At 43.1% G+C, this 101,117-nt stretch carries 83 protein-coding genes, 2 tRNA genes and 1 other annotated feature; of the genes, 74 read left to right on the plus strand and 11 right to left on the minus strand.

The window, feature by feature from the left end; all coding sequences use genetic code 11:
- Positions 1 to 21: 21 nt before the first annotated feature.
- From Hs20B_RS07115 to Hs20B_RS07240, 26 genes are all read left to right on the plus strand, one after another.
- Positions 22 to 95, plus strand: a tRNA-Arg gene (locus Hs20B_RS07115).
- Positions 96 to 216: 121 nt separating this feature from the next.
- Positions 217 to 290 (plus strand) — tRNA-Pro (locus tag Hs20B_RS07120).
- A gap of 70 nt (positions 291 to 360) precedes the next feature.
- Positions 361 to 915, plus strand: a complete 555-nt coding sequence (gene rsmD, locus Hs20B_RS07125) for a 16S rRNA (guanine(966)-N(2))-methyltransferase RsmD (RefSeq protein WP_172357029.1) — start codon at positions 361 to 363, stop codon at positions 913 to 915.
- Positions 912 to 1,394, plus strand: coding sequence for a pantetheine-phosphate adenylyltransferase (gene coaD, locus Hs20B_RS07130; RefSeq protein WP_172357031.1), 483 nt, complete (start codon positions 912 to 914; stop codon positions 1,392 to 1,394). Before rsmD ends, coaD begins: the two co-directional genes overlap by 4 nt.
- Positions 1,381 to 2,427: a SepM family pheromone-processing serine protease gene (locus Hs20B_RS07135; RefSeq protein ID WP_172357033.1), complete on the plus strand. Its 1,047-nt coding sequence runs from the start codon at positions 1,381 to 1,383 to the stop codon at positions 2,425 to 2,427. Before coaD ends, Hs20B_RS07135 begins: the two co-directional genes overlap by 14 nt.
- 269 nt (positions 2,428 to 2,696) lie before the next feature.
- Complete coding sequence (gene adhE, locus Hs20B_RS07140) at positions 2,697 to 5,297, plus strand: bifunctional acetaldehyde-CoA/alcohol dehydrogenase (protein WP_172357035.1); 2,601 nt, start codon at positions 2,697 to 2,699, stop codon at positions 5,295 to 5,297.
- A 286-nt stretch (positions 5,298 to 5,583) separates the two neighbouring features.
- A complete protein-coding gene (locus Hs20B_RS07145; protein ID WP_172357037.1) occupies positions 5,584 to 6,075 on the plus strand; it encodes a DUF2798 domain-containing protein in 492 nt (163 codons plus the stop codon).
- Between the two features lie 45 nt (positions 6,076 to 6,120).
- Positions 6,121 to 6,318, plus strand: coding sequence for a DUF4649 family protein (locus Hs20B_RS07150; protein ID WP_172357039.1), 198 nt, complete (start codon positions 6,121 to 6,123; stop codon positions 6,316 to 6,318).
- A gap of 190 nt (positions 6,319 to 6,508) precedes the next feature.
- Entirely contained in the window at positions 6,509 to 7,291 is a 783-nt protein-coding gene (gene rpsB, locus Hs20B_RS07155; protein WP_172357041.1) for a 30S ribosomal protein S2, read from the plus strand.
- A 103-nt stretch (positions 7,292 to 7,394) separates the two neighbouring features.
- On the plus strand, positions 7,395 to 8,432 hold the full coding sequence (gene tsf, locus Hs20B_RS07160) for a translation elongation factor Ts (protein WP_172357043.1): 1,038 nt from the start codon (positions 7,395 to 7,397) through the stop codon (positions 8,430 to 8,432).
- 145 nt (positions 8,433 to 8,577) lie between these two features.
- Complete coding sequence (gene ezrA, locus Hs20B_RS07165) at positions 8,578 to 10,308, plus strand: septation ring formation regulator EzrA (protein WP_172357045.1); 1,731 nt, start codon at positions 8,578 to 8,580, stop codon at positions 10,306 to 10,308.
- Positions 10,309 to 10,392: 84 nt separating this feature from the next.
- The gene (locus Hs20B_RS07170; RefSeq protein WP_172357047.1) at positions 10,393 to 10,983 is read left to right on the plus strand and encodes a VIT1/CCC1 transporter family protein; all 591 of its coding nucleotides are present in this window, start codon (positions 10,393 to 10,395) and stop codon (positions 10,981 to 10,983) included.
- Between the two features lie 75 nt (positions 10,984 to 11,058).
- Entirely contained in the window at positions 11,059 to 11,931 is an 873-nt protein-coding gene (rfbA, locus tag Hs20B_RS07175; RefSeq protein ID WP_172357049.1) for a glucose-1-phosphate thymidylyltransferase RfbA, read from the plus strand.
- 2 nt (positions 11,932 to 11,933) lie between these two features.
- Positions 11,934 to 12,527, plus strand: a complete 594-nt coding sequence (locus Hs20B_RS07180; protein WP_172357051.1) for a dTDP-4-dehydrorhamnose 3,5-epimerase family protein — start codon at positions 11,934 to 11,936, stop codon at positions 12,525 to 12,527.
- 1 nt (position 12,528) lies between these two features.
- Positions 12,529 to 13,479 (plus strand): SDR family oxidoreductase, encoded by a 951-nt coding sequence (locus tag Hs20B_RS07185; protein ID WP_172357053.1) that lies wholly within the window; start codon positions 12,529 to 12,531, stop codon positions 13,477 to 13,479.
- A 13-nt stretch (positions 13,480 to 13,492) separates the two neighbouring features.
- A complete protein-coding gene (rfbB, locus tag Hs20B_RS07190; RefSeq protein WP_172357055.1) occupies positions 13,493 to 14,539 on the plus strand; it encodes a dTDP-glucose 4,6-dehydratase in 1,047 nt (348 codons plus the stop codon).
- Positions 14,540 to 14,674: 135 nt separating this feature from the next.
- Positions 14,675 to 15,814, plus strand: coding sequence for a beta 1-4 rhamnosyltransferase Cps2T (gene cps2T, locus Hs20B_RS07195; protein ID WP_172357057.1), 1,140 nt, complete (start codon positions 14,675 to 14,677; stop codon positions 15,812 to 15,814).
- Positions 15,804 to 16,742 carry a glycosyltransferase family 2 protein gene (locus Hs20B_RS07200; protein WP_172357059.1) on the plus strand — a complete coding sequence of 313 codons (939 nt, stop codon included), beginning with the start codon at positions 15,804 to 15,806 and terminating at the stop codon, positions 16,740 to 16,742. Before cps2T ends, Hs20B_RS07200 begins: the two co-directional genes overlap by 11 nt.
- The gene (locus Hs20B_RS07205; protein ID WP_172357061.1) at positions 16,742 to 17,530 is read left to right on the plus strand and encodes an ABC transporter permease; all 789 of its coding nucleotides are present in this window, start codon (positions 16,742 to 16,744) and stop codon (positions 17,528 to 17,530) included. Before Hs20B_RS07200 ends, Hs20B_RS07205 begins: the two co-directional genes overlap by 1 nt.
- Entirely contained in the window at positions 17,530 to 18,771 is a 1,242-nt protein-coding gene (locus Hs20B_RS07210) for an ABC transporter ATP-binding protein (RefSeq protein WP_172357063.1), read from the plus strand. Before Hs20B_RS07205 ends, Hs20B_RS07210 begins: the two co-directional genes overlap by 1 nt.
- A 33-nt stretch (positions 18,772 to 18,804) precedes the next feature.
- The gene (locus Hs20B_RS07215; RefSeq protein WP_172357065.1) at positions 18,805 to 20,253 is read left to right on the plus strand and encodes a glycosyltransferase; all 1,449 of its coding nucleotides are present in this window, start codon (positions 18,805 to 18,807) and stop codon (positions 20,251 to 20,253) included.
- Between the two features lie 15 nt (positions 20,254 to 20,268).
- The gene (locus Hs20B_RS07220) at positions 20,269 to 22,065 is read left to right on the plus strand and encodes a rhamnan synthesis F family protein (protein ID WP_172357067.1); all 1,797 of its coding nucleotides are present in this window, start codon (positions 20,269 to 20,271) and stop codon (positions 22,063 to 22,065) included.
- Positions 22,066 to 22,226: 161 nt separating this feature from the next.
- Positions 22,227 to 23,036: a hypothetical protein gene (locus Hs20B_RS09865; RefSeq protein ID WP_308780364.1), complete on the plus strand. Its 810-nt coding sequence runs from the start codon at positions 22,227 to 22,229 to the stop codon at positions 23,034 to 23,036.
- A 178-nt stretch (positions 23,037 to 23,214) separates the two neighbouring features.
- Positions 23,215 to 24,546 carry a peptidoglycan amidohydrolase family protein gene (locus tag Hs20B_RS07230; protein ID WP_172357069.1) on the plus strand — a complete coding sequence of 444 codons (1,332 nt, stop codon included), beginning with the start codon at positions 23,215 to 23,217 and terminating at the stop codon, positions 24,544 to 24,546.
- A gap of 32 nt (positions 24,547 to 24,578) precedes the next feature.
- The gene (locus Hs20B_RS07235; RefSeq protein ID WP_172357071.1) at positions 24,579 to 25,880 is read left to right on the plus strand and encodes a glycerophosphodiester phosphodiesterase family protein; all 1,302 of its coding nucleotides are present in this window, start codon (positions 24,579 to 24,581) and stop codon (positions 25,878 to 25,880) included.
- A gap of 90 nt (positions 25,881 to 25,970) precedes the next feature.
- Positions 25,971 to 27,611: an LTA synthase family protein gene (locus Hs20B_RS07240; RefSeq protein ID WP_172357073.1), complete on the plus strand. Its 1,641-nt coding sequence runs from the start codon at positions 25,971 to 25,973 to the stop codon at positions 27,609 to 27,611.
- A gap of 242 nt (positions 27,612 to 27,853) precedes the next feature.
- Here Hs20B_RS07240 and pepA read toward each other — a convergent pair whose 3' ends face one another.
- Complete coding sequence (gene pepA / locus Hs20B_RS07245; RefSeq protein ID WP_172357075.1) at positions 27,854 to 28,933, minus strand: glutamyl aminopeptidase; 1,080 nt, start codon at positions 28,931 to 28,933, stop codon at positions 27,854 to 27,856.
- Between the two features lie 62 nt (positions 28,934 to 28,995).
- On the opposite strand from pepA, the gene Hs20B_RS07250 reads away from it, so the two are divergent.
- From Hs20B_RS07250 to pepT, 13 genes are all read left to right on the plus strand, one after another.
- Complete coding sequence (locus Hs20B_RS07250) at positions 28,996 to 29,277, plus strand: hypothetical protein (RefSeq protein WP_172357077.1); 282 nt, start codon at positions 28,996 to 28,998, stop codon at positions 29,275 to 29,277.
- Between the two features lie 2 nt (positions 29,278 to 29,279).
- A complete protein-coding gene (locus Hs20B_RS07255; protein WP_172357079.1) occupies positions 29,280 to 29,600 on the plus strand; it encodes a thioredoxin family protein in 321 nt (106 codons plus the stop codon).
- Positions 29,597 to 30,235: a YtpR family tRNA-binding protein gene (gene ytpR / locus Hs20B_RS07260; RefSeq protein ID WP_172357081.1), complete on the plus strand. Its 639-nt coding sequence runs from the start codon at positions 29,597 to 29,599 to the stop codon at positions 30,233 to 30,235. The genes Hs20B_RS07255 and ytpR overlap by 4 nt, the downstream gene beginning before the upstream one ends.
- A 52-nt stretch (positions 30,236 to 30,287) precedes the next feature.
- Complete coding sequence (locus Hs20B_RS07265) at positions 30,288 to 30,683, plus strand: single-stranded DNA-binding protein (RefSeq protein WP_172357083.1); 396 nt, start codon at positions 30,288 to 30,290, stop codon at positions 30,681 to 30,683.
- Between the two features lie 125 nt (positions 30,684 to 30,808).
- Entirely contained in the window at positions 30,809 to 31,093 is a 285-nt protein-coding gene (gene groES / locus Hs20B_RS07270) for a co-chaperone GroES (RefSeq protein WP_172357085.1), read from the plus strand.
- Between the two features lie 67 nt (positions 31,094 to 31,160).
- Positions 31,161 to 32,789: a chaperonin GroEL gene (groL, locus tag Hs20B_RS07275; protein ID WP_172357087.1), complete on the plus strand. Its 1,629-nt coding sequence runs from the start codon at positions 31,161 to 31,163 to the stop codon at positions 32,787 to 32,789.
- A gap of 63 nt (positions 32,790 to 32,852) precedes the next feature.
- On the plus strand, positions 32,853 to 33,449 hold the full coding sequence (locus Hs20B_RS07280; protein WP_172357089.1) for a DNA-3-methyladenine glycosylase I: 597 nt from the start codon (positions 32,853 to 32,855) through the stop codon (positions 33,447 to 33,449).
- Positions 33,450 to 33,639: 190 nt separating this feature from the next.
- Complete coding sequence (locus tag Hs20B_RS07285; protein ID WP_172357091.1) at positions 33,640 to 34,932, plus strand: adenylosuccinate synthase; 1,293 nt, start codon at positions 33,640 to 33,642, stop codon at positions 34,930 to 34,932.
- Positions 34,933 to 35,058: 126 nt separating this feature from the next.
- Positions 35,059 to 37,599, plus strand: a complete 2,541-nt coding sequence (locus Hs20B_RS07290; RefSeq protein WP_172357093.1) for a M1 family metallopeptidase — start codon at positions 35,059 to 35,061, stop codon at positions 37,597 to 37,599.
- 37 nt (positions 37,600 to 37,636) lie between these two features.
- Positions 37,637 to 37,711 (plus strand) — a sequence feature (ribosomal protein L21 leader region).
- 19 nt (positions 37,712 to 37,730) lie between these two features.
- Complete coding sequence (gene rplU, locus Hs20B_RS07295; RefSeq protein WP_172357095.1) at positions 37,731 to 38,042, plus strand: 50S ribosomal protein L21; 312 nt, start codon at positions 37,731 to 37,733, stop codon at positions 38,040 to 38,042.
- A gap of 6 nt (positions 38,043 to 38,048) precedes the next feature.
- Positions 38,049 to 38,381 carry a ribosomal-processing cysteine protease Prp gene (locus Hs20B_RS07300; RefSeq protein ID WP_172357097.1) on the plus strand — a complete coding sequence of 111 codons (333 nt, stop codon included), beginning with the start codon at positions 38,049 to 38,051 and terminating at the stop codon, positions 38,379 to 38,381.
- A 22-nt stretch (positions 38,382 to 38,403) separates the two neighbouring features.
- Entirely contained in the window at positions 38,404 to 38,703 is a 300-nt protein-coding gene (gene rpmA, locus Hs20B_RS07305) for a 50S ribosomal protein L27 (RefSeq protein WP_172357099.1), read from the plus strand.
- A 102-nt stretch (positions 38,704 to 38,805) separates the two neighbouring features.
- Positions 38,806 to 40,041 (plus strand): peptidase T, encoded by a 1,236-nt coding sequence (gene pepT, locus Hs20B_RS07310; RefSeq protein WP_172357101.1) that lies wholly within the window; start codon positions 38,806 to 38,808, stop codon positions 40,039 to 40,041.
- A gap of 44 nt (positions 40,042 to 40,085) precedes the next feature.
- Here pepT and Hs20B_RS07315 read toward each other — a convergent pair whose 3' ends face one another.
- A complete protein-coding gene (locus Hs20B_RS07315) occupies positions 40,086 to 40,520 on the minus strand; it encodes a universal stress protein (RefSeq protein ID WP_172357103.1) in 435 nt (144 codons plus the stop codon).
- A 179-nt stretch (positions 40,521 to 40,699) separates the two neighbouring features.
- On the opposite strand from Hs20B_RS07315, the gene Hs20B_RS07320 reads away from it, so the two are divergent.
- The 5 genes from Hs20B_RS07320 (at position 40,700) to Hs20B_RS07340 (ending at position 47,140) form a co-directional block, all read left to right on the plus strand.
- Positions 40,700 to 40,987 carry a hypothetical protein gene (locus tag Hs20B_RS07320; RefSeq protein ID WP_172357105.1) on the plus strand — a complete coding sequence of 96 codons (288 nt, stop codon included), beginning with the start codon at positions 40,700 to 40,702 and terminating at the stop codon, positions 40,985 to 40,987.
- Between the two features lie 53 nt (positions 40,988 to 41,040).
- Positions 41,041 to 43,086, plus strand: a complete 2,046-nt coding sequence (locus Hs20B_RS07325) for a cation:proton antiporter (RefSeq protein ID WP_172357107.1) — start codon at positions 41,041 to 41,043, stop codon at positions 43,084 to 43,086.
- 63 nt (positions 43,087 to 43,149) lie between these two features.
- Positions 43,150 to 44,292, plus strand: coding sequence for a cysteine desulfurase family protein (locus Hs20B_RS07330; RefSeq protein ID WP_172357109.1), 1,143 nt, complete (start codon positions 43,150 to 43,152; stop codon positions 44,290 to 44,292).
- Positions 44,293 to 44,314: 22 nt separating this feature from the next.
- Positions 44,315 to 45,538 (plus strand): tRNA uracil 4-sulfurtransferase ThiI, encoded by a 1,224-nt coding sequence (thiI, locus tag Hs20B_RS07335; RefSeq protein WP_172357111.1) that lies wholly within the window; start codon positions 44,315 to 44,317, stop codon positions 45,536 to 45,538.
- 192 nt (positions 45,539 to 45,730) lie between these two features.
- The gene (locus Hs20B_RS07340; RefSeq protein WP_172357113.1) at positions 45,731 to 47,140 is read left to right on the plus strand and encodes an MFS transporter; all 1,410 of its coding nucleotides are present in this window, start codon (positions 45,731 to 45,733) and stop codon (positions 47,138 to 47,140) included.
- A gap of 56 nt (positions 47,141 to 47,196) precedes the next feature.
- Here Hs20B_RS07340 and tyrS read toward each other — a convergent pair whose 3' ends face one another.
- Positions 47,197 to 48,450 (minus strand): tyrosine--tRNA ligase, encoded by a 1,254-nt coding sequence (gene tyrS, locus Hs20B_RS07345; RefSeq protein WP_172357115.1) that lies wholly within the window; start codon positions 48,448 to 48,450, stop codon positions 47,197 to 47,199.
- Positions 48,451 to 48,516: 66 nt separating this feature from the next.
- Here tyrS and Hs20B_RS07350 point away from each other — a divergent pair, with 66 nt between their 5' ends.
- Entirely contained in the window at positions 48,517 to 50,895 is a 2,379-nt protein-coding gene (locus Hs20B_RS07350) for a transglycosylase domain-containing protein (protein ID WP_172357117.1), read from the plus strand.
- A gap of 18 nt (positions 50,896 to 50,913) precedes the next feature.
- Here the strand turns inward: Hs20B_RS07350 and recF are convergent, their stop codons facing one another.
- Both recF and yaaA read right to left on the minus strand, forming a co-directional pair.
- Positions 50,914 to 52,005 carry a DNA replication/repair protein RecF gene (gene recF / locus Hs20B_RS07355; RefSeq protein WP_172357119.1) on the minus strand — a complete coding sequence of 364 codons (1,092 nt, stop codon included), beginning with the start codon at positions 52,003 to 52,005 and terminating at the stop codon, positions 50,914 to 50,916.
- A gap of 10 nt (positions 52,006 to 52,015) precedes the next feature.
- Positions 52,016 to 52,423: a S4 domain-containing protein YaaA gene (yaaA, locus tag Hs20B_RS07360; protein WP_172357121.1), complete on the minus strand. Its 408-nt coding sequence runs from the start codon at positions 52,421 to 52,423 to the stop codon at positions 52,016 to 52,018.
- Positions 52,424 to 52,536: 113 nt separating this feature from the next.
- On the opposite strand from yaaA, the gene yfmF reads away from it, so the two are divergent.
- From yfmF to Hs20B_RS07410, 10 genes are all read left to right on the plus strand, one after another.
- A complete protein-coding gene (gene yfmF / locus Hs20B_RS07365) occupies positions 52,537 to 53,802 on the plus strand; it encodes an EF-P 5-aminopentanol modification-associated protein YfmF (protein ID WP_172357123.1) in 1,266 nt (421 codons plus the stop codon).
- On the plus strand, positions 53,792 to 55,075 hold the full coding sequence (gene yfmH, locus Hs20B_RS07370) for an EF-P 5-aminopentanol modification-associated protein YfmH (RefSeq protein ID WP_172357125.1): 1,284 nt from the start codon (positions 53,792 to 53,794) through the stop codon (positions 55,073 to 55,075). The genes yfmF and yfmH overlap by 11 nt, the downstream gene beginning before the upstream one ends.
- 33 nt (positions 55,076 to 55,108) lie before the next feature.
- Positions 55,109 to 55,945, plus strand: coding sequence for a helix-turn-helix domain-containing protein (locus Hs20B_RS07375; RefSeq protein WP_172357127.1), 837 nt, complete (start codon positions 55,109 to 55,111; stop codon positions 55,943 to 55,945).
- Positions 55,946 to 55,987: 42 nt separating this feature from the next.
- Positions 55,988 to 56,533 (plus strand): CDP-diacylglycerol--glycerol-3-phosphate 3-phosphatidyltransferase, encoded by a 546-nt coding sequence (pgsA, locus tag Hs20B_RS07380; RefSeq protein WP_172357129.1) that lies wholly within the window; start codon positions 55,988 to 55,990, stop codon positions 56,531 to 56,533.
- A gap of 268 nt (positions 56,534 to 56,801) precedes the next feature.
- On the plus strand, positions 56,802 to 58,085 hold the full coding sequence (gene hisS / locus Hs20B_RS07385) for a histidine--tRNA ligase (RefSeq protein WP_172357131.1): 1,284 nt from the start codon (positions 56,802 to 56,804) through the stop codon (positions 58,083 to 58,085).
- The gene (locus Hs20B_RS07390; RefSeq protein WP_172357133.1) at positions 58,086 to 58,322 is read left to right on the plus strand and encodes a hypothetical protein; all 237 of its coding nucleotides are present in this window, start codon (positions 58,086 to 58,088) and stop codon (positions 58,320 to 58,322) included.
- The gene (locus Hs20B_RS07395) at positions 58,319 to 58,573 is read left to right on the plus strand and encodes a hypothetical protein (RefSeq protein WP_172357135.1); all 255 of its coding nucleotides are present in this window, start codon (positions 58,319 to 58,321) and stop codon (positions 58,571 to 58,573) included. The genes Hs20B_RS07390 and Hs20B_RS07395 overlap by 4 nt, the downstream gene beginning before the upstream one ends.
- Positions 58,574 to 58,621: 48 nt before the next feature.
- Positions 58,622 to 60,364: an aspartate--tRNA ligase gene (gene aspS, locus Hs20B_RS07400; protein ID WP_172357137.1), complete on the plus strand. Its 1,743-nt coding sequence runs from the start codon at positions 58,622 to 58,624 to the stop codon at positions 60,362 to 60,364.
- A gap of 9 nt (positions 60,365 to 60,373) precedes the next feature.
- Positions 60,374 to 61,252: a YitT family protein gene (locus tag Hs20B_RS07405; RefSeq protein ID WP_172357139.1), complete on the plus strand. Its 879-nt coding sequence runs from the start codon at positions 60,374 to 60,376 to the stop codon at positions 61,250 to 61,252.
- A gap of 65 nt (positions 61,253 to 61,317) precedes the next feature.
- Positions 61,318 to 62,178 carry a YitT family protein gene (locus tag Hs20B_RS07410; RefSeq protein WP_172357141.1) on the plus strand — a complete coding sequence of 287 codons (861 nt, stop codon included), beginning with the start codon at positions 61,318 to 61,320 and terminating at the stop codon, positions 62,176 to 62,178.
- Between the two features lie 105 nt (positions 62,179 to 62,283).
- Here the strand turns inward: Hs20B_RS07410 and Hs20B_RS07415 are convergent, their stop codons facing one another.
- Entirely contained in the window at positions 62,284 to 63,321 is a 1,038-nt protein-coding gene (locus Hs20B_RS07415) for a hypothetical protein (RefSeq protein ID WP_172357143.1), read from the minus strand.
- A gap of 171 nt (positions 63,322 to 63,492) precedes the next feature.
- On the opposite strand from Hs20B_RS07415, the gene Hs20B_RS09820 reads away from it, so the two are divergent.
- A complete protein-coding gene (locus Hs20B_RS09820; protein WP_172357145.1) occupies positions 63,493 to 65,766 on the plus strand; it encodes a collagen binding domain-containing protein in 2,274 nt (757 codons plus the stop codon).
- Between the two features lie 74 nt (positions 65,767 to 65,840).
- Here the strand turns inward: Hs20B_RS09820 and dusB are convergent, their stop codons facing one another.
- Both dusB and hslO read right to left on the minus strand, forming a co-directional pair.
- Entirely contained in the window at positions 65,841 to 66,830 is a 990-nt protein-coding gene (dusB, locus tag Hs20B_RS07425; protein WP_172357147.1) for a tRNA dihydrouridine synthase DusB, read from the minus strand.
- Positions 66,823 to 67,692: an Hsp33 family molecular chaperone HslO gene (hslO, locus tag Hs20B_RS07430; RefSeq protein WP_172357149.1), complete on the minus strand. Its 870-nt coding sequence runs from the start codon at positions 67,690 to 67,692 to the stop codon at positions 66,823 to 66,825. The genes dusB and hslO overlap by 8 nt, the downstream gene beginning before the upstream one ends.
- 141 nt (positions 67,693 to 67,833) lie before the next feature.
- Between hslO and Hs20B_RS07435 the strand changes: the two genes are divergently transcribed.
- Entirely contained in the window at positions 67,834 to 69,333 is a 1,500-nt protein-coding gene (locus Hs20B_RS07435; protein ID WP_172357151.1) for a 6-phospho-beta-glucosidase, read from the plus strand.
- Between the two features lie 60 nt (positions 69,334 to 69,393).
- On the opposite strand, the gene Hs20B_RS07440 is transcribed toward Hs20B_RS07435, so the two are convergent.
- Positions 69,394 to 70,827 (minus strand): UDP-N-acetylmuramoyl-L-alanyl-D-glutamate--L-lysine ligase, encoded by a 1,434-nt coding sequence (locus Hs20B_RS07440; RefSeq protein WP_172357153.1) that lies wholly within the window; start codon positions 70,825 to 70,827, stop codon positions 69,394 to 69,396.
- Between the two features lie 105 nt (positions 70,828 to 70,932).
- On the opposite strand from Hs20B_RS07440, the gene mutM reads away from it, so the two are divergent.
- The 6 genes from mutM to rsmA all read left to right on the plus strand — a co-directional run bounded on the left by mutM (position 70,933) and on the right by rsmA (position 76,233).
- On the plus strand, positions 70,933 to 71,766 hold the full coding sequence (mutM, locus tag Hs20B_RS07445) for a DNA-formamidopyrimidine glycosylase (RefSeq protein WP_172357155.1): 834 nt from the start codon (positions 70,933 to 70,935) through the stop codon (positions 71,764 to 71,766).
- 131 nt (positions 71,767 to 71,897) lie between these two features.
- The gene (recA, locus tag Hs20B_RS07450) at positions 71,898 to 73,091 is read left to right on the plus strand and encodes a recombinase RecA (protein WP_172357157.1); all 1,194 of its coding nucleotides are present in this window, start codon (positions 71,898 to 71,900) and stop codon (positions 73,089 to 73,091) included.
- A gap of 226 nt (positions 73,092 to 73,317) precedes the next feature.
- Complete coding sequence (gene spx / locus Hs20B_RS07455) at positions 73,318 to 73,716, plus strand: transcriptional regulator Spx (protein ID WP_172357159.1); 399 nt, start codon at positions 73,318 to 73,320, stop codon at positions 73,714 to 73,716.
- A gap of 66 nt (positions 73,717 to 73,782) precedes the next feature.
- Positions 73,783 to 74,562, plus strand: a complete 780-nt coding sequence (locus Hs20B_RS07460; protein ID WP_172357161.1) for a TatD family hydrolase — start codon at positions 73,783 to 73,785, stop codon at positions 74,560 to 74,562.
- Between the two features lie 16 nt (positions 74,563 to 74,578).
- Entirely contained in the window at positions 74,579 to 75,166 is a 588-nt protein-coding gene (gene rnmV, locus Hs20B_RS07465; protein ID WP_172357163.1) for a ribonuclease M5, read from the plus strand.
- Between the two features lie 197 nt (positions 75,167 to 75,363).
- Positions 75,364 to 76,233 carry a 16S rRNA (adenine(1518)-N(6)/adenine(1519)-N(6))-dimethyltransferase RsmA gene (gene rsmA, locus Hs20B_RS07470; protein WP_172357165.1) on the plus strand — a complete coding sequence of 290 codons (870 nt, stop codon included), beginning with the start codon at positions 75,364 to 75,366 and terminating at the stop codon, positions 76,231 to 76,233.
- A gap of 154 nt (positions 76,234 to 76,387) precedes the next feature.
- Here rsmA and apf read toward each other — a convergent pair whose 3' ends face one another.
- Positions 76,388 to 76,969, minus strand: a complete 582-nt coding sequence (gene apf, locus Hs20B_RS07475; protein ID WP_172357191.1) for an aggregation-promoting factor — start codon at positions 76,967 to 76,969, stop codon at positions 76,388 to 76,390.
- A 268-nt stretch (positions 76,970 to 77,237) separates the two neighbouring features.
- On the opposite strand from apf, the gene Hs20B_RS07480 reads away from it, so the two are divergent.
- From Hs20B_RS07480 to rpoC, 10 genes are all read left to right on the plus strand, one after another.
- Positions 77,238 to 78,794, plus strand: a complete 1,557-nt coding sequence (locus tag Hs20B_RS07480) for a peptide chain release factor 3 (protein ID WP_172357167.1) — start codon at positions 77,238 to 77,240, stop codon at positions 78,792 to 78,794.
- Positions 78,795 to 79,077: 283 nt separating this feature from the next.
- The gene (gene cshA / locus Hs20B_RS07485; protein WP_172357169.1) at positions 79,078 to 80,634 is read left to right on the plus strand and encodes a degradosome RNA helicase CshA; all 1,557 of its coding nucleotides are present in this window, start codon (positions 79,078 to 79,080) and stop codon (positions 80,632 to 80,634) included.
- Between the two features lie 118 nt (positions 80,635 to 80,752).
- Positions 80,753 to 81,652 carry a GTPase Era gene (gene era, locus Hs20B_RS07490; protein WP_172357171.1) on the plus strand — a complete coding sequence of 300 codons (900 nt, stop codon included), beginning with the start codon at positions 80,753 to 80,755 and terminating at the stop codon, positions 81,650 to 81,652.
- Positions 81,652 to 83,280 (plus strand): putative polysaccharide biosynthesis protein, encoded by a 1,629-nt coding sequence (locus Hs20B_RS07495; RefSeq protein WP_172357173.1) that lies wholly within the window; start codon positions 81,652 to 81,654, stop codon positions 83,278 to 83,280. Before era ends, Hs20B_RS07495 begins: the two co-directional genes overlap by 1 nt.
- 16 nt (positions 83,281 to 83,296) lie before the next feature.
- On the plus strand, positions 83,297 to 83,449 hold the full coding sequence (locus tag Hs20B_RS07500; RefSeq protein WP_172357175.1) for a hypothetical protein: 153 nt from the start codon (positions 83,297 to 83,299) through the stop codon (positions 83,447 to 83,449).
- Entirely contained in the window at positions 83,446 to 84,045 is a 600-nt protein-coding gene (gene nrdG / locus Hs20B_RS07505; RefSeq protein WP_172357177.1) for an anaerobic ribonucleoside-triphosphate reductase activating protein, read from the plus strand. The genes Hs20B_RS07500 and nrdG overlap by 4 nt, the downstream gene beginning before the upstream one ends.
- A 73-nt stretch (positions 84,046 to 84,118) precedes the next feature.
- Positions 84,119 to 85,159 carry an oxidoreductase gene (locus Hs20B_RS07510; protein ID WP_172357179.1) on the plus strand — a complete coding sequence of 347 codons (1,041 nt, stop codon included), beginning with the start codon at positions 84,119 to 84,121 and terminating at the stop codon, positions 85,157 to 85,159.
- A gap of 27 nt (positions 85,160 to 85,186) precedes the next feature.
- The gene (gene pepO / locus Hs20B_RS07515; RefSeq protein ID WP_172357181.1) at positions 85,187 to 87,073 is read left to right on the plus strand and encodes an endopeptidase PepO; all 1,887 of its coding nucleotides are present in this window, start codon (positions 85,187 to 85,189) and stop codon (positions 87,071 to 87,073) included.
- 404 nt (positions 87,074 to 87,477) lie between these two features.
- On the plus strand, positions 87,478 to 91,071 hold the full coding sequence (gene rpoB, locus Hs20B_RS07520; protein ID WP_172357183.1) for a DNA-directed RNA polymerase subunit beta: 3,594 nt from the start codon (positions 87,478 to 87,480) through the stop codon (positions 91,069 to 91,071).
- Positions 91,072 to 91,142: 71 nt separating this feature from the next.
- Positions 91,143 to 94,838, plus strand: a complete 3,696-nt coding sequence (gene rpoC / locus Hs20B_RS07525; protein ID WP_172357185.1) for a DNA-directed RNA polymerase subunit beta' — start codon at positions 91,143 to 91,145, stop codon at positions 94,836 to 94,838.
- A 99-nt stretch (positions 94,839 to 94,937) separates the two neighbouring features.
- Here the strand turns inward: rpoC and Hs20B_RS07530 are convergent, their stop codons facing one another.
- Complete coding sequence (locus Hs20B_RS07530; protein ID WP_172357187.1) at positions 94,938 to 95,936, minus strand: hypothetical protein; 999 nt, start codon at positions 95,934 to 95,936, stop codon at positions 94,938 to 94,940.
- A 259-nt stretch (positions 95,937 to 96,195) separates the two neighbouring features.
- Between Hs20B_RS07530 and Hs20B_RS07535 the strand changes: the two genes are divergently transcribed.
- A partial coding sequence (locus Hs20B_RS07535) for a KxYKxGKxW signal peptide domain-containing protein (RefSeq protein ID WP_172357189.1) occupies positions 96,196 to 101,117 on the plus strand: 4,922 nt, incomplete at its 3' end.

Consider the following 101,117-nt stretch of genomic DNA (forward strand, 5'->3'; position numbering starts at 1 on the left):
GGTATGATGAGTTAAAGAGTCGCACCCATGGCTCAACTGGATAGAGTACCTGACTACGAATCAGGCGGTTGCAGGTTCGAATCCTGCTGGGTGCATCAAAATTTTCTGGGTATTACGAACTTAGTTTTGTAAGTGAAGGAAATTTTGGTGTAAGGTAGTTTGGAAGTGCTTAGCAATTCTTAAATTATCTCATATGTCATGAAGATATCAGCACCACGGGAAGTAGCTCAGCTTGGTAGAGTACTTGGTTTGGGACCAAGGTGTCGCAGGTTCGAATCCTGTCTTCCCGATAAGTAGACAACCTGTTAGGTTGTCTTTTTTGTTATAATGAAATGAATAAGAAAAATTTTGGAGGTAGCTATGCGTGTTGTAGCAGGTATTTTTGGTGGGAGACCGCTTAAGACATTGGATGGCAAGACAACACGTCCGACAAGTGATAAGGTAAAAGGCGCCATCTTTTCAATGCTTGGGCAATTTTTTGAAGGTGGTCGAGTGCTAGATCTATACGCTGGGTCTGGCAGCTTGTCAATTGAGGCTGTTTCTCGCGGGGCAGATGCTGCTGTTTTGGTGGAACGTGATCGCAAGGCGCAACAAATCATCATAGAAAATATCGAGATGACGAAAGAAACTGAGCGGTTTAGTCTGATGAAGATGTCGTCAGAACGGGCGCTTTCCTTGGTTGATATGGCTTTCGACTTGGTGTTTCTTGATCCACCTTATGCTGAGGAACAGGTTGTCAAGGACATCACTTTTTTAGAAGAAAAATCACTTATAACAAGTTCTGCTACCATTGTCTGTGAAACCGATAAAAACGTCATGTTACCGGAAACTATCGGGAGTTTTTCTTGTGCTAAAGAGAAGGTGTACGGGATTAGTAGAATTACGATTTATGAGAGAAATGAGGTTAGTAGATGACGATTGGACTATTTACAGGGTCGTTTGATCCGATGACAAATGGGCATTTGGACGTGATTGCACGCGGTGCTAAGCTATTTGATAAGCTGTATGTGGGTGTTTTTCAAAACGATAGTAAGCAGCCTTTGTTTTCGACAGCTGAGCGCAAGATCTTATTTGAGCGACTTATGACGGATTTTGATAATGTCGAGGTGATTGTTCATGCGTCTGATTTGACAGTCAATGTTGCACAGCAACTGGGGGTGACGGCATTGCTCAGAAGTGTGCGAAACGCAGCTGATCTGACCTATGAGTCAGAGATGCTTTATTACAATGCTCAGATGACGGGGGTTGAGACGGTTCTACTTATGGCCCGACCTGAATTACAGCATGTCAACAGTACGCGAATTAAGGAATTGGCACATTATGGTGCTGATATTTCTAGGTGGGTACCTGATATGGTCAGAGTAGAGTTGGAGAAGAAGTTTGAAAAAAAATAAACGTTTTATCAATAAATGGTGGTTAATTTCTGGACTTGTCGTCGTTGTTTTGCTAGTTGCTGTGCTACTACCATTGCCCTACTATGTGGAGGCGCCTGGGACGACTGAAAATGTTGGTGCTATGGTCAAAGTTGATCATAGTAAGCTCAAGGAAAAAGGGTCGCTCAATCTGACGACGGTTTCCATGATGCGCGCAACGGGTGCGACGCTCGCCTACGCGGCTCTGACGAACTTCACAGATGTTTATAGTAAGGCGGATATGATGGGGGATCAGTCTGACAGCGACTACACACGGATGAATGAGTTTTACATGGAGAGTGCACAAAATACGGCTGTTTATGAGGCCTTTAAGTTGGCTAAAAAGCCATTTGAGCTTGATTACCAGGGTGTTTATGTGCTTGATGTGAGCGAAAAATCGACTTTCAAAAATATCCTTGAGATCGCTGATACCGTGACGGGTGTGAATAATAAGTCGTTCAAATCATCTAACGAGCTGATGGCCTACATCAAATCGCAGAAAATCGGCGATAAAATCTCGGTGCAGTACACGGATGATAGTAGTCAGAAGCGCTCAGCTACTGGCAAAACGATTAAGTTGGCTGACGGGCATGCGGGGATTGGCATTACTTTAGTTGATCACACTTCTGTCAAGAGTACACCTGCGGTTAAGGTTGATGCGGGAGCGATTGGTGGGCCGTCTGCTGGGATGATGTTTACGCTCGAGATTTATTCGCAGCTTGTTGGCAAGGATCTGACAAATGGTCAAAAGATTGCGGGGACTGGTACGATTGAGGCGGATGGCACTGTCGGACGAATCGGAGGGATTGATAAAAAAGTTGCCACGGCAAGTAAAAATGGTGCAGTTATCTTTTTTGCACCTGATGACAAGATCACGAAAGCAATGAAAAAAGCTGATCCTTCTATCAAGACGAATTATGCTGAAGCAAAGGCTGCGGCTGAAAAACTGGGTACAAAGATGAAGATTGTACCGGTTAAAACAGTTGATGATGCGATTAAGTATCTTGAAAAATAATAGCATTTCGTCAGAAGAGTTTGTGAAATCTCTTCTGACGAAATTTTTTTTACTATTATTTGTGAAAACGTGTGCACTGATATGGCGACTTGTGAGCGATTTAGAAAATAAATTCACAAACTTTTGAATTTCACAAGCAAAAATCCCATAAAATAGGCTTTACAAACGCTTACATTATGATATAATAAAGATATAAAGATAAGTTATTTAATTCACTAACTTATCGTGTTCTAATTTGCAACCTATTTATTTATCATAAGGAGAAAAAGATGGCTACGAAAACGGTAGAAAAAACAGAAACATTTGACGTTGCAGGCATGATTGATGATCTTGCAGCAAAAGGGGCTCAAGCGCTAAAAGAGCTTGAAAAATTGAACCAAGCACAAGTTGACCATATCGTGCACGAGATGTCAATGGCGGCGCTTGATAGACACATGCCACTGGCTAAGATGGCAGTCGAAGAAACTGGCCGCGGAATCTATGAGGATAAGGCAATCAAAAATATGTACGCTTCTGAGTACATCTGGAACGCCATCAAAGATAACAAAACTGTCGGCGTAATCAACGAAGACAAAGAAGCAGGCATCATCGAAATTGCTGAACCTGTCGGTGTTATCTGTGGTGTGACACCAACGACGAATCCGACGTCAACAACAATTTTCAAATCAATGATCGCAATCAAAACGCGTAATCCCATCATCTTTGCTTTTCACCCATCAGCTCAAAAATCATCTGCAGCAGCGGCACAAACCGTGCTAGATGCGGCAGTTGCAGCTGGTGCACCTAAAAACTGTATCCAGTGGGTAACAGTGCCGTCAATCGAAGCGACAAATTTGCTCATGAACCACCCGACAATCGCAACCGTGCTTGCGACAGGAGGTGCAGGCATGGTAAAAGCAGCTTACTCTACTGGGAAACCTGCCCTCGGCGTTGGTCCAGGTAACACGCCGTCGTATATCACAAAAGACGCGAAAATTAAACGTGCGGTGAACGATTTATTCTTGTCAAAAACGTTTGATAATGGGATGATTTGTGCGTCAGAACAAGCTATCATCGTTGATAACGAAGTCTATAACGACGTCAAAGCTGAATTTTTGGCACACAACGCTTATATCGTGTCATCAGAAGCAGAACTCAAAAAACTAGAAGCAGCTGTGATGTTGCCTGACGGTCATGCAGTTAATCCCAAAATTGTAGGCTATTCTGCAAAATTCATCGCTGAGCTTGCAGGCATCAAAGTGCCAGAAGAAACAAAACTTCTGATTGCTGAGATTGGCGGCGTTGGCGCTGACTTCCCACTGTCACGTGAAAAACTATCGCCCGTACTTGCTATGGTGAAAGCAAACTCGACAGAAGAAGGACTTGATCTTTGTGAAGCCATGCTTGATCTTGGCGGTTTGGGTCACACGGCAGTTATCCATACAGAAGATGAGGACTTGGCTCTGCAGTTTGGCATTCGCATGAAAGCTTGTCGTATCTTGGTTAACACACCATCTGCTGAAGGTGGCATCGGTAATATCTATAACGAAATGTTGCCATCATTGACACTTGGCTGTGGTTCATATGGCCATAACTCAGTGTCACACAATGTCTCAGCTGTAGATTTGATCAATGTCAAAACACTTGCAAAACGGAGAAATAATATGCAATGGTTCAAATTGCCACCGAAAGTCTATTTTGAAAAAAATTCAATCACTTACTTGCAACAAATCAAAGCAGAACGCGTGATGCTCGTATGTGATCCAGGAATGGTACAATTTGGCTATGCGGACCTCGTTCGGAAACAACTTGAAAAAAATCCTAACGATCCAAAAGTAGAAGTTTTCTCAGATGTTGAGCCAAACCCATCAACTAACACGGTTTACAAAGGTCTTGAAATTTTCGACCGGTTCCAACCGGATGTGGTTATCGCACTTGGTGGCGGTTCAGCAATGGATGCAGCTAAAGGCATGTGGATGTTCTTCGAGCATCCTGAGACTTCATTCTTTGGTGCTAAACAAAAATTCCTTGACATTCGTAAACGTGCCTATAAGATTGACTATGCTGAAAAAGCAACGTTCATCTGTATCCCGACAACATCTGGTACAGGTAGTGAAGTGACACCGTTTGCGGTTATCACGGATTCTGACGACCATACGAAATACCCACTTGCAGACTACGCTTTGACGCCTGATGTTGCTATCATCGATCCGCAGCTTGTCATGTCAGTGCCAGCAAGTGTGACAGCTGATACTGGTATGGATGTTCTGACGCACGCCATCGAGTCATATGTTTCAGTTATGGCGTCAGACTACACACGTGGGTTGTCATTGCAGGCTATCAAAATCGTCTTTGACTACTTGGAACAATCTGTGAAAACGGGTGATGAATTAGCACGCGAAAAAATGCATAATGCATCAACCATGGCTGGTATGGCCTTTGCCAATGCTTTTCTAGGTATTTCCCATTCAATCGCTCACAAAGTTGGTGGTGCGTGGAACATTCCTCACGGCCGTACAAATGCGATTCTCTTGCCACATGTCATCCGTTATAACGCAAAAGATCCGCAAAAACATGCCATGTTCCCGAAATACGACTTCTTCCGTGCGGACACTGACTATGCAGACATTGCACGTTTCCTTGGTCTGAAAGGAGACACAACGGCTGAACTCGTTGAAGCGCTTGCAAGTGCCGTCTACAATCTTGGAATTGCTACAGGTATCGAGATGAACTGGAAATCACAAGGCTTGACGAAAAAACAAATGGAGGCAGAAATTGACCACTTGGCTGAAAAAGCTTACGAAGACCAATGTACAACTGCTAATCCAAAAGAACCTCTGATTTCTGAATTGAAGGGGATTATAGAAACATGTTACGACTATAAAGCGTAATTAAATAGATAAATGTAAAAATACCACGATAGCGTGGTATTTTTGTTGTTTGTTAATTCGTGTGGACGTGCTAAAACAGACAGTATTTTGTAACTTTTCAGAAGTTACAACGCCCAAGATGTGTGAGATTTCATAAAAAGGTGCTTACGAAAACGATTTTTTTGTGTTATACTAGAGTTAATTTACTGCGTATAATGGTTCAGCGTAAAGGATGTTGCTAGCGATTCACTAGCTGCCTTTGCGCTATTTTTTTTGCGGTAAAAATAGAAAAAGAGGTCTATCACTCATGGCATTTTACATGAAACTCCCACGCAACGGCAAGGAATTTATTTTATTTTTAGTCATTGTCTCACTCATCTCGGTCAATATCATTGCACCCATCATCGCGGGATTTGAAGCTGGATTTAGCCTAGCTACATGGCAACATACACTGAATTCTGTACCATTTTTGTTAATTGCAATCGTTATTTTTGTCTTGCTCACGCATAAACCAGCAGAAAATCTAGCCAGCAAAATCACGTCAGAAACCGATAGTTTTAACGCCAAAATCACCATGACAATCCTGATCAATGTCGCCATGATGTCAGTTCTGATGACAATCGTAGGCGCAATGATTGCAACAAAGACATTGAGTCTCGCACCAGTTCAACAATTTTTTTACAAATGGCCAAGAAATTTCACCATTGCGCTGATCGTAGAGATGCTTATCGCACAGCCCATCGCGCGTGCTGTTTTGTTTAGCCTACACACAGCACAAGATGTGAAAGCAAGAAATTAACTCTTTTTAGCCAAAAAGTGTATAATAAAGTTTGGAGGTAATCTCATGAAAATCACATATCACAACGGTGCAAATGCCGCAGAAACAAAGACGTTTAAAGATGTTGCAGAATTCATCATGCTACAATTGCGTGAAATTCCTGCGATTCAAGACCATTATGAAGTTGATGAAGTCAGCATTGACGGTAAAAAGGTTGAGTTCAAAGGGACAATCGGCGACTTGTTTGATTTTTACAATCACTGATTTAACTGAAAAAATAGCGGTAAATGCTTGTCAAACGCAACAAAATTGTGTATAATGAAATGGTTGCGGTTAGCAACGACAACTCACATTTTGACAAGATTGTGCCGTAGTGCTTGCAGATGATGCAAGTAGCGGTGCGAGTTGACGGTCAAAAGAGGCAAAACTATCTTAAATAAAGGAGAATTTACTCATGGCAGTAATTTCAATGAAACAATTGCTCGAAGCAGGTGTTCACTTCGGTCACCAAACACGTCGCTGGAACCCAAAAATGAAACCGTTCATCTTTACAGAACGTAACGGTATCCACGTTATCGACTTGCAAAAAACAGTTAAACTGGCTGATGATGCTTACAACTATGTACGCGATGCAGCTGCAAATGGCGCTGTTGTCCTTTTTGTAGGGACGAAAAAACAAGCTGCTGAAGCTGTTAAAGAAGAAGCGCTCCGTGCTGGTCAATACTACATCAATCACCGTTGGTTGGGTGGTACCTTGACAAACTGGGGTACAATTCAAAAACGTATTGCGCGTTTGAAAGAAATCAACAAAATGGAAGAAGACGGTACTTTTGACGTTCTTCCTAAAAAAGAAGTTGTTTTACTTAACAAGCAACGTGATCGTCTTGAAAAATTCTTGGGCGGTATTGCTGATATGCCACGTATTCCAGATGTTATCTACATCGTGGATCCACATAAAGAACAAATCGCTGTTCAAGAAGCAACTAAATTGAATATTCCAATCGTTGCTATGGTTGATACAAATGCGGATCCTGATCCAATTGACGTTATCATCCCAGCCAATGACGATGCAATCCGTGCGGTTAAACTCATCACAGGTAAAATGGCTGATGCCATCATCGAAGGCCGTCAAGGCGAAGATTCAGTTGAAGCAAGCGATGCAAATGTTGCAGAACCAGCCTCAGCAGAATCAATCGAAGAATTGGTAGAAGTTGTGGAAGGTACTAAAGAAGTCTAAACTACTTTAGTGTTGACCAGTACGAATTTAGACTATAACAAACAATCGAAAGAGGGCGAGGCCTACGCCTCAGTCCTCTTTTTTATAAAAGGAGAAACTCAAAATGGCAGTTACAGCAGCTCAAGTAAAAGAATTGCGTGAAAAAACTGGTGCAGGGATCATGGATGCCAAAAAAGCACTTGTTGAAGTTGATGGAGACATGGAAAAAGCAATTGACTTGCTCCGTGAAAAAGGTATCGCAAAAGCAGCTAAGAAAGCTGACCGTGTTGCGGCAGAAGGTCTGACAGGTGTCTACGTTGATGGCAATGTTGCTGCAATCGTTGAAATCAACTCAGAAACTGACTTTGTTGCTAAAAACGACCAATTCGTTACTTTGGTTAATGAAACAGCAGAATTGATTGCTAAAAACAAACCAGCTAACAACGAAGAAGCGCTTGCAATCAAAACAGTAGCAGGCAAAACTTTGGAAGAAGCTTATGTCGAAGCAACATCAACAATCGGCGAAAAAATCGCTTTCCGTCGTTTTGTATTGGTTGAAAAAACAGATGCACAAAACTTTGGCGCCTACCAACATAATGGCGGACGCATCGGAGTTGTAACAGTTATCGAAGGTGGCGATGAAGCTCTTCCTAAAGCAGTTGCCATGCACGTTGCAGCGATGAGCCCTAGCGTTTTATCCGCTGAAGAACTTGATCATGACTTTGTTGTAAGCGAAACAACAGCATTGATCTCACGTATCGAAATCGAAAACGAAGACCGCAAACGTACTGGTAAAGCATTCTTGCACGTACCAGAATTTGGTTCAGCTTCACAATTGACGGATGACGTTTTGGCGAAAGTTGAAGCTGAGTTCAAAGAAGAACTTAAAGCTGAAGGTAAACCTGAAAAAATCTGGGATAAAATCTTGCCAGGTAAAATGGCAAAATTCATCGTTGATAACACACAAATCGACCAAGAAAATGCCCTTTTGTCACAACTTTACGTGATGGACGATAGCAAAACAGTCGAAAAATTCCTCGAATCTAAATCAGCTAAAGCGATTACATTTGCTCGTTTTGAAGTTGGCGAAGGAATCGAAAAAGCAGCTAATAACTTTGAAGCTGAAGTTCAAGCGACAATGGCTGCCGCACTTGAAAAATAATTAGCAGGAAAAATGCGATAAAATACACTGAAATACAACTTTCGGTGTATTTTTTTGTCTAAATATGGTATAATGAAACACGGAATTTATAAATTCGTAGACTAGATTTTAATGAAAAACAGACCCGTGATGGAGAGAAAAAAGAATGCCTAAAAGTATCATAATCGCCATAGTAGTGCTAGTTGCAGTCGTTGTCATTTTTTATGTTGTGACAATGTTGCTGCGCAAAAGAACTGAAGACAGAATTATTGCACTTGAAGAGCGAAAAGAAGACTTATTTGATTTACCTGTGCAAGATGAGATTGACAATGTCAAAAAATTGCACCTGGTTGGTCAAAGTCAAACACTTTTTCGTGAATGGAATCAAAAATGGATTGACTTATCGTCAAATTCATTTGCTGACTTGGAAAATCATATTTTCGAAGCTGAACAGCTTAATGATTCCTTTAGATTCGTTCGGGCACGTGCGTCTGTAGATGCGTCAGAAGGTCAAATTGAGCTGATGGAAGATGATGTTCAAGCCATTCGTGACGGAATCGCTGATCTGACGAAGCAAGAAACAATCAATTCGTCGAAAATTCAAGATTCTCTTGACTTGTATGATGCACTTCGCGCGGAAATTACGGATAATGCTGACAAATACGGCGCAGCGATTGGAGAGCTTGAAACACAGTTGGATAACATCGAAACTGAGTTCAATCAATTTGTGCAGCTTAACTCGACGGGGGATCCGATTGAGGCATCAGAAGTGCTTGAAACAGCCGAAGAGCATACAATTGCGCTTGGTGCGATTGCTGAACGTATCCCGAGTGTTGTGGTTGAGTTGACTGAAACGTATCCTAAACAGATTGATGAGATTGAGCAAGGCTATCAAGAGTTCTTGGCGCAAGACTTCAAACTACCTGAGTCTGCTCAGGTTGAAGAACGCTTGCAAGAGGTTCGTGATAACCTGAAACAATCATCAGTCTTTATCGAAAACTTCGAGCTTGACCGCGCTGATGCGCAGCTTGAACAGATCCAGCTCAATCTTGATAGTTTGTACGAGATTTTTGAAAATGAATACAAAGCACGTCGTGACGTCGCAAAAAATTCAGGTATTATCAAAGATTACATCGAACACACACGTGGGAATAATAAAAATCTCCTGTTGGAAATCGATCATGTCTCTCAGGCTTATGTGCTGACAGGAAATGAAATGGGCACAGTTCGTAATTATCAAGAACAGCTTGAGCAGCTTGATGCAGGTTCTAAAGAATTACTGGAAGTAATCCAAGAAAATGCGCAGCCATATAGTTTGTTAGGAAAAGAAGTTGACACGATCATCAGTACTTTGGATGATATTGAAAAAAATCAACTGAAAATTTCAATGGATTTGCAAGATTTACGCAAACAAGAAAAAGTGGCACAGGATGCTGCAGATACCTTTGATCGAGAGATTCGGATTATCAAACGCTTTGTGGATAAACGCAATCTCCCAGGCTTACCACAAGCCTATCTGGACAAGTTTTTTGCAACGTCAGAACGCGTTCAATCCCTGTACAAAGAGCTCAATAAAGTGAAAATCAACATTGACGGCGTCAATCACTTGGTCGATGTGACCACAGAAGATATGGCAAATCTCAAAGATGCAACGGATGATCTTGTCGACAAGGCAAGAGTGGCAGAAGATTTGATGCAATACGCCAACCGATACAAAACAACAAATGAAGCGATTGCTAAAAGTATTGCGCGCGCTTATCAGTTATTTGAGCGTGACCGCAATTATGCAGGTTCATATGACGAAATTTCACAAGCACTTGAAGCAGTTGAGCCTGGTGCGACAGAGCGCATTGCAAACGTCTATCATACAACTAAAATGATCCCAGATTACCGTTGAGTTGGTAGCAGATAAGGCTTAAAAAGGAAAGCTCGCTAGCAATAACGAGCTTTCTTTTTTCGCAAAACTAGACTAGGAGATCATGTGGCAAAAGACTTCAAAGAACAGAGTTTAACAGAAAAAGTCAATATTTTACGAGCTGGCGTTTTGGGTGCCAATGACGGTATTATCTCTGTTGCAGGTGTCGTCATCGGCGTTGCGACAGCGACAGATAAGATTTGGGTGATCTTACTGTCAGGAGTATCTGCTGTGCTAGCAGGGGCGTTTTCGATGGCGGGTGGGGAGTACGTGTCGGTCAGCACACAGCGAGACGCAGAGATTGCGGTCGTTGAACGTGAAAAGCGTGACACGACCTTAACCGGTACAGACTTTACAGACTATATTCGCAACAAGTATAATGTTGAAATTGGTAACTATACAAATCCGTGGCATGCGGCATTTTCAAGCTTTTTCTCGTTTACAATCGGCGCCTTATTTCCGATGTTGTCTGTCCTGCTTTTTCCAAGCAATATTCGGGTTATCGCAACGGTTTTAGTCGTGGTGTTAGCATTACTCATCACAGGATTTACAAGTGCACAGTTAGGCGATTCGCCAAAGCGTCCAGCAGTGATCAGAAATATTACTGTCGGGTGCTTGACCATGCTTGTGACTTTTGTGATTGGTAAAGCATTTTAACTGAACCACATTAAAAAAATATATGATATAATTGAGTTAAATGATGTTAATTTAGAATAAGAAAAGAGGCTTTTCATGACAAAAGGTATCATTTTAGCAGGCGGTTCAGGGACGCGCCTTTATCCTTTAACACGTGCGGCATCTAAGCAATTGATGCCGATTTACGATAAACCGATGATTTATTATCCGCTATCAACTTTGATGCTTGCAGGGATTAAAGATATTTTGATTATTTCGACACCGACAGATTTGCCGCGGTTTGAAGAACTTTTGGGCGATGGCAGTGAGTTTGGTATCTCACTTAGCTATGCTGAGCAGCCGAGTCCTGATGGCTTGGCGCAGGCATTTATCATTGGCGCTGACTTTATCGGTAATGACAATGTTGCCTTGATTTTGGGCGACAACATCTACTATGGACCTGGTATGTCTAGTATGCTCGGCCGTGCTGCTGCTAAAAAAAATGGCGCGACTGTTTTTGGCTACCAAGTCAAGGATCCAGAACGTTTTGGTGTCGTTGAATTTGACCGCGACATGCGGGCGATTTCTGTTGAAGAAAAACCAGCGCATCCAAAATCCAACTATGCGATTACTGGGCTATATTTCTATGACAATGACGTTGTTGAGATTGCCAAAAACATTAAACCATCACCACGAGGTGAGCTTGAAATCACTGACGTCAACGCTGCATACTTGAGACGTGGCGACTTAGAGGTTGAACTCATGGGGCGTGGATTTGCCTGGCTTGATACAGGGACTCATGAATCGCTTTTAGAAGCGGCGCAATACATAGAGACTGTTCAACGCATGCAAAACGTGCAAGTAGCAAATCTCGAAGAAATTGCTTATCGTATGGGCTATATCACACGTGAGCAAGTCATCGAACTTGCACAACCCCTTAAGAAAAATGAATACGGGCAATACTTACTGAGACTTGTGGAGGCTGACTAATCATGACAGACAATTTTTTTGAAAAGAAATTAGCGGTGCGAGAAATTGCTGATATTCCTGGTATGCTTGAGTTTGACATTCCAGTTCATGGCGACAATCGTGGTTGGTTTAAGGAAAATTTTCAAAAGGAAAAAATGGTACCGCTGGGCTTTCCAGAAAGTTTTTTTGCTGAAGATAAACTTCAAAACAATGTCTCATTTTCACGTCAGAACGTCTTGCGTGGCTTGCATGCTGAACCATGGGACAAATACATCTCCGTTGCTGACAACGGCAGTGTACTAGGTGCTTGGGTCGATTTGCGTGAAGGCGATAGCTTTGGTAATGTCTACCAAACAGTGATTGATGCAAGTAAAGGTATTTTCGTGCCGCGCGGTGTCGCAAATGGCTTTCAAGTACTGTCTGATTTTGTTTCCTACAGCTACCTTGTCAATGACTACTGGGCGCTTGAACTCAAACCTAAGTATGCCTTTGTCAACTATGCAGATCCTGCACTTGGTATCAAATGGGAAGACGTCGCAAATGCGGAAGTGAGTGACGCGGACAAACATCACCCGCTACTTGTAGATGTGACAGCACTCAGAAAGGAAGACTTGTAAGATGACAAATTATCTTGAAAAGCCGCTGATTATCGGTGGTGGTCAGCTGGGGCAAGGGTTCAAAGAAAAATATCCGCAAGCTGATTTGCTCGACTTTCCAGACATTGATCTGTCATCAAAAGCAAGTTTGGAAAAAATCGCTTTTAGCGATTACACAGTCATCTTAAACTCGGCAGCATGGACGCAAGTTGATGCTGCTGAAAATCCAGACTTGTACGAAAAAGTCAAAGCAATCAACGCAACTGGCGTAGCCTACTTGGCTGAGTTTGCAAAAATAAACCATATCCCGCTCGTGCACATCTCGTCAGACTATGTTTTTGATGGCGCTCAAAAAAATCACAAAGAAACTGAAAGTTTCTCAGCATTATCCGTTTATGGTGAAACAAAAGCCTTAGGCGACGCTGCGATTTTAGAAAATGCGCCAGATAAATGGTTCATCCTGCGCTCAAGCTGGGTCATCGGAAAAGGTGTTTCAGGCGCACAGGGTAAGGGTACGAACTTTGTCAAAATCATGGCAAACTTGGCTTTAAAAGGCGTCAAGCCAAGTGTGGCAAGCGATCAATATGGTCGTCAGACCTACGTGGATGAGATGGTCAGAGCGGTTGACTTCCTTCTGACGAGAGATGCTGAAAATGGCGTCTACAACCTGACTAACTCAGGGCAAGTCAAGAGTTTGTTTGAAATCACGCAGTACATCTTTGACAAACTCGGCAGAGATAAAGCGGACGTGACACCTGTCACAACTGATGACTACTATAAAAATCAAGGATTTGTAGCGACTGGAACAAATTACAGCCGCAAAAATGATAATGGGGAAACGGACTATATCGCCCGTCGCCCAGTCAATTCGGATTTGGATTTGTCGAAAATTCAAGCACTCGGATTTGAATCAACAGATTATCTAGTCAAAATCGACGACTACCTTGAAGAATTGAAAAAAGAATTAGCATAAGTAAGGAAATAGTATGACTGAACTAAAAAAAATTATTGTCACAGGTGGTGCTGGCTTCATAGGCTCTAACTTCGTGCATTATGTCTATAACAATCACCCAGAGATTGAAAAAATCATTGTTTTGGATAAGCTGACTTATGCTGGTAATAAAGCTAATATTTCAGATATTTTGGGCGACCGTGTTGAACTTGTCGTCGGTGATATTGCTGATGCTGAGCTTGTTGATCAGCTTGCGTCACAGGTTGATGCCATTGTTCACTATGCTGCTGAGTCTCACAATGACAACTCACTCAAATCACAAGATGAGTTCATTCACACGAACTTTATCGGGACATACACATTGATTCAGGCAGCACGCAAGTATGATTTGCGTTTTCACCATGTCTCAACAGATGAAGTTTATGGTGATTTACCTTATCGTGAAGATTTACCAGGACACGGCGAAGGCGCGGGTGAGAAGTTTACAGACCACACGCCTTACAATCCAAGCTCGCCATATAGCTCAACAAAAGCAGCAAGTGACTTGATTGTACGTGCTTGGGTGCGTTCGTTTGGCCTACGTGCGACAATTTCAAACTGTTCAAATAACTACGGTCCTTACCAACACATTGAAAAATTCATCCCACGTCAGATTACCAACATCCTTGCTGGCATTCGTCCTAAACTCTATGGTGATGGCAAAAATGTCCGTGACTGGATTCACACAGAAGATCATTCGTCAGGTGTCTGGACTATTCTGACCAAAGGTAAGCTCGGTGAAACCTATCTGATCGGTGCTGATGGCGAAAAAAATAACAAAGAAGTGCTGGAAGAAATATTGGCAGAAATGGGTCAAGAAAAAGATGCCTATGATCGCGTGACGGACCGTGCGGGCCACGATTTACGCTATGCGATTGACAATACAAAGCTTCGCACAGAACTTGGTTGGTCACCGAAACACACGGATTTTGAGTCGGGTCTTAAAGAAACAATCAAATGGTATACAGATAACGAATCCTGGTGGCAGGCTGAAAAAGCAGCAGTTGAAGCAAACTATGCCAAAACACAAAACGTTTTATAAGCTTTATAAACCTAAAAAGTTTGCTTGTTAAGCAGGCTTTTTGTTTGATTTGGTAGATTATATCTAAGCAGAAAATGACAAGTAAAAGCAAATATGCTATAATAGTAAAGTATATCGTGAGAAAATAGGTGAAAAATGCAACACGTATTTATTATCGGCTCGCGCGGCCTACCTGCTAAATACGGCGGGTTTGAGACATTTGTCGAAGCGCTCGTTAGCCACCAACAAACAGATCAAATTAAATACCATGTTGCCAATCTCTCAGAAACGGTGACAGGAAGTCATTTTGAGTACAAAGCGGCGGACGTTTTCAATATCAAGGCAAGGCATTTTGGTGCAGCAAACGTCATTTTTTATGACCGTGATGCCATCAATTACTGCCTTGACTATATCAAAGAAAATCAAATCAAGAAGCCTATTTTCTATATTTTAGGCAACACACTGGGTGCTTTCATCGTACGATATGCGAGAAAAATCCATAAAATTGGCGGAAAACTCTACGTTAATCCTGACGGATTAGAGTGGAAACGTAGCAAATGGATCAAACCAATCCAAAGCTACCTCAAATATTCTGAAAAGAAAATGGCGCAGACAGCAGATCTCATCATTTCAGATAATCAAGGCATTGAAGATTATCTGAAAAACGAATATAAAGCTGTGACATCAACGGTTATTGCCTATGGGACAAACCCCGTTGTTGCAGGTAGTCTTGATATGAGATGGTTTGATGATAATGGCGTTGTGCCCAACGACTATTATCTAGTTGTTGGGCGTTTCGTGCCAGAAAATAACTATGAGACCATCATCCGTGAGTTTATGAAGTCAAAGACTAAGCGGGATTTAGTGATTATCACGAACAATGCTGGCAGTAGCTACTTTAACAAACTCATGGCGCTGACGCATTTTGAACAAGATAAGCGTATCAAATTTGTTGGCACGGTCTATGACAACGATCAGCTGACCACGATTCGGGAGCATGCCTTTGCTTATATCCATGGCCACGCCGTTGGTGGCACCAATCCGGGCTTGCTTGAGGCCATGGTGGCAACACAACTTAATCTCGTTTTTGACGTGAGTTTTAACCGAAATGTTGCACAGGATTCAGCGATTTACTGGACACTTGAGAATCTCTCAGAAAAGCTCGCAGTAGCTGAGCAGTTGCCAGCTTCTGAGGTGCATGACTTATCAAAAAAAGCCAGACAGATTATCGTTGAAAAGTACACATGGGAACACGTTGTCGACCAGTATGAAAGATTATTTTTGAATGAAAGTTAATATTCTAATGTCGACTTTCAATGGTGCGCGTTTTTTAGCTGAGCAGATTGAAAGCATCCAAAAACAGACGTTTGGTGACTGGCAACTATTGATTCGAGATGACGGCTCAAGCGATGAAACACTTGATATCATCGCAAAGTTCGCTAGAGATGATAAGAGGATACGGCTAGTAAACCCTAATGCTGCGTCGCGTGAAAATCTTGGTGTGATCAAAAGTTTTTACACGCTTGTCAAGCTTGAACGAGCTGATTATTATTTTTTCAGTGATCAAGATGATGTGTGGCTCTCTGATAAGCTTGAAACCATGCTGTCAGAAGCGCAAAAACATGATCAGAAAACGCCACTCATGCTATACATGGATCTGACGGTTGTTGATCAGAACTTAAACGTCATCACGCCTTCGATGATACGCACGCAAAGTCATCATGCCAATACAACCCTTCTTGCGGAATTAACTGAAAATACAGTCACAGGTGGCGTTTCGGTGATTAACCACGCCCTTGCAAGCAAATGGCTAAGCGCTGATAATATCATCATGCACGATTGGTATCTCGCCCTACTTGCTACAGCAACAGGCAAGCTGATCTATATTGATCAACCAGGCGAGCTGTACCGTCAGCATGATCGTAATGTTTTGGGGGCTCGGACGCTTCGTAAGCGATTAAGTAAGTGGCTAAATCCGCTAAATGCAGTGAATAGTTACTGGTTGTTGATTACAAAAAGTCAAAAACAAGCAGAAAATCTGTTAAATCTGCCGTCACTTTCGGAAGAAAACCGAGAACTGACAGAGAAGTACACAGGACTGATGAACCAGACTTTTTCAAATCGGGTAAGGTATCTTAGAGATTATCAGTTCAAAAAAAATAGAAAATGCCACACATTTGTCTTTAGGACACTCGTCGTGACTAAGTTAGGATATAAAAAATAATGAGTTCAAAAAACTGGATATTATTGAAAGAGTTGGTCAAAACAGATTTCAAACTGCGTTACCAAGGTAGTTTTATCGGGCATTTGTGGTCAATCCTAAAGCCCTTAATGCTATTTACAGTTATGTATGTCGTTTTCATTCACTTTTTGAAATTTGGTGCAGGTATTCCACATTTCGCTGTTGCATTGCTTTTAGGGATGGTAATCTGGAACTTTTTTGCTGAAACAACATCAATGGGGCTAACGTCCATTGTGACGCGTGGTGATTTACTACGCAAACTCAGTTTTCCAAAAGAAATCATTGTTCTGTCTGTGGCAGTCAGTGCCTTCATCAACTTTTTGATTAACTTAGTAGTTGTACTGATGTTTTCAATCATAAATGGTGTTGATATTTCGAAATATGCAGTGATTGCACCATTGTATATCATTCCTTTGTTTGCCTTCTCGCTTGGCATAGCATTTATTTTGGCGACAATGTTTGTCTATTTTAGAGACATCGCACCAGTGTGGGAAGTTGTGATGCAGGCGGGAATGTACGGAACACCAATCATTTATCCGCTTTCAATGATTTCTAATACAAAAGTGCTCTCAGTTATGCTGCTAAATCCTCTGGCGACAATCATCCAAGATTTACGGCATATCCTGATAAGCCCAACCAATCAAACAATTACAGAATTTGTTAACCACAAATGGATTGTTGCAATTCCGTATGTTTTACCTTTTGTTATCTTATATGTTGGCTATAGCATCTTTAAAAAACATGCCGAAAAATTTGCGGAGATTATATAATGACTGAAATAAACGAAACAAAAAAAGAAATAGCCGTTAAAGTTACTCATGTTCAAAAATCATTTAAACTACCTACGGAAGCGACAACTAGCTTGCGTAATACGCTAGTCAATCGTTTTCGTGGGATCAAAGGCTTCCGCGAACAAGAAGTGCTAAAAGATATTAGTTTTGAAGTCGAAAAAGGTGATTTCTTTGGTATTGTCGGGCGTAATGGTAGCGGTAAATCAACTTTACTAAAAATCATATCTCAGATTTATGTACCAGAAAAAGGAGCAGTAGACATCAATGGGCGTCTGGTTTCTTTCATAGAGTTGGGAGTTGGTTTTAATCCGGAGTTGACGGGGCATGAAAATGTTTACCTAAATGGTGCCATGCTAGGTTTTTCAACGCAAGAAATTGATGATATGTATCAAGATATCGTTGATTTTGCTGAATTGCATGAGTTTATGAACCAAAAACTCAAAAACTATTCATCAGGTATGCAAGTTCGTCTGGCTTTTTCTGTTGCGATTCAAGCAAAATCCGATATTTTGGTGCTTGACGAGATTTTAGCAGTAGGGGATGAAGCTTTCCAACGTAAATGTAGCGAATACTTTTTACAAGCGAAAAAAGAAGGTAAGACGATCATCCTAGTCACGCACGACATGGGATCGGTCCGTAAATTCTGTAACAAAGCCATCATGATCAAAAATGGTGAAATCGTTGCAAGTGGCGATCCGTCAGAAGTGGCCGGCGTCTATACAAGCGCTAACTTTGAAAAACTTGATCCAACAGAAGAAGATAACGAAGAAACGTCAAAATATAAAAGTGGTTGTAATGAAAAAGTACCCATGTTTGAGTTAGAACTTTTGTCTAAAGAAGTTCTGACGTCATCAGATGAGTTATCTTTCAAGATTACATACGACATCAAAGAAGCTATTCCAAGTGGCGTCGGTTTCTCAATCGTTGATACCTCAAGTGGTGGAGGGCTCTCAATCATTGATGATGGCTGTGTCAGACAAGAAATCTTCACACCCTGGACAAACGAAGCAACAGTTGTAGAGAAAGTTTACACATTACCACTCAAATCCTTCAATAATCGGGATTTTAAAATCTTGGCAACTGTCTTTACCGGTAGCAACATGAAGGGCGACTATCAACCAATTGCCTTTGTTGGGATGGATAGAGGCCTAAACTTCTTTCTCCGTGAAGATGATGGGTTATTTGGCCCTCTTTTGAGAGAACAAGGACGATTTATCTAAGTTAGCGACCTAACTAGAAACGTGGCGATTGTTATGAAAAAACTATTATTTTTATCACCTGTTGGTGGCTGGACAAATGGCGCAGACATTGCGATGAATCACCAGATGCAATACCTGAAGGAACTGGGTTACGAGATTGTACTCGTAACGCTTTTTCCTAATACAGAAAAATATAGCGATTTTTTAGCACAGTACAAAATCAAGTCATACCGACTTGATTATACTTGGTGGCGAGATGACAATTTGGCAGATCATACTGATTCGGTCACCAATATGCTTGCGATAGAAAAGCTAACGCAGATAATTCGTGATGAGCAGATAGACGTTGCTATTACTAATACGGCCAATATCCCACAGCTTTCTTTTGCTGCAGCAGCTAATAATATTCCGCATTTGTGGTTGATTCATGAATTTCCAGAAGGAGAGTTCAGCTACACAAAAGAAAAATATGACTACATCAGCCGATTTTCAAATGAATTGCTAGCATCAAGTGATAAACTGCAAGAACAGATAGAAGATGCGAGTGAAGCCGTTCCTGTTTCACACTTTTATCCCTATACAGATGTGTCTGAATTGGCCTTGCTTGCAAATGAAGGTGCGCCACGACTCATCTCTGTCAATGCGATCACAGGTGACCGAAAAAATACGCTGGAGCTGATAAAAATATATCAGGAAATAAAGGTCACGAATCCGACCTTGGAGCTAGTGATTACTGGAGACATACAGGATAATGACTATTATGAGCTCTTGAAAAACTATATCCAAAAACATGCTCTGAAAGACATCTCATTTACAAATGACCGCGAAAAAAACTGGTCAAATGTTAAAGCAAATGATATCTATATTAATACGTCTAAACAGGAAACATTTGGCTTGACCATGATTGAAAGTTTGAAACTTGGTGTCGTCCAAGTTGCCTCAAGTGGTGCAGCAAAAGCTATGATTGCCTTAGGTTATCTAGATGAAGCGCATGATACGTATGAGCTAGGCGATATTTCCGATGCTGTTCGAAAAATCAAATTTAAATTGGCACACTTTGGAGAGGAACAAAAAAGCCTCAACGAAATGCAAGCTAGGCTTGCCACAGAGCAGTCGTTAGCAGTCATTACAAAACCGTTGGTTGATGCCATAGAGCGCTACTCAGAAAATCCACAACGTGAATTACGCTATTTTAAAAATATGCTCATTTCAAGTGGTCAAGAATTTGAAAACCGTCTAACGGTCATTGAGGATCAAAAAAAGGTAAATGACGAGCGATTCGCAAGGATCGATGAACAGAACATGTTACTAGAAGAGCGAATGGCAATCATAACTCAGCAAAAAATGACGCTTGATGAACGTATGACCGTCATTGATGATCTACGCCTGTCAGAACAAAAATTAACTGAGACTATCATCGAAAAAAGTGCCAAAGAAGCAGAATTGAACCAAATCAAAAATCGAAAATTGTATAAAATCGCAACTAAATTGCGACTCTTATAATCAAAGGAAAAAGAAATGAATCGCATTTTACTTTATGTACATTTTAACAAATTTAGCCAAGTAGCAGACCATGTCGTTTATCAATTAGAACAATTGCGTCCCCTATTTTCAAAAGTTGTCTTTATTTCAAATAGTCCTGTTAGCGTAGAAAACCAAAAAAGGCTAAAAGAACTAGGGCTCTTTGATGTTTTCATGCAGAGAGAAAATAAGGGCTATGACTTTGCCGCATGGCATGATGCGATGGTGTCAATTGGTTTTGAAGAATTGAAACAGTATGATGCGGTTACCATCATGAATGATACAGCTTTTGGTCCTGTCTATGATTTTGGTCCTGTTTTTGATAAGATGGCTCAAAACGCAAGCGTTGACTTTTGGGGGATTACAAATAACCGCTCACATACAGTGGCACCATGGGGAGAAGATATTGTATTACCAGATCATATCCAGAGTTATTTTGTAACCTATAAGCAAAATGTTGTCGTATCAGAAGCGTTTAAGTCGTTTTGGTCTGGCATAGAAGTATTAGAAGATGTCGTCAAAGTTATCGTCAAGTACGAAACTGCTATGACAAAGCACTTTGAAGATGCGGGCTTCAAATCAGCGGTCCTTTTTGACACTAGAAAAGAGTCGTGGGCTGGCATGACTATCCACGATTTCTCTGTGTTTGCTTTGCCGGAGTTGATCAAACGCGAAATTCCTTTTTTGAAAATCAAAGCCTTTTCATTTGGAGCTAAGGCGATTCAAACACCTGTTGTTATAGACATGTTGCGTCGCAATAGCGACTATCCGATAAAGTTGATTGTTGATCATATGACTTTTGTGGATTATCCTGACCGAGAGTATATGCTGGATGAAAAAATTCTTCAGATGAAGGAGGTAACTCGCACAGAAAAAACTGTACGAGTTGGGATTCATCTTCATGTGTTTTATGTTGATTTGTTAGCAGAATTTTTGGCTAATTTTGATCAGTATATCGGTGATTATGACGTTTTTGTAACTACAGATACTGAGGCGAAAAAAGAGGCGATTCAAAAAGTGGGTCATCCCCATGTTAAAGAAATCGTTGTCGCGGGAAATAAAGGGCGGGATGTTTTACCGTGGATGATGGTTCATGACAAACTGGCTGATTATGACGTCGCGGGACATTTCCATACAAAGAAATCAGCAGTAAACGAGTGGATTGTTGGAGAATCATGGCGACAGGACATTATTGATAGTTTAGTCAAGCCTGCAAAACAAATCCTCGCAGAATTTGACGAAACAAAATCAGTTGGACTTGTCATTGCAGATGTGCCATCATTTTTCAACCATTGGTATGGGCCAAGCTATATTAACGAGCACAAACTCTGGAAAAAAATGCTCAAGATTTGGCAAGTGGCAGGACTGGACAAGAAAAAAGCGCTTGAAGAAAAAGACACTTATACCATGAGTTATGGAACGATGCTTTGGTACCGCCCGGATGCTATTTCAGATTTACTTACCATTGATATTTCTGAAGAGACGCCCAATGAACCACTACCGTATGACAGTATTCTACATGCTTTTGAACGCATAATTGTCTATGCAGCATGGGCAAATGGCTATGATTTTAGAATTTCAAAAATTCACCAAAGTAATGGATTCGTTGCAAATAGTGCGGCAAATCGCTTGCTGCGTGATCAAGGCTACGAAATTACTAACTATGAGGGGCTTAATACAAGTATTAACTGGGAGCAACTAGGCGCGAAGCGAGCTTTGAAATATCTTGTAAAAAAATCGTTGCTTATCGCACTGAGCATACCAAAGAGAATCGTGCATTTTTTTAGGAAATAATACTTCTAAGATGTTTTCTTGACTGATTGACCGAAATATATGCAAAAACTCGAATTTTTCGAGTTTTTTATTGACAAAATCTATCTATCTATCTATCTATAATAAAGTATAGCCTATTTTACTATAAGCTAAATATTTTAGAATTCATAAGAGGGAAAATTATGAAGAAGTTATTTATTGCATTGGCGTTGCTGTTTGGTACGGCAGGCGCAACGACGGTTGCACATGCGCATACTGCTGGGTATAAAAACTATGTAACTATAGTATATCCTAAAGATAGTGGTAACTGGGTGAATATGTATCGTGTTTACAATCCTAACTCGGGTGAGCATTTTTACACAGCATCAACTGCTGAGCGTGATGGCTTAGTAAAAGCTGGATGGAAATACGAAGGACTTGGCTGGATAGCACCTGAAAAATCGCATGTGCCTGTTTACCGCATGTACAATAAAAATGCTGGCGATCACCACTACACGATGAATGCGGCTGAAAAAGATAGCCTTGTCAAAGCTGGTTGGCGCTATGAAGGTATCGGCTGGTACTCATCGGAATACTCAGCAGATGCCAAGCAATCAGCTGTCTACCGAGCTTATAATCCAAACGCCAAAGCAGGTAGTCATAACTATACGCTAAATCCAGCAGAACAAGCCTCGCTCGTCAAAGCGGGTTGGAAAAATGAAAACGTTGCCTGGTATGCAGTGTTACCAAATAGTACAACACAAAGATGGAATATCGTCGTTACGAAAATTCTGAAAGATGAAGATCCAGATGGTAAATTGGTTTCAAAAGGTGGTGCAACGCTTGCACAAGCTGAGAAATTACTTGGAATGCCTATAAAAACAGTTGGAGATCCTATAAATTCTGGAGTAACTGCTTGGCTTGATGGAGGTGCTTTTAGCGGGGTTGCATTTCAATTTACAGTTAATAAAGATAATTCGAAAATAACTCGAGCAGGTATAGGTCATTCTTGAGTTAGCTTGGTTAAACCAAAACTAGAAAGTAAACTCCACAGTGAGTTTACTTTTTTTATATTGTCAGTTAATTACGCTATCCGTGTTGATAATCCTGAGAATTATGATAAAATAAAACTAACGAAAAATTCAATATTTATGGAAAAGGCAAGTTGCCAAAGGGTGAAAAGGGAAAAAGATGAATAGAAGTAAAAAAAGAATTTTACTGGCAGTGAGTGTATTCACGCTACTGAGTGGTCTTGGTGTTGCCGCAAAGGCTGATGATACAGTGCCAGCAGCGGTTAGGACACCCGCTGCACAGCAAATCAAGGTTAACGAAACTGCCATCACATTGACTGAAAAGCAAGTTGATAGGTTGGTCGTGACACTGTTGCCACAAAATGCCAGTCAGGCTGTGACTTTTAGCTCTAGCAATCCACGAATTGTGACAGTAGATGCAAGTGGTAGCGTACATGCGATAGCTACTGGTGATGCGGTTATTACGATTGCGGTACCTAACACACCTCTCACGCTCAAAGTGCCTGTACATGTGAATGAGATCGTCATTCCGCAGAAAATGTATCGCCTCTATAACCCAAACTCTGGTGAGCATTTTTATACGGCAGATACAAACGAGCGTAACTCACTTGTATTTCAGTCAAAGTGGTATTTTGAGGGGACAGGATGGGTTGCACCAACACACTCAAAAACCCCTGTTTATCGCTTGTATAATAAAAATGCAGGGGATCACCAATATACAACTAACACGGGAGAACGTGACCATTTGCGAAGTTTAGGCTGGCGCTACGAGGGAATCGGCTGGTATAGTGATGATAACCAGTCAGTCAAGGTGCTAAGGGCCTACAATAAAAATGCTAAAGCAGGTAGCCACAACTACACAACAAATAATAGTGAGCAACAAAATCTGATTCAAAACCACTGGCGAGATGAAGGCATCGGCTGGTATGCTGTGGGGGCGGGCGAGGCGGCAAACCCAGCCATCAATCAAGCGCTTATCAATCAAACCGCTAAAAATAAAGCTGAGCACGATAAAAAAGTTGCTGAAGATGAAGCGTTAGCAAGATATCAGCGGTCATTACCCGGTAAGATGGTAGCGTGGTTTCAGTCTAAAAAAGGGAAAACAACCTACTCGATGTCAAACCGCTGGGGACCAAAGAGCTATGACTGCTCGTCTGCAATGTATACAGCGCTTTTGAACGCAGGTGGTAAACCTCTCTATACGCGTGCAAGTATTACCACGCTAAACGAAGGTCAATGGCTAGGAACAAATGGTTTTAAGTTAGTTTACAGAGGTAGTAAATACGGCTTTAAGGCCCAAAAAGGGGATGTCTTTGTGTTTGATGGTGCAGGCGAAGCAGGTCACACTGGGATCTTTATAGACGAAAAGAATATTATCCATTCAACCTGGTATTACAGAGATTTTGGTATCGTCGTGACAAACTTTGCTCAGAGGTTTAGAGTCCCGTCAGATCATCACGGTACGATTTCAATCTATCGTCATGATATCTGACTGATATAGGCGTAAATGAAGGAGAATAACGGATGCTTATGAGAAATGAAAAAAGAGTCGTAGTGGTCATTTTGACGCTTCTCATAGGTAGTATTTTCTGGGGGGGGCAAGCTTCCGCAGCTGATCAAGGTCAGGAAAATATGTACCGTCTTTATAATCCAAATTCTGGTGAGCATTTTTATACAGCAAATCCAACTGAACGAGATAACCTAGTTAATCTATCAAAGTGGTACTACGAAGGCATTGGCTGGGTTGCACCAGCTAATTCGGGCATTCCAGTTTATCGTCTTTATAACAAGAACGCTGGTGATCATCACTATACGACAAGCCGGGGTGAGAAAAATAAACTGGTTGCCTTAGGCTGGCGCTATGAAGGGATTGGCTGGTATAGCGCAGAAGGACAACAAGTTCCAGTTTATCGTGCCTATAACAAGAATGCGAAATCTGGCAGCCATAACTATACGACTAATCACGGGGAAGAACGCAATTTGGTCGGTCTTGGTTGGCGCTATGAAGGGATTGGCTGGTATGCACTCGGATTAGGAAAAAAAGATTTATTAAGCATCTATATCAATGCACAAACTAAGATTAACCGAGCTAATCATGGCAAAAAAGCCTTACCAAATACTAGAAATAATAAGAATGGAGTCGTCATCTCTCATCGTGGTAATCACAAGATTGCACCGGAAAATTCTATCCCTGCATTTGAAAACGTAACGACTCAAGGAATTGAAACAGATGTTAGATTAACAAGTGATGGCAAGTGGGTAATCATGCACGATGATGATGTTGATCGGATGACAAATGGTTCTGGTCGAGTTGATCAATTACCATTTTCATATATTCGTTCTCTTAGAATCGATGTGGGCGCAAATGTTGGAAATTATCCTAGCCAAAAACTTGTGGTGCCAACACTTGATGACTACCTAGCTATCTGTAAAGCTAAAAATATCAAAGCAATGATTGAGCTTAAAACCTATGCAGTTGTACAGCCAAAAAAATACGTAGAACTCATAAACAGTGTTGCAAAATATGGTTTATTGTCAAAAACGACCTTTATCAGTTTTCAAATAGATCAACTGAGAATGCTTAAATCACTTTACCCCAATATCTCAGTCTCTGTGTTGCAGCTAAACATCGGCCAAAATAGTGTAATTGAAGCACAAAATCTAGGACCAAATAGTGGGATAGACTTGGAAATTAGCAAGGTTAATCAAACTACGATAGATCTACTACATCGTAAAAAGATGACAATCGGATCATGGATGACGCCGACAGATCGGATAAACATGTATCGTAACATGGGTGTAGATATGATGACAATCGATGAGTAGTGAAGAGTTTCAAAAATGAATAAAGGTATAAAAAAAGCAGATTCTGCTTTTTTTAAGTCATGATAACCAATAATATGATATAATAGCTAAGTGAAAGCAAAAATGGAGTACGATAAATTGAAAAAGATAGATATTACGATGTGCTTAAAGTTTGGATTAATGGCTGGATTAGTCCTTTATTCTGTCGCTAAGACAGGAACGCCATCAAACTTATTGGCCTTGATAGAGATATTAGCAGTCTATGTGTTAGGCCAAATTTTACCTCAAAAAATAAAGATTCTGTCATATATCATCTCGTCAGTTTTATATTTCTTAATCCTGATGAACATGATGGTTTTTACATTTTCAAATAGTTTTACGACATTGCTTATGTTTGATAACATTGAAAATGTTAGTGCGCTTAGTACCTCGTTGCCACTTTATATCAGTGGCATCGTTTTAATTGCTATATTGGCATTGCTGCCGACTCGATATGGGAGTATTAAAACTGGCTATTCACGTGCGATTAGTGTGACGTTTATCGTCTTGTTTTATGCGGCTGCAACCTTGATAACTAGGCAGACTCCTCTCATGGCAGGGGTCAATCTAGTAGAAAATATCCGGCTAAAAAATCAACAGATGGCAAAGTTCAGACTTTCGCCAGCGGAAAAGAAAAAAATTTATCAAAAATTTGAAAAAACAAGCTTTTCAGATGACTATCCAGAAACACAAAAACAACCCAATGTTATCGTCATTTTTACTGAAGGGCTCTCTGCTAAAGTTTTAGATGTCAATAATAATAAGGACTATAACCTGACGCCAAATCTAGATGAACTTGCGAGTGAATCAATTGATTTTACGAATTATTTCAACCATACAGCTGCGACATATAGAGGAATACGCGGTCAGCTTTACTCAGCTTATCAATATCAAGAAGGCTATGAAGATGGGATCAGCGATATTAGCAAAATAACAGACACGAAGTTGCAGTCTTTGCCAATGATTTTGGGAGATAATGGCTATACGAGTCGGTTTATCAATGCTGAGCCTTATCAGGCTGTCTTTAGTAAATATCTAAGTACGCTTGGTTTTGATAAGGTTATCTCAAATAAGAAAAAGTTGGTTTCGAGCACGCATTACTTGCCTGACAAGGATAACTATAACTTGGTTTTCAAGACGGCAAAACAGTTATCAAAATCGAGTAAACCATTTTTCATCTCGACTTATACCTACGAAACACATGTCGGTTTAAATACAAAAGTGAAGTATGGCGATGGTAGTAACGAATATCTGAATAAGTTCCACAATATGGATGCTAGTTTTGGTGAGTTTTATAAGAAATTCAAAAACAGTGATTTAGCTAAAAATACGATTCTCGTCTTTACAACAGACCATGCGACATACCCTGACCCTGAGTATGTTAAGTTGTTTGATGATCCAAGAGACGTCTTTATTTCTCAAATACCATTACTGATAAAATATCCGAATGCGCCAGGTCAAAGACTAGATATGAAAGGTAGAAATAGCTTAGATTTGGCACCTACAGTGCTTGACATGGTTGGTATCAATAGTGGGAAAAATTATTTTCTTGGTACGACTTTGTTTGGTGAACAAAAAAGTAATCTTGAAAACTTAACGTATATAGCAGGCGTACCGTCAACAACTGATGATGGCGATGTCAAAGCAATACCAGTAAACTCAACCTTGGGTAAAGAAGCGCTAGAATATAGTAAAATCTCGTTTAATAATTAGTAAGTAGATCATGATGAAATTAGATGGCGGTAGTCAAATCATGTATCGTTGCAAACAAAAATAATAGGGTTCTGATCCGGGAATTATGGATTGGAACCCTATTTGCATATCTGTTAGTTGTTTATTAAATTCAAAATCTTCTTGGCATTTGAAACAGATACGCAATAGCAGGGGCTATCAAAAAATATTAAAAATTAACAAAAAATTGTACTTTTAGTCATTGAATCAGAAAATACGCACACTCAGTACTTCAAAATCTCATCAACAGTTCCGCGGTCCAAGGTTGTCACGATTTCTCGTAAAAAGGCTTGGGCGGTGTCAAAGTCTTCTAGGGAGAAGAGGGTTTGGTGGCTGTGGATGTATCTGGCGCAGACGCCGATTGTGGTGGATGGGATGCCTGCGTTTTTGAGGTGGGCGGCACCAGCGTCTGTACCACCTTTTGAGACGTAGTATTGATACTTGACGCCAGCAGTTTCTGCGGTATCAAGCAAGAAATCGCGCATGTTTGGTAGCATGATATGACCGGGGTCGAAAATCCGCAGAAGTGTTCCGTTGCCAATGTGACCATCAGCACTTGCGTCAAATGTATCTTGGGCGGGTGAGCAGTCGACTGCGAAAAAGAGTTCAGGATCAAACTTAGTTGTTGAGACGTGGGCACCGCGCAAGCCGACTTCTTCTTGGACATTTGCACCTGCGATAAGGGTGTTTGGCAGATGTGTGTTTGTGCTCGTTAGGTGCTCAAGTAGCTCAGTTACCATGAGGCAGCCGTAGCGGTTATCCCAAGATTTGCTGATGACGTTTTTTTGGTTGGCAGTGAGGATGGTTTGTGTTTCGGGGACGATGATGGCGCCAGGATGTACGTCATAGCGCTCGGCCTCAGCACGATCTGCAAAGCCTGCGTCAAAAATGATATCCTCGACTTTTGGCATGGCTGGGGTGCCACCTGCTGCTCGCAAAAGATGCGGCGGGATGCCGCCTGTAATCACTGGAAGTTTGCTGCCATTTCTCGTAAACAAAGTAAAGCGCTGAGCCGAGATGACAAGCGGATTCCAGCCGCCGAGCGGGACGACGCGCAGGGTGCCGTCAGGTTTGATCGTGCTGACCATGAAGCCGACTTCGTCCATGTGGGCAGCCACCATTATGCGTGGGGCATTCGTGTCGGCATTTTCTTTGATGCCAAAAATCCCGCCTAGGCCGTCAGTTTCTACGTGGTCGACGTGAGGCGTGATTTTGTTGCGCATGAAGTCGCGCATGGGTTGCTCAAATCCTGATGTGGCTTGGATTTCGGTGATTTCCTTGATTTTATCAAATGTAATGGTCATGTTTTCTCCAAAATAGTAAGTCTTTCTTTTATGATACCAAAAAATATGGTAAAATGGTCAATATGAGAAAAATTTTGAAACTTGGGATCGGGGCGTTTGCGGGCATTTCGGCTGTGACAAGCGCGGGTGCGATCTACCAAAAACGTAAGGATAAGAATCTGCGCAAGCTTTTGGCATTGGCAAAACAGCATTTTATGTTTGATGATGTGCTTGCGAGCTGGCTTCTTGAGGAGCCTAGCTTTTCACACGTTCATGAGGGCGGACTTGTTCGTGCAGACGGACAGGCTGTGGCTTTTGAGATTGATGCGGATACTTTAAAAATTGTTGAGAAAATGGAGAACTAAAAATGATTATTCCTAAAACTGTTGAAGAATTGGCGAGCTATGTAGAGACTGGTAAAAATGTCTTCTTTTTCACGGCGGGCTGGTGTGGCGATTGTTCGTTTATCAAGCCGTCTATGCCTGAGATTGAGGCGGCACATCCGGATTATAACTTTGTCGAGGTGGATCGTGATGAATTTCTAGATGTCGCTGTTGAGTGGGGCATCATGGGGATTCCTAGTTTTGTCGTGATTGAAGATGGCAAGGAAACAGGCCGTTTGGTCAATAAACTGCGCAAAACAAAAGAAGAAGTTAATAGCTTTTTGACAGGAGTAGCAGCAAAATGATTGCGATTTATAATACACATTTGAACGATGTTTTGATGCTGATTGTCGCAGATAATCAAGGACAAAAGCTCGCTGCGACACGTGTTTCTGATGTTACGAAAATCGTACGCGCTGATACTGGGGCGACTGTAGCTTGGAATTTTTTTGACGCTTCAAAAAAGCTTACTATTTCTGGCAATGGTCAAGTGGTCTTGTCAGATGCTGATGTGGCTAAGCTGAACGCTAAAATTGCGGCAGCTGGCTTTTCTGACGTCTTGGTCAATGATGTGACGCCTAAGTTTGTGGTGGGGGAAATCGTCGCTTTAGAAGCGCATCCTGACTCTGACCACTTAAATATCGCGCTGGTCAAGGTTTCTGACGATGCTTCTGATGACAATAGCGTGATTCAAATCGTTGCGGGTGCACCCAATGCGCGTCTTGGGCTGAAAACAATTGTTGTTTTACCTGGTGCTATGATGCCTAGCGGTGCGCTGATTTTCGCAGGGCAACTGCGCGGTATAGATAGTTTTGGGATGATGGCAAGTCCGCGTGAACTTGCTTTGCCAAATGCGCCACAAAGACGTGGCATCATCGAGCTTCCAGCAGATGCTGTTGTGGGTGCTGCATTTGATTCGGCGAAACATTGGCAAAAATAAAATAAGCAAAATCCTCCTTTTTTACGTATGAGTAGATAGGAGGATTTTTCTTATGATGAATAAAAGTATGTTAATCGGGCGCGTGACAGCGACGCCTGAGCTGCGCAAGACGCCAAATGATAAATCAGTGGTACGCTTGACGCTGGCTGTTAATCGGCAGTTTAAGAACGCTGATGGCAGCCGTGATGCGGACTTTATCTCGGTGGTAATCTGGGGGAAACCTGCTGAGTTGTTTGTGTCTTATGCGAAAAAAGGGAGCTTGATCTCGGTAGAAGGTGAGATTCGCAGCAGGCGATATGAAGACAAAGCTAGCGTGACGCACTATGTCACGGAGATTTTGTGCAGCCAGTTTAACCTGTTAGAAAGCAGGGCTGCTGTCGCTTTGCGGGAAAATAATTTTGATACGGTAGTTGACGTGGCGCTTGAGGCTGAGGATTTGCCATTTTGAGAAAATAGCATCTGATGAGATGAGTAAAAATCCTTGACTATTTCTGACCAAATGAGTATAATAAGAGTGTTAGCACTCGAACACATAGAGTGCCAAAAATTAAACTTAATTGGAGGCTTACCAAAATGTTGAAACCATTAGGTGATCGTATTGTTTTACGTGTTAAAAAAGAAGAAGAGAAGTCTGTCGGTGGCATCGTCCTTGCGACAAGTGCCCAAGAAAAGCCCTCAACGGCGGAAGTTGTTGCAGTTGGTGAAGGCGCACGCAGTCACCACGGTCAAGTCATCGCACCAGCTGTTGCAGTTGGTGATGTTGTCGTCTTTGAAAAATTTGCCGGCACTGAAATTAAAGACGGTTCTGACGAACTGTTGATTGTACGTGAAGGCGATATTTTAGCCATTGTAGACTAAAATAAAATAACCGTAAATACGATGTGATAAATCATTTGTAAATTTTATACTTATGGAGGCAAGAAAAGTGTCAAAAGAAATTAAATTTTCATCAGATGCGCGTGCTGCAATGGTGCGTGGAGTTGACGTATTAGCAGATACAGTCAAAGTAACTTTGGGACCAAAGGGTCGAAATGTTGTACTTGAAAAATCATTTGGCTCACCATTGATCACAAATGATGGTGTGACAATCGCAAAAGAAATCGAACTTGAAGATCATTTTGAAAATATGGGGGCAAAACTCGTTAGTGAAGTTGCCTCAAAAACAAATGATATTGCAGGGGACGGGACGACAACAGCGACAGTTCTGACGCAAGCTATTGTTCGTGAAGGACTGAAAAATGTGACAGCAGGTGCAAATCCAATCGGTATTCGCCGTGGGATTGAAACGTCAGTTGCGACGGCAGTTGATGCACTCAAAGCGATTGCTATTCCAGTTTCTGGAAAAGAAGCAATTGCGCAGGTTGCAGCCGTGTCTAGCCGTTCTGAAAAGGTCGGTGAGTACATCTCAGAAGCCATGGAAAAAGTTGGCAATGATGGCGTCATCACCATTGAAGAGTCAAAAGGTATGGAAACTGAGCTTGATGTCGTTGAAGGTATGCAGTTTGACCGTGGTTACTTGTCTCAGTACATGGTGACTGACAATGAAAAAATGGTCGCTGATCTGGATAATCCCTACATCCTCATCACAGATAAAAAGATTTCAAATATTCAAGACGTCCTGCCTTTGTTGGAGCAAATCTTGCAACAAAACCGTCCGCTTTTAATCATTGCTGATGATGTTGATGGAGAAGCATTACCAACGCTTGTGCTAAATAAAATCCGTGGTACTTTCAACGTTGTCGCAGTGAAGGCGCCAGGATTTGGCGATCGTCGTAAGGCTATGCTTGAAGATATTGCCATTTTGACAGGTGGGACAGTGATCACTGAGGATCTTGGGCTTGAGCTCAAAGATGCCACAGTTGAATCGCTTGGCCAAGCAAGTAAAGTAACTGTTGACAAGGATACGACAACCATTGTTGAAGGTGCCGGAAATAAAGACACCATCAACAATCGAACGGCTGTCATCAAGTCTCAAATCGAGCAAACGACATCTGACTTTGATCGTGAAAAACTGCAAGAACGCTTGGCGAAACTCTCTGGTGGTGTTGCGGTGATCAAGGTTGGTGCTGCGACTGAAACTGAGCTAAAAGAGATGAAACTTCGTATCGAAGATGCGCTCAACGCGACACGTGCTGCGGTTGAAGAAGGGATTGTTGCGGGTGGTGGAACTGCGCTTGTCAATGTCATCGCAAAAGTCGCTGAAGTTGAAGCTACGGGAGATGAGCTGACAGGACGTAACATCGTCTTGCGTGCGCTTGAAGAACCCGTTCGTCAAATCGCTAAAAATGCTGGTTTTGAAGGGTCTGTCGTGATTGATAAGCTCAAAAAATCTGATAATGGTACTGGCTTTAATGCAGCAACAGGTGAGTGGGTCGATATGATAGAAACAGGTATCATTGATCCCGTCAAAGTAACACGTTCAGCGCTTCAAAATGCTGCGAGTGTTGCAAGCTTGATCTTGACAACTGAAGCTGTCGTGGCTAATAAACCAGAACCTGAAGCACCTGCTATGCCTGATATGAATGGCATGGGCGGTATGCCAGGGATGATGTAAAAAATGTATATCAATCAATAAAAGGCTGGCTGAAAAGTCAGTCTTTTATGCTATACTAAATCTATGGAAAATGAGAAACGAATCAAAAAACAACGTTGTACCTGGTCGGAGTCGTCAGAAAGCATGGTGCATTATCATGATACCTACTGGGGTCTGCCCGTGCATGATGATCAGGAATTGTTTGCCAAGTTGTCGCTCGATTTGATGCAGGCGGGATTATCTTGGCAGACAGTGTTAAACAAAACAGAGGCTTTTTATGTGGCTTTTGACGACTTTGAGATTGGCAAAGTCGCGCAATACGATGATCTGAAATTTGCCGAATTGATTGAAAACGTAGGTATCATCAGAAATAAGATGAAGATTCGAGCCATCATCAACAATGCAAGCAGGGTTCAGGAAATTCAGCAAACATTTGGAAGCTTTGACGACTATATCTGGCAATTTGTAACTGGTCAGACGGTTGTGCAACAGCCACTTAAAAATGGCTTTCTGACGAGAAATACCTTGTCTGACGACCTGTCAAAAGATCTCAAAAAACGAGGCTTCAAATTTGTTGGTACTACGATTATCTTTGCCTATTTACAGGCAATCGGTGTGCTTGATGACCATGAAGAGACATGTTTTAGAAAGTCAGAGTTAGCCCAGCTTCGTGATAAATAATCTGCTTTTTTCCGAACTTTAGGACAAGATTTATCAGAAAAAATTCGAGAGTTATGGCAATACATGCGTAGATTTGCTATAATAAAAGTGTTGCAGAAATGCAAGTTAATGGTCATTGCTATCTTTGTGGAAATGACGTCAGTGCAAGAAGAAAAAAGATTAAGACAAAGTGCTTATTCAAGGAGAAAATATGTCATCAGTAGTAGTTGTTGGTACCCAGTGGGGAGATGAAGGTAAGGGGAAAATCACGGATTTTCTCAGTGAAAATGCGGAAGTTATCGCGCGTTATCAAGGTGGTGATAATGCTGGCCATACCATCGTCATCGACGGAACCAAGTATAAATTGCACTTGATTCCATCAGGGATTTTCTATCCTGAAAAAATTTCTGTTATTGGAAATGGCGTCGTGGTCAATCCTAAATCACTGGTTAAAGAGCTGGCTTATCTGCATGAAGCGGGAATTACAACTGAAAACTTGCGTATTTCTGACCGTGCGCACGTGATTTTGCCTTATCACATCAAGCTGGATCAACTCCAGGAAGATGCGAAAGGTGATAATAAAATCGGGACAACGATCAAGGGAATCGGCCCAGCCTATATGGACAAGGCTGCGCGTGTTGGAATTCGGATTGCAGACCTACTTGACAAAGACATCTTTGCTGAACGTTTGCAAACAAACCTTGCGCTTAAAAATCGTGAATTTGAAAAAATGTACGAATGCGCACGCATGGATTTCCAAGATATTTTCAACGAATACTATGAATACGGGCAACAAATCAAAAAATATGTCACAGATACGTCTGTTATCCTAAACGACGCACTGGATGCCGGAAAACGTGTCCTTTTTGAAGGGGCGCAAGGCGTGATGCTCGATATTGACCAAGGGACCTATCCATATGTGACGAGTTCAAACCCTGTCGCAGGCGGCGTAACGATTGGTTCAGGCGTTGGACCGTCGAAAATCAATAAAGTTGTCGGCGTTTGTAAAGCCTATACCTCTCGTGTTGGTGACGGACCGTTTCCGACGGAGTTAGATGATGAGATTGGTCATCAAATCCGCGAAGTTGGTCACGAATATGGCACGACTACAGGGCGTCCGCGTCGTGTGGGCTGGTTTGACTCCGTTGTCATGCGTCACTCACGTCGTGTGTCTGGTCTGACGAATCTCTCGCTGAACTCGATTGATGTTCTGACGGGGCTTGATGAGGTTAAGATTTGTGTTGCCTACGACCTTGACGGAGAACGCATTGATTACTATCCTGCAAGCCTTGAAAAGCTTAAACGCTGCAAACCTATTTATGAAACATTGCCAGGTTGGTCAGAAGACATCACAGCAGTTCGTCATTTGGATGAATTGCCTGAGACTGCTAAAAACTACGTTCGTCGGGTGTCAGAGCTTGTCGGTGTGAAAATCTCAACATTTTCAGTTGGTCCAGATCGCGACCAAACAAACGTTTTAGAAAGCGTTTGGGGCATTTTGTAAAAAATCAGCTAAAACAGTTCAAAAAGGACTGTTTTTGTGCTATATCAAGGTGTTGGTGATATTTTTTTGCTATAATATAAACAAGCAATAAATTTTTGTCCAAAATAATAAAACGGAGTGTGAAAAATGAGCGAATTCAAACATTTGTATGAAGATTTCAAACCAGAACATTACAAGATATTTGTGGATGTCAATCGTGACACGAAAACATTTAGCGGTGAAGTGAGTGTGACGGGTCAAGCTCTTGTGACTGACCTTGCTTTTCATCAGAAAGATCTCGTGATATCAAGTGTTTTAGTTGATGGCGTTTCAGTACCATTTACACAAGACGCTGAAAATGAGACAGTGAACTTTTCAATCGCAGCAGCTGGCAAGATCACATTTGACTTTAGCTATACAGCTGCTCTGACGGATAATATGACAGGGATTTATCCGTCTTACTACGAAGTTGATGGTGTCAAAAAACAATTGGTCGGTACGCAGTTTGAGACGCATTTTGCCCGTCAAGCTTTCCCGTCTATTGATGAACCTGAAGCCAAAGCCACATTTGACTTGGCAGTTAAGTTCGATGAAAAAGATGGCGAAACAATCATTGCCAATATGCCTGAAATTTCAAACGTTGACGGCGTGCATACTTTTGATACGACAGTTAAAATGTCGTCATACCTGCTTGCCTTTGTCTTTGGCGATTTGCAGTCAAAACTTGCTGAGACTAAAAATGGGACAAAAGTTGGCGTTTTCGCAACCAAAGCACACAAGCCAGCTGCGCTTGATTTTCCGCTTGATGTTGCGGTTCGTGTGATTGAGTTTTACGAAGATTATTTCAAAGTCAAGTATCCTTTGCCACATTCTTGGCACATTGGCTTGCCAGACTTTTCGGCGGGGGCGATGGAAAACTGGGGCGCCATCACTTATCGTGAGGTAGCGCTGCTTGCAGATCCAGATAACTCGACGCTTGAAAGCCGTCAGTACGTCGCCTTGGTCGTGGCGCATGAGCTTGCGCACCAATGGTTTGGTGATTTGGTGACCATGCAATGGTGGGATGATCTGTGGCTCAACGAGTCCTTTGCCAACATGATGGAGTACGTGGCGGTCGACGGCATCGAGCCTGACTGGCATATCTGGGAGCAGTTTTCTGTGGCTGAGGCGACGCTCGCGCTCAATCGGGATGCGATTGACGGCGTGCAGTCGGTTCACGTGGCGGTCAATCACCCCGACGAAATCAATACGCTCTTTGACGGCGCCATTGTCTATGCAAAAGGCGCGCGCCTTATGGTGATGCTGCGCAAATGGTTGGGAGACACGGACTTTTCAGCAGGCCTCCATGCTTACTTTGAAGCGCATCAGTACGGCAATACCGTAGGAAACGACCTCTGGGAAGCTTTGTCTGCAACGTCAGGACGTGATGTCTCAGCCTTTATGACGTCGTGGTTAGAACAGCCAGGTTATCCAGTCTTGCGCGTGTCGGTTGAAAACAACGAACTTGTCTTGCGACAAGAACAGTTCTTTACTGGTGAGGGCAAGGATCAAGGCCGTTTGTGGCAAATTCCACTCAATACTAACTGGACTGGACTGCCAGACGTTCTGTCTGAAGCGGAAATCCGCCTGCCAGACTTTGACAAATTAGCCGCTGCAAACGCAGGAAAACCTCTGCTATTTAATGCCGAAAATGCAGCGCATTACCTAGTCAAGTATTCTGATGAGCTGTCAGAATCAGTCTTGTCAGATATCCAAAAATTTGACGCAATCACAAAAGTACAACTGATTCAGTCAGCTCTCAAATTGGCAGAAGGTGGTTTGTCAGACTACGCAGAACTGGTCAAACTGTTAGCGCAGCTTGACAACGAGTCATCAAATGTGGTCAATATTGCCATGTCACAAGCATTTAATGCGCTTAAAGTTTTCATTGATGAAAACACGGCATCTGAAAAACAGTTCCAACAATTTGTCGGACAAGTTTTTGCTAAACAATATACGCGTTTGGGTTGGGAAAAAATTGCAGGCGAGTCATTTAACGATGAACAGCTGCGTGCATTGCCTATCAAATGGGAAGTCTACGCTGAAAATCCAGATGCGCTTTCAAAATCGGCAGATTTATTTGCGAAACATGCATCAGATATTCACAGCATTCCTGCTGACATTCGCCCTGTTGTCATCAAAAATCAGATCGTCACACAGGAAACAGATGCGCTTGTCAAAGCCTACTTTGCTGCCTATGCGACAACGACTGACCAGACTTTTCAACGTGAGCTGAATCTCGCTGTTTCAAGCACTAAAAAGCCTGAAACGGTTGACTACATCATCGCGCAATATCGCAATACCGATCTGGTTAAGCCACAAGACCTGCGTTTTTGGTTTGCTAGCTTGATCTCACGTGATTTTTCTCAGGCAAAAGCCTTTGACTGGATCCGCGATAACTGGGACTGGGTACAAGAAAAACTTGGCGGCGACATGGCGTCAGGTGATTTTATCAAGATTATTGGCGGGCAATTTGATACGCCTGAAAAATTAGCAGCATTCACAACATTCACAGATGTTTTCAAAGATGAGCCAGCATTTAAGCGCCTTGTTGAGATGGCGAAAACGCAAATCACAAGCAAAATCGCACTTCTAGCAACGCAAAAAGAAAAAGTGGTTCAAGCTATTGCAAAAGTAGTCGAAGTTTGATATAATAATAACGTTGTCTTTGTGAGTTTCATAGCTTTCAAGAGTACAACCGCACGAAAACTGGTTTAAGTACTTGAAAAAGTCACCATTTTAGGCGAGTCTAACACAAAATATAAGGAGGAAACACGCAAATGACTTATGCAATCGTAAAAACTGGCGGGAAACAAGTCAAAGTTGAAGTTGGTCAAGCTATCTACGTTGAAAAATTGGACGTTGAAGCAGGACAAACGGTTACTTTTGATGAAGTAGTACTTGTTGGCGGCGAAAAAACTGTTATCGGTGCACCGTTTGTATCTGGTGCAACTGTTGTCGCAGAAGTTGAGAAACAAGGTAAGCAAAAGAAAGTTGTCACTTTCAAATACAAACCTAAAAAACACTCACACCGTAAACAAGGTCACCGTCAACCGTATACAAAAGTTGTCATCAAAGAAATCAACGCTTAATCAGACATGATCAAAGCGAAATTTCTTGAAAACTCGGCGCATGAGTTGAGGTCTGTAGAGATTTCAGGGCATGCAGCGAGTGGTGAGTATGGTTATGATGTCGTCTGTGCTGCAGTTAGTGCGCTGTCTATCTCGTTTTATAACGGGGTTGAGAGCATTGCTGGCTACGAGATGACGCTTGATGTAGCTGATGGTTACATGAAAGTCATCGACTTAGATGATGTCAAGCCAGATCAAAAAGAAAAAAGTCAGATTCTCTTTTTAGGGTTTCTGAACGCCATGCAAAATGTTGCTGAGAATAATCCTCAATATGTTGAGACAGAGCTCAGTGATAGCTAAATAAATCAAGGAGGAAAAAAATATGTTGAAATTAACACTTGATAATCTTCAATTGTTCGCCCACAAAAAAGGTGGTGGTTCGACTTCCAATGGTCGTGATTCACAATCTAAACGTCTCGGTTCTAAAGCTGCTGATGGACAAACTGTGACTGGCGGATCAATCCTTTACCGTCAACGTGGTACAAAAATTCACCCAGGTGAAAATGTTGGCCGTGGTGGTGACGATACACTTTTCGCAAAAGTTGAAGGCGTAGTAAAATTCGAACGTTTCGGCCGCGACAAGAAAAAAGTATCTGTTTATCCAGTTGCTAAAAAAGCATAATTGCTAAAAAAGTCTGACTTTGGTTGGGCTTTTTTTGTTTATAACGTTTAGTACATGATATGTTAAAATAGAGTCAGCAAATAAAATATAAAAGAGGAAAAAATGACATACGATAAACTAAAATCACGTTTTATGGACTACGTTCGCATCAATACGCGTTCTGACGAGACATCAGAGACAGTGCCGACAACGCAATCACAGGTAGATTTTGCAGCAAAACTTGCAGATGAATTAAGCGCTATCGGCGTACAAAACGTCCACTATCTGGCCTCAAATGGTTATGTCGTTGGCACGATTCCAGCAACAACAACAAAAAATGTTGCAAAAATCGGGTTTATCGCTCACATGGACACGGCTGATTTTAATGCTGAGGGTGTGAATCCGCAGGTGATTTCAGATTATGACGGTAAGGCGATTGCACTTGGTGAGAGTGGTTACGTGCTTGATCCCAAAGATTTTCCAAATCTAACTAGCTATCTTGGTCAGACTTTGATCACGACCGATGGGACAACACTTTTGGGTTCTGATGATAAGTCAGGGATTGCTGAGATTATGACAGCGGCGGATTATTTGCTGTCACATCCAGAGATTGCACACGGCGAGATTCGCATCGGTTTTGGGCCTGACGAGGAGATTGGGACAGGGGCAGATCTATTTGACGTGGCTGACTTTGACGTTGACTTTGCTTATACAGTTGATGGTGGGCCGCTCGGTGAACTCGAGTACGAGACGTTTAATGCAGCGGGAGCGACGATTAACATTTCTGGGCGCAATGTTCACCCAGGAACTGCCAAAGATCAGATGATCAATGCCTTGCAGCTGGCGATTGATTTGCATGACAGCTTGCCTGAAGCTGCTCGCCCTGAAATAACAGACAAGCGTGATGGTTTTTATCACTTGACAAATCTTGCAGGCACGCCTGAAGAGGCTGTGATGAGCTATATCATTCGCGACCACGATCGTGCGACGTTTGAGGAAATGAAGCGCGAGTTGACACGGATTGTATCAGAGCTAAATGCGAGATTTCCAGAGAGCGATGTCCCCCGTATCAAGCTCACGCTCAAAGACCAGTACTATAACATGGCAGAAATCATCGAAAAAGACATGACGCCTGTGATACTAGCCGAAACAGCGATGAAAAATGTCGGTATCACACCGAAAATCGAACCTGTACGTGGTGGAACGGACGGCTCGAAAATCTCGTTTATGGGGATTCCCACGCCAAATATTTTTGCAGGGGGTGAAAACATGCATGGCAGATTTGAGTTTGTTAGTCTGGAGACCATGGCAAAAGCGGTTGATACGATTCTTGAGATTGTAACGTTGAATGCAAAATAAAAAAATCAGGGCTTGTTATTAAGTCCTGATTTTCATTTTTAGTTTTATCGCACAATCAAGGTATCGCACTTGGCATGTGTAACAATGTATTGTGCGACGGATCCGATAAATAGGCGCTCGATATAGCTTAGGCCGGTTGCACCAATCATGAGTAGATCGACTTTTTCTTCGTCAGGAATGGTGGTTGCCATCATGACTTTTGGTGCACCAAATTCGACGCGGGTACGGACATTGTCAAGTCCCGCAGCACGTGCTTCTTCTGCAAAGTCTGCGACGAGATTTTCCGCACCTTTTTTCGTATCTTCAGCGACCATTGTGTCATAAGTTGAGATGCTTTGGAAGGCACGCAAGTCGATGACGTTGACGAGTAAGAGCTCGGCGTCGTTGCGCTTTGCAACGGCAACGGCTTTATCAAAGGCATTGGCAGACTCAACAGACCCGTCAATCCCCACCATAATTTTTTTATATTCTTGAAGCATAAGCTTTTCCTCCATTTTCTATGATGAACACTTTTTCCTTATACTTTAATTATATTCTCATTTCTGTTAAAAGTAAAAGGATAACTATTTTCAAGCGGGAAATAAGTGTGAATTAAGACAAGAGAAATTTTCAGTAAAATATGCTATAATAGGCGTTATAAATCAAATGGAGATGTAAGATGAAAAAGATGTCTGATGATGCCTACGAGAAGAAAATTCAGCATATGCGTGAGTTGTATTTGGAAAATCATGACAAGAGCGAACTTTCGGCACATATGGTTGCGAAGTTGTCGTTTTTGGATCATTTTCGTAGTCGCGAAAATCAGAAAGCGCGTTTGCGCCGTCAACTGTCAGAGCTTGAAATCAAGCGTTGTAGAGCGACATTAGATCGAAAATCTTCTCAAAAATTTGAGCAAAAATTGGCCATGAAAAAAGCTTTGTTCAAGAGATTATTGGACGAAAAATAAGCTTTTACTCGTTAAGTGATTTGCTTAGCAGGTGAAAAAGGAGGGCAAAAAACTTGATACATACTGTGTTTTACGTGATTATCTTTTTCGCGTCTCTGATTATTTCAAATGTCATCAATAAAGTGTTTCCAAAAATCCCCTTGCCTCTGATTCAGGTTGTTTTCGGCCTAGTTTTAGGCGCCATGGGTGCTGGAAATGTGTTGCGGTTGAATCCGGAGCTTTTCCTTGCTTTTATCATTGGGCCTTTGCTTTTTCGTGAAGGTGAAGAGGCGGATATTAGAGGGATTATCAAGCATGGACGCACGGTGGTTTTACTGGTTTTTCCGGTTGTTTTTATCACGACGATTATTGTCGGTGTGATCGGGCATAACTTTTACAGTGCGGTGCCGATTGCGGCCTGTTTTGCACTCGGTGCCAGTCTTGGACCGACTGATGCCGTCGCCGTTAGCTCCTTGTCTGAGCGTTTTGAGTTTCCAAAGCGGATTACCGCTGTGCTAAAAGGCGAAGGCCTGCTCAATGATGCGTCAGGCATCATCGCCTTTCAGTTTGCGATTTTAGCTCTGACGACAGGAAAGTTTTCGCTTAAAGATGCGGCTGTTGGACTTGCCATTTCGGCTGTCGGTGGTGCTGCAATCGGGTTTGTCGTTGCTTTTGCTAACCGACTGGTTTTGTCACTTATGGAAGATGTCGCCGCGCAAGACGTGACAGGCTACCTTATGCTTGAGTTGATCATGCCGCTCCTTGCCTTTTTCCTAGCTGAAGAACTCCATGTTTCAGGGATTATCGCGGTTGTCGTCGCTGGGGTCATGCAGGCGAGTGGTTTTAAAAAAATCACACTCTTTGATGCCCAAGTTGAAAATCTTTCTAAAACGATTTGGGGAACAGTTTCTTTTGTCTTGAACTCGATTGTCTTTTTGTTTTTAGGGATCGAGTTGCAGCGGATTGCGACACCGATTATCCGCAATGCTTATTATGATAATTTCCGCTTGTTTCTGACGGTGATTGCGCTTGTTGCGACTTTATTTATTGTGCGTTATGTAGTTCTTAGCCTTTATTACGCCTTTATCGCTAAAAAACGTGGACAGAAATTTAGCCGCTATGTTGATGATATTTTATTACTGACTTTTTCAGGTGTCAAAGGGACAGTGTCAATTGCGACAATCTTGCTTTTGCCGCAGGCAGTTGCACAGAAATATTCGCTCTTGATTTTCCTTGCGGCGTCGGTCACAGTTGTGAGCTTTCTGACGGGAATCTTGGTGCTACCGATTATTGCACCAGCAAAAGAAGAAAAAATAGATAATGTGGCGAAAATCGCGATTCTGACGGACGTTGTTGCTGCCCTAGAAAAGGAGTCTGCGGCGGTGAAAAACCGTCTGGGCTACATTGCGACGATCGACAACTATCAGGCGCGGATACAAAAGCTGATCATCGGTCAGGAGTCTGCCACCATGACCTCGGAGTTCAATGCGCTACAGCTTTTGGTTTTGCGACTGGAAAATGAGGGGCTGGAAACCGCTTTCAGAAATAATCAGATCACCTTGAAAACTTATCGAATCTATCAGCGCTATCTAAAAGAGCTTGAACGCTCAATTGTTCACAGGTTTGTGTCAAGTTTTGCCTTTGCCTTTGCCATCTTCTTGCGCGCTGTTCGGCTAGTTTTGAGCAATATCTTACATCTCAATCTGAATTTCAATCAGAAAAATGTCAAAAAATTGGTCGGGGATTCAAAAAGCGAAATCCGAGATTTATATTTCAGCAATACTGCTATTATCATGGATGCTTTGGAAAATCTGGAAGGCATTTATAATGCTGATCTGATCAATTATCTGCAGTCAGAACGTCTGCGGACGTCAGAACAGGTGGCAAGTGGTGGCTTTATCAACCGTATTATCAGTAAAGCGCGACCAAATAACCTAGACGAGATGATGCGTGGCTACTATCTTGAGCGCAAATTTATTTTTGAATATGAGGCAGAAGGTATTTTGACTGCGCGTCAGGCAAAAACCATGCGCCGCACGGTTAATGCGTTAGAAGATTATTCGATGAATGAAAACCACTCCAACTTGCTATACGACTTTTTGGAGTATCAAGCCAAATAAACTGCGGAGACGCAGTTTTATATTGAGGGCGTGTTCTTAACGACACGTATCACAGGAGAAAAAATGATTTACTTTGATAACTCGGCGACAACCGCTATTTATCCCGAAGTTTTAAAAACTTATACCGACGTTGCGACAAAAATCATGGGCAATCCGTCTAGTTTACACAATCTAGGCACGGTCGCTGAGCGCATGCTTGAGGCGTCGCGCAAGCAAATTGCCGAGTTGCTCGGCAAATCAGCATCGGAAATTTACTTTACCTCAGGCGGCACAGAAGGGGATAACTGGGTCATAAAAGGCGTGGCTTTTGAGAAAAAGGTCTACGGCAATCATATCATCGTATCTGCTGTTGAGCATCCGGCGGTCAAAGAATCGGCAAATTGGCTTGCGACACAGGGATTTGACGTGGATTTTGCACCAGTCGATGAGAAGGGCTTTGTCAAGCTTGATGCGCTTTCAGCACTCATCAGAAAAGACACGATTTTGGTGTCTGTCATGGCCGTCAACAATGAAATCGGTGCGATTCAGCCGATTCGTCAGATTGGTGAACTCTTAGCTGACAAACCGACGATTTCTTTTCATGTGGATGCTGTTCAGGCGATTGGCAAGATACCACTGGCTGATTTTCTGCCAGAACGTGTTGATTTCGCAACATTTTCATCCCACAAATTTCACGGACCACGTGGAGTTGGTATCGTCTATGTCAAAAAAGGAAAAAAATTGCAGCCGTTATTATCAGGCGGCGGTCAGGAGCGTGATATGCGCTCGACCACGGAAAATGTGGCGGGTATTGCAGCAGCAGCCAAGGCATTGCGTATGACGTTAGAACGCTCGCAAGCTAATCTGACGAAACTTGCAGCGATGAAACAAGTGATACTTGATGCGCTTGCGGCATTTTCTGACGTCATCGTCTTTACAAAAACGGACGATTTTGCGCCTAATATCATCACCTTTGGTATCAAAGGTGTGCGTGGTGAGGTGGTTGTGCATGGTTTTGAAGAACATGAGCTTTATATTTCAACGACAAGCGCCTGCTCGTCTAAGGCTGGCCTTGCGTCAAGCACACTCGTTGCCATGAATGTTGCACCGAAATTTGCAACGTCAGCGGTCAGAATTTCACTCGATGAAAGTAATAACATGGCAGAAATCGAACAGTTTTTAACCATTTTCAAACAGTTACACGCAAAATTTCAAAAAATACAGTAATCAAGGCGCTAAAGGAGTAGTCATGCCAGAGTTAAAATACAGTGAAATCATGGTTCGTTATGGCGAATTATCAACAAAAGGTAAGAATCGGATGCGATTTATCGGTCGTCTTGCCAAAAATATCCGCGAGGTTCTGACGGAGTTTCCAACAATCTCGGTCAAGGCAGAGCGCGATCGTGCGCACATCTATCTCAATGGCGCAGAATATGAGCCACTAGCTGAAAAATTAGTCAAAGTCTTTGGCATCCAAAATTTTTCGCCAGCTATAAAAGTCGAAAAAACCATGCCAGCGCTTGAAGCGGCGGTCGAGGCGCTCATGAAAAAGGTCTATCAAGAAGGTATGACGTTCAAAGTTTCGGCACGTCGTAGCGACCACGAGTTTGAGCTAGACTCAACAGAACTCAATCGCGAGCTGGGTCATACAGTCATCACAGCACTTCCCTTTGCTAAGGTGCAAATGAAACGGCCTGATATTGATTTGCGTGTCGAGATTCGTCCTGATGCGGCTTACCTGAGCTACGAGACAATCAAAGGTGCAGGTGGCCTTCCTGTTGGGACTGCAGGGAAAGGCATGCTCATGCTGTCTGGCGGGATTGACTCGCCAGTTGCAGGCTATTTGGCGCTGAAACGCGGCGTTGAAATTGAGGCGGTACATTTTGCGTCACCACCTTATACAAGTCCTGGTGCTCTTAAAAAAGCCAAGGATTTGGCAGGGAAATTAACGGTTTTCGGTGGCGATATTCAGTTTATCGAAGTGCCTTTTACTGAGATTCAAGAAGAAATCAAAGAAAAAGTGCCAATGCCATATCTGATGACAGTGACACGTCGTTTCATGATGCGCGTGGTGGATGAGATTCGGGCACGCAGAAATGGTCAAGTCATCATCAATGGCGAAAGTTTGGGGCAAGTGGCCAGTCAGACTTTGGGGTCAATGACGGCAATCAATGCTGTAACGACAACACCTGTGATCCGCCCGGTTGTTACGATGGATAAACTTGAAATCATCGAACTTGCTGAAAAAATCGATACATTTAACATCTCGATTCAGCCTTTTGAAGACTGCTGTACGATTTTTGCGCCACCACAACCTAAGACCAATCCAAAGCTTGAAAATGCGGAGAAATTTGAAGCCCGCATGGCGATTGATGAGCTTGTTGCACGAGCAGTTGACGGGATTATGGTCAGCAAGATTTCTGGCGACGGCTATGTTGATGAATTAGAAGAAGCGATTTTAGGCTTGTTGTAAGGATAAATCAAGGGGATCATTTGAACTAAATGACCTCTTTTGTATACGTTTGAAATTCTGAGTGATTTCATCACTCATCATATAAAGGAGTTGCCATCCAACGCCTAAGCGATAAATCGCAAAGGCACGTTGTATCTAGCAACTTCCCTAAATTCTGAGTGATTTCATCACTCATCATATAAAGGAGTTGCCATGTTTAGTAAAGAGAAGTTCCCTGGCTTACTTGCCTTAGGAATTTTTACGTTTATGTCTACGCTTGACGGATCAATCGTTAATATCGCGCTGCCTAGTATGGCACGTGAAATGAAGCTTGATATGGGTCAGGTCACTTTGGCTGTCACCATTTATCTGGTGGTGATTTCAGGTTTGATTTTACTATTTGGTCGTCTGGGAGATTTGATCGGAAAAACACGAATTTTTAGTCTAGGTAGTCTGATTTTCACGCTGGGTTCCCTACTAGCTGGTATCAATCTTGGCTTACATTTCCTGCTTTTTGCACGGATTGTGCAGGCGATAGGCGCCTCCATGACCATGTCAAATAGTTTTGGTATCACAAGTCAGCTTTTTGAGCCGGCGCTGCGGGCGCGTGCTATGAGTATTATTTCCATGTTCGTAAGCCTTGGTTCCATTGCTGGTCCAGCTATCGGTGGTTTTATATTACAAATTGCGAGCTGGTCTTATATTTTTTGGATCAATGTGCCACTTGGTATCATCGCCTATATGGTTGGTCGCAAGGCATTGCCAAAAGATGTAGGATCGGGCTCTGTCAAGGATGCGGACCTGTTAGGAGCCACTCAGATGTTTCTGTCGGTCGCAGTCTTTTTCGTTGCCATGAGCCTGGGGCAGGCGCGAGGGTTTGCAAATCCGCTTGTCATCGGAAGTTTTATTATCATGATCGGTCTTTTGACTTGGTTTATCTATACTGAAAAAACGGTTGCAAAGCCCTTGTTAAATCTGGACATTTTCCGCAGTAAGCTTTTTTCGATGAGTGTCATCACGAGCATGACCATGTTTACAGCAGGCAGTTTTGTCAATATCCTCATGCCCTTTTACCTTCAGGACTATCGTGCTTGTGCGGCGGGCTATGCTGGGTTAATCATGATGGCTTATCCTGTCGGGATGTTTATTTTTAGCCCGATTGCGGGTGTTCTATCTGATAAATTTGACAAGGAAATCATTACATTTGTTGCGATAACAGGTGTGTTACTCGTTCAAGTGGGGTATTTGATGATTGGTCACGGGACGGCTCTGATGCTAGTTCTGGTCGTACTTTTCGCCCATGGTGCTAGCGTCGGATTTTTCCAAAGTCCAAATAATGCGCTTGTCATGTCGACAGTTGAGTCGCAATTTCTAGGGATTGCAGGATCTGTGAATGCATTGGGAAGAAATCTAGGCTTTGTGCTTGGGACAACATTTGCCACAACGGTCTTGTTTGTCGCCATGTCTCGTCAGGTTGGGCGCAGGGTGTCGGGCTATGTCGCCTCGCAGCCGACGGTCTTTCTAAATGGCATGCACGTGGCCTTTTATGTGGCACTTATCTTAGTCATTTTTGCCTGGATATTGTCAGGATATCGGCTTGTCACACGGCAAAAAACGGCTTAATCAATAAGAAAAATCCAAGCCCTGAAATATGGACTTGGATTTTTTCGATATTAAACTCAGTAAGTAATAACAAATTTTTTCTTTTTACCGCGACCGATAATAGTCAGCTCGTCTGCGAGTTTATCCGCGTCAGACAAGGTGTAATCAAGATCTTTGATTTGCTCACCATTGATGCGGATGGCACCTGTCGTGATGTCTTCGCGTGCCTGTCTGCGGCTTGGTGAAATCTTAGCTTCAACAAGTAGCAAAACGAGATCGCCATTAAAATCATCAGAAACGGTATAGCTTGGAATATTTGACAGACTTGACTTGATGTCTTTGATGTCAAGGTTTTTATAGTTGCCCGCGAAAAGCTGTTTAGAAATCTCTACAGCATCCTCGTAAGCCGCAACGCCATGAACCAATGTCACAACTTCTTTGGCAAGTGTTTTTTGTGCTAGACGCTCATGTGGTGCAGCTTCAAAGGCTTTTGCGATGTCATCAATCTCATCAAGTGACAAGAAGGTAAAGATTTTCAAGAAATTAATGGCGTCAGCGTCTTCTTGATTGAACCAGAACTGGTAAAACTCATATGGCGACGTTTTATCAGCGTCAAGCCAGACCGCATTGCCTTCTGACTTGCCAAATTTCTTACCAGTTGAGTCTGTGATCAGTGGTACTGTGATGACGTGAGTGTCATTGCCGGATTTTTTTCGGATGAGGTCAGTTCCAGCAATCATGTTACCCCACTGGTCAGAACCGCCGATTTGCAGGCTCACGCCATATTGCTCGTTTAACTCGTAAAAATCATAGCCTTGCAGGATTTGGTAGGCAAACTCAGTGTAGGAAATACCGGTTTCAATCCGTTTTTTGACAGATTCTTTACTCATCATGTAGTTGATCGTATAATGCTTACCGACGTCACGCAAAAAGTCAAGGACGTTCATCTGACTGAACCAATGGTAATTATTTTCGACAATGGCAGCATTCTCACCGTCAAAATCAAGAAAACGTGACAGCTGATTTTTGATTTTTTCCGACCATTCTTCAACAGTTTTGGCCGTTTGAAGTGAGCGCTCAGCATCCTTAAATGACGGATCACCAATCATGCCGGTCGCACCACCCACCAAAGCAACAGGCTTGTGACCTGCAAGCTGTAAACGACGCATGTTCAAAATTGGCACAAGATGCCCCAAATGGAGCGAGTCAGCCGTTGGGTCGTAGCCAGTGTAAAAACTGACAGACGTCTCAGTCAAAGTTTTTTTTAGGGCATCCTCATCAGTTGTTTGAAAAATCAGACCACGTGCTTTTAGTTCATCAAAGATATTCATAGATGGTTTCCTCGTATTTTTATAAATTATCTCTATTATACCAAAAAATTTGGTATAATTTAAGTTATGACAAAAGAATTTTCAGAGCAGGAGCGCGAGCAAATGCGAAGTCGGTTGACTGATAAAAGAGTCAAACGTCAAAATAAAGCAAAAAATAAGCAAAATAGCGATGATGATAAAGGAAAAACAGCCTTTGAAACGGTCTTTTTAGTCGTTCGTGGTCTAAGTACAATTGCGCTGATTTTAGTAGGGCTAGGGACAGTTTTTGGTGCGGCGACAGGGACTGGCTATTTGGTCAGCCTGATTTCTGACGTAAAAGTGCCGTCAAGTAAGGTGCTGGCTGAAAAAATCAACGCCATTCATGAAGTATCTGTCATGAACTACGCCAATGGTCAGAAGATTTCTGATATTTCAAGTGATTTGGTCAGAAAGAAGGTCGCAAGTAATGACATCTCTGATACAGTCAAACATGCCTTGATTGCGACAGAAGATGAAAATTTTGAAACCCATCATGGTGTCGTGCCTAAGGCATTTTTCAGAGCGATTTTAGGAGAGTCAACGGGCGGTTCGTCATCAGGTGGCTCGACCATTACTCAGCAACTGATCAAGCAGCAGGTGCTTGGCGATTCGCCAACATTTAAGCGTAAGGCAACTGAGATGGTCTATGCACTTGATTTGGAGAAACATTTCACAAAAGATCAGATTCTGACGGACTATCTAAACGTGTCACCGTTTGGGCGCAATAATAAGGGACAAAATATCGCGGGAGTTGAAGAGGCGGCAGAAGGTATTTTTGGCAAGACTGCGAAAACCTTGACCATTCCTGAAGCAGCTTTCATCGCGGGGTTGCCGCAAAGTCCAATTGTTTATACGCCTTATAGTGCAGATGGTACGCTCAAAAGTAAGGAAAATATGCAGTACGGTCTAGCACGTCAAAAAGAAGTGTTGTTTAACTTGTATCGTAACAACTATATTTCTAAAAAAGAGTACACGAGTTATAAAAACTACGATATTTCAACAGAATTTATCGCTTCTGGTACCGCTGAGACGGCTGATCATGACTATCTTTATCACGTCGTCTATGACGAGGCGGTAGCCAAGGTTTACGACTATCTGATCAAGCAAGATAAGGTGTCAGAAACCGATCAGGGCAATGATCAAGTCAAGGCGACGTATGAAAAAATGGCTGAGCAAAAGCTGCAACAGGGCGGCTATACGATAACAGCCACCATTGACCAAAGCATCTATACGGCCATGCAAAATGCGGTTAAAAACTATGGCTATCTGCTGCAAGATGGCACTGGCGAGATTCAGCCAGGCAATGTCCTAATGGACAATAAAACGGGTGCTGTACTCGGTTTTGTTGGTGGACTTGACTATGCGACCAATCAAAATAATCATGCTTTTGATACGCATCGTAGTCCAGGATCATCAATCAAGCCGATTCTTGCTTATGGTCCTGCCATTGACATGGGGCTGCTTGGTAGTGCAAGTCGCTTGTCAAACTATCCTAAGAGCTTTTCTGACGGGACACCGATCATGCACGACACATCTTCAGGGACGCAAGAGATGATGACCTTGCAGGATGCGCTTGATACCTCTTGGAATATTCCAGCCTACTGGACTTATCAGACGATTTTAGCAGATGGCAAGAGTGTTGAGCCTTACATGAGCAAGATGAACTATGATATCAGCGACTATAACATCGAATCGCTACCTTTGGGTGGCGGGATTGATCCAACAGTAGTCCAGCACACAAATGGGTATCAGGCCTTGCTGAATGGTGGTAAATATGAACAGTACTACGTCGTTTCAGACATCAAAGATGACAGTGGAAAAACCATCTTCCACCATGAAGATAAGCCTGTTCAAGTCTATTCAAAAGCGACTTCATCAATCATGGCAGAATTGCTGAAAGGACCTATCAAGTCACAAAAAACGACAACTTTTTACGGTCAATTATCTGCCATCAACCCAACGCTTGCAAGTGCTGACTGGGTTGGCAAAACAGGCACGTCAAATGATTATGTTGATGCCTGGTTAATGGTTGCAACACCTGACGTAACGCTGGGGTCATGGATAGGGCATGACAATAACGCGTCAATGGCTTCTCTGACAGGTTATAGCAATAACTCGCAATACGTAGCGCAGCTGACCAATGCCATCTACCAAGCCAATCCGAATGTGTTTGGCGTCACTGACAAGTTTGAAATGGATCCGTCTGTCACCAAGTCAACAGTGCTTGTGTCAACGGGTGAAAAGCCTGGCGCCTTCACGGGAGGTGGCTATACCAACTTTACCTTGTCAGGCGCTACGACAACTTCCTACTGGGCAACGTCTGAAGGTGCACCTGTGACGCAGTATAAGTTTGCTATTGGCGGTTCTGACAGTGACTATGCTAATGCCTGGTCGCAAATACTTGGCACGAAATACAAGAAAAAATGAAAAACAAAAATGATGCAATCAAGCATCATTTTTTGTCGCGTTTTCAGTGATTTTACCATTTTCAACAGTAAAAATCGTCATTTTTTCAGGTAAATTTTTCAGGTGATCAAGCGTTGTTGTGGTGATAAAAGTTTGTGTTTTGCCGATGACGAGTTTTAGCAGATCGAGCTGGCGCTGATTATCAAGCTCGCTCATGACGTCATCTAGCAGTAAAACAGGATAGTCACCGGTTTCTTTGAATATCAGATCAATTTCTGCCAGCTTGACTGAGAGCGCAGTTGTGCGCTGCTGTCCTTGTGAGCCAAAGTTTGAAACGTCGATGTCATTGACCAGAAACTGCAAGTCATCCCGGTGAGGACCGACAGACGTTTGCGCGCGGAATAGATCTTTTTGACGGGCGGCTTTGAGTTCTGACGCAAAGTCAGCTTTGACATTTTGTGCGTAGATGATTTGCAGTTTTTCTTTGCCATGGCTCAAGGTATCATGGAGTTCTGACGAAATGGCGTTCAGACTCTCAGTAAAGCTCTGACGGTGGCTAATCACCTTTTGACCGTATTCGACAAGCTGATCATCGAGGACGGAGAGAAAATTCTCGTCGATTTTTGCCTTGTCAAACTTGAGGTAGCTGTTGCGCTCCTTGAGCGTTTTATTATAACGCATGAGATCGTACAGATAGACAGGACGAATCTGCCCGATTTCCATGTCAATAAACCGCCTGCGCACGCTTGGTGCGCCCTTGATAATCGCTAGATCCTCAGGCGCAAACATGATGACGTTAAGGTTGCCGATATAGTCAGCTAGCTTATTTTCTCGCAGGTGGTTGACCTTTGCGATGCGTCCTTTACTGGTTAGCGCAACTTCGAGTGGTACGGTCGCATTTTTTTTGACAATGGTTCCCGCAACGCTCATCTCTTTTTGGTCCCAAGCTAAAAGCTCCCGATCAGAGTGGGTGCGATGGCTGCGCGTCAAAGCAAGAAAATAAATACTTTCAGCAATATTTGTCTTACCCTGTGCATTTTGCCCGATAAAGAGATTGAGATTGGGGTTAAAAGTCAGTGATAAGTCAGCATAGTTGCGGAAATTTTTGAGTTCTAGTGTCTTGATGATCATAGGTCAGTCATTATTTTGCGCCTGGAAATTTTGGTTTTGCTTTTTTGGCAATGGTGCGCTTGAAATATTGTTCTTTGTTATTACTTGCTGCTTTTTTTTGGCTGTCCGCTTTTTTGTTGTCAGCATTCATTTTTTTGACGATGGCTTTGACGCGATCTTCCTCAGCACGTTCGCTTTCACGTTCGGCGATTTCCTCAGGTGTTGCAGCGAGGATGTCAATCTTGAGGCCAAATCCTGGGAATTCAACTGTATCACCTGCGTAGAGCTTTTTGCCGCGGCGATTTTCGTATTCGCCATTATAAAGCACATCATTTGTCGCTAAAAATTGCTTAGCAGCGCCACCTGTTTCGATAATGGCAGCTTCTTTGAGAAACTTGCCAAGGGTAATAAACTCATCGTAAATCGTATAATTATTCATATCTAATTTTACCACATTTTTTGGTATAATAGAGAGAATAGATGAATAGAGAATAGGAATTGTGCGATGGATAGTAATACCTAGTTCAGCACAGCATCTCAAAAAGGAAACTCATGGAACTTAAAACTGGTGTCAATCTTCACATTATCAATGAAAAAAAATTCAAGACGGTTCAGTTTTTGATCCGATTTCGCACGAAAATGTCTCGTCAGAACGTCGCAAAACGTGTGATTATCTCGAACCTCTGGGAGACGTCAAATGCTGTTTTGACGACTAATCAGCAGTTGCAACGAAAACTTTCTGACATGTATGGCGCTAGTCTGTCGACAGGCGTCGCAAAAAAAGGCAATAATCACTTTTTGAATCTCGCCATGAGCGTGGTTAATCCAAAATTTGTTGGGACTGATACGGTTATGGATGCGATTGAACTCTTGCATCAGACGATTTTTATGCCTTTTATCGATGGTGAGATTGGATTTGATGAGGCGACTTTTGCGCGTGAAAAGAAAAATCTTTTGCAATATCTGGCATCAACGCGTGAAGACAAGTCGTATGTCGCGTCAACGCGCCTAAGTGAGCTTTTTTTCTCAGATAGCAATCTTGCAACACCCAGCATCTCAAACGTTGGGTTGATGGAGCAAGAAACGAGGCAAAGTGTTTTTGATTATTATCGCAAGATGCTTTTGACAGATACCATTGACATCATGGTTTTGGGAGATTTTACAGCGTCTGACGAGGCAAGGATTGAAGCCCATTTTGCGGAGATGCCGTTTACTGACCGTGCGCCTTTGACCGATATTTTTTATCAGCAGGCAGCCTCAAACGTTGTTCGTGAGAAAACGGAGCAAGAAGATGTCAACCAGTCAATCCTGCAACTAGCTTATCATCAGCCCGTCAGGTATGGCGATGCTGACTATCTGGCTTTGCAGGTTTTAAATGGCGTGCTGGGTGGCTTTTCTCATTCAAAATTGTTTACAAATGTGCGTGAAAAAGAAAGCCTTGCCTACTATGCTAATTCGCGATTTGATAGTTTTACTGGCTTTTTAAAAATCTCAGCAGGCATCGATGCGAGCAATCGTAGCAAGGCGTTGAGTATCATCAGAGATCAGGTCAGGGCCATAAGTACTGGTGATATTTCTGACGAAGAACTCCGTCAGACTAAGGATATGCTGCGCAATAATTACTTTTTGGCGCAGGATTCGCCGAGCAATCTGATTGAACAGGCATTTATCCAACATCTTTTGCCAAAAGAGACTTTGAGCGCAAAAGAATGGGTCAAAAAACTTGACGCTATCACAGTTGAAGACGTCGTCAAAGTGGCAAAAACATTGAACCTACAAGCTTTATACTTCATGGAGGGAGACGCACTTGGAAATTAAACACTATCCGCAGGTTGCAGAAACCTTGTATAAGGACGTTTTGCCAAACGGCTTGTCAGTTTATTATCTACCAAAGCCTGACTATAACAAGACTTATGGGCTTTTTACGACTAACTTTGGCAGTTTGGATACGACCTTTGTCCCGCGTGGGAAGTCTGAAATGACTGACTTTCCAGAAGGCATTGCACATTTTTTGGAGCATAAGCTGTTTGAAAAAGAAGATGGCGATGCCATGAATTTTTTCAGTGCCTTGGGTGCGAATTCTAATGCTTTCACGAGCTTTACACGGACGTCGTATCTGTTTTCAACCATGGAAAATAGCGATGAAAATGTGAGTTTATTGCTTGATTTTGTGCAGGAACCGTATTTTACAGAGGCATCTGTGGCAAAGGAACAGGGCATTATCACGCAGGAAATTCAGATGTATCAAGACGATGCAGATTTCAGACTTTTCTTTGGTTTGCTGCAAAATCTCTATCCGGATTCGCCACTTGCTTCTGATATTGCGGGAACACCGCGCAGCATTGGTCAGATCACAGCTGATGCGCTCTACGAAAATTATCAGACCTTTTATCACCCGTCAAATATGAATTTATTTGTGACAGGACCATTTGACGTTGAAAAAATGGCGGAGTTGGTGCGAGATAACCAAGCACAAAAATCGTTTCCAAAAACGGAACCCATCACGCGTGCAGCATTTTCAGCAGCAGCGCCAATTGCGAGCAACAAAATGGCATTTGACGTGACCATTCCAAAACTGGCGTTGGGATTTCGTGGGTATGACCGTTTGCCGTCAGATAGTTTATTGCGTTTTGAGTACAAAATGGCTGTTCAACTCATGCTGACCATGATTTTTGGTAACACGAGTTCACGCTATGAAAGCCTGTACAATGAAGGCTTGATTGATGATTCATTTGGCTTTGACTTTGAAGTGGCACCGCAATATCATTTTGCCAGTATCACATCGGATACAATTTATCCAATAAAACTTGCTAAAATTTTGCGTGATACGCTAAAAAGTTATAAAATAGAAAGTGATTTCAATTCTGAACATCTGACGATTCTCAAAAAAGAAATGCTGGGGGATTATTATAAATCGCTCAATTCTCTTGAATTTATTGCCAATCAATTTTCATCTAATTTGTTTGAAGGTGTGACATTCTTTGATTTTCCGATGATTTTATCAAGTCTGACACTAGAAAAAATCATACAACATGCCGACAAATTTGTCAGTCAGATGCAAACGACTGACTTCGTGATGAATCCGAAATAATCCGTACATTAACTAAAAAAGAAAGGAGTGCTCGTGGCACAAAAAACAGTTGGTCAAGTCTTGCGTGATAAACGCGCAAAGCTAGATCTGACGCTTAACGAAGTTGAAGATCTGACCAAAATTCAAAAAACGTATATCGTTGCGCTAGAGCACGATGACTATGAGGCGCTCCCAGGCGATTTCTACGTCAAGGCCTACCTCAAACAGTATGCCGATCGCTTGCAGATAGACTACGATAAGTTGATCAAGGCCTATGAAAATGGCGAGACGATAGAGGTGCGGGATCCCAACGATTTTTCGGAAAACTACCGGTTTGTCAAACCATCAGAGCGAGATGAAATGGATGAGAACGGAGAAAAAACGTTCAAGCACTACCTGCCAATCGCGCTATTAGGCTCAGTTGCAGTCTTGATCGTGCTCAGCGTCTCTCTCGCCGTCTTTCTAAATAAACCTAAAAACGACAGTATCGCAGCTAATCTTTATAGCGTGTCAAGCACGTCAAGTCAGGCAGCCTCGTCAGAAAAGCCGGCCGCAAGTACACCTGCAAAGCCAACGACAGAGATTACGGTGACGGGTGACGGCCAAGCGCTTGTTGCAACGGTGAAAAATGCACCAAGTCCAGTAAAAGTTAGTCTTAGCGCCGCAAGTGGTGCAAGTATTTGGATTGGCATGACAAATGCTGATTTGCCAACAGGACAGATCACACTGACAGATGCCAATCCGACAACAACCACGCTGACAGATGCACAAAGTATTCTGACGCTTGGCAGAACCAGCGGACTGACAGTGAAAATTGGCGATAGCACAGTTGATCTGACAGGCATCGCCGCACCGGAAAGTCCAGCAACACTAACGATTAACATCGAATAAAACGTGTCATAACGACTTGTTTATACTAGAAAATGGGATCACATGAAATTTACAAAAGAAAATCTTCCAAATAATCTGACAATCGGCCGTATCTTTGCCATTCCCGTCTTTATCTTGATTCTGGCCTTGGCTGGACAGTCTCAGGCTTGGCAAATTGTCGCCGCGATTTTGTTTGCACTTGCCTCAGCTACGGACTGGCTGGATGGCTATTTGGCCCGAAAATGGGAAATCGTCTCAAACTTTGGCAAATTTGCGGATCCCTTGGCAGATAAAATGCTCGTCATGTCAGCCTTTATCATGCTAGTACCGTTAAAATTAGCACCAGCTTGGGTCATTGCCATTATCATCTGCCGTGAACTCGCAGTCACAGGCTTGCGCCTTCTCCTAGTTGAGCAAGGCGGGGTCGTTATGGCAGCAGCATTACCAGGAAAAATCAAGACCTTTACACAAATGTTGTCGATCATCTTTTTATTGCTCGGCTTAAACCTGATTGGCACGATTTTCCTGTATATCTGCCTCGTTGCAACGATCTACTCTGGTTATGACTACTTTGCGAAAAATATGTCTGTTTTTAAGGACGCTGACTGATTGCAAGTTGTTTTAGTAATATCTTGCAAAATCATGCCGACTGATATATAATAAAAGTAAGAGAGTAGCCGGACGCTGAGAGGCTGCAAATAGTAGTAATGAGAACGTGACATGTGATAAAATAGTTAGCGACTTTATAGCTAAAAGCTAGGCGGATTGTCTAGGAAACAAGGTGGTACCACGATATAGTCGTCCTTGAGTGCGGAGATCTGCACTCAGGGGCGTTTTTAATTAAGCGTGATCATGAGAGTGAAAGTGAGAAGAGATAATGAAACTGCAACGACCTAAAGGCACCAATGATATTCTGCCAGGCGAGAGTGAAAAATGGCAATTTGTTGAGGAGACCATGCGTCTCGTATTTAGCGACTATCATTTTAGCGAAATTCGCACGCCGATTTTTGAGCATTATGAGGTGATTTCTCGTTCGGTCGGTGACACGACTGACATCGTAACCAAGGAAATGTATGACTTCTATGACAAGGGCGAGCGCCATATCACCCTACGTCCTGAAGGGACAGCGCCAGTTGTGCGTTCGTTTGTTGAAAATAAAAAATTTGCCCCTGAAGTCCAAAAACCGTTTAAAGTTTACTATACAGGACCAATGTTTCGTTATGAACGCCCGCAAGCTGGGCGCCTGCGTGAGTTTCATCAGATTGGCGTTGAAAATTTTGGCTCGAAAAATCCAGCCACAGATGTTGAGACGATTGCCATGGCAAAAGCCTTTTTTGACCAGCTAGGCGTGCAAAATATCAAGCTTGTGATCAATTCATTGGGTGATAGCGAAACGCGTCAGACCTACAGAGAAGCACTGATTACCTATCTAGAAGTGCATCTGGATAACTTGTCAGAAGACTCAAAACGTAGGCTACATGAAAATCCCTTGCGTGTACTAGATTCTAAGGATAAAAAAGACATCGAAATCGTCAAAGATGCGCCGTCAATCCTGGATTTTCTGACTGATGCAAGTCAGCAGCACTTTTCTGACGTCAAGACCATGTTAGCAAGCTTAGAGATCCCTTATCAGGTCGATCAAAACATGGTACGCGGGCTTGATTACTATAACGACACGATTTTTGAGTTCATGACGGATATCAATGGCCGTGAGCTGACAATCTGTGGCGGTGGGCGCTATGACTCGCTTGTGAGCTATTTTGACGGACCTGATACGCCTGGTTTTGGCTTTGGTCTTGGCATTGAGCGATTGCTGCTCGTGCTTGACGAACAGGGCGTTGTGCTCCCACTTGAACAGGCGCTTGACGTCTATGTGGTCGTGCTTGGTGCGGGGGCCAATGTTGCAGGACTCAAGCTCGTGCAATCGCTGCGCGATCAAGGTTACGCCGTAGAACGTGATTTCTTAGACCGCAAGATCAAGCAACAGTTCAAGTCGGCCGAAGAATTTGGCGCAAAGACCATCATCACGTTAGGCGAAACAGAAGTCGAAACGGGTCATATCACAGTCAAAAATAATACCACAAGAAAAGCAATTGAGACGCAGCTTGACGCCATTCAAACTGACTTTGATCCTGTTTTTTCAGAAGTTATGGTGGACTAAATGACAGATAAACTCAAGATGTTTACCGCACTATCCGTTTTCGCCATCATCGCAAGTCTGTATCAAATCGCAACGAAGACTTACAGTTATGATAGAACATTTTTAGTGATTTATTGTGTGATTATCCTATTGTTTAATCGTGATAAGGCGTTTTCAAAAAATAGACTGGCAAGTATCATTGGTATTTTGACGATACTGCTCCTAGTTGTCAAGTCGGTTTTAGCGAGGTTAGCGTGAAGACAGATAAATTATGGCAGCTCATCGTTAAGATCATCGCTGGTTTGATGAGTCTCATCAGCCTATCCATGCTACTGCATGGCGATTATAATGGTATCAATCTTGTCTGGTTTGTGATATTTTTCATCGTTTGCCATAACTTGATAAAACCGTTATACCAAAAAGAAAATCGCCTGACGCTTATTTTTGTAATCGTGGCTGTTTTCTTGCAAGTGGTTTTAGCAATTTTTAAATTTGCGACGGCTAGTTGAACGCCTATCTTAGGACAAAAAATTTTAAAATAGAAAGAATAAAATGATATGAAACGTACATTATACGCGGGCGCTGTCCGCTCAGAAAACATTGGTCAAACAGTGACTTTGACAGGTTGGGTATCACGCAGACGTGATCTTGGCGGTCTGATTTTTATCGATTTGCGTGATCGCGAAGGTATCATGCAGCTCGTGATTAACCCAGAAAATGTGTCGTCAGAAGTGCTTTCGACAGCTGAAAGTCTGCGTAGCGAATTTGTCATCGAAGTAAGAGGACAAGTCATCGCTAGAAGCCAAGCAAATGATAAACTTGCGACGGGCCAAGTTGAGCTTGAAGTCGCATCACTCGTCGTTTTGAACACGGCGAAAACGACACCTTTTGAGATCAAAGATGACTTGGAAGCAAGTGATGACACGCGCATGCGTTATCGCTACCTTGATTTGCGTCGTCCTGAAATGCTCAAAAATTTCAAACTGCGCCATAATGTCACAAAAAGTATCCGTCATTATCTGGATGATTTAGATTTTATTGACGTTGAAACACCAATTTTAACGAAGTCAACGCCTGAGGGTGCGCGTGACTATCTGGTGCCAAGTCGCCTGTCAGAAGGGCATTTTTATGCGCTACCACAGTCGCCTCAAATCACCAAACAACTTTTGATGAATGCTGGTTTTGACCGTTATTATCAGATTGTCAAATGCTTCCGTGATGAGGATTTGCGTGGGGACCGTCAGCCTGAGTTTACACAGGTCGACCTGGAAACATCTTTTCTTGATGAAAAAGACATTCAGGACTTGACTGAGGGCCTCATTGCCAAAGTCATGAAAGACACGAAAAATATCGACGTGACCCTGCCTTTTCCACGTATGAGTTACGATGATGCCATGAATCAATATGGTTCTGACAAGCCTGACACCCGCTTTGATATGCTGCTTTCTGACGTGTCAGAAGTCGTCAAAAAAGCGGATTTCAAAGTTTTCTCTGAAGCACCAGTCGTCAAAGCAATCGTTGTTAAAGCCGCCGCTGACAAATACTCACGCAAAGACATCGACAAACTGACAGAATTTGCCAAGCAATTTGGCGCCAAAGGCCTTGCCTGGGTTAAGTTTGTAGCTGGCGAATTTGCCGGACCTATCGCAAAATTCCTGCCAGAAATCTCGTCAGAACTGGCTGATTACTTAACCCTGTCTGACAATGACCTCGTGTTATTTGTAGCTGATACGCTTGATGTTGCAAATGCAACGCTAGGTGCGCTTCGCAGCCGTATTGCACGGGAGCAGGACTTGATAGATCCAGACAAGTTTAATTTTCTGTGGGTCATTGATTGGCCAATGTTTGAGTGGTCTGACGAAGAAAATCGCTATATGAGTGCCCACCACCCATTTACCCTGCCAACAGCAGAAAGCGCACATGAACTTGAGGGCGACTTGAGTAAAGTACGCGCTGTGGCCTATGATATCGTGCTGAATGGCTATGAGCTCGGTGGTGGCAGCCTGCGGATCAACCACAAAGACCTGCAAGAACGCATGCTAAAAGCGCTAGGTTTCACAGCTGAGTCAGCACAAGAACAGTTTGGCTTCTTGCTTGAGGCGATGGACTACGGCTTTCCACCACATGGCGGCCTTGCAATCGGACTTGATCGCTTTATCATGCTACTTGCCGGCAAGGATAATATCCGCGAAGTCATCGCTTTCCCTAAAAATAATAAGGCGAGCGACCCGATGACGCAGGCACCAAGCACCGTTTCAAGTAAGCAACTGGCTGAACTCAGCCTGAAAATCGGACAATAAACCACAATTATGATAAATGCGATCAAAAATCTCTCCATCGAAAAACTGACGCAGAAACTCTCAGCATCAGTCGTTTATGCGATTTTATCATCTGTCGCACTGAATTTCTTTTTTCAGCCTGGGCACGTTTACTCAAGTGGTATCACAGGTTTAGCACAGATTTTAACGACGATTTCTTACAATGTCGTGGGTCGCAATATCCCAGTTTCTATCACCTTGTATGCGCTGAATCTGCCTTTATTGATCTTGGCCTGGCTGAAAATCGGGAAACGTTTTACGATTTATACGGTCATCACTGTTACGCTGAGCTCAGTTTTTATCCACTTTATTCCGAGTTTTACCTTATCGACGGATCCGATTATCAACGCTGTATTTGGTGGCGCTGTCATGGGTTCTGGTATCGGCTATGCGCTTCGCAGCGGGATTTCGAGTGGTGGGACGGACATCGTTAGTCTCTATGTTCGCAAAAAAACGGGTCGTCAAGTCGGACATATCAGTCTGATTTTTAACGGCGTGATCGTGATTATTGCTGGGGTTCTCTTTGGCTGGCAATATATGTTCTACTCGCTTTTGACAATCTTTGTCTCAAGTCGGGTGACTGACGCCATTTACACCAAACAAAAGAAAATGCAGGCGACAATCGTGACGAAAAAGCCAGAGCTTGTCACGAAAACCCTGCATGAAAAGCTGCATCGCGGTGTCACAGTTGTGAACTCAGCAGAAGGTGGCTACACACATGATAATCTAAGCGTGCTCATCACCATCATCACGCAGGCAGAATATCAGGATTTCAAGTATATCATGAAAAAAATCGACCCCACGGCTTTCGTTTCCATCGCTGAAAATGTCAAAGTTTTGGGCAGATTTGTCGAGGATGAAGCAGTTTGAGAATGATTATGACGATAAGACTGAGCGAAATAGCGCTCAGTTTTTCAAAATAGAAAGTAGGCAGTATGTCAAAAGAAATCAAATTTAAACCGTTAAATTTCTTGATGATCGCACTTGGAACCGCGATTTACGCCTTTGGCTTTGTGAATTTCAACATGGCAAATCACTTGGCAGAAGGCGGTGTGAGTGGGATTACTTTGATTTTTCATGCTTTGTTTCAGATCAATCCAGCCTACACGCAGCTGATTTTGAACATCCCGCTTTTCATCCTTGGCATCAAGATATTCGGCAAAAAAGGACTTGTTTACACGATCTATGGGACGGTCACTATGTCATTTTTCATCTGGTTGTTTCAGAGGGTTGGGATTAGTATCAATATTGATCACGATAATCTCATTGCGGCTTTACTTGCTGGCGTTTTTGCTGGGATTGGCGGCGGTCTTGTCTTCCGGTTTGACGGAACAACAGGCGGTGTCGATATTATTGGTAGATTTTTTGAAGAGAAGTATGGCTTTCAGATGGGGCGTACCCTGCTCGTTGCTGACTTTTTAGTTCTTGCGACAAGCCTGATTTACATTGACATCAAACACATGATGTATACGCTGATTGCAAGTTTCGTGTTTAGTCAGGTGGTCGGTATCGTCCAAACGGGCGGCTATACGGTACGCGGCATGATTATCATCACTGACAAACACGCCGAGATTGCATCGAAAATCCTTGCTGATATTGATCGAGGCGCGACCTATCTACACGGCGAGGGTGCCTACTCTGGTGAATCTAAAAATGTCCTCTATGTCGTGCTAAATCCTCAGGAAATCATCGCCGTCAAGCGTATTTTGCAAGATGTTGACCCGCAGGCATTTGTATCCATCATCAATGTCCACGAGGTTGTGGGTAGCGGCTTTACTTATGCTGTTAAGAAGTGAAGGGAACTACTAAGTGTTGCAATAAGTACCAAAAAAGCATCTAGTTTAGACTAGGTGCTTTTTTGGTTTTCAGGACACTCAAAATGATAGTATTACATATTTTTATCATGATTTTCGGGGGGGGGGGGGGGTAAGTAAATTGTAATCTTTTGGAATATTTAAATCTAGACGCCATTTTGATATAGACTGTTTTAATTCGTTAATATCAGACATAAACATTTCTGATACAGATAACAGGGGGGCATCAGTTTCTGGACGTGATGAAAATGGAGCGGTATCGTACAAGTATTCGACTGTTGACATTAGTTTGATGCTGTTTTTTTCAGCTGCTTCAGTGCGTCCGATTAAATAAAAATAGACAATTTCGTAGTATCGTTGTAGTGTTGCGACATGGATAACCATAGTGCTAGGCGTAGCATGTTGAACGGCAGCATAGGCATAGTTTATGGTACTAATCTGACGTGATTCGACCGCACGAGTAAATAAAAAGCCGCGGAACATAGTAATCATCATAATCGTTTCGTAGTCATCAAGTGCAACATTGTAACGTTTATCAAGCTCTCCGACTAGCGTTGCTAATATAGATGAATCATTGAAGTCATCATTCACGATAATATAGAATAAAGAATTTAGCTCATAGCTTTGCCAGACATCACGCGCCATGATAGCAGAATAAAACTTGTCAAAATATGCCTTATAACCCGTCGTGTCTCCTTTGAGACTGGCAATGCACAGGTCAATATAATCAATAGTAATCGGAAAAAATTCGGAAATGTACTTATTTTCTTTGAGAGTGTTCAGTATAGCTAAGCTCTCGTCAATTTTTGAGTCGTCATTTTGAGCGAGCACAAATATTGCATTGATTGACATGATAATTTGATTAATATCGTAACTTGTATACTTTGTGGCAGCTGTAACATTATGGGGTTGAAAATCGTAAAAAGTAGCAGGCTTAAAAAGCATTTTTTTACTCTCTTCGGGTGTTATATTGAGTAGCATGATAAGAGACGTATAGTCGCTCAGTGAAAAACTTGTTTCACCACGTAGGAGACGATAGTATTTATTTTTACTGATACCGTGTTTCTCTAAGTCTTTGATTTTGATTTTTTTATCTTTTCTGATTTCATCAAGTTCTTGCAGCATATTTTATCTCCAAACGCTTCAGTTATTTTCCTGTATGTTAATATTAGCACATTTGTTTTAGATGTCAAAGAGTGGTGCTAAAATTAGCACGTTTTTTTTTTGTTGCCCTCTTTCTTGATAATATGGACTAAGGAACTAAAAAAGTTCAAAAAAATAAAGAGGTTTTTAAAAATGAAGCAAATTCAGAGTAATTCAGCGGTATTGACATATGATAGTGTGGGTAATGCTGCAAATCCAATCAAATCTGCTAATAAAAAGGTGTCACATTTTCGTGCGTGGAAGTCTGGGAAGATTTGGCTTTATGCAGCAGGGGTGATGCTGGTATCGGCAATGACATCAGTTGGTTTGCCAGATAATATCAGTCATACTTTGCCAAAAATGGCGCAGGGTTCGAGAGTTTATGCGGATACAATTGAAAAAGATACCTCTTTTTTGAGTAATCTTGTAATCACTTCTGAAAATGGCTATGATCCGACATATTTTAACCAATATTCAAATGTCGAACTGACTGCAGACTGGGTATTGGGGGATTATCAAAAGGGTGACACGGTCAATTTTGCATTTGATACGACCTATGTGTCAGTTGCAAATCAGATTAGTTTTAATTTATATGCGAATCAAACAGATGCTGATGGCAATGAGGTGTTAGATGCTGATGGCAATCCAGTCAAAATTTCAGTTGGTACCGTGGTTGTCAATACTGATGGGACTGGGACAGTAACATTCAATGATCCAACCAATTATTTGTCGACACATACCAACGTTCATGGTACGATGAGTATTCTCACAAGAATGAACTCAGATGTTACACCAAATCAAACTATAACCATCAATACATCGTGGGGAGATCAAAGTGTTACAATCAACGATAGTAACTCTGAACAGATTAGTTCAGATGAGTTGATTGCAAAATGGAATGACAATATTGATAGTGATGGTGCACTTAGCTGGGGAATTCGTGTCAATTATGCAGGTGAATCGCTGAAAAATGTGGTTGTGAACGACACATTGGAAAGCAGTGCAAAAATAATTCCTGGCAGTGTCGTTATCAATGAAGTAACTTATACAAATTATATTGCAGATATTGGTGCTGATGTGACAGATCAGTTTGAGATTGACTATGTTGATGACCAGCATTTCACAGTTAATTTTGGCAATATTGATAAAACATATTTGATTCATTACAAATCAACGATTACAGATCCTAATGATAAAGTCATTGATAATAGTGTTAGCTTGACAGATGACAATCATCCAAAAAATAGTGCTGATGCTAACTACAAAGTAACGACTGGTCAAGGTGATGTAGTGGGGGATGACAAACCAGTAGATGTTGAATCGGAATCAGAATATGAGAGCGATTCTGACTCAGAAAGCGAGTCAGAATCAGACAATCATTCGGATTCAGAGAGTGAGTCAGAATCGTACAGCCATTCAGAATCAGAGAGTGAATCCGAATCGGATAGTCATTCAGAATCGGAAAGCGAATCCGAATCAGATAGTCATTCAGATTCAGAAAGTGAATCTGAATCAGACAGTCATTCAGACTCAGAAAGTGAATCCGAATCAGATAGTCATTCAGACTCAGAAAGTGAATCCGAATCGGACAGTCACTCGGACTCAGAAAGCGATTCATTATCGGACAGTCACTCGGACTCAGAAAGTGAGTCCGAATCAGACAGTCACTCGGACTCGGAAAGTGACTCAGAGTCAGATAGTCATTCAGAATCAGAAAGCGATTCATTATCGGACAGTCACTCGGACTCAGAAAGCGAGTCCGAATCAGACAGTCACTCGGACTCAGAAAGCGAATCTGAATCAGATAGTCATTCAGAATCAGAAAGTGAATCCGAATCAGATAGTCACTCGGAATCAGAAAGTGAATCCGAATCGGACAGTCACTCGGACTCAGAAAGCGAATCTGAATCAGATAGTCATTCAGAATCAGAAAGTGAATCCGAATCAGATAGTCATTCAGATTCAGAAAGAGAATCCGAATCAGATAGTCATTCAGAATCAGAAAGTGAATCCGAATCAGATAGTCACTCGGAATCAGAAAGAGAATCCGAATCGGACAGTCACTCGGACTCAGAAAGCGATTCATTATCGGACAGTCACTCGGACTCGGAAAGTGACTCTGAGTCAGATAGTCATTCAGACTCAGAAAATGAATCAGAGTCTGACAGTCACTCGGACTCAGAAAGCGAATCCGAATCAGATAGTCACTCAGAATCAGAAAGTGAATCCGATTCCGACAGCCACTTTGAAAGTGATCACGAAACGCCTGTTGTTCCAAACACAAGTCATCCTGATAACGGTTCATTGCCCAAAACAGGTGATAGTGATGAATTGAGTAAAGAAATTAGCTTAGTAGCCGGAGGAATGCTTGCTGCGGGCGCACTTATGACCGCAAAAAAACGGCGAAGAAATGCTAGAACGAAATGAAATAAATAGAACTAAGCAAAAAAATGAACTCCGACAATCCGTCAGAGTTCATTTTTTATATCATATATCAAAACTCAAAGCCCAGTCAAATAATCATCAAAGACCGCAAGCATGTCATCTTGCGTGTTAGCCTGGTTAATGGCGACCTTAACTTTTGCGGCGCGTGGCGCACCTTTGAGGTAGTAGGCGGCGTGTTGGCGAAACTCGCGTGGACCAATTTTGTCGCCTTTGAGGCGTGTCAGACGTGCCAGATGTTCTTTTGCAGTCTGGATTTTTTCAGCGACAGTCGGCTCAGGCATCTCATCGCCAGTTGCCAAAAAGTGAGCGGTTCGCTTGAGCATCCACGGATTACCAAGGGCGGCGCGGCCAATCATGACGGCATCAACGCCAGTTTCATCAAGCATGCGTTTGGCATCCTGAGGCGTTTTGACGTCGCCATTTCCGATGAAAGGAATACTGAGTTTGCCCGCAACTTTAGTGAGCCAATTCCAGTCGGCGTGGCCTTCGTACATCTGCACGCGCGTGCGGCCGTGCATGGCAATGGCTGCAGCGCCACCTGCCTGTGCTGCTAGCGCATTTTCGACGGCAAAGAGGTGATCTGTGTCCCAGCCTGTACGCATCTTGACGGTTAGCGGGATCTGGATAGCTGATGAAACGGCAGAAACCACATCGTAAATCTTATCAGGATCAAGCAAAAGGCGCGCACCAGATTCATTTTTTGTGACTTTGGGGACAGGACAGCCCATGTTGATGTCAATCATGTCAGCAGTCGTATTTTCTTGGACAAACTTGGCAGCCTCGACCAGTGTGTCGGCATCTCCGCCAAAAATCTGGATGGACAGGGGATTTGGGACACCATCAAAGTCAAGCATAGACAGAGTTTTTGTATTGCGATGCTCGATGCCTTTGTCAGAAATCATCTCAGTGACCACGAGTCCAGCACCAAATTCTTTGGCGAGGCTCAAAAAAGCCTTGTTTGAAATGCCAGCCATTGGGGCAAGGACGATGCGGTTTTTGATGTCGATGTCGCCAATCTGCCATGGCGATGCGTAAGTATTAGTCATGTGTTAAAAGTTCTTTCAAATCATTTTCGGAAAAAATATAAGTTGTTTCGCAAAATTGGCAAGTGACTTCGGCGCCGTGATTTTCGTCGATCAATTTTTGGACTTCGCCGTCACCTAGGCTTTGGATACCGTGGCCAAAGCGCTCTTTTGAACAGTCACAGTGGAAGGCAAGTGGTGATTCTTCTAAAATCTTGTACTGGTCTTGCCCGTAAATGGCGTCTAATATTGCTTTTGACTGGTCTTGTGAGCGCAGAAGTTTAGAGATAGCAGGCATTTTCTGAATGCGTGCTTCAAAGGCTGCAATTTCAGCGTCTGGCGCATCAGGCATGACCTGTACGAGAAAGCCACCTGCGACATTGACCGTTTCGTCTTCATTGAGCAAGACGTTTAGCCCAATTGCTGATGGTGTCTGCTCGGATGTCGTCAGATAGTAAGCGAGATCTTCTCCGATTTCACCAGAAATCAGCGGTGTTTGACCTGTGTAAGGCGTTTTTAGCCCCATGTCCTTGACGACAGAAAACCAGCCCTGACCGACCAAATCGCCGACCAGCACTTCGCCAGTTGAGCCACGTTTATAGTCGACATTTGGCTCTTTGATGTAGCCTTTGACATTGCCACGGGTGTCTGCGACGGCGACAATCATGGTGATGGCACCACTACTTTGCACACGCACGGTAATCGTGTCATCGCCTTTTTGATTAGCACCCAAAATCTGTGCAGCAATCAAAGTACGACCTAACGCCACAGTCGACGTCGACCAAGTTTGGTGGCGCTGTTGGGCTTCAGCAACAGTTTGCGTCGCTTCAAGGGCGTAGGCTCTGAAAAAGCCGTCGTTTGAAATTGTCTTGATCATCTTATCCATTCCTTTATTTTACCACAAAGCCTGCCTGTCTGCATAGGCTTTGATTTGATAAATAAGCTGTAAAAACTTGAAAATGTAAGCGTTTTCTAGTAGAATGAAGACAAACCAAGATAAAGTTAAAGAATGGAGTAACAAAAGAACATGGCAAAAAAGACGTATAAAATGGCAGATGATTTTCTATGGGGCGGCGCTATTGCTGCCCATCAGGCGGAAGGTTTCTGGGATGTCGATGGGAAAGGTGTCTCGATAGCAGATGTTCTGACGGCGGGTGATAATCAAACGGCCCGTCAGATCACAGACGGCGTCGTGGCAGGCGAAAACTATCCCAATCACCACGGCGTTTATTTTTACGAGACCTATAAAGAAGACCTCGCTTTATTAAAAGAAATGGGTTTCAAGGCGTTTCGGACGTCGATTGCTTGGACACGTATTTTTCCAAATGGTGATGAACTTGAGCCAAATGAAAAAGGGCTGAAATTTTATGATGACTTGTTTGACGAGATGAATCGTCTAGGCATCGAACCTGTGGTCACCTTGCAGCATTTTGAGATGCCTTATCACTTGGTGACAGCCTATGGTGGCTGGTACAATCGAAAAGTTATTGACTTTTTTGAGCGTTATGCGCGCGTTGTTTTGACGCGTTACAAGGACAAAGTCAAATATTGGATGACGCACAATGAGATTTCAAATCAGGCATCGCTAGCGGATGCCCACTCGACATTTCAAGTTTGGGTTAACTCAGGGTTGAAATTTGACGAGAAGGCTACACTTGATGAAAAGCTAGAAAAGATGTATCAGGCAGCGCACAATGAACTCGTTGCGTCAGCACGTGCTGTCATCATCGCGCATGAGCTTGATGCCAATCTAAAAGTCGGATGCATGCTTGCTGAAACGCCGATATACCCAGCAACGACCAAACCTGAGGATCAGTTAGCTGCGCTCAAAGCAACGCAAGCACGGGAGTGGTTTGCAGATGTCCACGTCAGAGGTGCCTATCCTGCGACGCTTGAAACCATGTTTGCGCGCAAGGGATTTCGCAAGAATGTGACGGAGCAGGACTTTGACGAGCTCAAACGTGGCACGGTTGACTACTTTGCCATGAGCTACTACATGAGCTGGGTGGTCAGGGCTGTTGCTGAAAAAACGGTCGTTTTGGATGATCAACGCTCAGTTGCACTCACGCCAAATACAGAAATTCAGGCGTCAGACTGGGGCTGGAACATTGATCCAAAAGGCTTACGGTTTGTATTGAACCAACTGTCAGATCGCTATCCCAACTTGCCAATCATGATTGTTGAAAATGGTTTTGGTGCTTACGACGAACTTGTGGCAGCAGAAGACACCGACAATGCTGAGCTGACCGTGCATGACGGCTATCGCATTGACTATCTGCGGGAGCATATCCGAGCATTTGAAGAGGCTGTAGCGCTTGACGGTGTCAATCTAATCGGCTACTTGAGCTGGGCACCGTTTGATATCGTAAGCGCGGGTACGGGCGAGATGAAAAAGCGTTACGGTTATGTCTATGTCGATCTCGACGATTTTGGCAATGGTAGTGGCAAACGCTATAAAAAAGACAGTTTTTACTGGTATCAGCAGGTGATTAATACTCAGGGACAAGACCTGGGAGATACTGTTTGATAAGGTTTGAAATCAAAAAAAGGTCATCAGAAATTACGTGTTCTGATGACCTTTCTTATCTCATAAATAACGCTCAGCGATGACACGATCACCGTCATAAGGCATATGCACGCCGTCAACAATCTGATAAGCATCCACGCCTTTACCCGCGATAATCACGGCATCTGACGGATTTTCTGTCTCAGCAAGCGCAGTCTGAATGGCAGTTTCGCGATCCACAATGATGCGAACAGGGCGCGTGATAAAACTTGCGATTTCACGTGCGATGTCAGCAGGATCCTCAAAACTCGGATCGTCCGCCGTCAGAATCACATCAATCAGCGGACGCTGCTCAAGCAGCTCGCCAATGCCCTGCCTGCGACTTTCAGCTTTATTACCTGTTGTTCCGATAATCAGCGTGATTTTACCTGTCTGATACGGTGACACAACGCCAATCAGCTTGTCAAGGCTATCAGCGTTATGTGCGTAGTCAACAAATACTTTAGCACCATTTGCCTGAGTTAGCACTTCCATGCGGCCTGGCACGGTCGTTTTTGCGATGCCGATTTGGGCATCTGCGAGACTTGCGCCCAGGCGAATGCTTGCAAGCGCTGCAGCAACAGCATTTTCTTGATTGAAACGGCCAATTAACTGAATCTCAAACGCTGCACCGAGTGTTGAAAAGCTGAACGCCTCAGAGTTTGAGATCGGGTGTTCTGACGCATCGCCATAGAAGTCGTGCTCAGAAGTCAGCTCCGATTTGACGAAGTCAAAATGTGCCATGTCGCTATTAACGACGGCGTAGCGGCTATTTTTCAAGAGCTGCCGTTTGCAATAAAAATAATCCTCAAAAGTCGGGTGCTCGATCGGACCGATATGGTCGGGTGAGATGTTGAGGAAAACGCCAACGTCAAAGGTCAGACCGTAGACACGCGCAGTTTTATAGGCTTGTGATGAGACCTCCATGACCAGATGCGTCATGCCATTTGTCACGGCTTCGCGCATCATGCGAAATAAATCCAGGCTTTCAGGCGTAGTCAGCTGCGACTTGAAGTAGGTTTTGCCGTCAAGCGTCGTGTTCATCGTTGACAACATGGCAGTTTTGCCGCCATTATACGTGTCGAGGATATTTTTAGCAAAATAAGCCGCCGTCGTTTTGCCTTTGGTGCCAGTAAATGCCAGAGTTTTGAGGGCGTTTTGCGGCATCTCATAAAAATGCATGGCAATCATGCTCATAGCATGCTTGACATCGCTCACGATAATCGCAGGAATGCTAAGGCCATAGTCAATCTCAGAAATGTAATAAGCAATCTCCAGATCACGGATATAGTCAGGCTTGAAATTCAGTCCCTTGGCAAAAAAAAGGGTTGATGGTGTTACATCACGGCTATCATAGCTGATTTTGTCAAAAGTGGTATCAGTAGTCGGCTCAGAAAAATACTGGTTATTGTCGATAATATCTCGGAAGTTTTGGTCGTTTTTCAGAAGTGTCAGTACTGTTTTCAAAGTTATCATAGTTATATTATAGCGGATTTTTTGCTAAAATTGTAAATGAGATAGGAAATTCAGACGAAAAATCTGAATTGTCAGCTGACATCTGATGAATAAAGGAGCGTGTCCATGCCAGAATTACCAGAAGTTGAAACCGTCAGACGAGGGCTAAATCAGCTTGTCCGTGGCAAAAAGATTACGTCAGTCACGCTTGATTATCCGCGGATGATTCACTCAGACTTGTCAGAGTTTAAGGATTTTCTGACAGGCCAGACCATTTTCGACGTGACTCGGCGTGGCAAGTATCTGCTGTTTGACCTCGGTCAGAAAACGCTTGTCAGCCACTTGCGCATGGAGGGCAAATATCTTTTATTTGAGACAGACAAAGTCCCCGAAGACAAGCATTTTCACGTGAGATTCGCACTCGCAAGCGGCGAGACGTTGATTTATCAGGACGTGCGCAAATTTGGCACCATGGAGTTGATTGACAGCGTTGCACTTTCGGATTTTTTCACCCGTAAGAAAATGGGACCAGAGCCGATTGCAGCAGAGTTTGACTTGAAAACGTTTGAGGACAAACTCTCTGTCAGTCAGAAAAAGATAAAGCCCTATCTACTAGAGCAGACTTTGGTTGTGGGGCTGGGCAACATCTATGTTGATGAAGTGCTCTGGTGTGCTATGATTCACCCATCAGAAGTCTCGGGAAATCTGAAACGTGCTCAGGTAAAAAGGCTCAGAGATGCCATCATTTCCGTCCTTGCAGAAGGTGTCAAACGTGGTGGCTCAACCATTCGTAGCTATAAAAATGCACTAGGACTGGCTGGCACCATGCAGGATTATCTGAAAGTCTATGGCAAGACAGGTGAGCCATGCGCACGATGCGGTACGCCAATCGAAAAATACAAACTAGGCGGACGTGGCACGCACTTTTGCCCGCATTGTCAGAAACTCAAAAAGTTTTAACATGATAGTGGTTGTTGCGAGGTGACATTTTTGCATTTTTTGCGTATATAAAAGTAGGTAGAAAAATGCTATAATAAAGAAATACGAAAAGTTTTGTGGCAAGACCACAAGCAGATAAAAAGGAGATAACTTTGGCAAAAAAAGCTAAGAAAAATCTAGACGATATTACGAAAAAATTTGGCGAAGAGCGTGAAAAGGCGCTCGACATTGCGCTAAAAAGCATTGAAAAAGATTTTGGTAAGGGCGCACTCATGCGTCTCGGGGAAAAAGCTGAACAAAAAGTTCAAGTTATGAGCTCAGGCTCACTTGCGCTTGATATTGCACTAGGTGCTGGTGGCTATCCCAAAGGTCGTATTGTCGAAATCTACGGACCAGAGTCATCTGGTAAGACAACAGTTGCACTCCATGCAGTTGCACAAGCACAAAAAGAAGGCGGAATTGCTGCCTTTATCGATGCCGAACATGCCCTTGATCCAGCCTATGCTGCGGCACTTGGCGTTGACATTGATCAACTATTGCTCTCGCAACCTGACTCAGGTGAGCAAGGTCTTGAAATTGCAGGTAAGCTGATTGATTCAGGGGCTATTGATCTAGTGGTTATTGACTCGGTTGCAGCACTTGTCCCTCGTGCTGAAATCGATGGTGAAATCGGGGATTCTCACGTTGGTCTGCAGGCTCGGATGATGTCGCAAGCCATGCGTAAACTCTCGTCTTCTATCAATAAAACAAAAACAATCGCCATTTTCATCAACCAACTGCGTGAAAAAGTCGGTGTCATGTTTGGTAGTCCGGAAACAACGCCTGGTGGGCGCGCTTTGAAGTTCTATGCCTCAGTGCGTTTGGACGTTCGTGGCAATACGCAAATCAAGGGAACTGGCGAAGATAAAGACACGGCGATGGGGAAAGAAACGAAGATCAAAGTCGTGAAAAACAAGGTTGCGCCACCGTTTAAAGTCGCAGAAGTTGAAATCATGTTTGGCGAAGGCATTTCACAGACAGGTGAGCTGGTGAAAATCGCATCAGATCTTGATATTATCAAAAAATCAGGGGCATGGTTCTCTTACAATGATGAAAAAATCGGTCAGGGTTCTGAAAAATCGAAATTGTACTTGAAAGAACACCCAGAGGTGTTTGATGAAATCGACCACAAAGTTCGTGAGCATTTTGGTCTTGTTGAAGGTGCCACAACTGCTGAACAAACTGAAGAAAAAGCAACTGAAAAAACAGCTGCAAAAGCGAAAACAACGGATAAAGCAGAAAAAGAGGACGCACCAGCAGCAGAAGCCGTTGAACTTGAGCTTGATACTATCGAAATTGAAGAATAATCACAAGACTGAGCAGTTTTTTCAAAAAAATCCGGCAAAAGCGACATAAATTTTGGACAAATTGCCAAAAAAGTGCTAAAAAGATGTTTTTATCTCAAATAGGGCTTTTGACTGATGACAAACTGTGTTATAATTGATAACATATAGTAGAGTTGACGACGTGTCATATCTGACACCGTCAATCTATAACTCGACACGCGTTAGATTTACAAACACGGGAGGAAATATGCTAACAATTTATACGGCACCATCGTGCACAAGCTGTAAAAAAGCTAAAAAATGGTTGGGTGATCATGAAATCGCTTATGATGAGCGTAATATCATGTCAAGTCCCTTGTCAACAGACGAAGTGAAACATATCTTAGAAAAATGTGATGATGGGATAGAATCATTGATTTCAAGTCGCAATCGTTTTGTGAAATCACTCAACGTTGATTTTGAAGAGTTGTCATTGTCTGAAGCGGTGACAATCATCTCTGAAAATCCACAAATCTTGCGTCGTCCAATCATTATGGATGACAAGCGCCTGCACATCGGCTATAACGAAGAAGAAATTCGTGCGTTTTTGCCACGTAGTGTCCGCGTTTTAGAAAATGACGGTCTGCGCTTGCGAGACGCCATCTAAAAACACTGAAAAGTGTTTTTATTTTACCGAAATAAAAAATAGAACAAATAGAAAAGAAGTTAGCAGATGATTTTTGATACACATACGCACCTGAACGCAGAGAATTTTGCTGGACGTGAACAAGAAGAAATAGAGAAGGCAGCAGAATATGGTGTCACAAAACTCAATATTGTAGGATTTGATTTACCAACAATCAAGCAGAGTTTGGCCTTGTCAGAACGTTTTGCTGGTACGCTCTATTCAACGATTGGCTGGCATCCGACTGAGGCAGGCGACTATTCTGACGAAATCGAGGATCTGATCACCTCGCATCTGACAGACAAGCACGTGATTGCCTTGGGTGAGATTGGGCTTGATTATCACTGGATGACTGCGCCAAAAGACGTGCAGAAACGTGTTTTTCGCAGGCAGATTCAGCTATCCAAAGACTATGAGTTGCCATTTGTGGTACACACGCGCGATGCCATGGCAGACACATATGAGATTATCAAGTCAGAGGGTGTTGGTCCTCGTGGCGGCATCATGCACTCATTTTCTGGGACACTTGCTGAGGCTGAACAGTTTGTGGCGCTTGGTATGATGATTTCATTTTCGGGCGTTGTGACCTTCAAAAAAGCGCTGGACTTGCAAGAGGCAGCAGCGAAGTTGCCGCTGGATAAGATTTTAGTTGAAACGGATGCACCGTATCTTGCTCCTGTGCCCTATCGTGGCAAGGAAAATACGCCTGCATACACCAAGTTTGTTGTTGAAAAAATCGCTGAACTCAGAAACTTGACAGCTGATGAAGTGTCGCAAGCGACTTATGACAATGCCATGGCTATTTTCAGGATAAATGACGATAAATAGGATGAACAAACAAAACATGACTGATAAACAAGTGATTTCAGAAGTCATCGTCGTTGAAGGAAAAGATGACACAGCAAATCTCAAACGCTATTATGACGTGGATACCTATGAAACACAAGGGTCTGCCATTTCTGATGATGATTTGTTGCGCATTGAACGCCTGCACGAACTGCGTGGGGTCATCGTTTTTACGGATCCTGATCACAGTGGAGAGCGCATCAGACGCATTATTATGACGGCGATTCCCAGTGTTAGACACGCTTTTTTGAATCGTGGTGAGGCAAAGCCGAAGTCCAAGACAAAAGGCCGCTCGCTTGGCGTCGAGCATGCTAGTTTTGCGGATCTGGACAAGGCACTTAGCCAAGTCACGTCAAATTTTGATGATGTGATGGATTTTGACATGACAGCGCATGATTTGATTCGACTAGGCTTAATTGCGAAAGCAGACAGTCGAAAACGACGTGAATTTTTAGGTGAACAACTCAGAATCGGCTACAGTAACGCCAAACAGCAGCTAAAACGATTGGCTTTATTTGGGATTACCTTGGCGGAAGTTGAAGCAGTGATGCAAAAGTTTGAATCAGGAAATGATGGCACTCATTAAGCTAAAAGACGTTCGTTATACTGGAATTTTGCGGTCGCTACCGTCGCTCGTGATAGGACAGCCACAAGTATCAGATTGATCAGCCCAATTCTGGCAAAAGACTTATAAAAAACGATGTAATTTAGTAATCAGCAGCCACAACAAAGGCTTTTCTGTTATAATGATAAGAGACCACAAATTCAGGAGAAAATCATCACATGCACATAGCAGATTATCGCGTTACTCAGGCCATTTTAGAGCGTCATGGCTTTTCATTCAAAAAAAGTCTGGGGCAAAATTTCCTCACAGATACCAATATTTTACAAAAAATTGTTGATACGGCTGAGATTGACCAGGATGTCAATGTCATCGAAATCGGCCCTGGCATCGGTGCTCTGACGGAGTTTATCGCAGAGAAAGCTTCCGAAGTCATGGCCTTTGAGATTGATGATCGTCTGATTCCCATCCTCGCAGATACTTTACGTGATTTTGATAATATCACAGTTATTAACGAAGACGTGCTCAAAGCGGATTTACAGACGCACATCAAAAATTTTAAAAACCCTAACCTACCGATAAAAGTTGTCGCAAATCTGCCTTATTACATCACGACGCCCATTCTCATGCACCTGATTGAGAGCAAGATTCCTTTCACCGAGTTTGTCGTCATGATGCAAAAAGAAGTGGCAGATCGCATCAGTGCAAGCCCTAATACTAAGGCTTATGGCAGCTTGTCAATCGCAGTTCAGTACTATATGACTGCACAGGTGGCTTTTATCGTACCCAAAACGGTCTTTGTGCCCGCGCCAAACGTTGATTCGGCCATCCTTAAGATGACTCGGCGCGATGCGCCAATGGTAGAGGTTTCTGATGAAGATTTCTTTTTCAAAGTCGCAAGACTTGCCTTTGTCCATCGCAGAAAAACGCTCTGGAACAACCTCCAGTCAGCCTTTGGCAAGACAGAAGACATCCGTGCCCAATTAACAAAATCACTAGAAATAGCAGAAATATCCCCACAAATCAGGGGCGAAGCCCTCTCAATTCCTGAGTTTGCAAAACTTGCTGAGGCACTTTTGCCACTTAAATAAAAAGCCCACCGAAGGCTTAACTGTAGTGACTCCGAAAAGTTAGACGAAAAATCTAACTTCATTTTACAATTTGCAAAAAAAATCCAAGTATAAATACTTGGATAAAAAGTCTAATTTTGGGGGCATATCAAACGCCATTAGTTTTTTTTATATTTTAGTACCAGCCATTTGCCTGATGAAAGGCCCAGGCTGCTTCCCATGAACCGTAGCGCTGTGCGACATAGTTGTCGGCGACGCGTTCTTGATTGGCAGCAGAATAGTCGCCACCCAGGTAGGAAGCTGAAAGTTGGTAACGGCCGTAGTATTGTCCGTTTTGTGCCGTGTAGGAACCACCAGACTCTGTCATAGCAATCGCTTCTTTAGCGGAGCTTGCAGAAAAGCCGTTCGGCGTTGCATAGCTATCAGCAGTCGTTTCAGTTGTCTGTGTTGGTACGACGTCAGCAGTCGCAGTTTCAGTTGTGTTAGTGGCATTTTCAGAAGCAACTGTTGCATCAGTATCGATGGTAATTGCTTGTCCGACTTGGATCAAGCTGAGGTTGTCGATGTGATTAGCCGTAGCAATCGCTTGAACATGGCTGTCGTCGTTGAAAAATTGTTCAGAAATCTGAGATAGTGTATCGCCAGGTTTCACTGTATAAGTGACTTGGTCAGCGCTTGCCAAAGTAGCATTGCCTGATGCAAAGATACCACCTGCAATCAGTGTACCAGCTACAAGGGCGATGTTTTTAGTTGACATTTTTTTAGTCAACGCTTTAAGCTCGTCGTGTTTATATGTTTTCATGTCTCTTAGTTTAACAAACTATTTTACCAGTCATGTGAAAATGGCGTGAAGCTTTTGTAACGAATGTGACAGTTTGTCATAAAAGTCACTTGACAATATGATATAATAAAACTAATTGCGTGAAAATGGACAGTATAAAATACTAGTGGAAAGTGCCGAATAACAAGCTAATCGTGTATTTTACCCACATTTTTAAAAGAATAAGACGATATAAGGAAGTCACATGACAACATTAGCAGAAGATATTAAACGTAGACGAACATTTGCCATTATCAGTCACCCGGATGCCGGAAAAACGACGATAACTGAACAACTCCTTTATTTTGGTGGTGAGATTCGTGAGGCAGGTACTGTAAAAGGCAAGAAAACGGGCCATTTTGCTAAGTCCGACTGGATGGACATCGAAAAGCAACGTGGGATTTCCGTGACGTCATCTGTTATGCAGTTTGACTACGCAGGTAAGCGCGTCAATATCCTGGATACACCAGGGCATGAGGACTTTTCTGAAGATACTTACAGAACGCTTATGGCGGTCGATGCTGCTGTCATGGTGATTGACAGCGCAAAAGGGATCGAAGCGCAGACGAAAAAACTGTTCCAGGTTGTCAAACAACGTGGCATTCCTGTTTTTACCTTTATCAATAAACTTGACCGTGACGGGCGTGAACCGCTTGATTTACTAGCTGAACTCGAAGAGGTGCTTGGTATTTTCTCAACGCCGATGAACTGGCCAATCGGTATGGGGAAAAACTTTGAAGGCTTGTATGATATGACAAACAAGCGTTTGGAGCTTTATCGTGGGGATGAGCGTTTTGTTGATTTTGAGCAAGGTGAGCAAGTTTTTGCGACCAATCCTTTTTATCAGCAAGCAAAAGACGATATTGAGCTGATGACTGAGGCGGGGAATCCCTTTGATGCGGCTGCTGTTTTAGCTGGTAATTTGACACCTGTCTTTTTCGGATCAGCACTGACAAACTTTGGTGTGCAGACTTTCCTAGATAGTTTTCTAGCTTACGCGCCCGAGCCGCAAGGGCACAAGACAACAACTGAAGAGATTGTGTCACCAACGACGCCAGACTTTTCTGGATTCGTCTTCAAGATTCAGGCTAACATGGACCCACGTCACCGCGACAGAATCGCTTTTGTGCGCATCGTGTCGGGTGAGTTCGATAAGGGCATGTCGGTCAAGCTTGCGCGCACGGGTAAGGCTGTTAAGCTCAGTAATGTCACACAGTTTATGGCGGAAAGCCGTGAAAATGTTGAAAATGCGGTCGCAGGCGATATTATCGGGGTGTATGATACGGGGACTTATCAGGTCGGAGATACCCTGACGACAGGCAGTCTTAAAGTTGAGTTTGAACCACTGCCGACGTTTACGCCTGAGCTTTTTATGAAAGTTTCGGCAAAAAATGTCATGAAGCAAAAGTCTTTCCATAAGGGTATCGAGCAGCTAGTGCAAGAAGGCGCCATTCAGCTCTATAAAAACTATCAGACGGGCGAGTATATGCTGGGAGCTGTCGGTCAGCTGCAGTTTGAAGTCTTTCAGCACCGCATGGAAGGCGAGTACAATGCTGAGGTTGTTATGAGCCAAATGGGCAAAAAAACCGTGCGCTGGATCAAGCCTGAGGACCTGGACGAACGCATGTCAAGTTCGCGCAATATCCTAGCCAGAGACCGTTTTGACAATCCTTTGTTCCTATTTGAAAATCAGTTTGCGGAACGCTGGTTTGCCGATAAATATCCTGATGTGGTTTTGAGTGATCAGGCACCTGTCAGATAATCAAAGAGAATCAGACGTTTGAAAAGACGTGTGATTTTTTCTTTGGATGATTTTTGACGCTCAAAACGTGAAAACGCATTCTTAACTAGAGTGCTATCATTTTCACTAAAATTGTGCTATACTTAATAGGTTGTCCAATCGGGGCAACCGTCACTCAATGGAGTATTTGGATTTAGTATTTAGCGTTTTGAGCCTGTTTGCTTGAAATGCAAACAAGTTTATGATGAATGAACTTATAAAATAAGATTACCGAAAACTCCATGATATTTGAATGGAGAAACATTTGAAATTTACAGAACTCGGATTGTCAGAAGACATCCTATCAGCAGTTACAAAAGCAGGCTTTGAGCAACCAACGCCTATCCAAGAACAAACAATCATGCTTGCGCTCGCAGGCCGTGATGTTATCGGTCAAGCTCAAACAGGTACTGGTAAGACAGCTGCCTTTGGCCTACCAACACTTGATAAAATCGACGTCAACGGTGGTTTGCAAGCCTTAGTTATTGCACCAACACGTGAACTTGCGGTGCAATCACAAGAAGAACTTTTCCGTTTTGGTCGCGACAAAGGCATCAAAGTCCGCTCAGTCTTTGGTGGTGCGAGTATTGACAAACAAATCAAAGCGCTCAAATCTGGTGCACATGTCGTTGTCGGCACGCCAGGTCGTATGGTTGACTTGATTAAACGTCGTGCACTTCAGCTTGGTGATATTGAAACCTTGATCCTTGATGAAGCTGACGAAATGTTGAACATGGGCTTTATTGATGACCTTGAATTTATCATTAAAGCAACGCCAGCTGCGACACGTCAAACGCTTTTGTTCTCAGCGACAATGCCTGATGCCATCAAAAAAATCGGCGTGAAATTCATGAAAGATCCTGAACATGTCAAAATCGTTTCAAAAGAAATGACATCAGACTTGATTGATCAGTACTATGTGAAGACAAAAGAATTTGAAAAATTTGACGTCTTGACACGCCTGCTCGATGTTCAAAAGCCTGAACTTGCTATTGTATTTGGTCGGACAAAACGTCGTGTTGATGAAATCACACGTGGTTTGAAATTACTCGGTTACCGTGCAGAAGGTATCCATGGTGATTTGGCACAACAAAAACGCTTGGCTGTTTTGCGTGATTTTAAAAATGACAATCTGGATGTTTTGGTAGCAACTGACGTTGCGGCGCGTGGCCTTGATATTTCAGGTGTGACGCATGTCTACAACTATGATATCACCCAAGACCAAGAAAGCTATGTTCACCGTATTGGCCGTACTGGTCGTGCCGGCAAATCTGGTTTGTCAATCACTTTTGTGTCAAATAACGAAATGGGCTATTTACGAGCGATTGAACGTTTGACGAAAAAAGAAATGAAAGGCATGAAGCCACCAACACGTGAGGAAGCTTATCAAGCAAGCCTTGCTGTTGCATTTGACGAAATCAAACGTGATCTGACAGATCCAAAACTGGCGGCTAAACTCGACAAATTTGACGAAGATGCTGACAAGCTTTTGGCTGAATATGATCCAAAACTTTTGGTTTCACTCTTGCTTCAAGCCAAAGTAAAAGATCCTGATACACGTCCAAAAGTTGAAATCGCAGCTGAAAAACCATTGCCATTTAACGGTGAAGGTGGTAAAGGCGGCGGCCGTGGCGGTAATCGTGGTGGTGGCCGTGGACGCAATGATCGTCGTGGTGGTGGCTATAACCGTGATAAACGTGGCGGACGCGATCGTGATGACCGTAACAAAAAAGATTACTATAAAAAAGATAAGCAAAAAGTCCATCCAAAAGCGACTGAAAAGAAACCTGGTTTTGTGATTCGTAATAAGGGTGATAAATAAACTTGCAATAGGCAACTCTGAAAAGTCGGAAACGGCTTTTTGTGTTATAATAAAGAGATAAAAAATACAGTCGTTGGCAACTGTGCCAAGATTACCTTCTAACTAGAAAGAATAAAACATGACCTTCAAATCAGGATTTGTATCCATCATCGGCCGTCCAAACGTCGGTAAATCAACCTTGCTCAATCATGTTATGGGGCAAAAAATTGCCATCATGAGTGATAAGGCGCAGACAACACGTAATAAAATCCAAGGGATTTATACAACCGAAACTGAGCAGATCGTTTTCATCGATACACCAGGGATTCATAAGCCACACAATGCTTTGGGTGACTACATGGTGGAGTCTGCTTACTCGACTTTGCGAGAAGTTGACACGGTGCTGTTTATGGTGCCTGCCGATGAGGCGCGTGGCAAGGGTGACAACATGATCATTGATCGCTTGAAACAGGCCAATGTCCCTGCTATTTTGGTTGTCAATAAGATTGATAAGGTGCATCCAGACCAGTTGCTTGCACAAATCGATGATTTTCGCACGCAGATGGACTTTAAAGAAGTTATCCCGATTTCAGCCTTAGAAGGCAATAACACGGATAAGTTGCTTGAAATTCTCAAAAGTAATCTGGAAGAAGGATTCAAATATTTCCCTGATGATATGATTACTGATCACCCTGAGCGTTTTTTGGTCGGTGAGATGATTCGGGAAAAAGTGCTGATTTTGACACGCGAGGAAGTGCCGCATTCGATTGCGGTGACAGTTGACTCGATGAAACGTGATGAAGATACTAATAAAGTCCACATCATGGCGACAATTTACGTTGAACGCAAGAGTCAAAAAGGCATTATCCTTGGTAAAGGTGGTGACATGATCCGCAAAGTCGGGAAAATGGCACGCCGTGACATCGAGCTCATGCTAGGAGACAAGGTTTACCTAGAAACATGGGTTAAAATCAAGTCAAACTGGCGTGATAAAAAAATTGATATACAGGAAATGGGTTATCGCAAGGACGATTATTGATGGAAAATGCAGAATTTATAGAAGAAGAGATTTCCACTGCTGAAAATCAGCAAAATAGGATGCTTGCTGGCACTTTTTGGATGACAGCAGGCGATTTTCTCTCAAAAATCTTGGGTGCCATCTATATCATTCCTTGGTATGCCTGGATGGGTACCCACGGTGATCAGGCAAATGCCCTGTTTTCAATGGGTTATAACGTATATGCCTTGTTTTTGCTGATTTCAACGGCTGGTATTCCAGTTGCCATTTCGCGTGAAGTTGCCAAGTACAATGCGCTGGGTGATCGCAATATGTCTTATCGATTAGTCAGACAAATGCTGGTCTTTATGGGTGTACTGGGGCTATTTTTTGCTGGGGTTATGTATTTGCTTGCGCCATTTTTTGCCAGTCTATCTGGTGGTGGCAAGGACTTGATTCCAGTCATGAAAAGCCTGTCGCTTGCTGTCTTGGTTTTCCCTGCTATGTCGGTGATCCGAGGTTATTTTCAGGGTCTTAGCAACATGAAGCCTTACGCACTCAGCCAACTCATGGAGCAGATTGTTCGTGTGATTTGGATGTTGGTTACAGCTTATACGATTATGAAGATTGGCTCGGGGGACTGGGTGAAGGCTGTGACGCAGTCAACAACAGCAGCTTTTATCGGGATGATTGCAAGCACGGTTGTTTTAGTTGTTTCCTTGATGCGACAAGGTGATATTTCAAAGATTGCAAATCCTGGTAAGTCAAATCACGAGATAAATGCCGTCAGATTATTAACGCAGACTTTAAAACAGGCCATTCCGTTTATTGTGATTGGGTCTGCCATCCAAATTTTTAAATTGATTGACCAGTCAACATTTCCGCATGTTATGAGACTTGTTGCGAACTATACAGATGCACAGCTGATGATTTTTTTCTCTTACTTTTCAGCCAACACGGATAAATTGACCATGGTCTTGATTGGTGTTGCGACAACGCTAGGCGGTGTCAGCATTCCGCTTATAACATCCAGCTATGTCAAGGGTGAAAAAAAAGAAACGGCGCATCTGATTTCTTATAGTGTTCAGCTGTTTGCGATTTTCATGATTCCTGCAGTTGTGGGTATGAGTCTTTTATCACGAAATATTTACACGATATTTTATGTGACACCAAATCAACTTCAGCTCAATCTCTTTATCTTTGCCTTCTTGCAAAGTTTTCTACTTGCGAGCTACGCCATGTTATCGCCTATGTTACAAGCGCTGCACCACAGCCGACTTGCCATGCGCTATTTTGGCGCAACGCTTATCATCAAGCTGATTTTGCAGGTGCCTGCGATCTATCTCTATGAGTCATATGGGCCGATGATTGCGACGACGATTGCTTTTGGGACGGGCGTTTTCCTGTTTCTGCGCAAGATTCAGCAGGTTTCAAATTTCTCAATCAAGGCGACATTTCGCGGTGTTTTGGGCATTGTCTGCATGACGGCGGTCATGGCAGTTATTGTTTTGGTGGTCAAATGGTTGCTGCCGTCAAACGTCTATCTGACGACAGTTGTATCGGGAGGTATTGGCCTCATTAGCTATCTGATCATGGCAGCAAAACTTGGCTATCTTGAAAAATTGCTAGGGGCAAAGGGAACATCTTTGCGCCGTAAACTTCATATTTAACAAAGGAAAGACACACATGGGTAAATATCAACTCGACTATAAAGGACAAGCATCTGTCCAAAAATTTCACGAAAAAAATTCGACGGGTAAGTCTGATAAGCAAAAAAAGCTTGATGAGATTAAAGCCAACTATCTAAATAAGAAAAAGAAATCAGGCAAGTCGCTATGAACAATCCAAAACCGCAAGAATGGACTTCTGACGAGTTGTCACAAGGCTATATTGCAGACTACAAACCGCTAAATTTTGTGGATGGTGAAGGCATTCGTAACTCACTTTATGTGAGTGGGTGCATGTTTCATTGCGAAGGTTGCTACAATGAAGCGACATGGAATTTTCGATTTGGCACGCCTTATACGGCGGAGCTTGAAGCACGTATCATGTCTGACATGGCACTGTCTTATGTGCAAGGTCTGACTTTGCTAGGTGGCGAACCATTTTTGAACACGCAAGTTGTTTTACCGCTTGTTAAGCGCATCAAAAAAGAGTTACCAGAAAAAGATATTTGGAGCTGGACGGGCTATACTTGGGACGAGCTCATGCAAGAAACGCCTGATAAACTTGAATTGCTTGATAATATTGATATCCTAGTCGACGGGCGTTTTGAGCTGGCTAAAAAAAATCTACTCTTGCAATTTCGTGGGTCGTCAAATCAGCGGATTATCGACGTAAAAAAATCTCTCGCTAAAGGAGAGGTTGTCATCTGGGATAAGCTCAATGACGGCAAGCAATCTGTTGAGCAATTTCACAAAGAAAAACTCATCTAACAAGTCATATGAAAGACGTTCACAAGGGCGTTTTTTTCATTTTTAACATATAATAGAATATGAGGTAAATAACATGAAAAAACTAAATATCGCCTATGTTGGCTTTGGCAAATCAACAAATCGCTATCACATTCCTTTCGTCAGAACACGTGACACCTTCAATATCAGCCGTGTCTATGTCAGAAGCTTGGGGAAAAATCCGATTGAACAGGCTGCGCTTGAAGCAACAGGCACGATTTTCTCTACTAATATCCATGATATTATCAATGACGCAACTATTGATCTGGTTGTAGTTGTGACGCCTGCGACGACGCATTTTGACTTGGCACGTCAACTTTTGACGGCTGGGAAAAATGTCTTGTTGGACAAACCTGCTGTTGAAAAGCGCTCAGAAATGCAAGAACTCATCAACATCGCAAAAGAAAAAAATCTATTTTTTATGCCCTATCAAAATCGTCGATTTGACAGTGATTATCTGACGGTCAAACACATTCTTGAAACGGGCTATCTGGGGCGGATTATTGACGTTGAACTGCATATGGACCATTATCGTCCGTCAGATGAGATTCAGAATGGTCGTCAGATTGACGGTGCTTTCTATGGTCATGGCGTGCATTTGGTTGATCAGATGATTGCGCTGTTTGGTGTACCAGATCGTGTGACTTACGACATTCGTGCGACGAGAAACCCCGCATCAAGCCTTGATGACCAGTTTGAGGTTGGCTTATTTTATGCTGACAATATGAAAGCCACGGTGCAGGCGACTGAGATGGCGATGACGAGCTATCCCAAGTGGGTCATCAAAGGCAGTCGTGGCAGCTATATCAAGTACAACATGGATCAGCAGGAAAATGACCTTAAGGCCTATATCTTACCGGGAGATTCGGGCTTTGGGAAAGATGCGCCGCAAGATTTTGGCAAGCTCGTCTATCTCAACCAGAGTGGCGATCGCATCGAAAAATACATCCCGTCTATCACAGGTGACTACGGTCGTGTTTATGACGCTGTTTACGACACTTTGGTCAATGGTGCTGAAAAATTAGTCACAGACACGCAAATGCTAGCTGTCATTGCAACACTTGAAAATGGCTTTACGGCGCAACAAATGCTATAATATGAGAAAATGAAAAGAGGATGTTAAATGGTACGGATACAAGATGATTTATTTGAAGCAGTCAACGCTGACTGGCTTGCAACGGCTGAAATCCCCAGTGATCGCCCACGTCTAGGTGCGTTTGATGAGCTCGTCATTGAAAATGAAGCAAGATTGATGAACGACTTTGCAACAACAACTGACTTCGGTGATGACACCGTCATGAACGAATTTGCCAAGTTTTATCAAAAAGCTGGTGATTTTACAGCACGTGCAGCATTTGGTACGGCTGTTGTGAAACCTGAACTTGCGCGCGTTGAAAGGTTGCGCGACTTCGCTGACTTAGAAAACCAATTGGCTGACTTGATTCTGACGAGTCAAGCGTCACTGCCGTTTAACCTGTCTGTCGATACAGATATGAAAGATGCAGTGCATTACGCGTTGACCTTGTCTGGTGCTGGCCTCATCTTGCCTGACACGACCTATTATGCCGATGAACATCCCAAAAAAGCTGAGTTACTCGCGCTTTATACCAAAAACACTGTAGAAATTCTCAAAAAGTACGGATACGACGCAGATTTTGCACAAAAAACAGCTGAAAATACAGTCAAGTTTGATGAGATTTTGGCGCAATATGTTAACACGTCAGAAGAGTGGGCAAAATATGCAGAGCTTTACAATCCGATCAATATCGCTGACTTTACAGCAGCAAGCAAAACGGTCGATTTTGACAAGCTCATCAGAAGTCTAGTCGGACAATTACCCGACAAAGTCGTAGTCTATGAGCAACGTTTTTATGCGAATTTTGATAAAATCATAAACGCTGATAATTTTGACATCATTAAATCGTGGATGCTTGTGAGTGTGGCGCGTGGTGCGACGAATTTTTTGTCAGACGAGATGCGGATTTTGGGCGGTGAATTTTCACGTGCCGTATCAGGAATTGCCGAAGCACGTAGTCAAGAAAAACATGCATTTGACCTTGCAACAGGGCAGTTTTCACAAGCAGTTGGTCTTTACTATGGTAAAAAATATTTTGGTGAAGCTGCAAAAGCTGACGTGAAACGCATGACCAGCCAGATGATAAAAGTTTACCAAGAACGCCTTGACAGCAACACTTGGCTCAGCCGTGCGACTATTGACAAAGCCATTCAAAAGCTTGATGCCATGACTGTTTTTATCGGATATCCTGACAAGTTGCCTGAGCTTTATCAAGCGTTTGTAGTGGGTGACGCAAGTATCTATGCGGACGCAGTTAAGTTCAACAATGCTAGAAGTAAGCACCATTATGAGAAGTTCTCAGAAGCTGTGGATAAGACTGAGTGGCACATGCCTGCGCATATGGTCAATGCCTACTTTAGTCCAAATAGCAATACGATTGTTTTTCCTGCAGCGATTTTGCAAGCGCCATTTTACTCAGCTGTAACGCAAACCCCAAGCCAGAACTATGGCGGGATTGGTGCCGTTATTGCCCACGAAATCTCGCATGCTTTTGATAATAACGGTGCACTTTTCGATGAGTTTGGCAACATGAAAAACTGGTGGACGCCTGAGGATTTCAAAGCCTTTGAAGCTAAGCAAGAAGAGATGATTGCTGAGTTTGACGGCCTTGAACTCGCAGGAGGTAAGGTCAACGGTAAGCTGATCGTCTCTGAAAATATCGCAGACGCAGGTGGTCTGACGGCTGCCATGAGCGCAGCAAAACGCGAAGAAACCGTCAATCTGACCGAATTTTTCAGCCAATGGGCAACGGTATGGCGCCTCAAAGCAAGTCAAGAATACACGCAAATGTTGCTTACGATGGACGTCCATGCCCCAGGAAAACTGCGCGCTAACGTTCAGCCGACCAACCTTGATGAATTTTTCGAGACGTTTGATGTCAAAGCAGGCGACGGCATGTGGCGTGATAAAGCTGATCGTGTTAAAATCTGGTAAGTTTGAAAATTGTATAGACGATATAGGAAATGTGAGTGATCACATTTTTTTGTATCGTTTTGTTTTTCTGAGACTTTTGAGTTAACCTGAAAGTACTCTCTTCTTTGATTTTTTACCTTGAAAATCCCAGCAATTCATGCTATAATAAGTTAAATAGTTTGTCGGCAAAATCTGTGGGAAATATTGTCCCCACGGGATTTGTGAGCAGCGAGAATCCATATTTTCGTTGCTTTTTTTGACGCTTTGGCTAGCAATTCTATGCCGATGTCATCAAAAAGATAAGGTTCTGAAAATTTCAAATTAATTTCAGAATCTGATAACGGCAAACCAAAATTTATTGCATCGTTCACTTTAATTTTTAGATGGTTGCGCTTTGGCACAACATCTTAAACAAGGAGAAAATCTTGGCAGGACATGACGTAGCATACGGTAAACACCGTACAAGACGCAGTTTTTCGCGAATCAAAGAAGTACTTGATTTGCCGAATTTGATCGAAATTCAAACAGATTCTTATCAACAATTTTTGGATCAGGCTTTGGCTGATGTATTCAAAGAAATGTTGCCAATCGACAATTTTGCAGGGACAAAGGATTTGGAGTTTGTCGGTTATGAGATGAAAGAACCAAAATACACAATTGAAGAAGCGCGTGCACATGATGCCAACTATTCTGCGCCTTTATTTGTGACTTTTCGTTTGGTCAATAAAGAGTCTGGTGAGTTAAAAACACAAGAAGTTTTCTTTGGTGATTTCCCACTCATGACTGAAATGGGAACCTTCATCGTCAATGGTGCAGAACGGATCATCGTTTCGCAACTTGTACGTTCACCTGGGACTTATTTCCATCCAAAAATTGACAAAAACGGTATAGAATCATATGGCCACACAACCATCCCTAACCGTGGTGCTTGGTTTGAGCTTGATACAGATGCCAAAGGTATTGGTTATGTCCGCATTGACCGTACACGTAAGTTACCATTTACGACGATTTTACGTGCGATTGGTTTCGGTTCTGACGACGACATTTTTGAGTTGCTCGGCGATAGCGAGCTTTTGCGCGCAACCATTGAAAAAGACATTCACAAAAACGCCAGTGACACACGTACCGAAGAAGCGCTCAAAGACATCTATGACCGCCTGCGCCCTGGTGAACCCAAAACGGCTGACAGCTCTCGTAGCCTCTTGACTGCACGTTTCTTTGACCCACGCCGCTATGATTTTGCGCCTGTTGGTCGTTACAAAGTCAATAAAAAACTGGCACTCAAAAACCGTTTATTTGGCTTAACGCTTGCTGAACCATTGGTTAGTGCTGAAACTGGGGAAATCCTAGTTGACAAAGACACAGAACTCACACGTGATGTGCTTGACGGCATCGAAGAAGCGCTTGATAATGGCTTGAACATGGTCACACTTTATCCATCAGACGATGCTGTTCTGACGGAACCAGTTGACATTCAAGTCATCAAAGTGTACTCACCAAAAGATCCAGAAAAAGTTGTCAGCGTCATTTCAAATGGTCAAATTCCAGCTGAAATTCGCAACCTGACGCCTGCTGATATTATCGCAAACATCAACTATTGGTTGGGACTTAACGAAGGTATTGGCCGTGTCGATGATATTGACCACTTGGGAAATCGTCGCATTCGTTCAGTTGGTGAATTGCTGCAAAACCAAGTCCGTATTGGCTTGAGTCGTATGGAACGTGTCATTCGTGAGCGCATGAGTTCTGCTGATGATGAAAACATGACACCACAATCTCTGATCAATATTCGTCCTGTCACAGCAGCCATCAAAGAGTTCTTTGGTAGCTCACAATTGTCACAGTTCATGGACCAACATAATCCCCTGTCTGAGTTGTCTCACAAACGTCGTTTGTCAGCCCTTGGACCTGGCGGATTGACACGTGACCGTGCAGGATATGAAGTACGTGACGTGCATTATACCCACTATGGTCGTATGTGTCCAATCGAAACACCCGAAGGTCCAAATATCGGTCTGATCAATAACTTGTCATCATTTGGTAAAATCAACGAATATGGTTTCATCATGTCACCATACCGTCGGATTGACCATGCAACAGGTATTGTCAGCGATGAGATTCATTATCTGACAGCCGATGAAGAAGATAACTATATCGTAGCGCAAGCAAACTCACCGCTGACTGAAGATAATAAATTTGCAGTTGACACTGTTATGGCGCGTACCCGTGGTAACAATATCGAAGTTGAAGCTGAAAAAGCGGATTTCATGGATGTGTCGCCTAAACAGGTAGTTGCAGTCGCCACAGCATGTATTCCTTTCTTGGAAAACGATGACTCCAACCGTGCCCTCATGGGTGCCAACATGCAACGTCAAGCAGTACCATTGATTGACCCGCATGCACCGTTTGTAGGGACTGGTATGGAGCACCAAGCAGCGCATGATTCAGGTGCTGCCATTCTTGCTAAGCACGAAGGAACAGTTGAGTTTGTTGATGGAGCAGAGATTCGCATCCGCAGAACTTCTGGCGAGCTCGACAAATATACAGTAACAAAATATCGTCGTTCTAACTCAGGTACGTCTTACAACCAACGTCCGCTTGTTCAAGTTGGCGATAAAGTTGACAAAGGCGAAATCATTGGTAACGGACCTTCTATGGAAGGTGGGGAAATGGCGTTAGGTCAAAATCCACTCGTTGCCTACATGACTTGGGAAGGTTATAACTTCGAGGATGCTGTTATTATGAGTGAACGTCTGGTTAAAGATGACGTTTATACCTCTATCGCAATCGAAGAATATGAATCAGAAACACGCGATACAAAGCTTGGCCCTGAAGAAATCACACGCGAGTTGCCAAACGTTGGTGAAGAAGCAATGCGTCATCTTGATGAATTCGGGATTATCCGCATTGGAGCTGAAGTCAAAGAGGGCGATATTCTCGTCGGTAAAGTCACACCGAAAGGTGAAACAGATCCAACACCAGAAGAACGTTTGTTGCGTGCCATTTTCGGTGAAAAAGCGCGCGAAGTTCGTGATACGTCGCTTCGTGTACCACACGGTGCCGATGGTATCGTCCATGACGTGAAAATCTTCCGTCGTGAAAATGGAGATGAACTCCAAACAGGTGTTAATACGCTTGTTCGTGTCTTCATCGTTCAAAAACGTAAGATCCACGTTGGGGATAAAATGGCCGGTCGCCATGGTAATAAAGGGGTCGTCTCTCGCATCTTGCCAGTAGAAGATATGCCGTACTTGCCAGACGGTACGCCTGTTGATATCATGCTAAACCCACTCGGTGTGCCATCTCGGATGAACATCGGACAAGTTATGGAGCTCCATCTTGGTATGGCAGCTCGTACACTTGGTATTCATATCGCAACACCAGTCTTTGATGGGGCGCGTGATGAGGATATCTGGAACACCGTGAAAGAAGCTGGTATGGCTGACGATGCGAAGACTGTCTTGTATGACGGACGTACAGGTGAAGCCTTTGATAACCGCGTATCAGTCGGTGTCATGTACATGATCAAACTTCACCACATGGTCGATGATAAACTCCACGCCCGCTCAGTTGGTCCTTACTCACTTGTCACACAACAACCACTCGGCGGTAAAGCGCAGTTTGGTGGACAACGTTTCGGGGAAATGGAAGTTTGGGCACTTGAAGCCTACGGCGCAGCCAATATCCTTCAAGAAATCCTAACTTACAAATCAGATGACGTCGTAGGCCGTACCAAAGCTTATGAAGCCATTGTCAAGGGAGAAAAAATCCCTGCACCAGGCTTGCCAGAGTCATTCCGCGTATTAGTCAAAGAATTACAGTCACTCGGTCTTGACATGAAAGTGCTCGACGTTGATGACAATGTCCTTGAACTTCGCGAGCTGGATGATGACAATGACATCCACCTGCACAACAACGATAAGGTTGAAGTGACAGTTGAGATGTTAGAAGAAAAAGAAGCAGAAGTCGCAAAAGCGATTGCGGTTGAAGAAGCAGCGATTGAAAAATCTGAGCAATAATCAACGATAACCACACGCAAAAGGTACTCGTATTATGATAAAAAGAGTACCTTCTCAAAACAGGAGAAAAAATGGTCGATGTAAATAAATTTGAGAGTATGCAAATTGGGATTGCATCTCCTCAAAAAATCCGTTTTTGGTCTTTTGGTGAAGTCAAAAAACCTGAAACAATCAATTATCGTACACAAAAACCAGAACGTGAAGGCCTTTTCGATGAACGCATTTTTGGTCCATCAAAAGACTGGGAATGTAGCTGTGGTAAGCTAAAAGGCGTCTTCTATAAAAACCAAGTCTGTGAAGCCTGTGGTGTACAGGTCACACGTGCAAAAGTACGTCGTGAACGCATGGGACATATCGAACTTGCGGCACCAACATCACACATCTGGTATTTCAAAGGCATCCCGTCACGTATGGGCTTGGCCTTGGACATGAGTCCACGTTCGCTTGAAGAAATCATCTATTTTGCAAGCTATGTGGTCATTGACCCCAAAGAAACAGCGCTTGAGAAAAAACAACTTTTGACAGAACGCGAATACCGCGAACAAATGCTAAAAAATGGTTTTGGTTCATTCGTCGCAAAAATGGGTGCTGAAGCCATCCAAGATTTGCTAAACGACGTAGATCTGCCAACTGAAATCTCAGCACTCAAAGAAGAATTGCAAACGGCAACAGGACAAAAACGTGTCAAAGCGATTCGCCGTCTGGATGTTTTAGATGCCTTTAACAAATCAGGCAATGAATTGTCATGGATGATCTTAAACGTCTTGCCAGTTATTCCGCCGGACTTGCGTCCAATGGTACAGCTCGACGGTGGGCGTTTTGCGACAAGTGATTTAAATGACTTGTACCGTCGTGTCATCAACAGAAACAACCGACTCAAACGTTTGATGGAGCTTAATGCACCAAATATCATCGTTCAAAATGAAAAACGGATGCTCCAAGAAGCAGTTGATGCCTTGGTAGATAACGGCCGTCGTGGTCGTCCAATCACTGGACCAGGTAACCGTCCGCTCAAATCCCTCAGCCATATGCTCAAAGGGAAACAAGGTCGTTTCCGTCAAAACTTGCTTGGTAAACGTGTTGACTATTCTGGTCGTTCCGTTATCGTTGTAGGGCCAACGCTCAAGATGTACCAATGTGGCGTGCCACGTGAAATGGCAATCGAGCTCTTCAAACCATTTGTCATGAGCGAAGTTGTCAAACGTGACATGGCACCAAACATTCGTGCGGCAAAACGCAAAGTTGAACGTCAAGATCCAGACGTTTGGGATGTTTTGGAAGATGTCATCAAAGAACACCCGGTATTACTCAACCGCGCACCTACCCTTCACAGACTTGGAATTCAAGCATTTGAACCTGTCTTGATTGATGGTCGTGCCATTCGTCTTCACCCACTTGTGTGTGAAGCCTACAATGCCGATTTCGATGGGGACCAAATGGCCATTCACTTGCCTTTGTCAGAAGAAGCGCAAGCTGAAGCACGTATTCTCATGCTTGCGGCTGAACACATCCTCAATCCAAAAGATGGTAAGCCAGTCGTAACGCCGTCTCAAGATATGGTCTTGGGTAACTACTACATCACCATGGAAGAAGCTGGTCGTGAAGGCGAAGGCATGGTCTTTGCTGACGCAAATGAAGCTGAGCTTGCTTGGCGTAATGGCTATGTTCACTTGCACACACGTGTGGGAATCGCAACAAAATCCCTCAACAAACCTTGGACAGATAGCCAAAAAGATACCATCATGGCAACAACTGTCGGGAAAATCTTGTTCAATGCAATCATGCCTGAAGAGTTTCCATATCTGAACGAACCAACACAAGATAACCTGACATCACAAACAGACGATCGTTTCTTTATGGCGCCTGGTGAAGATGTGACTGCCTTTATCGAAAATCTTGATTTGGTGCCTCCATTCAAGAAAAAACATCTGGGTAATATCATCGCTGAAGTCTTCAAACGTTTCCGCACAACTCTGACGTCAGAAATGCTTGACCGCCTGAAAGACCTTGGCTACCACCACTCAACTAAGGCTGGTCTGACCGTGGGTATCGCTGATATCCCAGTCGTTGAAGACAAGCACTTGATTATCGAAAAAGCCCACAGTGATGTGGCTGCGGTAACCAAACAGTTCCGCCGTGGTATGATGACCGATGACGAACGCTACACTGACGTTACGGACATCTGGCGTGGTGCCAAAGAAGAGCTTGAACATAAGCTGATCGACGCACAAGACATGTCAAACCCAATCGTTATGATGATGGACTCTGGTGCCCGTGGTAATATCTCCAACTTCTCGCAACTTGCGGGGATGCGTGGCTTGATGGCTGCACCAAATGGTAAAATCATGGAACTGCCAATCATCTCAAACTTCCGTGAAGGTCTGTCCGTTTTGGAAATGTTCTTCTCAACTCACGGTGCGCGTAAAGGGATGACCGATACCGCTCTGAAAACAGCCGATTCTGGTTATTTGACACGTCGTTTGGTTGACGTGGCGCAAGATGTGATCATCCGTGAAGATGACTGTGGCAGTGACCGTGGTCTTGTCATCAGCGACATTGCGACTGGTAAAGAAATGGTTGAACCGTTGTCTGAACGTCTCAATGGTCGTTATACCCGTAAATCAGTGGTCAATCCTGAAACAGGTGAGATTATCATCGGAGAAGATGAGTTGATTACTGAAGCCATTGCAGCGCAAATCGTTGCAGCTGGTATCACTGAGGTGACCATCCGTTCTGTCTTTACATGTAAAACACGTCATGGTGTATGTAAACACTGTTATGGTGTCAACTTGGCAACTGGCGATGCAGTTGAAGTGGGCGAAGCAGTCGGTACCATCGCTGCCCAATCAATCGGTGAACCAGGGACTCAGCTTACAATGCGTACATTCCACACGGGTGGTGTGGCATCATCTGAGGACATCACGCAAGGGCTGCCACGTATCCAAGAAATCTTTGAAGCGCGTAACCCTAAAGGGGAAGCTGTGATCACTGAGGTGACAGGCGAAGTCGTTGAGATTACTGAAGATGCGGCGACACGTAAGAAAGAAGTCACTGTCAAAGGTGACACGGATACACGGACTTACGCTGTACCATTCACAGCGCGCATGCACGTCGAAGTGGGTGATTTCATCCACCGTGGTACGCCACTTACCGAAGGTTCTATCCAACCTAAACACTTGCTCCAAGTGCGTGATACACTTTCAGTTGAAACGTATCTGCTTGGCGAAGTGCAAAAAGTTTATAGAAGCCAAGGGGTTGAAATCGGCGACAAGCACGTTGAGGTCATGGTACGTCAAATGTTGCGTAAAGTGCGCGTCATGGATGCTGGAGATACTGATCTCTTGCCTGGTACGCTCATGGATATTGCTGACTTTGAAGAAGCCAACCAACAAATCCTCTTTGATGGTGGTGTGCCAGCAACGTCTCGTCCAGTTCTGATGGGAATCACAAAAGCCTCTCTTGAGACAAATTCATTCCTATCAGCAGCGTCGTTCCAAGAAACAACACGTGTTCTGACAGATGCAGCCATTCGTGGCAAAAAAGACCATTTGCTTGGCCTGAAAGAAAATGTTATCATCGGAAAAATCATCCCAGCTGGTACTGGTATGGCACGTTACCGTAATCTTGAACCGCTTGCTGACTTGACAAATTCACCAGAAGCAATTGCTGCAGCACAAAAAGCTGCTGAAGAAGCAAAAGCTACTGCTGAAGAAGTAGCTGAAAATGCCGCTACTAGAGCTAAAGAAGCAGTGACTGAAAAAGTTTAAGTTATAGATAAAAAGTTGTCTTCGGACTGCTTTTTTTGCTTTGGCAGATAATACGACATGAAAATAGCAGCACCTAATTTAGGTGCTGCTATTTTGTCTTTAATATAGCATATTAGCATAGCTATCGCCATCACAATCATCTTCTCGCCAAGCGTTTGTAAAGTCAGAAAAATGTTGATACTGCTCCAAAAATGACGTTTTGTTAGGCTTATCTAGGAGATGGTTGTCTAAAATGACTTCAACAGCGCTAAAGAAAGCTGTTTTGAGAGGCTCAGCATCTTCAGGATGACCGAGTAGTTCAAGATAGAGAATTTCAGCGAATTTCTGATGAAAAGCTAGATAGGTATCCTGCTGAGATTGTCGTTCTTTTTGTAAACTTTTATAGAATTTTTTGATATTGATATGATCACGACGATAGATAGCAGATATAAAAAGTGAATATTTTAGGTTGTTAATCAAAAACATCGACGCATGGTCATCGGCCACAATCTGCATTAACTCATCTAGGTTAGATGAAAGATTGACAAATAGTGAGGTGTCAGACACGCGTCTTAAAGTCGCTAAAATCGCGATGATGGAGATTTCATAGGTTGTCCAAGCGTCCCGTTTGATGAGTCGATCGTAAATGGCAGTTAAGAAATGATCGGCTTCATCAGGTTTATGCTCATACTCAGCAGTAATCAGGTCTATCAGATCAATCGTAGTTGGAAAGTATTTCTGGGTTGCGAGGTTTGTTTTGATTTTTTCAAAAATCATTTTGGACTGTGCTAGATTTGCTTGGGTTGGATGACCACGAAGATTTTTTGTGGCGGTTAGTATGATTTCCAAGATGCTTGCTACATCCCAAATGTCATAAGTCGTATCATGCTCAGGCGCAAGTAAGTCAGCCTTTGACGGTCGCTCATAAAACGCTGTGACCCCCTCAAATGCTGTGAAATTCAGAAAAAGTGCTAGCGTTGTGACGTCGGCTATCGTTGGTAGTTGTTCCCCGCTCATGAGTCGATAAAATCTTGATCTGCCCATATCTACGGGATCGAGGTAAGTTAGCTTGAGGTTTTTCTTTTTTCTCAAATAGTTAAACTGTTCCATGTATTTCATTTTATTTTATCCCCCAAAAATGATTATTCTTTTATTTTATCACGAAAAAAATAGCAACTCAAACGATATTCGTATCTGTTTTTAGAAAAAAAAAAAAGAACAAGTAAAGAAACTGAAAAATTAAAAGATGGTTTTAGATCTGTTCCTTTATTTAAAAATGCAGTTTTGAAAGCTTGTTTCAGTTGTTTTTATTTCGTAATATGTTAATATAGCAAATTAAACGCAGTTTAACGCTAGCCATAGAAGGAGAATAATAAGGATGGGGAAAAGATTTAAACATGATGTGGAGCGGAAAAATACAAATTTCCGCTCTTGGAAGTCGGGTAAGACCTGGCTTTATGCGAGTACGGCACTCGCAATCTTAGTAGGTGGTGGCTATACTGTCACACAGACGTCTCAAAGTGGGACGCACGTCGTAAAGGCCCTCGAAGTCAGTGATAACCTCTACCAGGTACCAACAATTACACCAGCAGCACTTGAGCCTAACAGTGATGTCTCTGTTCCGATGTTTGCCATCTCGGATTCATCAGGTAAAGTCGTTGATGTCTCAACACAGGCTGACTTTCTGGCAGCATGGGCAGATAACACTGTCACTCAGATCAATATCGTAGGTGACTTTAGTCTGACAACTGATACAGCAGCCAGAACGGGTAATATCGTCCTAAATGGTAAAGATGCGTCTGGCACGGTACATACCATCTCAACAGGATCTGGCGTTCAGTTCCTCATAGGAGATACTAGTGGTGCTACTATGGTGGTCACTGACTTGAACATCAAGTCTGCTGAACAAGGAACGGCCACTAACTCTCAAGGCTCCTCTACCTTTGCAACAAATCCTGTTCTCCCAGCAAGCTCTACTGGTTCAGTAACTATGGAGTTCAACAATGTTAACTACAGTGGGACGACAAGTACAGGTAGTACTGCAACAGCTACCAACGGTGGCGGACGTCTTTTCTACAATCCGAACGGTGCCGTTTACTTTGCAGGGACTGGTGTTGTTAACACTGTGCAGGAAGCAGGTACTATGGGCTCGTTCTATATGGTAGATAATGCCAACTGGACCTTCCAACGTATGGGAACAAATACCTATTCATTCTTCTACTTTATCTCCTCTGCTACCCAAGGGACAGGGAAAAATACTGAAGTTGTCTTAGGCAATGGCTCAACCCTACAAACTCGGATGCCAAGCTCAAATTACGGTATCTGGTATGACTCGGTTTCTGCAAATCCTATGCAAAAAGTCACAACGGGTAATGGGGTCACAATTGACTCAACAGGGGTTAACTCCATCATTGGTGATAATAACGCCTATACTGTTGCACAAGTAAGCATTGGTACTAATAACACGATTATCGGTTCAGGTTTCTCTAGTGGCGCGATTAATATCGGTGGAACAGCAACTGTAACGATCCACTCTGGATTGACGGCAACCTTTGTTGGTAGTACCTATCAATTCAACATGGCAGCTGCCGCTAACAAAATTACGATTATTTCACCACAATCTCTTTTAGTCCAAAATACATCAACATTAGCGCCAAACGTTGTCACAAACCTAGGTGTTTTAGAGATCGATAATGCTGGCTTGACACGTACGACAGGTAATCCACTTGCCTTTACATCACTCATAAAACCATCAGGTACAGCACCTACAGCAGCTACGATGACTGCCATGGATGGTAGTGGTACGTCAACTCAGAATATCTCAGGTAGTACTTTAACTATCAACTATGTCGGTGCAGGACGTGATGTTTACTACGACTATGTTGATGCGTGGACTGGTCAAGTCATCGCCTCAAACGACGCCAACACTGACCCTGTCTATGCCAATGGCGGGATGACGCTGAACTTTGCGGATCCTTTCTATCAAAATATCGCGCGGATTCCAGGGGTGACGGGTGGCTATCCGACATCCTATAGCTTTATCACGTCAGCAGCGGATCAGGCTAAGTATGGTGTTACACAGGCAGGTACAGCAGTTGTCGGCTATACGGCAGATGCAGACCATGCAACTGATCAGCCAGTACTTGTCTCTGGTACGTTTGATGGGACAGGTGATATTGACGATCCAGTTCGTATCTATGCGATTGGTGCTAACCCTGACTCAGCAGCAGTGACTTATACAGACACGACAGGTGCCACGATCACAGCAGCAGCGAGTCAGACTAATATCATCAAAGGTTATCTGAATGCTACGTATAGTGTGCCTGCTGCACCTGCTCTCAGTGGCTATGTGTTTGACCATGTTGAAGTCAACGGGACAACAGTAGACTTGAACGCGGCAACAACAGGTACTTATACCTCAGGTACAGATACAGTCAAATATGTTTACCAAAAACTAGACGCACAGCGTGTCGTTGTCAACAACTCAGGTTATAATAACGCCTTGACTTTAAACGGAAATATTGACGGTTTGTCTGGTGAGGCCTTTACACAAAACTTTACAGCGCCTGCAGGTGCCACGTTTGACCTTGCAGCAACGCAAGCAGGCTTACCAACTGGTGTGACGGTGACATTGAGCGATGATAAGAAAACAGCGACTGTTTCAGGTAACTTTGATACAAATGCCAACAGTGGTGGGACAGCTGACACTGACCCAACCCAACAAACGGTTAATCTCGTTTTAGCAAACCCTCAAAGTGCGACATTGACATCACCTTCTACAAGTGTGACAAGTGAATCAGTAGATGGAAATGTGGGAGATCCGATTTCTTTCGCGCAGACCGATACTGACTTAGCAGCTAATGGCAGCTATAGTGTTGTCTACACGGTGGAGGGTGTCGCAGGTTCTACGACTTATGCGACGCTTGCTGCAGCATTAGCTGCTCACCCAGTATTTGACAATACTGATAACACACTCAATAACGGTGTAGATGCGGGTATACAACACTTCACTGTTTTGTATGGACAGGGAGCCACGATCACGTCTACTGGTGATCCTGCAACTGTAAAAGCTGAAGAAACGCAAAGTGGTTTGACTGGTGACCCTATTACATTTACAACAACGGATGCAACGCTTGCACGCGATGGCTATACGTATACCGTCACTGGTCCTGATGGCGTTAGCTATGCGACATTAGCACTTGCTCTCGCAGCTAATCCGACTTACGATGCAGACGATGCAACAACACAAAACTTTAACGTGGTTTATACACCAGACTATCAAAATGCCGTGCTCATCTCGGCAAATGATCCATCGGGTAAAATCCCAACAAATACTGCGGATGCATTGACAGATTCGAACTACTTTGTTGAAGGTGTGACTGATGAAACAATCCCGGCTATGGGTGTGACAGATGCTGACTTAAACCGTGATTCTGGAGATGAGCGCACGGCTGACAGTTATTGGCGCTATCATATTGTTGGTCCTGATGGTACAGAGTATGCCAATGTTGCTGCGTTGAATGCAGCAGGCTTGACGTTTGATAAGACAAACAATGGCACATCGAAAACTGACTCAGCGACACAACAGTTTACAGTAGTCTACACGTATGATGATGTTGACTCGACTGATGATAGCGAATCTGATGAAATTTCAGATTCTGATGCAGATCTTCAGTCTGAAGAAATTTCAGATTCGACAGAAGATAGTGATGCTATTGAAGATAGTGATTCGACAGAAGATAGTGACTCTGATGTGGATTCTGAATCGATGGAGGATAGTGATTCTACTGAAGATAGTGATTCAACAGAAGATAGCGATTCGACTGAGGATTCAGACTCATCCGAAGATAGCGACTCTAGTGAAGATAGCGATTCCTCAGAAGACTCAGATTCATCAGAAGATAGCGACTCTAGTGAAGACTCAGATTCAACAGAAGATTCTGATTCAACATATGATTCAGACTCCAATGCTGGTAAAGACTCTACTGAGGTGAGTGATTCGACCGAAGACTCGGATTCAGCTGAAGATTCAGATTCAACCGAAGATAGCGATTCCACAGAGGATTCAGACTCAGCTGAAGATAGCGACTCAACAGAAGACTCAGACTCAAGCGAAGATAGCGACTCAACAGAAGACTCAGACTCAAGCGAAGATAGCGATTCCACAGAGGATTCAGACTCAGCTGAAGACAGCGATTCCTCAGAAGATTCAAACTCATCAGAAGATAGCGATTCCACAGAGGATTCAGACTCAAGCGAAGATAGCGATTCCACAGAGGATTCAGACTCAGCTGAAGACAGTGATTCCTCAGAAGATTCAGACTCAAGTGAAGATAGCGATTCCACAGAAGACAGTGATTCAACGTATGACTCAGACTCCAATGCTGGTAAAGACTCTACTGAGGTGAGTGATTCGACAGAAGACTCGGATTCAACAGAAGATAGCGATTCAAGCGAAGATTCTGACTCATCAGAAGACAGCGATTCAACAGAAGATTCAGACTCAAGCGAAGATAGCGATTCAACAGAAGATTCAGATTCATCAGAAGACAGCGATTCAAATGAAGATTCAGATTCATCAGAAGACAGCGACTCCTCAGAAGACTCAGATTCATCAGAAGATAGCGATTCTAGTGAAGATTCGGATTCAACATATGATTCAGACTCCAATGCTGGTAAAGACTCTACTGAGGTGAGTGATTCGACAGAAGACTCAGATTCCACAGAAGACTCAGATTCAACAGAAGACTCAGATTCCACAGAAGACTCAGATTCATCAGAAGACAGCGATTCAAGCGAAGATTCAGACTCATCTGAAGATAGCGACTCCTCAGAAGATTCAGATTCATCAGAAGACAGTGACTCCTCAGAAGACTCAGATTCAGCCGAAGACAGCGACTCCTCAGAAGACTCAGATTCAAGCGAAGACAGTGATTCAACAGAAGACTCAGACTCAAGCGAAGATAGCGATTCATCAGAAGACAGTGATTCAACGTATGACTCAGACTCCAATGCTGGTAAAGACTCTACTGAGGTGAGTGATTCGACAGAAGATAGCGATTCCTCAGAAGACTCAGATTCAGAAGAAGATAGCGATTCAACAGAAGACTCAGATTCATCAGAAGACAGCGATTCAACAGAAGACTCAGACTCATCTGAAGACAGCGATTCCTCAGAAGATTCAGACTCCGATGAAGATTCAGATTCAACAGCGGATAGCGAATCAGCAACTGCGCTAGATTCAACAGAAGATAGCGACTCAACAGAAGACTCAGATTCAGACGAAGACAGCGATTCCTC

The organism is Pseudolactococcus insecticola (assembly GCF_011170065.1).
In the GTDB taxonomy this organism is placed as follows: Bacteria; Bacillota; Bacilli; order Lactobacillales; family Streptococcaceae; genus Pseudolactococcus; species Pseudolactococcus insecticola.

Bases quoted from the DNA above. Each gene is read 5' to 3' on its own strand.
- Hs20B_RS07495 (WP_172357173.1), top strand. From the start codon at position 81,652: ATGGAAAATGCAGAATTTATAGAAGAAGAGATTTCCACTGCTGAAAAT.
- Hs20B_RS07220 (WP_172357067.1), top strand. From the start codon at position 20,269: ATGAATCGCATTTTACTTTATGTACATTTTAACAAATTTAGCCAAGTA.
- Hs20B_RS07210 (WP_172357063.1), top strand. From the start codon at position 17,530: ATGACTGAAATAAACGAAACAAAAAAAGAAATAGCCGTTAAAGTTACT.
- Hs20B_RS07320 (WP_172357105.1), top strand. From the start codon at position 40,700: ATGAAAAAGATGTCTGATGATGCCTACGAGAAGAAAATTCAGCATATG.
- rsmA (WP_172357165.1), top strand. From the start codon at position 75,364: ATGCACATAGCAGATTATCGCGTTACTCAGGCCATTTTAGAGCGTCAT.
- dusB (WP_172357147.1), bottom strand. From the start codon at position 66,830: ATGACTAATACTTACGCATCGCCATGGCAGATTGGCGACATCGACATC.
- pgsA (WP_172357129.1), top strand. From the start codon at position 55,988: ATGAAATTTACAAAAGAAAATCTTCCAAATAATCTGACAATCGGCCGT.
- spx (WP_172357159.1), top strand. From the start codon at position 73,318: ATGCTAACAATTTATACGGCACCATCGTGCACAAGCTGTAAAAAAGCT.
- Hs20B_RS09820 (WP_172357145.1), top strand. From the start codon at position 63,493: ATGAAGCAAATTCAGAGTAATTCAGCGGTATTGACATATGATAGTGTG.
- Hs20B_RS07435 (WP_172357151.1), top strand. From the start codon at position 67,834: ATGGCAAAAAAGACGTATAAAATGGCAGATGATTTTCTATGGGGCGGC.
- Hs20B_RS07205 (WP_172357061.1), top strand. From the start codon at position 16,742: ATGAGTTCAAAAAACTGGATATTATTGAAAGAGTTGGTCAAAACAGAT.
- rpmA (WP_172357099.1), top strand. From the start codon at position 38,404: ATGTTGAAATTAACACTTGATAATCTTCAATTGTTCGCCCACAAAAAA.
- hslO (WP_172357149.1), bottom strand. From the start codon at position 67,692: ATGGATAAGATGATCAAGACAATTTCAAACGACGGCTTTTTCAGAGCC.
- Hs20B_RS07405 (WP_172357139.1), top strand. From the start codon at position 60,374: ATGATAAATGCGATCAAAAATCTCTCCATCGAAAAACTGACGCAGAAA.
- Hs20B_RS07510 (WP_172357179.1), top strand. From the start codon at position 84,119: ATGAAAAAACTAAATATCGCCTATGTTGGCTTTGGCAAATCAACAAAT.
- adhE (WP_172357035.1), top strand. From the start codon at position 2,697: ATGGCTACGAAAACGGTAGAAAAAACAGAAACATTTGACGTTGCAGGC.
- Hs20B_RS07340 (WP_172357113.1), top strand. From the start codon at position 45,731: ATGTTTAGTAAAGAGAAGTTCCCTGGCTTACTTGCCTTAGGAATTTTT.
- Hs20B_RS07250 (WP_172357077.1), top strand. From the start codon at position 28,996: ATGAGAAAAATTTTGAAACTTGGGATCGGGGCGTTTGCGGGCATTTCG.
- Hs20B_RS07255 (WP_172357079.1), top strand. From the start codon at position 29,280: ATGATTATTCCTAAAACTGTTGAAGAATTGGCGAGCTATGTAGAGACT.
- Hs20B_RS07290 (WP_172357093.1), top strand. From the start codon at position 35,059: ATGAGCGAATTCAAACATTTGTATGAAGATTTCAAACCAGAACATTAC.
- Hs20B_RS07185 (WP_172357053.1), top strand. From the start codon at position 12,529: ATGACAAATTATCTTGAAAAGCCGCTGATTATCGGTGGTGGTCAGCTG.
- Hs20B_RS07180 (WP_172357051.1), top strand. From the start codon at position 11,934: ATGACAGACAATTTTTTTGAAAAGAAATTAGCGGTGCGAGAAATTGCT.
- Hs20B_RS07280 (WP_172357089.1), top strand. From the start codon at position 32,853: ATGGAAAATGAGAAACGAATCAAAAAACAACGTTGTACCTGGTCGGAG.
- Hs20B_RS07410 (WP_172357141.1), top strand. From the start codon at position 61,318: ATGTCAAAAGAAATCAAATTTAAACCGTTAAATTTCTTGATGATCGCA.
- Hs20B_RS07460 (WP_172357161.1), top strand. From the start codon at position 73,783: ATGATTTTTGATACACATACGCACCTGAACGCAGAGAATTTTGCTGGA.
- tsf (WP_172357043.1), top strand. From the start codon at position 7,395: ATGGCAGTTACAGCAGCTCAAGTAAAAGAATTGCGTGAAAAAACTGGT.
- recF (WP_172357119.1), bottom strand. From the start codon at position 52,005: ATGATCATCAAGACACTAGAACTCAAAAATTTCCGCAACTATGCTGAC.
- Hs20B_RS07265 (WP_172357083.1), top strand. From the start codon at position 30,288: ATGATGAATAAAAGTATGTTAATCGGGCGCGTGACAGCGACGCCTGAG.
- Hs20B_RS09865 (WP_308780364.1), top strand. From the start codon at position 22,227: ATGAAGAAGTTATTTATTGCATTGGCGTTGCTGTTTGGTACGGCAGGC.
- rfbA (WP_172357049.1), top strand. From the start codon at position 11,059: ATGACAAAAGGTATCATTTTAGCAGGCGGTTCAGGGACGCGCCTTTAT.
- rsmD (WP_172357029.1), top strand. From the start codon at position 361: ATGCGTGTTGTAGCAGGTATTTTTGGTGGGAGACCGCTTAAGACATTG.
- yaaA (WP_172357121.1), bottom strand. From the start codon at position 52,423: ATGAATAATTATACGATTTACGATGAGTTTATTACCCTTGGCAAGTTT.
- Hs20B_RS07145 (WP_172357037.1), top strand. From the start codon at position 5,584: ATGGCATTTTACATGAAACTCCCACGCAACGGCAAGGAATTTATTTTA.
- cps2T (WP_172357057.1), top strand. From the start codon at position 14,675: ATGCAACACGTATTTATTATCGGCTCGCGCGGCCTACCTGCTAAATAC.
- Hs20B_RS07230 (WP_172357069.1), top strand. From the start codon at position 23,215: ATGAATAGAAGTAAAAAAAGAATTTTACTGGCAGTGAGTGTATTCACG.
- Hs20B_RS07300 (WP_172357097.1), top strand. From the start codon at position 38,049: ATGATCAAAGCGAAATTTCTTGAAAACTCGGCGCATGAGTTGAGGTCT.
- ytpR (WP_172357081.1), top strand. From the start codon at position 29,597: ATGATTGCGATTTATAATACACATTTGAACGATGTTTTGATGCTGATT.
- thiI (WP_172357111.1), top strand. From the start codon at position 44,315: ATGCCAGAGTTAAAATACAGTGAAATCATGGTTCGTTATGGCGAATTA.
- rnmV (WP_172357163.1), top strand. From the start codon at position 74,579: ATGACTGATAAACAAGTGATTTCAGAAGTCATCGTCGTTGAAGGAAAA.
- apf (WP_172357191.1), bottom strand. From the start codon at position 76,969: ATGTCAACTAAAAACATCGCCCTTGTAGCTGGTACACTGATTGCAGGT.
- Hs20B_RS07390 (WP_172357133.1), top strand. From the start codon at position 58,086: ATGACAGATAAACTCAAGATGTTTACCGCACTATCCGTTTTCGCCATC.
- Hs20B_RS07315 (WP_172357103.1), bottom strand. From the start codon at position 40,520: ATGCTTCAAGAATATAAAAAAATTATGGTGGGGATTGACGGGTCTGTT.
- Hs20B_RS07415 (WP_172357143.1), bottom strand. From the start codon at position 63,321: ATGCTGCAAGAACTTGATGAAATCAGAAAAGATAAAAAAATCAAAATC.
- Hs20B_RS07150 (WP_172357039.1), top strand. From the start codon at position 6,121: ATGAAAATCACATATCACAACGGTGCAAATGCCGCAGAAACAAAGACG.
- pepA (WP_172357075.1), bottom strand. From the start codon at position 28,933: ATGACCATTACATTTGATAAAATCAAGGAAATCACCGAAATCCAAGCC.
- Hs20B_RS07330 (WP_172357109.1), top strand. From the start codon at position 43,150: ATGATTTACTTTGATAACTCGGCGACAACCGCTATTTATCCCGAAGTT.
- Hs20B_RS07215 (WP_172357065.1), top strand. From the start codon at position 18,805: ATGAAAAAACTATTATTTTTATCACCTGTTGGTGGCTGGACAAATGGC.
- Hs20B_RS07440 (WP_172357153.1), bottom strand. From the start codon at position 70,827: ATGATAACTTTGAAAACAGTACTGACACTTCTGAAAAACGACCAAAAC.
- aspS (WP_172357137.1), top strand. From the start codon at position 58,622: ATGAAACGTACATTATACGCGGGCGCTGTCCGCTCAGAAAACATTGGT.
- era (WP_172357171.1), top strand. From the start codon at position 80,753: ATGACCTTCAAATCAGGATTTGTATCCATCATCGGCCGTCCAAACGTC.
- mutM (WP_172357155.1), top strand. From the start codon at position 70,933: ATGCCAGAATTACCAGAAGTTGAAACCGTCAGACGAGGGCTAAATCAG.
- pepO (WP_172357181.1), top strand. From the start codon at position 85,187: ATGGTACGGATACAAGATGATTTATTTGAAGCAGTCAACGCTGACTGG.
- Hs20B_RS07530 (WP_172357187.1), bottom strand. From the start codon at position 95,936: ATGAAATACATGGAACAGTTTAACTATTTGAGAAAAAAGAAAAACCTC.
- Hs20B_RS07285 (WP_172357091.1), top strand. From the start codon at position 33,640: ATGTCATCAGTAGTAGTTGTTGGTACCCAGTGGGGAGATGAAGGTAAG.
- rpsB (WP_172357041.1), top strand. From the start codon at position 6,509: ATGGCAGTAATTTCAATGAAACAATTGCTCGAAGCAGGTGTTCACTTC.
- hisS (WP_172357131.1), top strand. From the start codon at position 56,802: ATGAAACTGCAACGACCTAAAGGCACCAATGATATTCTGCCAGGCGAG.
- Hs20B_RS07200 (WP_172357059.1), top strand. From the start codon at position 15,804: ATGAAAGTTAATATTCTAATGTCGACTTTCAATGGTGCGCGTTTTTTA.
- nrdG (WP_172357177.1), top strand. From the start codon at position 83,446: ATGAACAATCCAAAACCGCAAGAATGGACTTCTGACGAGTTGTCACAA.
- coaD (WP_172357031.1), top strand. From the start codon at position 912: ATGACGATTGGACTATTTACAGGGTCGTTTGATCCGATGACAAATGGG.
- Hs20B_RS07500 (WP_172357175.1), top strand. From the start codon at position 83,297: ATGGGTAAATATCAACTCGACTATAAAGGACAAGCATCTGTCCAAAAA.
- rpoC (WP_172357185.1), top strand. From the start codon at position 91,143: ATGGTCGATGTAAATAAATTTGAGAGTATGCAAATTGGGATTGCATCT.
- Hs20B_RS07480 (WP_172357167.1), top strand. From the start codon at position 77,238: ATGACAACATTAGCAGAAGATATTAAACGTAGACGAACATTTGCCATT.
- rplU (WP_172357095.1), top strand. From the start codon at position 37,731: ATGACTTATGCAATCGTAAAAACTGGCGGGAAACAAGTCAAAGTTGAA.
- pepT (WP_172357101.1), top strand. From the start codon at position 38,806: ATGACATACGATAAACTAAAATCACGTTTTATGGACTACGTTCGCATC.
- ezrA (WP_172357045.1), top strand. From the start codon at position 8,578: ATGCCTAAAAGTATCATAATCGCCATAGTAGTGCTAGTTGCAGTCGTT.
- Hs20B_RS07350 (WP_172357117.1), top strand. From the start codon at position 48,517: ATGACAAAAGAATTTTCAGAGCAGGAGCGCGAGCAAATGCGAAGTCGG.
- tyrS (WP_172357115.1), bottom strand. From the start codon at position 48,450: ATGAATATCTTTGATGAACTAAAAGCACGTGGTCTGATTTTTCAAACA.
- rfbB (WP_172357055.1), top strand. From the start codon at position 13,493: ATGACTGAACTAAAAAAAATTATTGTCACAGGTGGTGCTGGCTTCATA.
- Hs20B_RS07235 (WP_172357071.1), top strand. From the start codon at position 24,579: ATGCTTATGAGAAATGAAAAAAGAGTCGTAGTGGTCATTTTGACGCTT.
- yfmF (WP_172357123.1), top strand. From the start codon at position 52,537: ATGGAACTTAAAACTGGTGTCAATCTTCACATTATCAATGAAAAAAAA.
- groES (WP_172357085.1), top strand. From the start codon at position 30,809: ATGTTGAAACCATTAGGTGATCGTATTGTTTTACGTGTTAAAAAAGAA.